At 51.5% G+C, this 114990-nt stretch carries 111 protein-coding genes, 7 tRNA genes and 1 pseudogene (1 of these 119 only partly in view); 62 read left to right on the top strand and 57 right to left on the bottom strand.

All coding sequences use genetic code 11. The features are described 5' to 3' along the window. A protein-coding gene (gene bcp / locus BZG13_RS04605; protein ID WP_046073724.1) for a thioredoxin-dependent thiol peroxidase crosses the window boundary here: on the bottom strand, positions 1-41 show its beginning. It extends 430 nt beyond the left edge of the window; the window shows 41 of its 471 coding nt (coding positions 1-41); it begins with the start codon at positions 39-41; the stop codon falls past the left edge of the window. 267 nt (positions 42-308) lie between these two features. Between bcp and dapA the strand changes: the two genes are divergently transcribed. Genes dapA through purC form a run of 3 tightly spaced genes read left to right on the top strand, consistent with a single transcriptional unit; the run spans position 309 to position 3003 of the window. Next, complete coding sequence (dapA, locus tag BZG13_RS04600) at positions 309-1187, top strand: 4-hydroxy-tetrahydrodipicolinate synthase (protein WP_069361114.1); 879 nt, start codon at positions 309-311, stop codon at positions 1185-1187. Positions 1188-1202: 15 nt separating this feature from the next. Beyond that, entirely contained in the window at positions 1203-2231 is a 1029-nt protein-coding gene (gene bamC / locus BZG13_RS04595) for an outer membrane protein assembly factor BamC (protein ID WP_077485446.1), read from the top strand. Positions 2232-2289: 58 nt separating this feature from the next. Further along, positions 2290-3003 (top strand): phosphoribosylaminoimidazolesuccinocarboxamide synthase, encoded by a 714-nt coding sequence (purC, locus tag BZG13_RS04590; protein WP_077485443.1) that lies wholly within the window; start codon positions 2290-2292, stop codon positions 3001-3003. 69 nt (positions 3004-3072) lie between these two features. On the opposite strand, the gene BZG13_RS04585 is transcribed toward purC, so the two are convergent. The 4 genes from BZG13_RS04585 to BZG13_RS04570 are packed head-to-tail and all read right to left on the bottom strand — an operon-like array spanning position 3073 to position 5466. After that, positions 3073-3267, bottom strand: a complete 195-nt coding sequence (locus BZG13_RS04585) for a DUF2897 family protein (RefSeq protein ID WP_077485440.1) — start codon at positions 3265-3267, stop codon at positions 3073-3075. Continuing rightward, positions 3255-3950: a M15 family metallopeptidase gene (locus tag BZG13_RS04580; protein WP_077485437.1), complete on the bottom strand. Its 696-nt coding sequence runs from the start codon at positions 3948-3950 to the stop codon at positions 3255-3257. Before BZG13_RS04580 ends, BZG13_RS04585 begins: the two co-directional genes overlap by 13 nt. Then, positions 3950-5083 carry a succinyl-diaminopimelate desuccinylase gene (dapE, locus tag BZG13_RS04575; protein WP_069361109.1) on the bottom strand — a complete coding sequence of 378 codons (1134 nt, stop codon included), beginning with the start codon at positions 5081-5083 and terminating at the stop codon, positions 3950-3952. Before dapE ends, BZG13_RS04580 begins: the two co-directional genes overlap by 1 nt. A gap of 38 nt (positions 5084-5121) precedes the next feature. After that, a complete protein-coding gene (locus BZG13_RS04570; protein ID WP_077485435.1) occupies positions 5122-5466 on the bottom strand; it encodes an ArsC family reductase in 345 nt (114 codons plus the stop codon). A 224-nt stretch (positions 5467-5690) separates the two neighbouring features. Between BZG13_RS04570 and BZG13_RS04565 the strand changes: the two genes are divergently transcribed. Next, the gene (locus tag BZG13_RS04565) at positions 5691-5969 is read left to right on the top strand and encodes a winged helix-turn-helix domain-containing protein (protein WP_025740011.1); all 279 of its coding nucleotides are present in this window, start codon (positions 5691-5693) and stop codon (positions 5967-5969) included. Here the strand turns inward: BZG13_RS04565 and BZG13_RS04560 are convergent. After that, complete coding sequence (locus BZG13_RS04560) at positions 5966-6346, bottom strand: DUF1499 domain-containing protein (RefSeq protein ID WP_158011716.1); 381 nt, start codon at positions 6344-6346, stop codon at positions 5966-5968. The genes BZG13_RS04565 and BZG13_RS04560 overlap by 4 nt on opposite strands. Before the next feature lie 65 nt (positions 6347-6411). Further along, a complete protein-coding gene (locus BZG13_RS04555; RefSeq protein WP_077485430.1) occupies positions 6412-6756 on the bottom strand; it encodes a DUF2956 domain-containing protein in 345 nt (114 codons plus the stop codon). Positions 6757-6877: 121 nt separating this feature from the next. Here BZG13_RS04555 and BZG13_RS04550 point away from each other — a divergent pair, with 121 nt between their 5' ends. Continuing rightward, positions 6878-7327 carry a DUF2919 family protein gene (locus BZG13_RS04550; RefSeq protein ID WP_158011715.1) on the top strand — a complete coding sequence of 150 codons (450 nt, stop codon included), beginning with the start codon at positions 6878-6880 and terminating at the stop codon, positions 7325-7327. Between the two features lie 68 nt (positions 7328-7395). Here BZG13_RS04550 and crr read toward each other — a convergent pair whose 3' ends face one another. From crr to cysZ, 5 genes are all read right to left on the bottom strand, one after another. Beyond that, positions 7396-7905, bottom strand: coding sequence for a PTS glucose transporter subunit IIA (gene crr, locus BZG13_RS04545; RefSeq protein ID WP_069361104.1), 510 nt, complete (start codon positions 7903-7905; stop codon positions 7396-7398). Positions 7906-7944: 39 nt separating this feature from the next. Continuing rightward, entirely contained in the window at positions 7945-9672 is a 1728-nt protein-coding gene (gene ptsI, locus BZG13_RS04540; protein WP_077485425.1) for a phosphoenolpyruvate-protein phosphotransferase PtsI, read from the bottom strand. A gap of 50 nt (positions 9673-9722) precedes the next feature. After that, positions 9723-9980, bottom strand: a complete 258-nt coding sequence (gene ptsH / locus BZG13_RS04535; protein WP_069361102.1) for a phosphocarrier protein Hpr — start codon at positions 9978-9980, stop codon at positions 9723-9725. 317 nt (positions 9981-10297) lie between these two features. Further along, a complete protein-coding gene (cysK, locus tag BZG13_RS04530) occupies positions 10298-11266 on the bottom strand; it encodes a cysteine synthase A (protein WP_069361101.1) in 969 nt (322 codons plus the stop codon). A 171-nt stretch (positions 11267-11437) separates the two neighbouring features. Further along, entirely contained in the window at positions 11438-12196 is a 759-nt protein-coding gene (gene cysZ / locus BZG13_RS04525) for a sulfate transporter CysZ (RefSeq protein WP_077485422.1), read from the bottom strand. 307 nt (positions 12197-12503) lie between these two features. On the opposite strand from cysZ, the gene zipA reads away from it, so the two are divergent. From zipA to gltX, 3 genes are all read left to right on the top strand, one after another. Then, on the top strand, positions 12504-13466 hold the full coding sequence (gene zipA, locus BZG13_RS04520) for a cell division protein ZipA (protein ID WP_077485419.1): 963 nt from the start codon (positions 12504-12506) through the stop codon (positions 13464-13466). 111 nt (positions 13467-13577) lie between these two features. Next, a complete protein-coding gene (ligA, locus tag BZG13_RS04515) occupies positions 13578-15587 on the top strand; it encodes an NAD-dependent DNA ligase LigA (protein WP_077485416.1) in 2010 nt (669 codons plus the stop codon). 166 nt (positions 15588-15753) lie between these two features. Continuing rightward, positions 15754-17178 (top strand): glutamate--tRNA ligase, encoded by a 1425-nt coding sequence (gltX, locus tag BZG13_RS04510; RefSeq protein ID WP_077485413.1) that lies wholly within the window; start codon positions 15754-15756, stop codon positions 17176-17178. 72 nt (positions 17179-17250) lie between these two features. Here gltX and BZG13_RS04505 read toward each other — a convergent pair whose 3' ends face one another. Beyond that, positions 17251-18501, bottom strand: a complete 1251-nt coding sequence (locus BZG13_RS04505; protein WP_077485411.1) for a uracil-xanthine permease family protein — start codon at positions 18499-18501, stop codon at positions 17251-17253. A gap of 259 nt (positions 18502-18760) precedes the next feature. Here BZG13_RS04505 and BZG13_RS04500 point away from each other — a divergent pair, with 259 nt between their 5' ends. Then, on the top strand, positions 18761-19930 hold the full coding sequence (locus BZG13_RS04500) for a DUF2066 domain-containing protein (RefSeq protein WP_077485408.1): 1170 nt from the start codon (positions 18761-18763) through the stop codon (positions 19928-19930). Positions 19931-20026: 96 nt separating this feature from the next. Here BZG13_RS04500 and BZG13_RS04495 read toward each other — a convergent pair whose 3' ends face one another. From BZG13_RS04495 to miaB, 6 genes are all read right to left on the bottom strand, one after another. After that, complete coding sequence (locus tag BZG13_RS04495) at positions 20027-20605, bottom strand: YSC84-related protein (protein WP_077485406.1); 579 nt, start codon at positions 20603-20605, stop codon at positions 20027-20029. 73 nt (positions 20606-20678) lie between these two features. Continuing rightward, complete coding sequence (lnt, locus tag BZG13_RS04490) at positions 20679-22244, bottom strand: apolipoprotein N-acyltransferase (protein WP_077485403.1); 1566 nt, start codon at positions 22242-22244, stop codon at positions 20679-20681. Then, positions 22231-23103 carry a CNNM family magnesium/cobalt transport protein CorC gene (gene corC, locus BZG13_RS04485; RefSeq protein ID WP_069361092.1) on the bottom strand — a complete coding sequence of 291 codons (873 nt, stop codon included), beginning with the start codon at positions 23101-23103 and terminating at the stop codon, positions 22231-22233. The genes lnt and corC overlap by 14 nt, the downstream gene beginning before the upstream one ends. A gap of 18 nt (positions 23104-23121) precedes the next feature. Continuing rightward, complete coding sequence (gene ybeY / locus BZG13_RS04480) at positions 23122-23592, bottom strand: rRNA maturation RNase YbeY (protein ID WP_077456919.1); 471 nt, start codon at positions 23590-23592, stop codon at positions 23122-23124. Further along, entirely contained in the window at positions 23589-24674 is a 1086-nt protein-coding gene (locus BZG13_RS04475) for a PhoH family protein (protein WP_077485401.1), read from the bottom strand. The genes ybeY and BZG13_RS04475 overlap by 4 nt, the downstream gene beginning before the upstream one ends. Before the next feature lie 54 nt (positions 24675-24728). Next, on the bottom strand, positions 24729-26153 hold the full coding sequence (gene miaB / locus BZG13_RS04470) for a tRNA (N6-isopentenyl adenosine(37)-C2)-methylthiotransferase MiaB (RefSeq protein WP_046073700.1): 1425 nt from the start codon (positions 26151-26153) through the stop codon (positions 24729-24731). 283 nt (positions 26154-26436) lie between these two features. Between miaB and BZG13_RS04465 the strand changes: the two genes are divergently transcribed. Then, positions 26437-27597, top strand: a complete 1161-nt coding sequence (locus BZG13_RS04465; protein WP_077485398.1) for a 2-octaprenyl-3-methyl-6-methoxy-1,4-benzoquinol hydroxylase — start codon at positions 26437-26439, stop codon at positions 27595-27597. Positions 27598-27618: 21 nt separating this feature from the next. Continuing rightward, complete coding sequence (locus BZG13_RS04460; protein WP_077485396.1) at positions 27619-28230, top strand: HAD family hydrolase; 612 nt, start codon at positions 27619-27621, stop codon at positions 28228-28230. A gap of 61 nt (positions 28231-28291) precedes the next feature. Here the strand turns inward: BZG13_RS04460 and BZG13_RS04455 are convergent. The 8 genes from BZG13_RS04455 to lolB form a co-directional block, all read right to left on the bottom strand. Further along, positions 28292-28366: transfer RNA gene (locus BZG13_RS04455), tRNA-Gln, on the bottom strand. Positions 28367-28383: 17 nt separating this feature from the next. Then, positions 28384-28470, bottom strand: a tRNA-Leu gene (locus tag BZG13_RS04450). Positions 28471-28523: 53 nt separating this feature from the next. Further along, positions 28524-28600: transfer RNA gene (locus BZG13_RS04445), tRNA-Met, on the bottom strand. 270 nt (positions 28601-28870) lie between these two features. Further along, complete coding sequence (ychF, locus tag BZG13_RS04440; protein ID WP_069361086.1) at positions 28871-29962, bottom strand: redox-regulated ATPase YchF; 1092 nt, start codon at positions 29960-29962, stop codon at positions 28871-28873. A gap of 24 nt (positions 29963-29986) precedes the next feature. After that, complete coding sequence (gene pth, locus BZG13_RS04435) at positions 29987-30577, bottom strand: aminoacyl-tRNA hydrolase (protein ID WP_046073696.1); 591 nt, start codon at positions 30575-30577, stop codon at positions 29987-29989. Positions 30578-30751: 174 nt separating this feature from the next. After that, a complete protein-coding gene (locus BZG13_RS04430) occupies positions 30752-31699 on the bottom strand; it encodes a ribose-phosphate pyrophosphokinase (RefSeq protein ID WP_046073862.1) in 948 nt (315 codons plus the stop codon). A 32-nt stretch (positions 31700-31731) separates the two neighbouring features. Then, on the bottom strand, positions 31732-32589 hold the full coding sequence (ispE, locus tag BZG13_RS04425) for a 4-(cytidine 5'-diphospho)-2-C-methyl-D-erythritol kinase (RefSeq protein ID WP_077485393.1): 858 nt from the start codon (positions 32587-32589) through the stop codon (positions 31732-31734). Continuing rightward, positions 32582-33172, bottom strand: coding sequence for a lipoprotein insertase outer membrane protein LolB (lolB, locus tag BZG13_RS04420; RefSeq protein ID WP_077485390.1), 591 nt, complete (start codon positions 33170-33172; stop codon positions 32582-32584). Before lolB ends, ispE begins: the two co-directional genes overlap by 8 nt. 298 nt (positions 33173-33470) lie before the next feature. On the opposite strand from lolB, the gene hemA reads away from it, so the two are divergent. Genes hemA through kdsA form a run of 6 tightly spaced genes read left to right on the top strand, consistent with a single transcriptional unit; the run spans position 33471 to position 38785 of the window. Continuing rightward, on the top strand, positions 33471-34730 hold the full coding sequence (hemA, locus tag BZG13_RS04415; RefSeq protein WP_077485387.1) for a glutamyl-tRNA reductase: 1260 nt from the start codon (positions 33471-33473) through the stop codon (positions 34728-34730). An 11-nt stretch (positions 34731-34741) separates the two neighbouring features. Further along, complete coding sequence (gene prfA, locus BZG13_RS04410) at positions 34742-35830, top strand: peptide chain release factor 1 (protein WP_077485384.1); 1089 nt, start codon at positions 34742-34744, stop codon at positions 35828-35830. Continuing rightward, a complete protein-coding gene (gene prmC, locus BZG13_RS04405) occupies positions 35830-36675 on the top strand; it encodes a peptide chain release factor N(5)-glutamine methyltransferase (protein ID WP_077485382.1) in 846 nt (281 codons plus the stop codon). Before prfA ends, prmC begins: the two co-directional genes overlap by 1 nt. A gap of 31 nt (positions 36676-36706) precedes the next feature. Continuing rightward, a complete protein-coding gene (locus tag BZG13_RS04400) occupies positions 36707-37090 on the top strand; it encodes a SirB2 family protein (RefSeq protein ID WP_069361178.1) in 384 nt (127 codons plus the stop codon). A 2-nt stretch (positions 37091-37092) separates the two neighbouring features. Further along, a complete protein-coding gene (locus BZG13_RS04395; protein WP_077456901.1) occupies positions 37093-37902 on the top strand; it encodes a SirB1 family protein in 810 nt (269 codons plus the stop codon). 31 nt (positions 37903-37933) lie between these two features. After that, a complete protein-coding gene (gene kdsA / locus BZG13_RS04390) occupies positions 37934-38785 on the top strand; it encodes a 3-deoxy-8-phosphooctulonate synthase (RefSeq protein ID WP_069361079.1) in 852 nt (283 codons plus the stop codon). A gap of 108 nt (positions 38786-38893) precedes the next feature. Here kdsA and BZG13_RS04385 read toward each other — a convergent pair whose 3' ends face one another. Next, on the bottom strand, positions 38894-39334 hold the full coding sequence (locus tag BZG13_RS04385; RefSeq protein WP_077485380.1) for a TM2 domain-containing protein: 441 nt from the start codon (positions 39332-39334) through the stop codon (positions 38894-38896). A gap of 567 nt (positions 39335-39901) precedes the next feature. On the opposite strand from BZG13_RS04385, the gene BZG13_RS04380 reads away from it, so the two are divergent. The 4 genes from BZG13_RS04380 to BZG13_RS04365 all read left to right on the top strand — a co-directional run bounded on the left by BZG13_RS04380 (position 39902) and on the right by BZG13_RS04365 (position 44416). Next, positions 39902-41263 carry a Na+/H+ antiporter NhaC family protein gene (locus BZG13_RS04380; RefSeq protein ID WP_077485378.1) on the top strand — a complete coding sequence of 454 codons (1362 nt, stop codon included), beginning with the start codon at positions 39902-39904 and terminating at the stop codon, positions 41261-41263. A gap of 272 nt (positions 41264-41535) precedes the next feature. Then, positions 41536-43209 (top strand): bifunctional UDP-sugar hydrolase/5'-nucleotidase UshA, encoded by a 1674-nt coding sequence (gene ushA / locus BZG13_RS04375; protein ID WP_077485533.1) that lies wholly within the window; start codon positions 41536-41538, stop codon positions 43207-43209. A gap of 98 nt (positions 43210-43307) precedes the next feature. Then, on the top strand, positions 43308-43781 hold the full coding sequence (ybaK, locus tag BZG13_RS04370) for a Cys-tRNA(Pro) deacylase (protein ID WP_077485376.1): 474 nt from the start codon (positions 43308-43310) through the stop codon (positions 43779-43781). Between the two features lie 17 nt (positions 43782-43798). Continuing rightward, a complete protein-coding gene (locus BZG13_RS04365) occupies positions 43799-44416 on the top strand; it encodes a LysE family translocator (RefSeq protein WP_046073686.1) in 618 nt (205 codons plus the stop codon). Between the two features lie 70 nt (positions 44417-44486). On the opposite strand, the gene smrA is transcribed toward BZG13_RS04365, so the two are convergent. After that, a complete protein-coding gene (gene smrA / locus BZG13_RS04360) occupies positions 44487-45071 on the bottom strand; it encodes a DNA endonuclease SmrA (RefSeq protein ID WP_077456897.1) in 585 nt (194 codons plus the stop codon). A gap of 145 nt (positions 45072-45216) precedes the next feature. After that, positions 45217-45354: a DUF3149 domain-containing protein gene (locus BZG13_RS04355; RefSeq protein WP_046073685.1), complete on the bottom strand. Its 138-nt coding sequence runs from the start codon at positions 45352-45354 to the stop codon at positions 45217-45219. A 308-nt stretch (positions 45355-45662) separates the two neighbouring features. Here BZG13_RS04355 and BZG13_RS04350 point away from each other — a divergent pair. From BZG13_RS04350 to BZG13_RS04340, 3 genes are all read left to right on the top strand, one after another. Then, positions 45663-45754, top strand: a tRNA-Pro gene (locus tag BZG13_RS04350). A gap of 53 nt (positions 45755-45807) precedes the next feature. After that, a tRNA-Pro gene (locus BZG13_RS04345) sits at positions 45808-45884 on the top strand. 54 nt (positions 45885-45938) lie between these two features. Next, positions 45939-46015 (top strand) — tRNA-Pro (locus BZG13_RS04340). 243 nt (positions 46016-46258) lie between these two features. Here the strand turns inward: BZG13_RS04340 and BZG13_RS15570 are convergent. After that, entirely contained in the window at positions 46259-46384 is a 126-nt protein-coding gene (locus BZG13_RS15570) for a hypothetical protein (protein WP_274533807.1), read from the bottom strand. Positions 46385-46396: 12 nt separating this feature from the next. Continuing rightward, positions 46397-49339: a cation transporter gene (locus tag BZG13_RS04335; RefSeq protein WP_077485374.1), complete on the bottom strand. Its 2943-nt coding sequence runs from the start codon at positions 49337-49339 to the stop codon at positions 46397-46399. A gap of 103 nt (positions 49340-49442) precedes the next feature. Between BZG13_RS04335 and cueR the strand changes: the two genes are divergently transcribed. Then, on the top strand, positions 49443-49904 hold the full coding sequence (cueR, locus tag BZG13_RS04330; protein ID WP_069361075.1) for a Cu(I)-responsive transcriptional regulator: 462 nt from the start codon (positions 49443-49445) through the stop codon (positions 49902-49904). A 3-nt stretch (positions 49905-49907) separates the two neighbouring features. Here cueR and BZG13_RS04325 read toward each other — a convergent pair whose 3' ends face one another. The 3 genes from BZG13_RS04325 to tesA form a co-directional block, all read right to left on the bottom strand. Continuing rightward, complete coding sequence (locus tag BZG13_RS04325; RefSeq protein WP_077485372.1) at positions 49908-50762, bottom strand: thioredoxin family protein; 855 nt, start codon at positions 50760-50762, stop codon at positions 49908-49910. 432 nt (positions 50763-51194) lie between these two features. Beyond that, positions 51195-52040 carry an SDR family oxidoreductase gene (locus BZG13_RS04320; RefSeq protein ID WP_077485370.1) on the bottom strand — a complete coding sequence of 282 codons (846 nt, stop codon included), beginning with the start codon at positions 52038-52040 and terminating at the stop codon, positions 51195-51197. Positions 52041-52051: 11 nt separating this feature from the next. Beyond that, entirely contained in the window at positions 52052-52666 is a 615-nt protein-coding gene (gene tesA, locus BZG13_RS04315; protein ID WP_077485368.1) for a multifunctional acyl-CoA thioesterase I/protease I/lysophospholipase L1, read from the bottom strand. Between tesA and BZG13_RS04310 the strand changes: the two genes are divergently transcribed. Further along, the gene (locus BZG13_RS04310; protein WP_077485365.1) at positions 52665-53351 is read left to right on the top strand and encodes an ABC transporter ATP-binding protein; all 687 of its coding nucleotides are present in this window, start codon (positions 52665-52667) and stop codon (positions 53349-53351) included. The two genes, tesA and BZG13_RS04310, sit on opposite strands and share 2 nt — an antisense overlap. Next, positions 53341-55782 carry an ABC transporter permease gene (locus BZG13_RS04305; RefSeq protein WP_077485363.1) on the top strand — a complete coding sequence of 814 codons (2442 nt, stop codon included), beginning with the start codon at positions 53341-53343 and terminating at the stop codon, positions 55780-55782. Before BZG13_RS04310 ends, BZG13_RS04305 begins: the two co-directional genes overlap by 11 nt. 128 nt (positions 55783-55910) lie before the next feature. On the opposite strand, the gene BZG13_RS04300 is transcribed toward BZG13_RS04305, so the two are convergent. Next, entirely contained in the window at positions 55911-56807 is an 897-nt protein-coding gene (locus tag BZG13_RS04300) for a TIGR01777 family oxidoreductase (protein WP_069361070.1), read from the bottom strand. Positions 56808-57033: 226 nt separating this feature from the next. On the opposite strand from BZG13_RS04300, the gene BZG13_RS04295 reads away from it, so the two are divergent. The 6 genes from BZG13_RS04295 to BZG13_RS04270 all read left to right on the top strand — a co-directional run bounded on the left by BZG13_RS04295 (position 57034) and on the right by BZG13_RS04270 (position 61373). Beyond that, entirely contained in the window at positions 57034-57759 is a 726-nt protein-coding gene (locus BZG13_RS04295) for a DUF1538 domain-containing protein (protein WP_069361069.1), read from the top strand. Then, positions 57756-58538 (top strand): DUF1538 domain-containing protein, encoded by a 783-nt coding sequence (locus BZG13_RS04290; protein ID WP_069361068.1) that lies wholly within the window; start codon positions 57756-57758, stop codon positions 58536-58538. The genes BZG13_RS04295 and BZG13_RS04290 overlap by 4 nt, the downstream gene beginning before the upstream one ends. Before the next feature lie 9 nt (positions 58539-58547). Then, on the top strand, positions 58548-58898 hold the full coding sequence (locus BZG13_RS04285; protein WP_077485360.1) for a P-II family nitrogen regulator: 351 nt from the start codon (positions 58548-58550) through the stop codon (positions 58896-58898). Continuing rightward, positions 58895-59317 carry a CBS domain-containing protein gene (locus BZG13_RS04280; protein WP_077485358.1) on the top strand — a complete coding sequence of 141 codons (423 nt, stop codon included), beginning with the start codon at positions 58895-58897 and terminating at the stop codon, positions 59315-59317. Before BZG13_RS04285 ends, BZG13_RS04280 begins: the two co-directional genes overlap by 4 nt. Before the next feature lie 307 nt (positions 59318-59624). Next, positions 59625-59882, top strand: a complete 258-nt coding sequence (locus tag BZG13_RS04275; RefSeq protein ID WP_077485355.1) for a hypothetical protein — start codon at positions 59625-59627, stop codon at positions 59880-59882. A 234-nt stretch (positions 59883-60116) separates the two neighbouring features. Then, complete coding sequence (locus tag BZG13_RS04270) at positions 60117-61373, top strand: HEPN domain-containing protein (RefSeq protein WP_077485352.1); 1257 nt, start codon at positions 60117-60119, stop codon at positions 61371-61373. Between the two features lie 283 nt (positions 61374-61656). Here the strand turns inward: BZG13_RS04270 and BZG13_RS04265 are convergent, their stop codons facing one another. After that, positions 61657-61896, bottom strand: a complete 240-nt coding sequence (locus BZG13_RS04265; protein WP_241824776.1) for an addiction module antidote protein — start codon at positions 61894-61896, stop codon at positions 61657-61659. A 173-nt stretch (positions 61897-62069) separates the two neighbouring features. Here BZG13_RS04265 and BZG13_RS04260 point away from each other — a divergent pair, with 173 nt between their 5' ends. The 4 genes from BZG13_RS04260 to BZG13_RS04245 are packed head-to-tail and all read left to right on the top strand — an operon-like array spanning position 62070 to position 66179. Next, on the top strand, positions 62070-62981 hold the full coding sequence (locus tag BZG13_RS04260) for a 3-keto-5-aminohexanoate cleavage protein (protein WP_074213135.1): 912 nt from the start codon (positions 62070-62072) through the stop codon (positions 62979-62981). Beyond that, the gene (locus BZG13_RS04255) at positions 62978-63934 is read left to right on the top strand and encodes an L-carnitine dehydrogenase (protein WP_077485349.1); all 957 of its coding nucleotides are present in this window, start codon (positions 62978-62980) and stop codon (positions 63932-63934) included. Before BZG13_RS04260 ends, BZG13_RS04255 begins: the two co-directional genes overlap by 4 nt. Continuing rightward, the gene (locus tag BZG13_RS04250) at positions 63934-64395 is read left to right on the top strand and encodes a thioesterase family protein (RefSeq protein ID WP_077485346.1); all 462 of its coding nucleotides are present in this window, start codon (positions 63934-63936) and stop codon (positions 64393-64395) included. The genes BZG13_RS04255 and BZG13_RS04250 overlap by 1 nt, the downstream gene beginning before the upstream one ends. 29 nt (positions 64396-64424) lie before the next feature. Next, positions 64425-66179: a BCCT family transporter gene (locus tag BZG13_RS04245; protein ID WP_241824775.1), complete on the top strand. Its 1755-nt coding sequence runs from the start codon at positions 64425-64427 to the stop codon at positions 66177-66179. A gap of 142 nt (positions 66180-66321) precedes the next feature. On the opposite strand, the gene BZG13_RS04240 is transcribed toward BZG13_RS04245, so the two are convergent. After that, entirely contained in the window at positions 66322-67269 is a 948-nt protein-coding gene (locus BZG13_RS04240) for a GlxA family transcriptional regulator (protein WP_198533010.1), read from the bottom strand. A 295-nt stretch (positions 67270-67564) separates the two neighbouring features. On the opposite strand from BZG13_RS04240, the gene BZG13_RS04235 reads away from it, so the two are divergent. Together BZG13_RS04235 and BZG13_RS04230 are read left to right on the top strand one after the other, a co-directional pair. Further along, positions 67565-68938, top strand: coding sequence for a hemolysin family protein (locus BZG13_RS04235; protein ID WP_077485338.1), 1374 nt, complete (start codon positions 67565-67567; stop codon positions 68936-68938). Next, the gene (locus BZG13_RS04230) at positions 68935-69951 is read left to right on the top strand and encodes a CNNM domain-containing protein (RefSeq protein WP_077485336.1); all 1017 of its coding nucleotides are present in this window, start codon (positions 68935-68937) and stop codon (positions 69949-69951) included. Before BZG13_RS04235 ends, BZG13_RS04230 begins: the two co-directional genes overlap by 4 nt. Positions 69952-70075: 124 nt before the next feature. Here BZG13_RS04230 and metQ read toward each other — a convergent pair whose 3' ends face one another. From metQ to metN, 3 genes are read right to left on the bottom strand one after another with little or no spacing between them, the layout of a single operon-like run. Next, entirely contained in the window at positions 70076-70891 is an 816-nt protein-coding gene (gene metQ, locus BZG13_RS04225; RefSeq protein WP_077485334.1) for a methionine ABC transporter substrate-binding lipoprotein MetQ, read from the bottom strand. A gap of 46 nt (positions 70892-70937) precedes the next feature. Further along, entirely contained in the window at positions 70938-71624 is a 687-nt protein-coding gene (locus BZG13_RS04220; protein WP_069361055.1) for a methionine ABC transporter permease, read from the bottom strand. Then, the gene (gene metN, locus BZG13_RS04215) at positions 71614-72648 is read right to left on the bottom strand and encodes a methionine ABC transporter ATP-binding protein MetN (protein ID WP_077485331.1); all 1035 of its coding nucleotides are present in this window, start codon (positions 72646-72648) and stop codon (positions 71614-71616) included. Before metN ends, BZG13_RS04220 begins: the two co-directional genes overlap by 11 nt. A 247-nt stretch (positions 72649-72895) precedes the next feature. Between metN and BZG13_RS04210 the strand changes: the two genes are divergently transcribed. After that, positions 72896-73534 carry a LysE family translocator gene (locus BZG13_RS04210; protein ID WP_077485328.1) on the top strand — a complete coding sequence of 213 codons (639 nt, stop codon included), beginning with the start codon at positions 72896-72898 and terminating at the stop codon, positions 73532-73534. A gap of 7 nt (positions 73535-73541) precedes the next feature. Here the strand turns inward: BZG13_RS04210 and BZG13_RS04205 are convergent, their stop codons facing one another. The 3 genes from BZG13_RS04205 to BZG13_RS04195 form a co-directional block, all read right to left on the bottom strand. Beyond that, positions 73542-74681: an amidohydrolase gene (locus BZG13_RS04205; protein WP_077485325.1), complete on the bottom strand. Its 1140-nt coding sequence runs from the start codon at positions 74679-74681 to the stop codon at positions 73542-73544. A 129-nt stretch (positions 74682-74810) separates the two neighbouring features. Then, positions 74811-76958 carry a phosphate acetyltransferase gene (pta, locus tag BZG13_RS04200; protein WP_077485322.1) on the bottom strand — a complete coding sequence of 716 codons (2148 nt, stop codon included), beginning with the start codon at positions 76956-76958 and terminating at the stop codon, positions 74811-74813. A gap of 105 nt (positions 76959-77063) precedes the next feature. Continuing rightward, on the bottom strand, positions 77064-78260 hold the full coding sequence (locus tag BZG13_RS04195) for an acetate kinase (RefSeq protein WP_077485320.1): 1197 nt from the start codon (positions 78258-78260) through the stop codon (positions 77064-77066). 355 nt (positions 78261-78615) lie between these two features. On the opposite strand from BZG13_RS04195, the gene yfbV reads away from it, so the two are divergent. After that, positions 78616-79065, top strand: coding sequence for a terminus macrodomain insulation protein YfbV (gene yfbV / locus BZG13_RS04190; RefSeq protein WP_077485317.1), 450 nt, complete (start codon positions 78616-78618; stop codon positions 79063-79065). Positions 79066-79188: 123 nt separating this feature from the next. Here the strand turns inward: yfbV and BZG13_RS04185 are convergent, their stop codons facing one another. From BZG13_RS04185 to BZG13_RS04175, 3 genes are all read right to left on the bottom strand, one after another. Next, positions 79189-80157, bottom strand: coding sequence for a ChaN family lipoprotein (locus BZG13_RS04185; RefSeq protein ID WP_077485314.1), 969 nt, complete (start codon positions 80155-80157; stop codon positions 79189-79191). Positions 80158-80172: 15 nt separating this feature from the next. Continuing rightward, positions 80173-81000 (bottom strand): 23S rRNA (guanine(745)-N(1))-methyltransferase, encoded by an 828-nt coding sequence (gene rlmA, locus BZG13_RS04180; protein WP_077485312.1) that lies wholly within the window; start codon positions 80998-81000, stop codon positions 80173-80175. A gap of 130 nt (positions 81001-81130) precedes the next feature. Next, entirely contained in the window at positions 81131-81631 is a 501-nt protein-coding gene (locus tag BZG13_RS04175) for a YfbU family protein (protein WP_069361047.1), read from the bottom strand. Between the two features lie 200 nt (positions 81632-81831). Between BZG13_RS04175 and BZG13_RS04170 the strand changes: the two genes are divergently transcribed. Beyond that, on the top strand, positions 81832-82479 hold the full coding sequence (locus BZG13_RS04170) for an energy-coupling factor ABC transporter permease (RefSeq protein WP_069361173.1): 648 nt from the start codon (positions 81832-81834) through the stop codon (positions 82477-82479). A 110-nt stretch (positions 82480-82589) separates the two neighbouring features. Here the strand turns inward: BZG13_RS04170 and focA are convergent, their stop codons facing one another. Next, on the bottom strand, positions 82590-84038 hold the full coding sequence (gene focA / locus BZG13_RS04165; RefSeq protein ID WP_077485309.1) for a formate transporter FocA: 1449 nt from the start codon (positions 84036-84038) through the stop codon (positions 82590-82592). Positions 84039-84235: 197 nt separating this feature from the next. Here focA and BZG13_RS04160 point away from each other — a divergent pair, with 197 nt between their 5' ends. Continuing rightward, complete coding sequence (locus BZG13_RS04160) at positions 84236-85141, top strand: LysR substrate-binding domain-containing protein (protein WP_046073653.1); 906 nt, start codon at positions 84236-84238, stop codon at positions 85139-85141. 77 nt (positions 85142-85218) lie between these two features. On the opposite strand, the gene pflA is transcribed toward BZG13_RS04160, so the two are convergent. Further along, complete coding sequence (gene pflA, locus BZG13_RS04155; protein WP_069361043.1) at positions 85219-85959, bottom strand: pyruvate formate lyase 1-activating protein; 741 nt, start codon at positions 85957-85959, stop codon at positions 85219-85221. Positions 85960-86289: 330 nt separating this feature from the next. Between pflA and BZG13_RS04150 the strand changes: the two genes are divergently transcribed. Next, on the top strand, positions 86290-87912 hold the full coding sequence (locus BZG13_RS04150; RefSeq protein ID WP_158074865.1) for a methyl-accepting chemotaxis protein: 1623 nt from the start codon (positions 86290-86292) through the stop codon (positions 87910-87912). Between the two features lie 165 nt (positions 87913-88077). Here BZG13_RS04150 and pflB read toward each other — a convergent pair whose 3' ends face one another. Beyond that, positions 88078-90354 (bottom strand): formate C-acetyltransferase, encoded by a 2277-nt coding sequence (pflB, locus tag BZG13_RS04145; RefSeq protein ID WP_077485303.1) that lies wholly within the window; start codon positions 90352-90354, stop codon positions 88078-88080. A 133-nt stretch (positions 90355-90487) separates the two neighbouring features. After that, complete coding sequence (locus tag BZG13_RS04140) at positions 90488-91999, bottom strand: DUF3360 family protein (RefSeq protein WP_077485300.1); 1512 nt, start codon at positions 91997-91999, stop codon at positions 90488-90490. A 428-nt stretch (positions 92000-92427) separates the two neighbouring features. On the opposite strand from BZG13_RS04140, the gene BZG13_RS04135 reads away from it, so the two are divergent. The 5 genes from BZG13_RS04135 (at position 92428) to BZG13_RS04115 (ending at position 97180) form a co-directional block, all read left to right on the top strand. Then, the gene (locus tag BZG13_RS04135; protein ID WP_077485298.1) at positions 92428-93657 is read left to right on the top strand and encodes a tetratricopeptide repeat protein; all 1230 of its coding nucleotides are present in this window, start codon (positions 92428-92430) and stop codon (positions 93655-93657) included. 428 nt (positions 93658-94085) lie between these two features. Continuing rightward, positions 94086-94856, top strand: coding sequence for an ABC transporter ATP-binding protein (locus tag BZG13_RS04130; protein WP_069361038.1), 771 nt, complete (start codon positions 94086-94088; stop codon positions 94854-94856). 84 nt (positions 94857-94940) lie between these two features. Further along, complete coding sequence (locus BZG13_RS04125) at positions 94941-95717, top strand: ABC transporter substrate-binding protein (protein ID WP_077485296.1); 777 nt, start codon at positions 94941-94943, stop codon at positions 95715-95717. Between the two features lie 38 nt (positions 95718-95755). After that, entirely contained in the window at positions 95756-96496 is a 741-nt protein-coding gene (locus BZG13_RS04120) for an ABC transporter permease (protein ID WP_069361036.1), read from the top strand. Positions 96497-96502: 6 nt separating this feature from the next. Then, positions 96503-97180, top strand: coding sequence for an ABC transporter permease (locus BZG13_RS04115; RefSeq protein WP_069361035.1), 678 nt, complete (start codon positions 96503-96505; stop codon positions 97178-97180). Positions 97181-97264: 84 nt separating this feature from the next. Here the strand turns inward: BZG13_RS04115 and xthA are convergent, their stop codons facing one another. Together xthA and BZG13_RS04105 are read right to left on the bottom strand one after the other, a co-directional pair. After that, entirely contained in the window at positions 97265-98068 is an 804-nt protein-coding gene (xthA, locus tag BZG13_RS04110) for an exodeoxyribonuclease III (protein ID WP_077485294.1), read from the bottom strand. Positions 98069-98186: 118 nt separating this feature from the next. Further along, positions 98187-98387, bottom strand: a complete 201-nt coding sequence (locus BZG13_RS04105; RefSeq protein ID WP_077456687.1) for a hypothetical protein — start codon at positions 98385-98387, stop codon at positions 98187-98189. 569 nt (positions 98388-98956) lie between these two features. Here BZG13_RS04105 and BZG13_RS04100 point away from each other — a divergent pair. The 8 genes from BZG13_RS04100 (at position 98957) to arsJ (ending at position 105168) form a co-directional block, all read left to right on the top strand. Further along, positions 98957-99406, top strand: a complete 450-nt coding sequence (locus tag BZG13_RS04100; RefSeq protein WP_198935503.1) for a helix-turn-helix domain-containing protein — start codon at positions 98957-98959, stop codon at positions 99404-99406. Then, complete coding sequence (locus BZG13_RS04095; protein WP_077485290.1) at positions 99406-99975, top strand: PIN domain-containing protein; 570 nt, start codon at positions 99406-99408, stop codon at positions 99973-99975. The genes BZG13_RS04100 and BZG13_RS04095 overlap by 1 nt, the downstream gene beginning before the upstream one ends. A 293-nt stretch (positions 99976-100268) precedes the next feature. Continuing rightward, positions 100269-100604 (top strand): metalloregulator ArsR/SmtB family transcription factor, encoded by a 336-nt coding sequence (locus tag BZG13_RS04090; protein ID WP_077485288.1) that lies wholly within the window; start codon positions 100269-100271, stop codon positions 100602-100604. A gap of 1 nt (position 100605) precedes the next feature. Next, positions 100606-101319: an arsenical resistance protein ArsH gene (gene arsH / locus BZG13_RS04085; protein ID WP_077485286.1), complete on the top strand. Its 714-nt coding sequence runs from the start codon at positions 100606-100608 to the stop codon at positions 101317-101319. A 15-nt stretch (positions 101320-101334) separates the two neighbouring features. Beyond that, positions 101335-102396, top strand: a complete 1062-nt coding sequence (gene arsB, locus BZG13_RS04080; protein WP_077485283.1) for an ACR3 family arsenite efflux transporter — start codon at positions 101335-101337, stop codon at positions 102394-102396. A 106-nt stretch (positions 102397-102502) separates the two neighbouring features. Then, a complete protein-coding gene (locus tag BZG13_RS04075) occupies positions 102503-102844 on the top strand; it encodes a metalloregulator ArsR/SmtB family transcription factor (protein WP_021024015.1) in 342 nt (113 codons plus the stop codon). A gap of 11 nt (positions 102845-102855) precedes the next feature. Beyond that, complete coding sequence (locus BZG13_RS04070) at positions 102856-103863, top strand: ArsJ-associated glyceraldehyde-3-phosphate dehydrogenase (RefSeq protein WP_077485280.1); 1008 nt, start codon at positions 102856-102858, stop codon at positions 103861-103863. Between the two features lie 81 nt (positions 103864-103944). After that, on the top strand, positions 103945-105168 hold the full coding sequence (gene arsJ / locus BZG13_RS04065; protein ID WP_077485278.1) for an organoarsenical effux MFS transporter ArsJ: 1224 nt from the start codon (positions 103945-103947) through the stop codon (positions 105166-105168). A 48-nt stretch (positions 105169-105216) separates the two neighbouring features. Here the strand turns inward: arsJ and BZG13_RS04060 are convergent, their stop codons facing one another. After that, positions 105217-105570, bottom strand: coding sequence for a DUF4168 domain-containing protein (locus tag BZG13_RS04060; RefSeq protein WP_069361029.1), 354 nt, complete (start codon positions 105568-105570; stop codon positions 105217-105219). Between the two features lie 211 nt (positions 105571-105781). On the opposite strand from BZG13_RS04060, the gene BZG13_RS04055 reads away from it, so the two are divergent. Continuing rightward, positions 105782-106759, top strand: a complete 978-nt coding sequence (locus BZG13_RS04055) for a glutathione S-transferase family protein (protein ID WP_077485275.1) — start codon at positions 105782-105784, stop codon at positions 106757-106759. Between the two features lie 56 nt (positions 106760-106815). Here BZG13_RS04055 and BZG13_RS04050 read toward each other — a convergent pair. Further along, positions 106816-106900 (bottom strand) — tRNA-Tyr (locus BZG13_RS04050). Between the two features lie 285 nt (positions 106901-107185). On the opposite strand from BZG13_RS04050, the gene BZG13_RS04045 reads away from it, so the two are divergent. Both BZG13_RS04045 and BZG13_RS04040 read left to right on the top strand, forming a co-directional pair. Then, positions 107186-108307 (top strand): efflux RND transporter periplasmic adaptor subunit, encoded by a 1122-nt coding sequence (locus BZG13_RS04045; protein ID WP_077485272.1) that lies wholly within the window; start codon positions 107186-107188, stop codon positions 108305-108307. Beyond that, positions 108307-111456 carry a multidrug efflux RND transporter permease subunit gene (locus BZG13_RS04040; protein WP_077485269.1) on the top strand — a complete coding sequence of 1050 codons (3150 nt, stop codon included), beginning with the start codon at positions 108307-108309 and terminating at the stop codon, positions 111454-111456. Before BZG13_RS04045 ends, BZG13_RS04040 begins: the two co-directional genes overlap by 1 nt. Positions 111457-111538: 82 nt before the next feature. Here BZG13_RS04040 and queC read toward each other — a convergent pair whose 3' ends face one another. Beyond that, positions 111539-112234 (bottom strand): 7-cyano-7-deazaguanine synthase QueC, encoded by a 696-nt coding sequence (gene queC, locus BZG13_RS04035; protein ID WP_077485265.1) that lies wholly within the window; start codon positions 112232-112234, stop codon positions 111539-111541. Between the two features lie 211 nt (positions 112235-112445). Here queC and BZG13_RS15280 point away from each other — a divergent pair. Continuing rightward, a pseudogene (locus tag BZG13_RS15280) lies at positions 112446-112589 on the top strand (type II toxin-antitoxin system Phd/YefM family antitoxin); the annotation flags it as partial. Between the two features lie 40 nt (positions 112590-112629). Here the strand turns inward: BZG13_RS15280 and BZG13_RS04030 are convergent. Then, positions 112630-113061: an acyl-CoA thioesterase gene (locus BZG13_RS04030; protein ID WP_241824773.1), complete on the bottom strand. Its 432-nt coding sequence runs from the start codon at positions 113059-113061 to the stop codon at positions 112630-112632. A 243-nt stretch (positions 113062-113304) separates the two neighbouring features. Here BZG13_RS04030 and dbpA point away from each other — a divergent pair, with 243 nt between their 5' ends. Continuing rightward, complete coding sequence (dbpA, locus tag BZG13_RS04025) at positions 113305-114687, top strand: ATP-dependent RNA helicase DbpA (RefSeq protein ID WP_077485527.1); 1383 nt, start codon at positions 113305-113307, stop codon at positions 114685-114687. Positions 114688-114990: the final 303 nt, after the last annotated feature.

Here is a 114990-nt window from a genome sequence, read left to right as displayed (position 1 = left end):
GAAAAATCGGGCGCTTGGGCGCCTTCGGTGATTGTTTGCATGCGCTGCGTTTCCTTTTTGTCGGTCAACCGAATCCACGATGATAGAGGGTGCTCGAGATTACGCAAGTTTTTGATAATAGGATCACTGACTTGACAGGATTTGACTGCCCATTGACGCAGGCTCCCTCCTTCTTCGATTATAACGTTAAGACACATTGTCTATCGATGAAAAAATGTCGATTAAGACATGCCTAGACGCAGGGTTATTCTTGTGTTTGCCCAGCGCCAAAAGTAACATTGCAAGCATCACTAATAAGGGAGACGAACATGGTTTCTGGAAGCATTGTGGCGCTCGTCACACCAATGGATGCACACGGCGAAGTTGATTACGTTAGCCTGGAAAAACTGGTCGAGTTTCATATCCAATCGGGCACTGATGCGATTGTCGCAGTGGGCACGACGGGTGAGTCGTCGACAGTAACCGTGGATGAGCACATTAAAATTGTGCTAAAAACCTTGGAATTTGCTAATGGACGTATTCCGGTTATCGCGGGAACCGGTGCTAATGCCACCCACGAAGCCATCACTTTCAGTAAAATGTTTGCTGGCTCGGGCGTGGCGGCCTGTCTAAGCGTGACCCCTTATTACAACAAACCGACTCAGGAAGGCTTGTTCCAGCATTACAAAGCCATTGCTGAAGCCACTGACCTGCCGCAAATTTTATATAATGTCCCCGGGCGTACGGCGGTCGATATTCAACCGGAGACAGTGGCGCGATTGGCTGAGTTTGACAATATTATTGGTCTTAAAGATGCCACGGCTGATGTAAGCCGAGTCGCGATCCATCGGGAACTTTGTGGCGATGATTTCCTCTTATTCAGTGGCGATGATTTAACGGGCCTAGATTTTGTCTTGGCTGGGGGGCATGGCGTTATCTCTGTGACCAATAATGTGGCAGCGGCGCAAATGGCGAAAATGATCAAACTGGCGCGCGCGGGTGACGCAGAGCAAGCACATGCCATCAACGAAACCTTGATCCCCCTACATCGCCACCTGTTTGACGAAGCCAATCCGATCCCAGTGAAGTGGGCAGTCCGCGAAATGGGCTTGATTGCGGATGGACACCTTCGTCTGCCATTAACTGAATTAAGCGAGCACTTGCGTCCAGATGTGCGAGAAGCACTGCGTGTAGCAGGTGCGGTGTAAGCCGTTGGAGTGTCAATGAAACCAGTATTTAAGCTCGGCCTTTGTGCCATCATGGCCACCAGTGTGGTGGCCTGCAGTGGTGGCGTCGAGCAGCGTCGTCAAGCCAAAGATGACTTTGGCTACTTGCAAACAACCCCGTTGTCGCCATGGCAAACCTTGCCGGATCAAGCGCCGTATTTTTCCACCAATTATCAGATCCCGACACAAGACTTTAATGGTGAAGTGGGTCAGAACGTTGATATTCGTCCGCCGCGCCAAGTGCTGGACTTAATCCCGGGCGCACGGATACAACGTGATAGCCGCGGTGTCACCCTTGCGGTTGCCAATGAAAAGCAACTCGATAAAGTGTGGCAAACGGTGGAGCGTTTGGTCAGCGAGCAGACCATTCCAGTGGCCTCACAAACCGCAGACCAAGTAGAAACCGGTTGGATTGCTTGGGAAAAAGAAGACAGCGCCCATCAAGCACGCTTCCGTCTATCGCGTCTTGAGCAAGGTCGCCGTTTTGCGCTAGGGGTGAATATGATTGACTCGCGCGCGAAAGCCAGCGATGAGCCACTCACGCCTGCGTTGCGTGAGCGCTACAACACCTTGATGACCAACCTTATCACGGTCAGTCACGATGCGGCCTTGCGTGCCGAAGCGCGCCGTCTGGCCGAGCAACGTCAAGCAGATATTCCGATTAGCTTTGGTACCGATCGCAGTGGCCTGCCAGTGATTATTGCTCGTGCGCCCTATGATGTAGTGTGGGAAAAGCTGCCAGCCATCATTAAGCCTTTAGGGTTCACGGTAGAAGGTCGTAACCAGTCGCAGGGCACGGTAAAAACCCGYCACGTTGCGCCAAGTGATGAGCGTTGGCAATCTCTTGGCGTTGATCCGATTTCGTTCCCAGACAACAGCTATACCTTGTTGCTAGGCGATCTCGGCAACCGCACATCACTTAACGTCACCAACAGCGATGGCAAACCCGTTGATGAGGCGACGTTAGAAGCGCTGAGTCCAGCGCTAAAAGCGGTCATTGCCCAAGTGAGTCAAGTATCAGAGTAATTTTATAGGGACGCGGTGAGCGTCCCTTACTTTTAGCGCCTAATGGAGAGTATAGGTAATGGAAAAACGTGCTGAGTTGTATCGCGGTAAGGCAAAATCTGTCTATGCCACAGAGGATGAGCACCGCTTTGTTCTGCACTTTCGCAATGACACGTCTGCGTTTGATGGCGAACATGTCGAGCAGCTTGAGCGAAAAGGTGAAGTGAATAACAAATTTAATCACTTCATCATGCAAAAGCTTGAGCAGGCGGGCATCCCCACCCAAATGGACCAATTATTGTCCGATACCGAGTGCGTGGTGAAAAAGCTAGATATGATCCCAGTAGAGTGTGTGGTGCGCAACATCGCGGCCGGATCGCTTTGCCGTCGCCTCGGCGTCGAAGAAGGTACGGCATTGACGCCACCGACCTTTGAACTGTTTTTAAAAAACGACGCACTGCACGATCCTATGGTCAATGAATCCCTGTGTGAGTCTTTGGGCTACGCGACACAAGCACAGCTGGCGACGATGAAATCACTGACCTATAAGGTGAATGATGTTCTCAAAGCCTTGTTTGCCGACGGTGACTTATTGCTGGTCGATTACAAACTTGAGTTTGGTGTTGATCATCAAGGCAATATTGTTCTGGGTGACGAGTTTAGCCCCGACGGTTGTCGATTGTGGGATGCCAATACCCGAGAAAAACTGGATAAAGACCGCTTCCGCCAAGGCCTAGGTGGTGTTGTGGATGCTTACATCGAGGTGGCAAAGCGTATCGGCCTTACCCTGTAATTTTTGGACTCAAAAAGCAAACGTTTGCTTTTTGAGTGAGAAAAATAGCGCCATTAACGTGGCGCTATTTTAGTCTTTGTGTTCATCAGACAGCGATGGCTTGCTATCCGCATCGTGTTCCTTGGATGAYGCGGTTTTGTCTGGCTTGTCTTTATACTTAAGGCCAAATTTTGCGTTGGCGGTATATTTGAGCGCCATGATATTGCTGACCACCACGGCAACCACGATGGCAATAATGACATAAGGGTTGGTTAGCCATTCCATTGTTCCACCTCGCACAAGTTAGTGACGTAGGTTGAATATATCCAATCCAACTGCTCAAGAATAGTCTCTTTACCACAAATAGGCGCATTGCTGATCGCGCTGGCAAGCATGTCTTGGCTCAATGCTGACAAGAGGGCGGCGCTGGTGGCGATATGGCTGATATGCCAAGGCTCTCTCGCAACCCCACCTTTATCTTCGGCATAAGGCAGGAAGAACCCCCAATTGGGGGCATGCACTTTGAGCCATTGTGAGAAGGCCGCTTGAGGGCCATCATCATATTCTGGTGGAGTTAGCGCCAACCTTTGATCCGGCCCCAGTGCGCGCTTGTCATACACGTCTATGTCTGTGCCCCAATGGTGGCGGCTTGCCCCTGGCAAGGCTGACCAGCGCAGTATCGCTTTGACCCGCGCTGCCTCTGACAATGTTGACACATCTAACGGTCGACTCTCAGTATCTAACACTGGCTTTTCGCCATTAAATTTACCGTTCCAAATGGCTAACTGGTGCGCAAACGAGCGATAGCCGCTGGCAATCATGAGCGCGAACCCCGCTTGCGATGCCGCCTGTTGTAAGGCGGCAAAGTCGGCGAGTACCGCTTGGTGCAAGCAGGGCGCATTAGGTCGGCTGTTAATCGGTGTTAGCGCGGAGGCGTCTTGCCCTGTGAGCTGTGCGGGTGTCGGCATCAAGGGAGTGCTTTCTCCAAGACCTTTTGATACATGTCAGTCAGCTTTTCTAAATCTGGGATGCTCACACACTCATTGACCTTGTGGATAGTGGCATTCACCGGACCCAGCTCAATCACTTGCGCCCCCATTTGCGCAATAAAACGTCCGTCGGAGGTGCCGCCAGTGGTCAGCAATTCTGGTGTTTGATGGTTCACCTCTTCCACCGCAGCCACCACTGCATCCAGTAACGTGCCTTTATCGGTTAGGAAAGGGTCACCACTGTGCGTCCACTCAAGGGTATAGTCGAGCCCATGGGCGTCTAAAATCGAGTAAACCCGCTTTTTGATGGTTTCACTGTCCAACTCTGTACTAAAGCGGAAGTTAAACTGTGCATGGCACTCCCCCGGAATGACATTGGCCGCGCCCGTGCCGGCCTTGATGTTGGGGATTTGAAAGCTTGTGGGCGGGAAAAACGCATTGCCTTTATCCCACAGTGTTTGCGCAAGCTCGGTGAGTGCTGGCATCGCCTGATGCACCGGGTTAGTCGCAAGGTGAGGGTAGGCAACATGCCCTTGTGTGCCTTTGACGTAGAGATCCCCTGTGATGGATCCGCGACGGCCGTTTTTCACTACATCACCGACATGGTGGGTGCTGGACGGCTCACCGACAATACACATGTCAATCTTTTCGCCGCGCGCCATTAGAGTATCGACCACACGGGTAGTGCCATTGATAAACGGGCCTTCTTCATCAGAGGTGATTAAAAACGCCAGTGAGCCAGAGTGGTCTGGGTGCTCGGCAATAAAACGTTCAACGGCCACAACCATGGCGGCCAGTGAGCCTTTCATGTCGGCGGCGCCACGTCCGTGGAGATGATCATCAATCACCGTCGCTTCAAACGGCGGTGTGTGCCATTGTTCGTGCGGCCCTGAGGGAACCACATCGGTGTGGCCGGCAAAAGCAAAAAGAGGGCCTTCCGTTCCCCGTCTGGCCCACAGATTAGTGGTATCTTCAAACACCATGGTCTCAATGGTGAAGCCCAAGGCTTCTAATCGCGCAATCATTTGATCTTGGCAGCCGGCATCTTCCGGCGTGACCGATTCTCGGTTTATCAGATCTTTCGCTAAAGCCAGCGTGGCAGAGTCAGTCATCAGGGTTTCCTTACAACAAAAATGAATCGGCTATCACATTACGCGAAAATATCAGCGTATTGATTCTCTTTGAAGCCGAGATAATAGCTACCGTTGTGTACGAGCAATGGGCGCTTAATGATCGCTGGATTATCAAGCATGATCGCGATTGCGCGGGTTTGATCTAAATTGGCTTTTTGCTCATCACTCAATTGGCGGTAGGTGGTGCCACGTTTGTTGACTAGCGCTTCCCAGCCGAGTGCTGAGACAAACGTCTGCAGCATTTGTGCGTCTAGGCCATCTTTTCGATAGTCGTGATATTGATAGTCGATACCTTGGTTATCCAACCACTTTAGGGCTTTTTTTAGGGTGTCGCAGTTTTTGATCCCAAATACAGTTGTCATGGTCTTATCGTGCTTGTTGGCAAAGGTTTAAGAGTGACACTGCTGGTTAATGAACGCAACACCTAGCGCGGCAGGCATGTGCGTCATTTGATGGCCCAAGAATATGTGAAATGCGTAGGTAAATGCGCCTGCAGCACGTCGATTTGATGGCGTTTTGATCAAACGCAAAGCCTCTTAGTAGGCACCATGAATAATGGGATCATTCGTAATTGTTGGAGGTTCATATGGAACTCAACCCGGTATTTGCTCGGCGCTTGTATCTCGCCGCACTGGTAGAAGAGATGGAGCGCCCAAACGTGCCGCGTTTGATTGAGGCAACAGGCTGGCCACGCCGCACGATCCAGGATGTGCTCAAATCGTTGTCAGGGCTAGGCATTGATATGACATTTATCCAAGATGGCAAGCGCCATAACGATGGTTATTACCAGCTAAAAGACTGGGGCCCGTTTCGTCGCGATTGGGTCGAGGATAAAAAGCGAGATATTCGCTCTTATATCAACTAATACGTACCAGAGGGTGTGACTAATTTCGCCTCAATGAGTGTACGGCGAATAGCATCTGCACGCCGACGGTTTGCGCCAAAGTCGTAATAGCCGACACGAGAGGCAGAGCGAAGCGCAATCTGGTCTCCGTTGAGTGAGACTTCAACATCATCGACAAAGCGCAGCACCCGGGTGGTGAAGCGTAAGTGTGCGTAGTTGTCTTGGGCTGAAACGAGTTCTGCATGGGGCATTGAGGCAATTTTCTCGACAATGTTAGCCAAGGCAACGTCGGTGTTAGCCAGCCGCAAAGGCGCTAACTGAAACGTCGCGCGCGTGTCTTCTGTTGAAACACAATTAGGGCTGTCACCACAGGCAGTGACAGGCGGTTGTTTTGCCATGGGGCCTCCTTTTGAGCAGCCGAACAGCGTAAAAACGACAATGAGGCCGAGCAGATTTTTTCCCATTATGCCCCCACGAGTGCGTAACCAATAAATCCTATCCAGCTTACGACGAGTAAAAGCCAAGGTAAATGGCGGTAGCCTTTATCCTGTGCGGGTGGCTGAGAGGAAGGCGCAGGCTCGCGAGGTTGCTCGACCGCCGGTGTCGCCTTTTGCTGTTTCTTTCGTGCTTTATCCTGTGCTCGCGCCTTTACCTTTTGTTCTTTTTTGTACTGCGCAATCCCTTTCTCAATCCCCTGAGCGATCAGTTTTGTCTGAGCCTTGGTTTGTCCGGGCTTTTGCGTGGCTTTGGCAACGCGCATGGCGTCTTGTTGCGTCTCGGGCGAAATCGTTGCTTTTGCTTTGGCCATGAAGGCTCCATATAACGCTAAATAAATGGCTCGCCCCTAGGATAACAAATTTTGCTTTTGCGCTTGCAGTTTTTATCGCATGTCGCCATGGTAAATGCGTGACTTCTCAATCAAAAATCTTATGGACACGTTTGATCATTTCGACGACAAAGGGTACATCAAAGCGCCCCAGATCGCCGTGTTGTGCCTACTACTGTTAAGTCGCGCATGGTGGCTACTGGCGATGGCTGGAGTGAGCCGAGAGCAGGGCAGCGAGCTGCTCGCGCTGGTTTATCCTGACACGTCTGCGTTTTATCTCAGCTTAGTGATTGGTTTAGTGTCGCTTGCGCTATTACTGTTGGTGGGAAACTGCGACAAGGCGCCTGAATGGTTAACACAGCATTGGCACTTGGGTTATTGGTGGGTATGGCTGTTGTGGACGTGGGAAGCCTATCAAGTGGCGCATACGCTCACGATGACGGGGGGACGGTTTGATTGGTTGCTTGCCTTGCATGGGCTTTGGTTAGTGTGGGCGAGTCTTTATTGGCTGAGAAGCCGGCGGGTGAAGCGCTTTTTTTACCAGTTCACATAAACAGGACAAGCATCGGGCATAAAAAAACGCAGCACGAGGCTGCGTTTTTCTTCACTAAGAAATCTGAATTACTTAGTGACGCGCAATACAGAGGTTTCGCCCACAGTGACGGCACCAGAGAGCTTAGTTAGCTCTTTGATTTCGTCCATGTTAGAGATAACCACTGGTGTCAGTGTTGATTTGGCTTTCTCTTCGAGCATGCCTAAATCAAATTCGATCACGGTATCACCGGCTTTCACCGTTTGACCTTCTTCCGCAATGCGTTTGAAACCTTCGCCTTTTAGCTCGACGGTGTCGATACCAAAGTGTACGAACAGCTCAACGCCGTCATCTGACTCAATTGAAAAAGCGTGGTTGGTTTCGAAAATCTTACCGATAGTGCCGTTAACTGGCGCAACCATCTTGTCGCCTGATGGTTTAATCGCAACACCATCACCGACGATTTTCTCAGCAAACACAACGTCAGGTACGTCTTCGATGTTGACGATCTCACCCGACAATGGGGCGATAATTTCAATGGCACTTGCGTCGTTGCCGTCTTCAGACACCAACTTCTTCAGTTTGTCGAACAGACCCATAGTGTTGCTCCTAAGCAGTGATTCTTTGCTGATTGTATATTAGCAAGCGGTTTTTTCCGCAATAAATTTTTCGACATAGGCCTCGATTTCTGCCGCAGTTGGCAAAGTGAGTGCTTTGTCGGCCATCGCTTTCACATCAGCAAAGTTGGCATTACGGATAATCTTCTTGATGCGAGGGATAGAGATGGCACTCATACTAAACTCATCCAAACCCATTCCCATCAATAGTAACGTTGCTTTCTCGTCACCTGCAAGCTCTCCGCACATCCCGGTCCATTTACCTTCCGCATGTGAGGCATCAATCACTTGCTTGATAACCGTCAATACAGCAGGAGACAGAGGGTTATACAGGTGCGAAATCAGCTCATTACCACGATCGACCGCCAAGGTATACTGAGTCAAATCGTTGGTGCCAATGCTGAAGAATTCCACTTCTTTCGCGAGGTGGTGAGCGATCGCAGCCGCGGCTGGCGTCTCAACCATTACACCGATTTCCAGATCGGCGTCGAAGTCGTGACCTTCTTGGCGCAGTTCTGCTTTGTAGGTCTCGATCGCTTCTTTCAGCTCTCGGATTTCTTCGACAGAAATGATCATCGGGAACATCACACGGATTTTACCGTGCGCCGAAGCACGAAGAATAGCACGAAGCTGATCGCGAAGAATTTCGCGACGATCGAGGCTAATACGAACTGCACGCCAACCCAAGAATGGGTTCATTTCTTCCGGCAAGTTCATATAAGGCAGATCTTTGTCACCGCCGATATCCATGGTGCGGATGATCACAGGATGGCCATCAATCGCTTTCGCTACCGCTTTGTAAGCTTGGTATTGCTCTTCTTCAGTCGGAAGCGCGTCGCGGTCCATAAACAGGAACTCGGTGCGATAAAGCCCCACACCTTCACCGCCGTTACGGTTTACGCCGTCACAGTCTTTGACCGTGCCTACGTTACCGCACACTTCGACTTGGTGACCGTCAAGCGTAATGGCTGGCAGATCTTTAAGCTTCGCCAGTTCCGCTTTCTCGGCGATCTGTTGGTCACGAATCACTTTGAATTTGCTGAGTTCTTCGTCTGAAGGGTTGACAACGATTTGGTTGTTAATCGCATCAAGCACCAGCATGTCGCCATTTTGTATTTTGTTGGTCGCATCATTGGTGCCTACAATCGCTGGCAACTCAAGCGAGCGTGCCATGATTGAGGAGTGTGAAGTGCGACCACCAATGTCGGTGATGAAACCAAGCACATAATTCAGGTCAACCTGTGCTGTTTCTGAAGGCGTCAGGTCGTTTGCAACCAGGATCACTTCTTCGTTGATAGCGCTCAACGACACCATATTGATGCCAAGTGCGTTTTTGACGAAGCGTGAACCGATGTCACGGATATCCGCGGCACGCTCTTTCAGATAATCGTCGTCGAGTGACTCAAGCGTGACCGCTTGTTCTTCGATAACGCTATAGATAGCGTTATCGGCGGTCGCTAGGTTTGACTTGATGAAGCTGACGATCTCTTCTTCGAGTTCTTCATCTTCAAGTAGCATGATATGACCCTCGAAGATAGCTTCTTTCTCTTCGCCGAAGGTCTCCCTTGCTTTGTCCTTGATCGCTTCGAGTTGCGTCTTAGACTGTTCGCGAGCATCCAATACGCGCTGAATTTCTTGATCGATTTGAGACGCAGCAATCTTATCTTTACTGATAACAACGTCTTCTTCTTGCAGCAGCAGTGCTTTACCAAAAGCAATACCAGGTGATGCCAGGATGCCTGAAATCATAGCTTTACCTTACGTTTATCCAACTTAAAACCGATAGAAAAAGAGCCGGATTACTCCAGCTCGTCCATCAGTTTTACTAGGTGATCAACGGCTTGTTGTGCTTGCGCACCTTCAGCAGAAATAGTCACCATAGTGCCTTTGGTCAAGCCAAGGGTTTGAAGTTTAAATAGGCTTTTTGCGCTCGCGCTCTTACCGTTAGATTCAACAGTGATGTCAGCGTCGTAGCTTTTCGCTTCTTTAACGAACTGCGCCGCTGGACGAGTGTGTAGGCCGTTTTCTGCAGTAATCTCAACTTGCTTCTGATACATGATTCACCCCGTTTCTGTATTTTTTTAAATCTATGTATTAAATATAAGGTTAGCTTAACCGCTAACGGGCGACTTCGCTATCCGTTGACGCTAACCTAACCAAGAAATCGACCTGATAGCTTAATCCATGTCAATTTCGTGTCATCTTTTTGCCATTTTTGACCTTCCACTCATTAGGCGCGAGGGCTTTTATTTTGATGCGGAAAATAAAAAGGCAGATGTGTTTTACTAAAGCTTAATATAAAAATCAAACAAAAAAGGCCCAATTTGGGCCTTTGCGAATAGGGGGTTGTAAAGGCTTGTTGGCTAACCTGCTGTTACTGCTCAGTTTCCAGCTCGGTGAACATGCCAGCAAACAGTGGCGAGCTGAGATAACGCTCTGCTGCACTTGGCAAAATTGTGACGATCTTCTTATTTGCAAACTCGGGAAGCTCGGCAATTTTGTTAGCCGCAACCACTGCGGCACCTGAAGAAATCCCGCCCAAGATGCCTTCTTCTTCCATCAGGCGGCGAGCCATGGCAATGGCTTCGTCTGAGCTGACAGACACCACTTGGTCAACAAGCGTGACATCCAAGTTTTTCGGCACAAAGCCCGCGCCAATACCTTGGATTTTGTGAGGGGCAGGTTGCACGTCTTGTCCCGCGATGGTTTGCGCAATCACTGGCGACTCGGCAGGCTCGACGGCGACTGTGGTAATGGCTTTGCCTTGGGTGTTTTTAATGTAGCGGCTGACACCAGTTAGGGTGCCACCAGTGCCAACACCGGATACAAACACATCGATTTCGCCGTCAGTGTCTTCCCAGATTTCAGGCCCAGTGGTCTTTTCATGGATTTCAGGGTTGGCGGGGTTGTCGAACTGTTGCAGCATCAGATATTTACCTGGCTCTGCTGCCATGATTTCTTCCGCTTTGGCAATCGCGCCTTTCATGCCTTTTGGCGCTTCGGTCAGCACCAGCTTCGCGCCCATGGCTTTGAGCAGTTTACGGCGCTCAAGGCTCATTGACTCCGGCATGGTTAGGGTCAGCTTATAACCACGTGCTGCCGCGACATAGGCAAGCGCGATACCCGTGTTACCACTGGTCGGCTCAATCAATTCGATACCGGGTTTGAGGGTGCCTTTTTTCTCTGCATCCCAGATCATATTGGCACCGATACGGCACTTGACGCTAAAGCTTGGGTTGCGTGCTTCAACTTTGGCCAGCACGTTTGGCTTCGCCACGCGGTTTAGGCGAACTAGCGGTGTGTTTCCGATGGTTTGTGTATTGTCTTCGTAAATCTTGCCCATTGTATCGTTCCTTCATGACACCGATTTTAATCACCCTCCAAGCATATCTCTGCTGCTTGGTTTTGAAAGGATCGGTTGGTTATATCTTATTGTGACATTAACCAATAACTGATTGGTTAAACGAAAAAAGCCCACATTGTGGATGTGAGCTTTCGCGTAGACGATCACAGATTAATTGCGCCCCAATGAGGATTTGTGTTTATCCACCCACATAGCGGTTGCGCCGCATACTGCCGCAGGCATCACCAGTAGGTTGAGAAAAGGAGTCATGGTAAACAGCATGACTATTGCGCCAAAGCTAAGCGATGCGCCCCGTTGTTGGTTTAACGTCTGGCGCATGGCGGGAAACGACACCTTGTGATTATCGAACGGATAATCACAGTATTGAATCGCCATCATCCACGCGCTAAACAAAAACCAGATCACTGGCCCCACGGTTTGTCCAACCGCGGGGATCCATAGCAGCAGTAAAAAGCCTAATGCTCTGGGGATGTAGTAGGCGAGTTTTTGCCACTCTCGTTTCATCACCCGCGGGATATCTTTAATGATACCAGCCAAGCCATCATCCGGTGCCCGTGTGCCTGACAGCTTTGCCTCCACATGCTCGGCCAGGAAGCCATTAAAGGGCGCGGCGATCCAGTTTGCCAGTGTGCTGAAAACGTAGGAGAACACGACCAAGATAGCAATCACCACTAAAGGCCAAATCAAAAAAGAGAGCCAGGACAACCACTCAGGTAGACTGGCCATCCAATGGTCGATCCAGTCACCCACCTGCGAAAGCAAATAGATGAACGCGCCGCCCAGCAGCAACACATTGATCAAAATAGGAATGATCACAAACCGGCGTAAGCCGGGTGCCATCATCAGAGAAAAGCCTTGGAACAGATAACCAGCACCACTTTGGGGGCGAGGGCGAGCATAATTCGCCATGATATCTCCTTGAGAACAATGTCGGTCACAACAAGCCGCATATGCGGTCGATACAAAAATAACGGTGTGCGCTATATTACGGGGGGAATCATTGCGATGACAACGACCCAATAATGGGAAAGTTTAACGATTTGTGTGTCTTGATTCGTTRAATTCTCCCCAACTTTTGATACAGTTAACTAAGTTGACCATTAACGCATTGCGTCAGCCAACAGGCCCCGCTTATGATCGCACTAACCTTTGCAACCTGGTTGGCGTTGTGACATAAGCGAATCAAAACGCTGAACATAGATAGATTTGAGAATCGATGATGCAGGAATTGCGCCTTGTACTGATTGTGTTGGGGGCACTAGCAATCGCAGCTTTGCTTTTGCATGGCCTCTGGACAAACAAGAAAGAAAAGACGACCAAGTTTGGTGAAAAGCCGTTGGGAAAGCTGGATGACGACAGTGACGATCAAAAGTTTGACCAAGATGGTATTGGCGCCGTCAGAGTCGTCAGTCGCGCTAAAAGCGAAAGCGACAAACCTGTGCGCCAAGAGCCAGCGATGAACTTTGGGGAGAAACCTGACGTCGACCCCTTGTTCGCTGGGCAACCTGGCCCCCAGTCTGAACCTGAACAACCCCTGTATCCTTCAATGTCCGCCACTGACGATGAGCCTTCGTTTTCAGCCGCCACCCCGCAAGCGGCAAATCACGATAATGAAGAACCAGAGATGCCGCAGGCACACGCGACCATGTCTGATGATGAGCCATTAGCGCCAGCGCAAAGCGCGCGTCAAGGTGATACAGAGACGGTTGAGCAGGGCGAGTCGCAACACAGTGATGAATCGCCACAGGCGGATGAAGCCGCGGATGAGACAGAAGTGCTGGTTTTGCATGTGCACGCGAACAATAGTGACGTATTCACTGGCCTTGAACTGATCCCGATCCTTGAGCAATACGGCCTCCGTTTTGGTGATATGGGTATTTATCATCGCCACTCTGATCTATCGGGGAGTGGAAAAGTCTTATTCAGTGTGGCCAATATGGTCAAACCCGGTACCTTCGATGTAAGCCATAGCGAAAGCTTTGAAACGCCGGGTATTAGCTTTTTCATGACCCTGCCGTGTTACGGTGAGCCAGAGCAAAACTTTAAGCTTATGCTGCAAACGGCCCAGCAAATTGCGGACGAGCTGGGCGGATTAGTGCTGGATGATTCACGCACCATGATGACCCCGTCACGATTGGATGAATATCGCGAGCGCGTCAAAGCCTTTATGGCCAAATAGCCTGCGCTAACGCGACCACGGTTTAAGCATACAGCGGGACATGGCTCCCGCTGTCTGTGATTTATCGATATACTTGCCCGCAACCGACTCCGCTCAGACGACGAATCAAACATGGCTTACAGCAAACAACAACTCGATGATTTAAAGCACCAGCTTAACTATCACGCCTACCGGTACTACGTCGAAGACAGCCCAGAGCTGCCCGATGCCGAGTACGACCGCCTGATGCAAGACTTATTGGCCATTGAGGCGGCACACCCTGAATGGGTAACCAGCGACTCACCGAGTCAGCGAGTCGGTGGCGCACCGCTTAGCGCGTTTGAAACGGTCACCCACGAGTTGGCGATGTTATCTTTGGGGAATGCCTTCAGTGATGACGATCTGGCTGACTTTGAACGCCGTGTTAAAGATAGACTTGGTGATGGCGAGCCGGTCACCTACACCTGTGAGCCCAAGCTCGATGGCTTAGCGGTGAGCCTGATTTACGAAAATGGTGAGCTGGTTCAAGCTGCGACGCGGGGAGATGGCACCACCGGCGAGAACATCACCCACAACGTCAAAACCATTCGCAACGTCCCCCTTACCTTACAGAAAGGGGATTGGCCAACGCGGCTCGAAGTGCGTGGTGAGGTCTTCATGCCGAAAGCGGGCTTCGAGGCACTTAACGAGGCCGCGCTTAAAAAAGGCGATAAAACCTTTGCCAACCCGCGCAATGCGGCGGCAGGCAGCCTGCGTCAACTTGACCCCAAAATCGCCGCTAACCGACCATTGAGTTTCTATGCCTATGCGGTGGGCGTGATGTCGACCCCCTTCGGCCAAGGGCAAAGTGAGCGCTTACAGAAGCTCAAGCAGTGGGGCCTAGCGCTCAGCCCAGAAGTGAAACGGGTGGAAGGGCTAGACGGCGTGAAAGCCTACTACCAAGACATTATGGCGCGCCGTGATGCACTGCCCTACGAAATAGACGGTGTCGTCATCAAAGTTGACAGCATTGCCAGCCAAGAACGGTTAGGGTTTGTCGCGCGCGCGCCGCGTTGGGCGATAGCTTACAAATTCCCGGCGCAAGAAGAAATCACCACTGTCAACGATGTGGAGTTCCAAGTGGGCCGCACTGGGGCCATTACGCCAGTTGCCAAGCTTGAGCCTGTGTTCGTGGGCGGCGTCACGGTCAGTAATGCCACCTTGCACAACGGTGATGAAATCGAACGGTTAGGCGTTCATATTGGTGACACCGTGGTGATCCGCCGTGCCGGTGACGTCATCCCTCAGGTTGTTGGCGTGGTGGAAAGTCGGCGTCCTGAGCAGGCACAACCAATAGTGTTTCCCGATGCGTGTCCGGTCTGTGACTCAGCGGTGACCCGTATCGATGGGGAAGCGGTCGCACGCTGCACCGGCGGATTAATTTGTCTGGCACAGCGCAAAGAAGCGATTAAACACTTTGCGTCTCGTAAAGCCATGGATATTGATGGCTTGGGCGATAAAATCGTCGAGCAGTTAATCGAAAAAGAACTGATTGAGACGCCAGCCGATCTCTTTACCTTGACGCCCGGTCGGGTGACGAAGCTCGACAGAATGGGGCCAAAATCAGCGCAAAACTTGGTTGATGCACTGGAAAAAGCCAAAGCCACCACCTTGCCACGCTTTATTTATTCGTTGGGCATTCGTGAAGTGGGCGAGGCGACCGCGCAAAATCTCGCTTTGCACTTTCATACCCTCGACGCGTTGCGCGCGGCCGATGAAGAGGCTCTCATTAACGTGCCGGACGTGGGGGCGATTGTCGCAGGCCACATCGTTCGCTTCTTTGCCGAGCCGCACAACCAGAATGTGCTAGAAGCCCTACTGGCAACTGGGATCCACTGGCCCGAAATCAGCGCGCCGTCAGAGCCAGATGCGCAACCGTTGGCGGGTAAAACCATTGTCCTGACGGGCACCTTATCGCAAATGTCTCGCAGTGATGCCAAAGCGGCGTTACAGGCGTTGGGCGCGAAAGTGACGGGCAGTGTCTCGGCAAAAACCGACATGTTAGTGGCGGGGGAGGCCGCAGGCTCCAAACTCACCAAAGCGCAAGATCTGGGCGTCACTGTACTCGATGAAGATCAAATGATTGCCATGCTTAATCAGTAACTTTATCCATCACGCTGTGTGCGAGCGACTCGAGCGAATCATCGCGCACAGGTGCAATAGTTTACATGGCCATGTTCCGTGTCTGAGCATGGCCGGATTGTGGAATTTACCTGTACTGGTAAACTAACCGTTACATATTATTCTCAGCACTGGGATAGGGATCCTAATGACGATTAAAACCCGCTTTGCCCCCAGCCCAACCGGCTTTTTGCATGTTGGTGGCGCGCGTACCGCACTTTACTCTTGGCTGGCAGCACGCAGCCAAGGTGGTCAATTTGTGTTGCGTATTGAAGATACAGATATCGAACGTTCAACCCAAGAAGCCATTGATGCCATTCTAGAAGGCATGAAGTGGCTGGGCCTTGATTGGGATGAAGGGCCGTACTACCAAACGAAACGCTTTGATCGCTATAACGAGCTTGTTGATCAGCTGTTGGCAGAAGACAAAGCCTACAAGTGTTATGCCCCCAAAGAGCTGCTAGAAGAAATTCGTGAAGAGCAAAAAGCGAATGGCTTGAAAGCACGCTACGATGCCAATCATCCTAAAGTGATGGCGGCCAACAGCCAAGCCAACGCTGACGACCCACACGTGATCCGCTTCCGCAACCCCAAAGAGGGCAAGGTGGTGTTTGACGATAAGATCCGCGGTCGGATTGAAATTGCGAACAGCGAGCTTGATGACTTGATCATCCGCCGTACCGACGGCAGCCCAACCTACAACTTCTGTGTGGTGGTTGATGATTGGGATATGGGGATCACCCAAGTGGTGCGTGGCGAAGACCACATTAACAACACCCCGCGTCAGATTAATATTTATGAAGCGCTGGGCGCGCCTGTCCCTGAGTTTGCCCATTGCTCGATGATCCTCGGCGATGATGGTGCCAAGCTGTCTAAACGTCATGGTGCAGTGAGCGTCATGCAATACCGCGATCAAGGTTTCTTGCCACAAGCACTGCGTAATTATTTAGTGCGTCTGGGCTGGTCTCACGGCGACCAAGAAATCTTCTCGATGGAGGAGATGATTGATTTCTTCTCCCTAGAAGCGATCAGTAAGTCAGCCTCTGCCTTTAATACGGAAAAATTGCGTTGGCTGAACAACCATTACATCAAAAATGGTGATCCGGCTGAGGTCGCGTCACACTTGCAGTGGCACCTGGATCAACAGGGTATTGATGCGTCCACAGGACCGGCTCTGACTGACGTGATCCAGCTGGTGGGTGAGCGTTGTGACACCTTGGTGGAACTGGCCGAGCAAAGCCGTTACTTCTATCAAGACTTTGATGAGATTGAGGCAACCGCCGCCAAGAAGCACCTGCGTCCAGTCGCGCTTGAGCCATTGCAAGTAGCCAAAGGCAAGATTGAAGCATTGGATGAGTGGACAGTAGATGCCCTAAAAGCTGTGATCGCGGATACCTGTGCCGATCTCGATGTTGGTATGGGTAAAGTCGGTATGCCATTGCGTGTTGCAGTCACTGGCGGTGGTCAATCACCCTCAGTGGATGCGGTGATGCACCTGATTGGTAAAGACCGCGTATTGGCGCGTATCGAACAAGCCATCAAAGTGGTTGAAGCTCGAGCCGCACAAAGTTAAAAAAGTCGCCAAACCGCGGCACAATCAAAAAAGGGCGCTGCGGCGCCCTTTTTAAGTGTGTCATCGCCTGTCTTAATGCGACTCTTCTTCCATCTGCGCGCTATCAACGATGTGGTTCTCGCCCATTTGACGAGGCAGCACCCAGTTAAGCACGATGGCGACCAAGCCACACAAGCTGATGCCTTGTAAGCTGAAATCGCCAATGCCAAAGGCCATCCCGCCAATCCCAAAGACCAAGGTGACCCCGACAATCGCGAGGTTGCGCGAGTCGTGAAGGTCAACTTGATTGCGAATCAAAGTATTCAGACCCACGGTAGCGATAGAGCCAAACAGTAGGATCATAATGCCGCCCATCACCGGCAAAGGAATGGTCAGTAGTAGGGCTCCCAGTTTACCCACGAACGCCAGCACAATGGCGGTGATCGCCGCGTAGGTCATTATTTTAGGATTAAATGCTTTGGTGAGCATCACCGCGCCGGTGACTTCACTGTAGGTGGTATTGGGCGGAGCACCAAACATGGAGGCGGCGATCGTCGCCGCGCCGTCACCTGCCATGGTGCGGTGCAAACCGGGCTTTTTCAGGTAGTCTTTACGGGTGACATTGGAAATTGCCAGCATATCGCCCACATGCTCCACCGCGGGGGCGATGGCTACGGGAATCATAAATAAAATGGCGTTGATGTTAAATTCTGGCAAGGTAAAGGCAGGCATCATCAACCAGCTGGCATTGGCTACTTGGGTAAAGTCGACAATGCCCATCACTAGGCTGGCCACATAGCCAACCGCAATACCGGCCATAATGGGGACCAATTTGAAAAAGCCCTTGGCAAAGACACTGACCGCAATGGTGGTGAGTAATGAAAGCAGGGAAATCCAGATAGCGATATCACCGGCGATGAGTTGCTCACTGCCGTCGCCACTTTTACCCAGCGCCATATTGACGGCGGTAGGGGCCAAACCAAGCCCAATCACCATAATCACAGGGCCTACCACCACGGGAGGAAGCAATTTGTGAATAATGTCTACGCCTTTGAGGCGAATAATTCCCCCCATGATGAGGTAGATAACCCCGGCGGCCATTAGTCCACCCATGGTGGCGGGAATACCGAAATTGTTAACGCCGTACAGAATGGGAGCAATAAAGGCAAAAGAAGAGGCGAGAAAAATAGGAACAGAGCGGCGGGTAATAACTTGAAAGATTAGGGTACCGATTCCGGCACCAAAAAGTGCGACGTTTGGGTCAAGCCCGGTTAAAAGCGGGACTAACACCAAGGCTCCAAATGCGACGAACAGCATTTGTGCCCCTTGTAAAACTTGCATCATGATCTCACCTCCAAAAAAATCGCGCAATGTTAGCACAAAGCGTTTCTGTGATTCCTGTCATGTTTTTAAATGTGAGACCGATAGCAAATAAATGATGTAACGGATTTCATTGATCGAACGGAATCGTGAAATAGACCGTTTTACAGTGGCACCTATCACTATATCGCGTTTGCTCTATCTTTTTTACAAATGAGGATTGCTGAACCTAGAGCTGTCAGCTTATGATCGCTGGACTCCCATTTATCCATGTGGAAAGACTATGAATCGATTTGTGTTGGCCTTCATTGCCTGTTTATGGTTGCCTAGCGCGCTGGCAAACGACCTTTATCACGCCAGCATTCCGCTTGATAATGGCGCGCAAACCTCCCAACAAGCGGCAAAAAAACAAGGGTTAAGTGCCGTTCTGACTAAGGTGTCCGGTCAGCGGAACTTGTCTGACAACCCAGCGGTTAAACAAGCGCTGCAAGAGGTAGATAGCCTAATCACCCAGCTTGGTTATGGTGAACATGAGCAAGGGGCGGATGGCGCGACGCAGCGCACGTTAGAAGTTGGGTTTGATAGCCAGCAGGTGCGCGAAATATTGCGTCAAGCGGGGCTCCCTTTGTGGGGAAGTCCGCGCCCGTCGGTGCTGGTGTGGCTGGTGGATGATCGCGGCCTTGAACGGCAAATTATTTGGGAGCCAAGTGAGCGACCAGTGATAGATGAGCTACGCCAAGCGGCGGCATTACGTGGGTTGCCTGTACTTATTCCTGTGGGCGATTTTGATGACCTGATGGCGATTTCGAGCAGTGATTTGTGGGGCGGGTTTATTCAGCCCGTTGAACAGGCCAGTGAGCGTTACCAACCAGACGGTATCGTTATTGCCAAACTGACCGACCAGGGGGTTCGCTGGCAGCTTTTTCCTGAAGCAAACCAAATGCAAACCAATCAAACGCGCGGCCAGGCAAGCGATGCCAGCGCAATGATTCATTCATTGGCCGACTATTACGCGCAGCAAACCGGCGTCATCCTGGATCAAGACGAAGACAGTGCGTCTGTGGTTATTGCGATTGGCGGCATTGAGAGCGGAGATGATTACGTCGCACTCGAGAAAACACTGGTAAACTTGAATGCGGTACAAGGTGTACATTTACGCAAGCTTAATGATGACACCCTAGTATTCGATGCGCAGTTGGCCGCGTCACAGCAAGCTCTGATTAAAGAGCTAACCGCCAACCGAGAAGTGCGGTTAATGACTATGCAGGAGCAAGAGGCTTATACGGCAAGCACATCGCCAACCGCCAGCGAGGCGGCAAATACCGAGCCGGCTGTTGAGCTGGAACAAGGTGATCAGGCGCTCGAACAGGGGGAGAGCGATAGCACACAAACGCTTGCTCCCGAGCCACAACCGTCGGCGGAAAAGCGTCTGTGGTTTGTTTGGCAGCCGTAACGATGTACTGGCAACGCCAAGCTAAAAAGGCTAGCCAACACGGCTAGCCTTTTTGATGCGCAGATAAGGCGTTTTACGCTCTGTACGCGTCAGTGACTACCAGTTGGTAGGAGTAAATTGTTGACCGGCGAGGGCGGCTTCTACCATCAGTCCTCCCTTTGCATGGGTAAAGACAGTCAGGCCATTGACGTAATAGGCTTTCGACTGACGGTTACTGGTGGAGGCTGAGGTGCCAGAGGTACCGGTTTGCGCCGATGCCCCCTCGGTCAATGCGGTGGCAGACGCTTGCGCGCCGAGTTCCACTTGCCCTTGCATAAAGCGGTCATACGCTGGTTTGTCTTTAAAGAAAACAATTTCACTGAATGCTTGGCCACCAAAGGTCAGCCCGACCGATACCTGTTTGAGCGCCGCGGCACTGACCGGCGCATCTTGACGATAAACGACGCCCTTACCATAGGCACCACCTACCCAAAAACCCCCTTTGCCGACAGAAGGAAAGACGGCATAGCCGTAGGCGTTATCAAAAAAAGGTTGGGTTTGTGGGTACTGCTTAAATTGTTCGCGTGCGAGGTTGGCTTGACGCACCTGGTCTTGCTGCGAGCTGGTCGCGCAACCGGTCAATGCCGTCAGTGCGACAATGACCAATGCAAACCAGCGATGAGAACGACGTAACATGGTTATCTCCTTATGGCGTTAATCTAAATGACCAAAAGCACAATCAGGTTACGTCAGTCTCTTGCTGCCAATGTCAGAGGTTTGTTGAGATTTTACTTGGTTTACGGGTATCGCGACGCCAAACCATTACGCCCAAACAGCCACTGATCATGACCCAAAGCCACAGCGGCGTATTGCCCCATTGGCGGTAAGGCGTGATGCCTTCCGTCCCGGTTATCTGCGTGGTCAGCACCTGGGTTTCAAACTGAGGCAGCGTCGCTTCAAGCTTGCCGTGCTCATCCACCAAGGCCGTGACACCGTTGTTGGTGGCCCGTATCACTGGTAGGCCAAATTCAAGTGCGCGCATTCGAGCAATTTCAAGGTGTTGCCAAGGGCCAATTGAGCGACCAAACCACGCATCATTCGATAGCGTAATAATTGCGTCGCTGTCCGTGTTCAAGTTGTCGCGGATTTGCGCGGGAAAGGCTATTTCATAGCAAAGCGCGGTAATGTAGTCCCAGCCGTTGGCGGGCAGGGCGGGCTGAACCGGCTCACCTGGTGAAAATGATGACATTGGCAGGTTAAACAGCGGCGCGAGCGGGCGTAATAGCCCCTCAAAGGGCACAAACTCGCCAAACGGTAGCAAGTGATGCTTGCTGTATTGGGTGGGGGCCGGGTAGCGATACGCTGGCGTCCCTGCGCCCAGAGCCAGTACATTGTTAAAGTACGCGCCCTGCTCATTTTGGTCGAGCGCGCCAGTGATCACCGTGGTTTGATTATGCTTGGCGGCTTGATCAAGCTGGGAGAAAAAACGGSGCAGTTCGCGCTCTAGAGCGGGAACGGCGGCCTCTGGCCAAATAATGACATCACTGTCCCAATGCTGGCGGGTTAAATCCAAGTACTTCATCAACGTTGGCCAGCGCTGATCGGGGCGCCATTTCAGCGCTTGCGGCACATTGCCTTGAATTAACGAAATTTGCTGTTGTTGGTCGGTTTTTGTGACCCAGTTAATGCTGCCGAGGCCATAGCTGACCGCGACCAGCCCTAACCCCGCGGCGACGGCACCATAACGTGCTTGTCCTTGCCAGTGACCCCAGCGAGGCGTGATGAGTGCGAGCAGGCCAGCCAGTACGACCAAGACGAGTGTGATCCCCTGTACCCCGAGCACAGGAGCAATGCCAGCCAGTGGGCTGTCGATTTGGCTGTAGCCAGGCCATAACCAAGGAAAGCCGGTAAACACCCAGCCTCGAAGCCAATCAATCACCAGCCATAAGGCGGGGGCGAGGATTAACCACTTGATACCGGGCTGACGAATGGGCAGTTTGTTGACCAATGCCCCGAATAATGCTGGGTAGAGGGATAGATAAGCAATCAGCAGTGCCATCAACGACAAGCCGGCGATGGCAGGCATGCCACCAAAATGATCGATGCTGACGTAAACCCAGCTAACGCCGGTGGTAAATTGGCCCAGTCCCCAGCAAAATCCCAACCACGCACTGCGCTTAGGCGAGGCGTTTTGTAGCAGGGTGAATAAGCCCCACAAAGCAACCAGCATCAATGGCCAGTACGAGAAGGGAGAAAAAGCGAGGGTGGCGGAGGCACCAAAAGCGGCAGCCAGTAATGACTGCCCGCTTTGGTATAAACGGTTAGGCGTTTTCACTGTTAACTTCGCTACTGTCTGGGATAGTGACTTGTAGCTGAATGATACGACGACTATCGGCGGCCGTCACTTTAAAGTGATAATCACCAATGTCGACTTCTTCACCGCGATCAGGGAGATGACCAAAGCTGGTCATCACCAGACCACCGATGGTGTCTACCACATCGTCTTGGAATTGAGCACCGAAATGCTCATTAAAGTCTTCCAGGGTCGTCAGGGCTTTGACCGAGAATGTATGACGGCTGAGCTGGCGAATTTCCTGCTCGTCTTCGTCGTCGTACTCGTCTTCGATCTCACCGACGATCTCTTCGAGAATGTCTTCAATGGTTACGACCCCTGACACGCCCCCAAACTCGTCAATGACAATCGCCATGTGATAGCGCTCTTCTTGGAACTCTTTGAGCAAACGATCCACGCGTTTACTCTCAGGTACCACCACCACGGGGCGTAACACTTTTTCGATGTCAAAGTCTTCGGCATCTGGGCGCAGGTAGCGCAACAAATCTTTCGCAAGCAAAATGCCTTCAACATGATCTTTGTCATCACTGATCACAGGATAACGAGAGTGTTGGGCATCAATAATAATATTAATGATCGCTTCCAATGACTGCGATCGTTCAACGATTACCATCTGCGAACGGGGTATCATGATATCTCTCACACGCATGTCAGAGATTTGCATTACACCTTCCAGCATGTCCCGAGTGTCATGATCGATCAGGGCGTTTTGCTCTGAGTCTCGAAACAAGTCCACCAGTTCTTGTCTGTCTTTTGGGTCAGCTTGGAAAAACTGACCCAGCCGCTCGAAGAAGGTCTTCCTACTCGGACCGTCTGAGTTTTGCGAATTATCGTCGTTCATTCAATTTCATTCAGTTGGTTAACGCTCGATGAAGTCGTTAGCATAAGGGTCACTGACCCCCATAGCGGCGAGAAGCTCTCGCTCCAGCGCCTCCATTTGCTCGGCTTCATCATCCTCAATATGGTCGTAACCCAGTAAGTGTAAGCTACCATGGACAACCATATGTGCCCAATGATCCATTAGTGCTTTGCCTTGTTGTTGTGCTTCTTGTTCAACAACTTGGCGACACACGACCAAATCACCGAGTAAATCAATCTCCACCCCAGGAGGGGCATCAAACGGAAAAGATAACACATTTGTGGGTTTATCTTTGCCGCGATAATCGCGATTAAGGCTTTGGCTCTCGCCCTCATCGACGATGCGTATCGTCACTTCTGCTTGGGGCCGAGCGGTGCGCACCGCCTGCTCAAACCAAGCTTGGAGCTGATCGTCACTGGGCAAGCCTTGTTCGCTTTCACAGGCAATTTGCACATCGACATAGTAGCTCATGACGGATCCTGTGAGTCAGTGGTGGCAGGCTGCGCAGCCACTTGCTGGGCTTCACGCGCTTCTCGACGACGTGCCTCGGCTTCTTTTCGCGCTTTGGCGTCTTCCGCTTCCCACTTATCGTAGGCTTGAACAATGCGGGTGACCACATGGTGGCGGACGACATCATCGGCTTGGAAAAAGTGGAAGCTAATTTCGTTCACGTCCGCGAGTACCTCAATCGCATGGCGCAGGCCTGAGCGCGCATTGCGCGGTAAGTCGACCTGAGTCACGTCACCGGTGATCACTGCCCGTGAATTAAAGCCAATCCGCGTCAAGAACATTTTCATCTGCTCGACTGTGGTGTTCTGGCTCTCATCCAAGATAATAAAGGCATCGTTCAAGGTTCGGCCACGCATATAAGCAAGAGGTGCCACCTCGATCACGTTACGATCGATCAATTTCTCGACCCGTTCAAAGCCGAGCATTTCAAATAGCGCATCGTAAAGCGGACGCAAGTAAGGGTCGACCTTTTGGCTCAAGTCACCAGGCAAAAAGCCTAGCTTCTCACCAGCTTCAACCGCAGGACGGGTCAGGAGGATACGACGGATCTCTTGACGCTCAAGCGCATCCACCGCCGCCGCGACAGCAAGGTAGGTTTTCCCCGTCCCCGCAGGGCCGATACCAAAGGTGATGTCATGGTTGACCATGTTGGCGATGTACTGCGCTTGGTTGGGCGTACGCGGTTTAATCACCCCTTTTTTGGTCTTGATGTTGATTTCTTTACCGTAAGGAATGCTCGACTCGGTGTTTTGCTCCAACACGCCCGACTCTTTGATCGCCAAATGAATCGCTTCTGGCTCAATGTCTGGAGAGCTGCCTCGCACCGGGGCGGTGTCAACGTATAAGCGTTTTAAAATATCAACCGCGGCATTGGCTGTATGGGGCTTACCCATCACAGTAAATGCATTATGGCGGTGGCTAATTTCCACCCCCAAGCGGCGCTCAAGCTGTTTGATATTATCGTCAAACGGGCCACATAAGTTGGCAAGACGGGTGTTGTCGGCAGGTTCTAGGTTCAGGTCAAGAGAGATGATTTTAGACAAGATTATCCTCGCTTTCGGCGCCAGTTACCCGGCGCCGTTGAATTGATGAACGCGTTATGGCGTGAAAACACCAACACCAAGCTCGTTTTCATTGCGCGTCTTCGCCATGATTTCGGTTGGCGAGACGGCGACACGCAAGTCCATATCTTTTTCGGTACGAACCAGCTCGCCGCGCAGCGAGTTTGGCATCACTTCAGTTATTTTGACGTCAACAAATTGGCCAATCAAATCGACAGAGCCTTCAAAGTTGACCACTCGGTTGTTCTCGGTACGACCACGCAACTCCATCAGGTTTTTGCGTGATGGGCCTTCAACCAAGATACGTTGTTCGGTATCTAGCATCATGCGCGAGTAGCGCATGGCTTGGCTATTCACTTGTTGTTGCAAGCGGTACAAGCGCTCTTTTTTCACTTGCTCTGGCGTATCGTCAGGCATATCGGCAGCCGGTGTGCCTGGACGAGATGAGTAAACAAAGCTAAAGCTCATATCGAAATCGACATCTTTAATCAATTTCATGGTCGCTTCAAAATCTTGCTCGGTTTCGCCAGGAAAGCCGACGATAAAGTCAGAACTGATAGTGATATCAGGACGCGCCTGACGCAACTTACGGATTTTTGATTTGTACTCAATCGCCGTGTGCGGGCGTTTCATCATGGTCAAAATCCGGTCTGAGCCGCTTTGTACCGGCAGGTGCAAGAAGCTTGCAACCTCAGGGGTATCACGATACACCTCAATAATATCATCGGTAAATTCCACCGGATGGCTGGTGGTGTAACGGATACGGTCAATACCGTCAATGGCCGCGACATAACGCAGCAACTCTGCAAACGTGCACACATCACCGTCGTGAGTGTCGCCGCGGTAGGCGTTTACGTTTTGTCCCAACAAGTTAACTTCACGCACACCTTGTTCAGCCAGCTGTGCAATTTCGAACAATACGTCATCCAGCGGGCGGCTGACTTCTTCGCCACGGGTGTAAGGCACCACGCAGAACGTACAGTATTTGGAGCAGCCTTCCATGATCGAGACGAAGGCGGTCGGCCCTTCTGCACGAGGCTCAGGCAGACGATCGAATTTTTCGATCTCTGGGAAGGTAATGTCCATCACTGGCGCATGATCCGAGCGTGACTGCTTGATCATCTCCGGTAGGCGGTGCAAGGTCTGCGGGCCAAAAATTACATCCACATAAGGCGCACGCTCACGAATATGGTCGCCTTCTTGAGTTGCCACACAGCCACCGACACCGATCACCAGCTCTGGGTTTTTGTCTTTGAGGGTTTTCCAACGCCCGAGTTGATGGAATACCTTTTCTTGTGCCTTTTCTCGAATCGAGCAAGTATTGAGAAGGAGAACGTCTGCGTCTTCTGGTTGTTCGGTCAGCTCATAGCCACCGGCAGAATTGAGCAGATCTGCCATTTTGGATGAGTCATACTCATTCATTTGGCAACCCCAGGTTTTGATCAGCAGTTTCTTAGCCATGTAACTTCACGCTCATTGTTAATCTTATGGACGACATTACCCTTTCAAGCTGTATGGTTTTTAATCAGTCAATCAGCTTGGCAAGCCGCGTATTGTACTGCTTTCCAATATCGCTGACCAGATCACAGGTTCGGAGAAATCACGTCGATCCGGCTAAACGTTTGAGCGGACGCGACAAAGGCCCGCTCGGAAAAGCGAATTTGCCCTCACTTTGATCGGATTGATATCGAATTCTCGTTTACCTTCAGTAGAATGCTTGCATCAACGGCACAAAGAGACGGTCATGAATCAATTTGAAGTTATTATAGTCGGCGGTGGCATGGTTGGCGCTGCGGCGGCACTTGGGCTTGCTCGCCAAGGCCGCCAGGTGGCGTTAATTGAGCGCCAGCCGCCAGAGCCTTTTGAACCTTCACAACCGATGGATTTGCGCGTTTCGGCGATTTCTCAGGCATCGGTGAGCTTGCTCAAGGATCTCGGTGCGTGGGCCAGTGTTGAAGCCATGCGTGTTTGCCCGTACCGCCGCCTAGAAACTTGGGAAGCGGAAGACAGCCGTGTGTGTTTCAGTGCTGACCAACTCGACTTGCCACAATTAGGATATATGGTCGAGAACCGCTTGATTCAACTTGGTCTGTGGCAACAGTTTGCTCGTTTTGACAATTTGCACCTCGTCTCACCGGCCTCGATCACGGGTATGACGCAGGCGGGCGAGCTGCATCAAGTCCAATTAGACAGTGGTGATACTCTGAGTGCTCCTTGGCTTATCGGCGCAGACGGTGCCCACTCCAAAGTGAGAGATTACGCGCAAATCGGCCTTACCAGCTGGGATTATCGCCAGCACTGCATGCTCATCCATGTTGAAACGGCCGCCCCCCAACAAGACATTACCTGGCAGCAGTTTTTCCACACTGGGCCACGCTCGCTGTTGCCGCTTTGTGGCCACAACGCCTCGCTAGTGTGGTACGACAGCCCAGCGCGAGTTAAACAGTTGTGCCAGCTCAATGCCGAACAGCTCAAAGCCGAGATAGTGAGCCATTTCCCACCACAAGTGGGCGACGTCACTCCCATCAATTGGGGCGCGTTTCCACTAACACGCCGTCATGCTCAGCAGTACCATCGTAATGGGGTCGTGGTGATTGGTGATGCCGCCCACACCATCAACCCGCTGGCAGGGCAAGGGGTGAACTTAGGCTTTAAAGATGTCGCCGCATTGCTGGATGCCTGTGCCGATGCGGGCGCAGAATGGCAAGCGGAGTCAACGTTAGCGGCATACGAAAAAGCACGCCGCACCGATAACATGATGATGCAAACGGGTATGGATGTGTTTTATACCGCGTTCAGTAACCAAGTGACGCCTTTAAAACTGGCACGTAATGCGGTGTTTAAACTGGCTGAACACAGTGGTCCGGTGAAAAAGCAGGTGTTGAAGTATGCACTAGGGCTTTAGTCTTGGTGACAAGGAGTTGACATGACGGGCTACCAGAACATTATTTTTGATATTGGCAATGTGATCGTGCGTTGGTCACCAGAAGAAATTATCCGCTTAACCTTAGGGGACGCGGCGGATGCCCACGCGCATGCCAATCAAATCTTCCAGAGCGATACCTGGCAAGCGCTGAATCGTGGCACGCTCACCGAGGCGCAAGCCAAGCAGCGTTTTGCCGATGACACGGCGCTAAGCCTCGCGCAGCTTGAAGTGCTGTTTTATTACATCAAACAGACTCAAATTTGTCTTTACGGCAGTGTGGATTTGCTTCGATCGGCCAAAGAGGCCGGATACGGGGTTTATGCGTTAACCGATAATGTGCGCGAAATCGTGGCGTTCTTAAAACAGCGCTACGCGTTTTGGTCGCTGTTTGATGGTGCGATTGTGTCAGCGGAAGTGGGCTGTTTGAAACCCGAACCTGCTATTTATCAACGCTTGTTGGATGATTATCACCTTGACCCAGTTTCATGTGTGTTTTTGGATGACAGGACGGCGAACGTCGAGGGCGCGAAAGCACTCGGCATGGCGGGCATCCCCTTTACCGATGCACAGCAAGGTCGCGCAGAACTGGCCAAGATGGGGGTCGTGGTGTAGTGGATGCGGTAAACATGAACGCTAAACGCAAAAAAGCCCACATGATGTGGGCTTTTTAATATGGCTGGGGTACCAGGATTCGAACCTGGGAATGACGAGATCAAAACCCGTTGCCTTACCGCTTGGCGATACCCCAGTAGGCGTTGCCTAACTTGGTGCGGAGAGAGGGACTTGAACCCTCACGTCCTTTCGGACACTAGCACCTGAAGCTAGCGCGTCTACCAATTCCGCCACCTCCGCAAAAGGTGGGTAACTCGGCAATAAAAAAACGCTGCCAAATTACAAAAAATAAATGGTGGCTACGACGGGATTCGAACCTGTGACCCCATCATTATGAGTGATGTGCTCTAACCAACTGAGCTACGTAGCCACGCTGTAAGGCGAAAGCCTTAAGACGGAACGAATTATGCGGATAGAGAGCTAGAGCGTCAAGTATGGCTGGCCATTTTTTTATTATTTTCATCTCGTTGGCTGCATTATTCACCAGTTTGTGCTGGTTTTGCCAACAATATGCGCCCAAGACTGACGCTTAGCCTGTGGTTAGCGCGATTCAAATAAAAAAAAGCCAGCCCGCAGGCTGGCTCAAAATCAATAGGGTGGGGTCTCGACAACACACCCAGAGGGGCTTAACGCTTGCGCGTTAAACGTTGAAACGGAAGTGAATGACATCGCCGTCTTTAACAATGTACTCTTTGCCTTCCAGACGCCACTTACCGGCATCTTTGGCACCGCTTTCGCCATTGTTAGCAATGTAATCATCATAGCCAACCACTTCGGCGCGGATAAAGCCTTTTTCAAAGTCGGTGTGGATTTTACCTGCCGCCTGTGGCGCGGTAGAGCCGATCGGCACCGTCCAAGCACGCACTTCTTTCACCCCTGCGGTGAAATAGGTATGCAAGGTTAGCAGCTCGTAACCGGCGCGAATGACGCGGTTTAGGCCCGGCTCTTCTAGACCCATTTCATCTAAGAACGCGGCCGCTTCTTCGGCGTCCAGCTCGGCAATTTCGCCTTCAATTTCCGCACACACAGCCACCACGGTCGCGCCTTCTTTAGCGGCGATGTCGCGCACTTGATCCAAGTACGGGTTGTTTTCAAAGCCATCGTCGTTAACGTTGGCAATGTACATGGTAGGCTTGAGCGTCAAGAAGTTAAGATATTGCACCGCCGCTTCTTCTTCTTTGCTCAGCTCGACCGAGCGCAACATGTTGCCTTCTTCTAGTACAGGCAGTAGTTTTTCCAATACCGTCAGCTCAAACTTAGCGTCTTTGTCGCCGCCTTTGGCTTTTTTAGCGTTGCGCTGCATCGCGCGCTCACAGCTTTCCAAATCGGCGAGCGCCAGTTCGGTGTTAATCACGGCAATGTCATCAGCAGGATCGACTTTGCCCGACACATGGACAATATTGTCATTTTCAAAACAGCGCACCACATGGCCAATGGCATCGGTTTCACGGATGTTAGCCAGGAATTTGTTACCCAGGCCTTCACCGCGTGATGCACCCGCGACCAAACCGGCGATATCGACAAACTCCATGGTGGTCGGTAGCACTTTTTGTGGGTTCACAATCTTGGCTAACGCATCCAAGCGTAAGTCAGGCACAGGCACCACGCCCGTGTTTGGCTCGATGGTACAAAATGGAAAGTTAGCGGCGTCAATGCCCGCTTTGGTCAGTGCGTTAAATAGTGTGGATTTACCTACGTTTGGTAGGCCCACGATGCCACATTTAAAACCCATGAGATGGTAACCCTTTAATCAAAATTACTGTGCTTTGAAGGTATGTAAACGATTTTGCGCTTTAGCAAGATCGTCTTTGAGCAGTATTTCAAGGCTGCGAACCGCCTCATCAGTGGCCTGTTCTAACAGACTCTGCTCATTGGCGGGGGCTTTGGTAAGCACATATCCCGCCACCTTATCCTTGTGACCCGGATGGCCAACACCAATCCGGAGTCGATAAAATGATTTATCATTTGCCAGTTTGCTGATGATGTCACGTAGCCCATTATGGCCACCGTGCCCACCACCTTGTTTAAACTTGGCCACACCGGGTGGTAAGTCTAGTTCGTCATGCGCCACCATGATGGCGTCGACGGGAATATTGTAAAAGTTCGCCAGTGCTTGCACGGCCTTCCCGGACAAATTCATGTACGTGGTTGGGATCAACAAACGCAGATCTTGCCCGTGGACATTGATACGGCCCGTCAAACCAAAGAATTTTTTTTCTTCTTTTAACGGTGCATTGTGGATCCGCGCAAGCTCTTGCACGACCCAAGCGCCCGCGTTGTGGCGTGTTTGGGCATATTCTGGCCCTGGATTGGCCAATCCAACTAGTAAGCGGATCTGATTACTCACGACGTTTCTCGCTATCTGTCTACTCATCGTAGCCGGTGAGCATCGCGCCCACGCAAAAAGGCGACATATCCTACCATTGTTGTGACTAAAGGGTCGAGCCAGCACCGGTAAATGGCCGATAAAAAAACACCCTGCACAAAGGCAGGGCGCTTAGGCGCGGTTGCTGTGGCTAACTTACGAGTTAAACATCGCAGAGATAGACTCTTCGTTGCTGATGCGGCGAATCGCTTCGGCCAGCATGCCAGAGAGCGTTAATTGCGATACGCGGCCAGTGGCCTGGATCTCGGCGCTCAGTGGGGTAGAGTCAGTCACCACGATTTCATCAATCACAGACTCAGCGATATTCTTCGGTGCATCGCCAGAGAAAACGGGGTGAGTCGCATAAGCGAAGACGCGCTTAGCGCCGCGGTTTTTCAACGCTTCGGCGGCTTTACACAGGGTGCCACCGGTATCAATCATGTCATCAACGATGATGCAGTCACGCCCTTCAACATCGCCAATCAAGTGCATAACCTGTGAGACGTTGGCACGTGGACGGCGCTTGTCGATAATCGCGATGTCAGTGTCATCCAGCAGCTTCGCAGTGGCACGCGCGCGGACCACGCCGCCAATGTCAGGAGACACAACCACAGGGTCTTCCAGGTTCTTCGCCAGCATGTCTTCAAGCAGAACAGGGGTACCAAAGATGTTATCGACCGGCACGTCGAAGAAGCCTTGGATTTGTTCAGCGTGGAGATCAACGGTCAGGACGCGGTCAACACCCACGTTAGAAAGGAAATCTGCAATGACTTTTGCGGTGATAGGAACACGAGAGGAGCGGACGCGGCGATCTTGACGAGCATAACCAAAGTAAGGGATAACAGCGGTTATGCGGCCAGCCGATGCACGTCGAAACGCGTCTATCATAACGACCAGTTCCATTAAGTTGTCATTGGTCGGGGCGCAGGTGGACTGGAGGACGAACACGTCACTACCGCGCACATTCTCGTTAATCTGAACGCACACTTCACCGTCAGAAAAACGGCCTACAGTGGCGTCACCCAGTGACATGTAAAGACGGTTTGCGATACGTTGGGCGAGAACGGGTGTCGCGTTACCAGCGAACAGCTTCATATCAGGCACGGTGGAAACCTCGGGTTGCATCCATTTAGWAGTCACTGACCGACGGTTTGTTGCTGCAGCGCATCAAGTAGGGGTGAACGATTCAACCCACGTGCAACAAACCCTGTCAGCCAGTTAGGCATAGTGTCGAGTGTGGCCTGGGCATCTTGTGCAGTGTCAAACTCGGCAAACACGCACGCGCCTGTCCCAGTCATCCTAGACGGCGCGTATTCTAGCAGCCACGAAACAGCCTTATCAACCTCGGGGAATTGTTTACGGGCTATCTTTTCGCAATCGTTTTCGTATTTTTGTGCCATAAGCGCAGAAACTGTGCGCTTTGGCGTGTTTCGTTGCAACTGAGGGTGAGTGAAAATGGCTGCGGTGGAAATAGACACGTCAGGCTTCACCACCAAGTAGTATTTCTCGCGTGGCGCAACGGGCGTAAAGACTTCTCCAATGCCTTCTGCGACTGCCGCCTGCCCATAAATGAAAATCGGCACATCGGCACCTAGCGTCAGGCCGAGTTGCGCCAGCGTTTGTTGGCTTACTTGGGTTTGCCACAGATGATTGAGTGCGACCAGCGTGGTGGCCGCATCGGATGACCCACCGCCCAGACCGCCGCCCATAGGAAGGCGCTTTTCCACATCGATGTGCGCGCCTTGTTGGCATCMTGTATGCTGCTGCAACGCTTTCGCGGCTTTGACAATCAAGTTGTCATTTTCACTCACCCCCTCTATCACGGGGCTGAGGCTGATCTTACCACTCGCGTTCGGCGTAATAGCCAATGTGTCGCCATGGTCGAGAAACTGAAACAGGGTTTGCAGCTCATGATAGCCATTGTCGCGACGTCCGGTGATGTAGAGAAATAAGTTTAGTTTGGCAGGCGCGGGCCAAAAGGTGGGTTCAGTCATTATCGAGCGTCCAATCAGAAATCAACAATTTAACGGTTTGCTGGTCTCGGGTCAGGGTAATACGTGTGGGGAGCGCAGGCTGCGTGTCAGCGCTGTAGTCTTGATAGTCAATGTCCCAGCCTTGCGCCCCGTTGAGGGTCGCAACACGGTTATCTGGCCCCAGCGAAAAGCTATCTTGTGCGCGTGGTAGTCCAATGAGCCAAGGGGCAAGCGCGTCGATAGGCAAGTGTGCACCAGTCAAATAGGCGACCAAACGGGCCGGGTCGGTATCTTGATAACGCTCACCTTGGTCATCAATTAAGACCGCACCTTGTTCATTCATGGTTAACGACAGCAAGGTGGTGCCGAGAAAGTTGGTGAGCCGCAGTTGAGATTGGGCGGGCGAATACCGCCAGTACAAATTGGCAGAAAAACGCGTGCTCGGGGCAATAAACGCGACTTTACCCCGTGCGGTGTAGCTATCCACCGATACCAAGGCGTCGCGATGACTCTGCCACTCAGTCGTTGGGGCTGGGGCAGTGGCACACCCCGCAAGTAGCGTTAAAAACAGTGCCAAGACGCTCACGCGTATAGAGGAGAACATTAAACCGAGTATCCTTTTTGTTTTCGTCAACCGACCGCTTGTTGTCGTTCGCCGACTCCAATCGCTGTGTAACGCTACTTTGCCACAAGCGCCGGACGGAGAGAAGCCAGTCAAGCGCTTGGTTGTGTGGAGGAAATAAAGGCATGTTAGCTGTTGTATACCTTTACATCGATTTCGCGAGGCTTCACATTTCCGTGCCACGAAAATGCTGCGATACAATGTTCGCTTTAATTCGCGGGGGGCATCAAGTAAAATCCTCCGCTCCAATCCTTACTGGTGCTGTCGGTAACAACGCTTCATGAGCCTGTTAGTTCTCGGAATTAATCACAAAACGGCCCCCGTCGAGCTGCGGGAAAAGGTCGCCTTTTCGCCGCAACAACTTGAGCAGGCGTTAGGGCAGCTTTCCGAGCATCCACAGGTGCGCAGTTGCGTGATCGTTTCAACCTGCAACCGCACTGAGATTTATGCGGAGCTAAATCAGCCGGGTGTTGGGGTATTGGTGGAATGGCTAACGCGCTTTCATCAGCTCAGTAGCGATAGCCTGATGGCCAGCATTTATTACCATGAAGAGCAATCTGCGGTGAAGCACCTGATGCGGGTCGCGTGCGGGTTAGACTCCTTGGTGTTAGGCGAGCCGCAAATATTGGGGCAGGTCAAGCAAGCGTACGCCAGTGCCGGGAAAGCGGGAATGATTTCTGGCTCATTGGAGAAATTGTTTCATAAAACCTTTGCGGTGGCGAAGCGGATCCGCACCGAGACCGAGATTGGCGGCAATGCGGTATCAGTGGCTTTTGCCGCTTGCACATTGGCGCGCCAAATTTTTGAGTCGTTATCGGACGTGACAACTTTGCTAGTGGGCGCCGGCGAGACCATTGAGCTGGTGGCCAGGCATTTAAAAGAGCATCAATGCAGTCAAATTATATTTGCTAACCGCACACAATCACGCGCGCAGGCACTTGCCGAACAATTTGACGCCAAGGTGTCGGGGCTTGAGGCGCTTCCAGAGCAACTCTGCCAGGCCGACATCGTGATTAGCTCGACGGCCGCGCCCATGCCATTGATTGAAAAGGCGATGGTCGAAAAAGCCTTGAAAAAGCGGCGGCACCAACCCATGTTGCTGATTGATATTGCTGTCCCGCGTGACATTGATGAAAACGTGGGCAGTCTCGCGGATGCGTACCTATACAGCGTGGATGACTTACAGTCGATTGTGGAGCACAACCGCGAGCAGCGAAAGTTAGCGGCGATTCAAGCCGAAGCGATTGTGACCGAAGAAAGTGCTGATTTTATGCGCTGGTTGCGCTCACGCGAAGCGGTAGACAGTATCAAACAGTACCGCACACAGTCTGAACACATTAAACAGGCGGAATTGGAGCAAAGCATTCAGGCTCTAGCCAATGGCGCTGACGCAGAAAGCGTATTACGCCAGCTGAGTAACCGTCTGACCAATAAACTGATCCACCCCCCCACGCAGGCGATGCAGCAAGCTGCACAAAATGGTGAGCCRGATAAACTGGCGGTGATGCGTGTTTGTCTGGGGCTGGACAGTGACAACTAACGAAGAGATATATGAAAGCATCAATATTAGCCAAGCTAGAGTCGCTATCTGAGCGCTACGAAGAAGTTCAGCACCTGCTCGGCACCCCAGATATCATTAATGATCAGAACAAATTCCGCGCGTTGTCGAAAGAGTATTCGCAGCTGGAAGAGGTGATCAAGTGCTTTACTGAGTTCAAGCAAGCGCAAGAAGACTTGGCGGCTGCCCAAGAGATGGCCAACGAAGATGACGCAGAGATGCGTGAAATGGCGCAAGAGGAAGTCGCGCAGGCTGAACAAACCATTGAATCACTGACCGATCAGCTCCAGATTTTGCTATTGCCGAAAGATCCGAACGATGACCGCAATTGCTTCCTGGAAATTCGCGCCGGTGCCGGTGGGGATGAAGCCGGGATTTTTGCCGGGGATTTATTCCGCATGTATAGCCGTTATGCTGAGCAGCGCGGCTGGAAGTTAGAAATTATTAGTGCCAGTGAAGGGGAGCACGGCGGCTTTAAAGAAGTGATTGCCCGTGTTGCCGGAGAAGGTGCGTATGGTGTGCTCAAGTTTGAATCTGGCGGCCATCGCGTGCAGCGCGTGCCCGCAATAGAATCACAAGGGCGCGTGCATACCTCGGCCTGTACTGTGGCGATCTTGCCAGAAATCCCAGAAGCGGAAGCGCCAGAGATTAACCCAGCCGATCTGAAAGTTGATACCTTCCGTGCATCCGGTGCCGGTGGTCAGCACGTCAACACCACAGATTCTGCCATTCGTATTACTCACTTGCCGACTGGCACTGTGGTGGAATGTCAGGATGAGCGCTCACAACACAAAAACCGCGCCAAAGCGATGTCGGTACTGGCAGCACGCTTGATTAAAGCGGAAGAAGAAAAGCGCGCCGCAGAAGAAGCGTCAACGCGCCGTAACCTGTTAGGCTCGGGTGATCGCTCAGACCGTATTCGCACCTACAATTATCCGCAAGGGCGGGTATCGGATCACCGCATCAACCTGACCTTGTATCGTCTCGACGATGTCATGCAAGGTGATCTGGATAGCTTGGTGGATCCTGTGATTCAAGAGCACCAAGCCGACCAACTTGCCGCCTTGTCTGAGCAGCAATAATGACAGCGACGATCAGCGCATTACTGGCCGATAGCACCACAGAGCTGACCGCTTTATCGGGCGGCGCTGCAGGCGTCGACGTTAGGGCGTTGCTCTGCCATGTGTTAGGACAACCAAGCAGTTATCTTTACACTTGGCCAGAGCGCAAACTCACCGCCGCACAATTGGCACAATTTCGTCAGTTGTTTGCTCGTCGTCTACAAGGCGAGCCCGTGGCGTATATTTTGGGTTACCGCGATTTTTGGACGCTACGACTCAATGTGTCACCGACCACTTTAATCCCGCGCCCTGAAACCGAGCTGCTGGTGGAACAAGCGCTGGCCGTGTTGCCTGCCACGCCTTGCCGTGTGCTGGATTTAGGCACCGGAACGGGGGCTGTGGCTTTAGCCATTGCCAGCGAGCGGCCTGATGTCACCGTTGTGGGCGTTGATCTGATGCCTGAAGCGGTTGCCTTGGCAAGCCGAAATGCGCACGACAACCACCTCTCAAACGCCCACTTTATTCAAAGCGACTGGTTCAGCGCACTCAGTGATATGAATCGGTTTGAGGTGATTGTGAGTAACCCACCGTATATTGACGGCGATGATCCACACCTTCAGCAAGGCGATGTCCGCTTTGAACCCGCCAGTGCTTTGGTCGCTGAAGAAAGTGGCTTAGCCGCGATTCGTCACATCGGCCAAACCGCGGCCAAGTATCTGGTCGACGGGGGCTGGTTGATGGTCGAGCATGGTTATAACCAAGGCGAAGCGGTCCGGGCGGCATGGAAAGACGCCGGCTGGCCCGATGCCAAAACCCAACAAGATTACGCTGGGCTCGATAGAATCACCTTGGCACAGCGACTTTAACTGACACTGATAGGAAGCAGGAATCGTTATGATCTACATGGCCCTTAAGCACACCCACTTACTTACCGTGGTGTTAAGCCTTTCGTTATTCGTTATTCGATTTGTCTGGGTGATGCGTGGCAGTGAGATGATGAATAAAAAATGGGTCAAGGTCACCCCGCATGTGGTCGATACCCTATTACTAAGCACCGGTGTGGCGCTGATTTTTGTGACCGGGTTTATTCCCTTCACCGAATCCGGCGCGTGGCTGACAGAAAAGCTGACCTGTGTCTTAGCTTACATTGCCTTGGGCTTTGTCGCCTTGCACTACAGCCGAGGCAAACTGTTCCGCACTGTGGCCTTTCTAGGCGCATTGGGGTGGGCCTATGCCGCGGCGAACCTTGCACTACTCAAAGTTCCTCACGTAATGGGATAAACATGATGCCATTAACCGATCAACAATTAGACACGCTCACACTGGCAGAAGGGGCGGCGACTCTGAACCATGCCATCGACTCGTCAGTCGATGTGCATCAGATTAAAGCGTCGCTGGATCGCCTTGCCGACGAAGCCGAGCACCAGCTTGGTGCCGAGCCCGATATGGCATTACGACTGGATGGCCTGTGTCGTCTTTTTTATCACCAGTGGCAATTTAAAGGCGACATCGAGCAGTACTTTTCATCGGATAATGTCTTTATTAATAAGGTGTTAGAGCGTAAAACTGGGATCCCAGCTTCATTGGGCGCTGTCTTCTTATACCTGTGCGAGCGCTTGTCGCTGCCGGTTAAGCCAATGGCGTTCCCCAGCCAGCTGGTGCTGCGTATTGATGAGTTAGAGGACGCCCCCGTTTTCATCAACCCGTTTAACGGCGAACGGGTTAACGAGCGCATTTTGCGTGGCTGGCTCAAAGGAAGCCAAGGCCCACTTGCCGAGCTTGAAGCGTCGCACTTGCAGCCAAGTGACAACCCCACCATTATCGGTCGTTGGCTTACTGTGGCGAAAAGTGCGCTATTACGGGAAGAAAAATACGCCATGGCGCTGCGTTGTAGTGAACTGGCGCTAACCTTTAGCCCTGATGATCCTTACGAGATTCGCGACCGCGGCTATATTTTCCAACAACTGGATTGCGATCGTGTGGCGGCGACTGATTACGAGTATTTTATTGAGCAATGCCCGGATGACCCGGCAGCAGAGCTGCTAAAAATGCAAGTAAAAGCGCTTAACGAAGAGCAACCGACGTTACATTGATGCGTGATCACGCATGACTAAGGATACCTGTATGACGCAAAAAACCGTCCACATTGGTGACACTCCTGTTGCCAACGATCGCCCGTTTACCTTGTTTGCTGGCATGAACGTGCTGGAATCACGCGATTTGGCCATGCAAATTTGTGAGCATTACGTCAAGGTGACCGACAAGCTTGGCATTCCCTATGTTTTCAAAGCTTCATTCGACAAAGCGAACCGCTCATCAGTGCATTCTTACCGTGGCCCGGGCATGGAAGAGGGGCTCAAAATCTTTGAAGAGCTAAAAAGCACCTTCGGCGTCAAAGTGATTACTGACATCCACGAGCAATATCAAGCGGCACCGGTGGCGGAAGTGGCGGATGTGATTCAATTGCCTGCCTTCTTAGCGCGCCAAACCGATTTGGTTGAAGCCATGGCAAAAACCGATGCGGTTATTAACGTTAAAAAACCTCAGTTTATGAGCCCTGGACAAGTGGGTAACATCGTCGACAAATTTGCCGAGTGTGGCAACGAGAAAGTGATCTTGTGTGAACGTGGTAGCTGCCATGGCTATGATAACTTGGTGGTGGATATGCTCGGCTTTGATGTGATGAAAAAGGCCTCAAACGGCAGCCCGATTATTTTTGATGTCACCCACGCGTTGCAATGCCGTGATCCACAAGGTGCCGCCTCTGGTGGACGTCGTCAGCAAACGGTTGATTTGGCCCGTGCAGGTTTAGGCACCAAAATTGCCGGTTTGTTTATCGAAGCGCACCCAGACCCAGACAATGCCCGTTGTGACGGGCCGTCAGCGCTACCACTGGACAAGCTTGAGCCTTTCCTGGCACAAATGAAAGCGCTGGATGATGTGATTAAAAACTTTGAAGAGATTGATATCCGCTAATTAGCGGTCGATCGATACCGATAAGAAAGCTGCCGAAATGGCAGCTTTTTTTGATCATTAGTAAACATGGTTTTGCAAAAGTAGGTAACGCTTAGTCAGAGAGTACTGTTAAAACCAGCCTTTGTGGGCATTTACATAGGTCGCTTCAAACTCTTTATCTGTTTTGATCAGGTAAATGATGAATTCAACAAAAGCAATAATCCCGATAATTATGCTAGGGATACCCAGCAAGATAAAACCAAACAGGAAGGCTAACAACATGATTARGCCTTCTTTGGTATAGCCAAGATAGAATTTATGTACGCCAAATGCCCCAAAGAAGAAAGCCAACAAGGCTGCTGGTATTTTCTTTGAGCTGGTCGAGGATACTGCTTCACCGAATACAGCGGTAGCCTTTCCATTGGATAGTGCAAAATCTACATTCATACCAGTCTCTGGTAGCGTGCCAGATTTCCACTCGTCCATTGTTAGATTATATTCAACTCCGTCTTCACCGGTGATGAGACCTTCGCGCTTTGTGTTGTCAAAGCTCTTTATTACCCCTTTCATTTTAACTCCTGTGACGTGGAAAAATAGATAAAGCTTTTAGCACACTTTGACTTATTGTCCAGTAATTTGCTTTTTATGTTGAATGGGTTAGACATTTTTAGAGTTCACACCTTGTTTCGTGTCTTCGTTTGGGCATGCCCCCAGATAGACAAACGACGCGTCCACACTCATCAATGTGAAGCGTTATTTGGGAGGGGTTTAGCATTGCCCATGATCGCCGAACCGGTCGATAACCAGACGTGCATGAGTCTTACGAACATTAAAATCACTTTATCAACGGTAAATTACCGTCTCCCTATCAACGGTAAATTACCGTCTCCCTGGTTATCCTTTCCTGATGGGGGGCTTTTTATCTATAAACGACGTCGTCCCGGTCTCATTTCTACCTTCAATTTTCTCGCGCTATCATTTCGTTTTTATACCGTATCGTTTGCCTAAAATACCTTTTTGATGCGAGGCGTTGTCTAGCATCGAGTACGAGCAATCAAGATATTTAGATGTTTAGACGTCCATTTGTTGACTGGACGGCTAGAGGTCTGTAATCTTGATCACAGTTTTAAAAGAGGTATGACAAAAACTGCCATGACAACATCAGCAAACACCGCACCGCGGCCCTCGGCGCTCGCACTCCTCCCGCTACTTTTATTTTTAACCCTTTTTATCGGAGCGGGGGTGTATTTTACTCTAGAAGGTGCGGACTACGCGTTTTATCAGCTTCCTGCGCACGTCGCTATTCTGCCTGCAGTGATCCTGGCCATTGGCTTGAGCCGTGAGCGCCTGAACACCGCTATTGAACAATTTATTCGTGGTATGGGACACGGCGACATTATTGCGATGTGCTTGATTTATTTGCTCGCCGGAGCTTTTTCCGCGGTCGCCGATGCCACGGGTGGGGTAGAGGCCACGGTCAATCTGGGACTGACCCTGATCCCAGAAAGCTTGATCTTACCCGGACTATTTGTGATTGCGGCGTTTATCTCAACGGCAATGGGCACCTCAATGGGCACTATCGCCGCATTAGCGCCTTTTGCATTGAATATGGCGACAGCCACGGGTCAGGCATCGGCGGTGATGGCCGGTGTGCTGCTAAGCGGGGCGATGTTTGGTGATAACCTTTCTTTTATCTCTGACACCACCATCGCTGCGACGCGCTCACAAGGCTGTAGCATGCGTGACAAGTTCAAAGAGAACGTGGGGATAGCCATTCCCGCCGCAATCGCCGCGATTATTCTGTTTGTATTTAACAACCAAAGCGCACCCGTCGACGCACCAGAGAGCATTAACTATCTGGCGGTCTTACCCTATTTGTCGATCATTGTATTGGCGCTGGCGGGATTAAACGTGTTTGTGGTGCTCACCGCTGGGATTGCCTTGGCGCTGTGTGTGGGGTTAATGAGCACCCCTGACTTCACGTTGCTGACCTTCAGCCAAGAGGTCAAAGCAGGTTTTGCCAGCATGCAAGAAATCTTTGTCTTGTCGCTGATGATTGGCGGGATCGCCGAGCTGATGCGTTGCCAAGGTGGGCTGAGCTTTTTGACCCAGGCGGTGAATCGGGTGATCGCTCGGTTTGAAAAAAACCGTGGCTCGCATCACTCCCGCGCGAGTGAATTTGGTATCGCCTTGTTAGTGTCTTTTTCTAACTTGTGTACCGCCAATAACACGGTCGCGATTGTGGTCTCTGGGCAAGTGGCGAAAAACATTGCCAGTGAGCACGCGGTGCCGGCCAAACGCAGTGCCAGCTTGTTGGATATCTTTTCCTGTGTGGTACAAGGCCTGATCCCTTATGGCGCACAAATCCTGCTCCTCGGTGCCAGCTTTGGCTTGTCGCCGTTGGTGATTGTTAGCCACTCTTACTATTGTTTCTTCCTCGCCGCGTCGGCATTGATTGCGGTGATTAGCCGCCGATGGTGGCAAGCGCGTCGCGCTTAATCGTCATGGTTGACACATCACGGCGCTGTCTTTTCTTGTCTAGATAGGTAAGCAAAGGCTGCGCCGTTTTTGATCTGTCTAGAGTTCAGACTCTATAAATTTTGTCTCGATCACCAAAGTCGCCTTGCCTAAGCGTTGTAAGGTGATCGCAGCAACAAAAATATGAAATCACTCAGCACCATAGCATCAATTCTTTTAGACTAGATAGCGTTTTATAACCACCGACAATGATGTCGATGGTGGTTTATCCATCGCTAAAAAGGTCTATGATCATGAAGGAACGTCTTTGTTTGAAGGCAGCGGTCAGCGCTGCATTAATTGCCTCATTGGCAGGCTGTGCCAACTCTGGTTCAGAGACACAAGAGCAAGGTTGGGCGCCAGATACTACTTATAAACTCACCATTCTTCATACCAACGATCACCACGGTCGTTTCTGGCACAACCGCTATGGCGAATACGGCATGGCAGCACGTAAAACCTTGATTGATGATCTGCGCGCAGAAGCCAAAGCGGAAGGCAGCGAAGTACTGCTCCTGTCGGGCGGCGACATCAACACGGGCGTACCAGAGTCAGATTTGCTGCAAGCCGAGCCTGATTTTAAAGGGATGACTCAAATTGGTTACGATGCAATGGCCATTGGTAACCATGAGTTCGATAACCCGCTCAGCGTGCTTGAGCAGCAAATGCAGTGGGCTGACTTCCCGATGCTTTCTGCCAACATTTACGACAAAGAAACCGGTGAGCGTAAGTATCAGGCTTACGAGATGTTTGAGCGCAATGGGTTGAAAATTGCGGTTGTGGGTCTGACCACCGAAGACACGGCCAAAATCGGTAACCCAGAATACATTGGATCGCTCGACTTCCGCGACCCGAAAGCCGAAGCGAAAAAAGTGATCGCCAAGCTGAAAGAAACCGAGAAGCCTGACATCATTATCGCCGCGACCCATATGGGTCACTACGCCGACGGTAAGAGCGGCGTGAATGCCCCAGGCGATGTGGCGCTAGCACGTTACATGGATGACGGTGACCTCGACCTTATCATCGGCGGCCACTCACAAGAGCCTGTGTGTATGGAAGGCCCGAACATGTATAACAAGAGCTTCGAGCCTGGGGATGCATGTACGCCAGACCAACAAAATGGCGCGTGGATTATGCAAGCTCACGAATGGGGTAAGTATGTCGGTAAAGCGGAATTTGAATTCCAAAACGGCGACCTGAGCCTGGTTAGCTATGACCTGATCCCGGTGAACCTGAAGAAGAAAATTAAGGTTGATGGTGAGAAAAAACGCGTCTTTATTCAAGATGAAATTGAAAAAGACCAAGCGCTGTATGACTTCTTGARGCCTTACCAAGACAAAGGGCAAGAAAAGCTGAGCGTGAAAATTGCCGAGAGCAACGGCAAGTTAGTGGGCGATCGCAACATTGTGCGCTTCCAGCAGACTAACCTAGGTCGTCTGATTGCCACCGCTCATATGGAACGCGCCAAAGCAGACTTTGCGGTCATGAACTCAGGCGGTGTGCGTGACTCTATCATTGCCGGTGACATCACCTATAAAGACGTGCTCAAAGTGCAGCCATTTGGCAATATGGTCACCTATACCGACATGAGCGGTAAAGAAGTGATGGATTACCTCAATGTGGTGGGAACCAAGCCAGTTGATTCGGGTGCTTACGCGCAATTTGCGGGTCTGTCGATGGTCGTTGAAGACGGTAAAGTCCATGACGTGAAGATTGGCGGTGAGCCCATTGATATGGATAAAACCTATCGCTTCACCGTGCCAAGCTTTAACGCTGCAGGCGGCGACGGCTATCCAAAACTGACTAATCACCCTGGTAACGTCAACACAGGTTTTGTTGATGCAGAAGTATTGAAAGACTATCTGGAAGCCAACAGCCCAATCGATGTTAATGACTATGCGCCACAAGGCGAGATCGTTTACAAATAAATGGCTGTAAGATTGTCAGAACAAAAAGCGGTACCGATGCGGTGCCGCTTTTTTTATGTAATCATTAGTTACCGGTTTACAAACAAGTGGCAAAAACGATGACGCCTGCAATCAAATTAGCAGAAAAACAAAGCATTGCGTTTGAGGTTCACCAGTATCAGCACGATCCGAATAACCTTAATTTTGGTGAAGAAGCTGTCCAAGCGTTAGGGCAAGACCCGGCTAGGGTATTCAAAACACTATTGTTTTGTATTAATGGTGACAGCAAGCAGCTAGCGGTGGCGGTTGTCCCCGTCAAAGGCAGCCTCAACCTAAAAGCCGCTGCCAAAGCCGCGGGTGGCAAGAAAGCAACCATGGCCGATCCGCAAGTGGCCCAGCGCACAACAGGCTACCTGGTCGGAGGGATCAGCCCGCTTGGTCAGAAAAAGCGGCTACCGACGTTTGTCGACAGCTCCGCGCAGCAGTTTGAGACCATTTGTGTCAGTGCCGGGCGGCGTGGACTGGAAATCGAACTCTCACCGGACGATTTGCTGTCTTTGACTGCGGGGCACTATGCCGCGATTGGCGAATAAATAAGAAGGATACACAGATGACTCTTACCATTTGGGCGTCGCTCGCCTTGGTTTGCATGCTTGGGGCGATGTCGCCCGGGCCGAGCTTGGTGGTAATGGCAAAGCATAGCCTTGCCAATAGTCGCTTACATGGCATTGTCGCTTCATGGGCGCATGCATTGGGGGTAGGCCTCTACGCGCTCATTACCATGTTAGGGTTGGCGGTTATCTTTAAACAATCCCCGTTGCTTTTTACCGTCATTGCCTATGCCGGCGCTGGCTACCTCGCTTGGCTAGGGGTGAAATCATTGCTGAGTAAGGGTGGGGTTGCAGCCAAACTAGAAGCGGGACAACCCGCCAGTTTAGGCGAGGCGGCACGCGATGGGGCGATGATCTCGATGCTCAACCCAAAGCTGGCACTATTTTTTATTGCCTTGTTTAGTCAGTTTGTTGCAGTGGGCACGGATTTATTTAGCCGCAGTGTGATTGTGTTGACACCATTATTGATTGATGGGCTTTGGTACACCTTGATCGCCTTTTTGTTATCCAGCCCTGCCATTGTCGACAAGCTACGTCACCACGGCGCGTGGGTGGATAAGCTTTCAGGCGTGGTATTGATTGCGCTGGCGGTACGTGTGGTGGTGACGCTGCAATAGTGAGGCGCAGCTAGAGGCAACAAACAGACGCGTTAATAAAAAGACTGGCAGCCCGCCAGTCTTTTTGCATTTAGGGGCGGTGACTTAAGTGGCGCTCGCGGGTTTCTAGTTTTTTCTCTTGGCTTTTTTTGATCATCACGTATAACGCGCCGGTACCGCCTTGATGACGCAGTGCCGAGTGGTAGCAGAGCACATCTGAAATTTGTTGTAGCCACTGACAGACATAGCTTTTCATCATTGCCTGTGGGTTACTACGCTCGCCTTTTCCATGCACAATGATCACGGTGCGCACATCCATACGCTGGCATTGTTTTAAAAAACGTAAAATTTCATCTCGGGCTTTTTCCAATGACATCTTATGCAGGTCGAGCCTGGCGTTGACGTCATATTTGCCTAGTCGTAGTTTACGAAACACGCCATCCTGTACGCCATCGCGCTTGTAGGCCATCACCTCGTCGGGCTTGACCATCTGGGCGTACTCGAGTGACAGGTATTCAGGATCGCTGTTTGCCAGCTTCTGCGCCGCTTGTTGGCGTGCAAGCTGGGCCTCAGTGGGCTGATGCGATCCTGTTTGATCCTCAACCGTGTCCTGCTTGATGGGTGCCACGTCTGACATCATTTCTCGAAACAGCTCAAATTCATTTTTATCACTCATCACTACAGTGCCATGTGCGTCGTGGAGTCATTTAGGGACAGTATAAACGAAAATAAAAAAAGAAACCTAGAGCCACACTCTGTGACCAACCATGCAACTCCAGGTTAAGCAAGTTTGCTTAAAGATAGGTAGGCAATAAAACAGGTTATTGAGGTTTGGAAGTCATCACTTTGTAGACAAAATAGCCGCCGAAAAAGCTGATCAGGCCAAATGTACAGATGATGACAATCATGGATGACAAGCCCACGGCGTTGCCGAAAAGTAGATCAAGCCAAAAGTCCATAGTCTGTACCCTCGCGTCCGTTAATGTAGGGTCAGGATGCCAATAGGAAGCGGGTTGAATACTGATCAGGAGCAAGAGAAACGGCGAACAAATTATCAACATTTGTTAACAACGATCCGATCACAAACTGCGCGCAACTGATGCGAGTTTCACCGTTTAATGCGTTTAAGTGAAAAAATACACGGCGAGGGCTTGAGGTTTCGCTGTGCTTGAGTATGATAGGCGACCTCAGCAGCGAGGATGCACTTAAGCGCATACTAAGCTGCTTGACAAGTTTGATGCCTATTCGTAAAACTTGTCAGAGATGTCGGTGAATAGCGCAGTTTGGTAGCGCATCTGGTTTGGGACCAGAGGGTCGGAGGCCGGAAGCCGGTCCAATCGAATCCTTCTTCACCGACCACTATTTTTAAGCTCGGTAATCTAGGATTACTTGGCTGATGTAAAGAACATTGTCGGTGAATAGCGCAGTTTGGTAGCGCATCTGGTTTGGGACCAGAGGGTCGGGGGTTCGAATCCCTCTTCACCGACCATTATTTTAAAACTGAGTGATCGAAGGTTACTTGGTTGACGATAAAAAGCATTATCGGTGAATAGCGCAGTTTGGTAGCGCATCTGGTTTGGGACCAGAGGGTCGGGGGTTCGAATCCCTCTTCACCGACCAAAACAAAACCCCAGCCTTTTGGCTGGGGTTTTTTCATTTCAAAATGGAGCATCGGAGTTATGCTTGCAGAGGGTCGGGGTCCGGAAGCCCGGTCGCATCAAATCCCTCTTCACCGACCATTATCCAGGTAGTGGAGAGCGTATTTGGTCGGGGGCCGGGAGCCGGTCCCGCGGAAGGCCGCCCCATCAAATCCCTCTTCACCGACCAACGTAAAACCCCAGCCTTTTGGCTGGGGTTTTTTCGTTATATATGCTCAACCCAATCGTCGCAACAGCCACAGCTGGGCGATTTATACACTACACCGCTCGCGGCCATCGCGGAGGCACTCATCAGGCCTACGGTTGCTACCAGTAGTTGCAAACGCTTCATTCTCGCTCCTTGTTACTTATTGTTTGATTTTATTTTGAAAAAACGTAGTCGATTGGCGTTGGTGACAACCGTAATCGAAGATAGCGCCATCGCGCCCCCTGCGATTACTGGGCTGAGCAACATGCCAGTGAATGGATAAAGGATGCCGGCCGCGACTGGGATCCCTAAGGTGTTATAAATAAAGGCACCAAAGAGGTTCTGCTTCATATTGCGCACGGCGGCTTGAGACAAAGCAATCGCGTTAGCCAATGCCCCCAGGTGCTGGTGCATTAGAGTGATTTGCGCACTTTCTATGGCAATGTCACTACCACTGCCCATAGCGACACCCACATCGGCTTGTGCGAGTGCCGGGGCGTCATTAATGCCGTCACCGACCATCGCCACACGCTTGCCTTGCTGTTGCAGCTGTTGAATTTGTTCCGATTTACCATCGGGTAGCACCCCAGCAATCACATGATCAATCCCTAGCTGACGACCAATGGCATTAGCCGTATCAGGATGGTCACCAGAGAGCATGATCACTTCGAGCCCTTGCGATTGCAGGTTGGCAACAGCGTCAATGGCATCGTCACGAATAGGATCACTAACGCCAATCAGCGCTTGCACACTGTCTGCATTGGCAAGATAGATGGCAGTCTCGCCACGCTGAGTCATGGCATCGATGTCACTTTGATAGGAGGCAGTCTCGATCCCTTGTGCGTCCATCCAGGCTTGGTTGCCAATGAAGTAACGCGTACCATCAATTTGCGCCTGGATCCCTTTGCCAGACTCGCTGTTAAAGTCGTTTGACGTTGGCAGTGAGAGATCCTGTGCCTTGGCATAATTAACAATGGCCTGCGCCAGCGGATGCTCGGAGTGTTGCTCCAGCGAGGCGGCGATCGCCATCAAACGCGCTTGGTCGCCGTTAATCGCTTTTACATGGGTCACTTCCGGCTGGCCGCGTGTCAATGTCCCGGTTTTATCAAACACTAGGGTATGGAGCTTGGCCGCGGTTTGTAGCGCATCCGCATCACGAATTAATACCCCGACTTCGGCAGCGCGACCGACCGCCGCGGTGACCGATAAAGGCGTGGCGAGGCCAAGCGCACATGGACACGCGATGATTAGCACCGTGGTGGCGGTGACTAGCATGTAGCTGACCGACGGCTCGGGGCCGACAACATACCAGATAGCCGCTGTAACCAATGCAATAGCGACCACGATGGGTACAAACACCGCGGAAATGCGATCGGCAAGCTTGGCCAGCTCGGGCTTACTGCTCTGTGCCTCGCGCACCAAATCGATAATACGCGCCAGCATGGTATCGCTGCCCACACCAGTGGCTTTAAACGTCAGGCTCCCTTTTTGGTTGACTGTCCCCGCGTGCAGCGTGTCTCCCTGTTGTTTGCTGACCGGCACGGGTTCACCTGTGAGCATCGACTCATCAATATAGCTGCTACCATCAACCACTTCACCATCTACCGGCACTTTCGCCCCCGGTTTTACCCTAAGCATCATCCCTTGTTTGACTTCATCAAGCGGACGCTCAGTCTCCTGGCCGTTCTCGATAACTAGCGCCGTGGGCGGCTGCAAATCAAGTAGCTGGTCTAGCGCTTTGGAGGTATTGGCACGCGCACGCGCCTCAATCGCGTGGCCTAAGCTGATTAAACCAATGATCATCGCTGAGGCTTCAAAGTACACATGACGCGCCTGCTCGGGGAACAAGGCAGGTGCGAGCACCACCGCGGTAGAATACAGCCATGCTGCGCCTGTCCCGAGCGCCACTAAAGAATCCATGGTGGCACGTTTGTGCTTCAGCGCTTGCCAGGCATTGGCGAAGAAATGACGCCCCCCGGTGGCGAGCAGCAAGAGGGTAAGGATGGCCACCGAGCCCCACGCCCACTGATCTTGGCTGGATTGAATGGTCATACTGCCACCCAATATTCCCCAAGCCATAATCGGGCCACCCAGGCCCAAGCCAGCGATCGTGCTGCGTTTAAATTTTTTCAATTCCGCGGCTTGTTGGTGCTGCTGGCGCTCGCGACGATCATTGTCATCCTCGACTTTTTCAGCGCCATAGCCGGCGTTTTCCACGGCCTCAACGATGGCGTCAGGTGCGGCATCACCTTTTACAATCGCACTGCGCTCGGCCAGATTCACACTTACATTGGCCACGCCATCCACACTGCTGATGGCAGTTTCAACACTTTTGACACAGCTTGCGCATGTCATGCCAGATAACACAAACTGCATACGTGAATGGCTGGATGAGGTTTCAGTGCGTGGCGGCCTTTCGGCCTGTTGGTCAACCTCAGTGGTCTCGGTTTGCGGTTGATGCGGCTCGGTTGATGAGGGCGTTTCTTGGCTGGGGTCGATGAGTGTGGCCTCAAAGCCTAAAGATGTGATCGCTTCAATCAGCGTCTCGGCGCTAAGTGTCGTGCGTACGGTCGCCGCGTCTTTGCTGACTTGGTAGTCAAAAACCGCATCGTTTTCATCGAGCGCACGCTCTACTTTCGCCACGCAGTGCCCGCAGCTTAACCCCGATAATGCCAATTGATGCTGATAACCGACTTGATAGCCAAGGTTCTCAATGGTTTGGATGATGGACGCCAAGCTCAAGCTGGTGTGAATATCTGCATGAGTTTTACTGACCGAATGAGAAAACACCGTGGGCTGCTCGTTCAGCGCTGCTTCGACTTTGGCCACACAGCGGCCGCAGTTTAGCCCGCTTAAGACCAAGTGATAATGCTCACCGACCTGATAGCCGAGCGCTTCAATCGCGTTAACTGCTTGGCGTAGTGGGTACTCAGTGCTCTCACCCAGGGCTTCTAACGACACTGACTGGGTATCAATGTTCTCAATGCGAATCCCGTCGATACCCTCAAGCGCTTTTGTCGCTTTTTTCACACAGCCTTGGCAGCTTAAGCCGCTCAGCGGCAGTGTGTAATCGGTGATGTGAGTGTCGGTGGTGGTCATTGCCTCTCCTTATCGCCTGACATGATTCGATGTTGGCGTTTGTCGCAACGTCAGTTAGGCTAAACTGTAAACCTTATAGCTACTGGAAGGTCAAGCGAGAAAAATGAAGATTCAGCAAGTGGCAGAGAAAACTGGCCTCACCAGCAAAACCATTCGCTTTTACGAGCAGAAAGGGCTGATCACGCCGCCGCATCGAGCGGAAAACGGCTATCGCGATTATCGCGAGCAGCATATCAATGAGCTGCAAATGATCCGCCGTGCGCGATTAGTGGGGTTTACCTTGGAAGAAAGTGCGGATTTGTTAGCGTTATCGCGCGATCCGTCGTTGCGCAGTGCCGATGTCAAAGCGCGCGCCGAGACAAAATTGGTAGAGATTGATGAGAAAATGGCAGAACTGGCGGCAATGAAAACCACACTGCACGCTCTAACGCAGGCCTGTCCGGGAGATGGTGACGCGCAGTGCCCGATTATCGAAGCACTGCGCGGTGACAGTGAGCTAGGCGAGTTGGACACCAGCTCCTCAAGTTGTTGCGCGTCAGGGGCTGAACCACCCGCGACAAACTAACCTTTAGTAAAGCAGCGAATAGAGCTGACGACGATAACGCGACGCGACTTCATTGCCTTGGCCGAGTGCGGTAAGAATATCCATCAGGGTTTTCTTGGCTTCACCCTCGCCATGATTCATGTCGCGGCGAAGAATGTTCATCAGTAACTCCAGCGCCTCTTCACTGCGATTAATTTGATTATATTGCACCGCCAACTCATAGGCGACGTTGGCGTCGTCTGGGCTTTCTTCGAGTTGGGCCTGCAGACGGCGGATTTCAGGGGCATCAATCGCTTGGTTATGCAGCTCAATTTTTGCCACCAAGCTTTTGTAGGTGGCATCTTGATCTTGCATCAGCACGGTGTCGAGCAGCGCTTGCGCCGCATCAAACTGATGGGTCTCGACCAAGCATTCCGCCATCGCCAGTTTATACTCGCCTTTATCGCCGTGACTGGTTTCCAGTGGCTTTAAAATGACCAAGGCATCGGTATAGTTGCCTTCTGCCATGAGCTGACGCGCTTGCTCGAACGCTTGATCTTCTTGACTAGGAAGGTGCTTATCAAGCATTTCGCGCACTGTGTCGTAGTTTTGTGGGCCAGCTAAACCGTCTACCGGCTGACCGTCTTTAAACAGCGCCAGAGTTGGCAGCGCACGGACGCCAAATTGCGCGGCAATCATTTGTTGCGCTTCGCAATCGATGGTTGCAAGGGTAAAGGTGCCATGACTGTCGTGAGCAAGTTGTTCGACGGTGGGTTTTAGCTCCACGCTTTCGGGCATCATGTTCGCCCAAAAGTACACCAATACGGGCGTGCGAGACGATGACTCGAGAATTTGCTGAAAATTATGCTCGGTTAATTCGACAATATAGTTTGCGTTCATCATGGATCCTGACCAAGTGGATTTTCCTTAAGGGTGGGGGCAAACGTGCAGAAATTCAAGCAACTGGGCCTGTATTTGGGCGTGTGATGGCGGATCGAACCGAAAGGTGAAAAGGGGCGAGACGTAACAGCTACGAAAAAGCCACCCGAAGGTGGCCTATTTCGTCGGTCTGCAAGCGAAGTCATTACAAAGCAAGTGCGAGTTACAACACGAGCACCACGCACAAAGCGACGCTCAAGCAGAGCCAGTTCAATTGATGCAAGGTCATCAGCCGGCTCCTTTATGATTGTTATCGAGGATGTTGCGTTGTCGATGGACAGTGTCCTAACGGACGTTGTCCACCAGTGACTACCAGATTAGCGCTCGTCTATGACAAAAGTATGACAAATGCGACAGCAGCCACGCTTTTGTGGTGGTTTTTTCGCTGTTGCATCAACCGCCTTTGAGCAATACCCGATCGAGCCAACGACTGGGAAGGAGCCGTTTGAGGATTGCCATCCAAACCGTCGGTTGGGTCACGCGATAACGCACTTTGGGGCGAGGCGAGAACAAGGCATGTGTCAGCGGCGCGACAAGCGCGTCGGCAGGCAGGGTATATTTGTTGCCGCCTTCGTCCGCCGCGAGGCGGTCAAGTTGGGCTTGGTAGGCCTGCTGATGACGGCTTTTATTGGGGTCGACCCAGTGTTTAAAGGCGCTGAGCGCATTGGCACGAAATGCCGTTTCAATTGGGCCAGGCTCAATCAAGCTCACCTTAATCGGTGTGTCGCTCAGCTCTAAACGCAAAGTATCGGTCCAGCCTTCGAGGGCAAACTTGCTGGCGTTATAGGCGCCGCGATATTTCAATGCCACGATACCCAGCACCGAGCTGTTTTGCACAATGCGTCCTTCGCCGTAATTAAGCAGCATCGGCAATAAGGCTTGGGTTAAATGGTGCCAGCCAAACACGTTGGTCTCAAACTGAGCGCGTAAGGCATCGGTGGGCAAATCTTCCAGCGCGCCGGGTTGGCCATAAGCACCGTTATTAAACAGCGCAAAAAGCTTGCCACCCGTCATTTGCTCAACCGCCTCGACTGCTTGGTTGATGCTGGCCGTGTCTGACACATCCAATTGAATACAGGTTAAGCCTTCTCGCTGTAACCGGCTGACATCGTCTGGCTTTCGGCAACTGGCTATCACCGTGTGCCCTTGCTCATGCAAGGCTTTGGCGCAGGCATAGCCGATGCCGGTGGAGCAGCCAGTGATTAAAATGGCGTTATTAAGCGTTGAGGCAGTGTCCATAAGATCCCCGTTCATGATTGAGTTGCGTCAGACAAGTAAGGCGCGAGTTTTTCTGCCATAAAATCGGCAATCCAAGCTTGTGCGGCGGGCATCGGGTGAATGCCATCATCACGCATCCATTCAGGCTTTTGGATCACAGTCTCCATAAAAAAGGGCAGTAATGGGGTTTGTGTTTGCGCTGCCAGTGTAGGATAAATATCAGCAAACCCTTGTGCATAGCGCTGACCGTAATTAGGCGGGATTTGAATTTGCACCAACAAAGGCGTGGCATCGGCCGCGCGAGTTTGGGTGATCAATTGCTTAAGGTTGTCTCGTATACGATTAAATGGCCAACCGCGTAGGCCATCGTTGCCGCCGAGTTCAATCAGCACCCATTCGGGTTGGTGGCGTTCTAATAATTGCGGCAGACGCTGCAGGCCATTGGCGGTGGTGTCGCCAGAAATACTGGCGTTAATCACCTCAACCTCGACATTATGTTCTTCGAGCGCGCGCGGTAGCTTAGCAGGCCAGGCTTGTTCAGCCGCCATTTGGTAGCCAGCGCTTAAGCTGTCACCAAGGACAAGGAGCGTTTGTGCACTGGCACTGCTCACCCACAAAAAACACAACAAAGTAAGGATGCGTAACATGGCCTCTCCTGTTATTCGAGCCGAAAAAATTGCAAAACATGTCGTGACACGCGAACAGCCGCTTACCATTCTGCAGGATGTCTCGCTACAAATCGAGGCAGGCGAGTCGATTGCATTAATGGGCGTGTCCGGCGCAGGAAAATCCACCTTGATGACCTTGCTTGCCGGATTAGATACGCCCAGTGAAGGCGAGGTCGATCTGCTTGGCCACAAGCTTTCCACCTTGGATGAAGATGCGCGCGCGGCGCTGCGGGCCGAATCAGTGGGGTTTGTGTTCCAAAGTTTTTTACTGGTGCCCTCACTGAACGCGCTTGAGAACGTGATGCTGCCGCTAACCATTCGCGGTGAGGAAGAAGGTGAAACCCGCGCCAAGCAACTGCTGGCCTCGGTAGGGTTACAAGGACGGGAAACACACTTACCTTCACAGCTCTCTGGCGGGGAGCAGCAACGGGTGGCTCTGGCGCGCGCCTTTATTATCCGCCCGCACGTGTTATTTGCCGATGAGCCGACCGGCAACCTCGACCAAAAAACCGCGGCGACCATTATCGATTTATTGTTTGAGTTGAACGAAAAGCATGGCACCACCTTGGTGTTGGTCACCCACGATCCGGCGCTAGCTAAGCGTTGTCAGCGTACCTTGATGATGGACAGCGGCAAACTACAGGAGCGAGTGAATGGCGAGTAAAAACGGACTACTCAATCGCTGGGCGTGGCGCGAACTGTTGCACGGGCAAATTTGGCCAGTGGCGGTGGCGCTGGCACTGATCATCACCTGTGTGTTTGCGCTGTCGGCATTGGCCGATCGCATCGAAAACGTGCTCACCCAGCAAGGGCGCAACCTGATTGCCGCCGATACCGTGCTGCGTACTCGTCAGGCGCTTAACACCGAACAAATTGAGGCGTTTAAACAAGCCGGTGCCACGGTATCTGCACAAACCCGCTTTGGCACTATGGCGTTCAGCGAGCAAAAGATGCAGCTGGTGAGCGTGAAAGCGGTGGATAGCCTGTATCCGTTGCGTGGCGACTTGGTGCTGGAGCAAAACGGCCAAGCGATTGGCGGTGACCGACGTATTCAACCCGGTGAGCTATGGCTGTCTGAGCGGGTGTTCAGTTTGCTGAGCGTGAAACCCGGCGACAGCGTTTCGATTGGTAACCTTGATCTCAACGTCAGCGGCACCTTGGCCGCCGAGCCGGAGCTGTCGTTTAATCCCTTTAGCCAAATGCCCGCGGTGATGATGCATCGCGATGATGTGCCTGCCGCCGGCGTGGTACGTGAAGGCAGTCGCGTGCGTTATCGCTACTTTTTAACCGGTGACGATCCCAGCCTAAGCGCGGCTAAAGCCAGTTATACACTGCAAGATGGCGAGCGCTGGGTGGATGAAAACACCTCTGATCGCACTGGCGATATGCTGGATCGCAGCCGTCAGTACCTATCATTAACCGTGGTGCTGGTGATTGTGATGGCCGCGGCGACTTTAACCTTAACTTGTCAGCACTATGCTAGAAGCCGCGCCGATTTGGTGGCGATGCTAAAAAGCCTCGGCGCCAGCCAACAATGGGTGCGACGCTGGCTGGCACGGCAGTTAACCTTATTGTTCGTTCTTGCCACCGCCGTGGGGTTAGCGGCGGGTTACACGCTTGAAGTGCTATTGCGCTTGCCGCTGACCGATGTGCTGCCCTCCCCATTACCCAGTTATGGCTGGGTGCCTTGGGTGCTTGCGCCCGGCGTCGCGCTGTTGGTGGCGCTGCCTGCCTTGGGCGTGCCGCTGCTTAAATTGCTGGATGCACCCGCGTTGGCCGCCGTGCAATCGCAGGCGGCTCGTGGGCGTCAACGTCGCGGCACTGCGGCCATCTTAATCGCGGTGCCAGTGGGGGCGCTTGCGCTGTGGGCGTTCGACAACACCTTGCTATGGACAGTGCTGGGGGCGATGGCGGTAATGATCGTCTTGCTGGCGCTGGCAGGGTTAGGGCTGCTTAGGTTGGTGAAATCACGGGTGCGCGCGCCGTCGGTCAAGCTCGCTTTAAGCCGAATTACCCGCAACAAACTGGCTAGCAGCGTGCAGTTAGGGGCGCTCGCGATCTCCTTTATGCTCTTGGCGATTATCTGGCTACTGCGCACTGACTTGCTCGCCGATTGGGGACGGATGCTGCCACCCGATGCGCCGAATGTGTTYGCGGTGAATATCGCCCCCAGTGAGCAGAAAGACTATGTAGGTGAACTAGATGACGCCAGCCTGATGCGCTCCGATGCCTACCCCATAGTGCGTGGCCGGCTGGTGGGCAAAAACGGTGAGCGCTACCAGATCCCCACCGATGAAGCCGAGCGTGATGAAGCGGACGAGGCCTTGCGCCGCGAGCTTAACTTCACCTGGCGCGAAACCTTGCCATCACACAATGAGGTGATTGCCGGAGACTGGCCAACCGAGAATGGTGTATCAGTGGAGGCCGACATTGCCGAGCGCTTGGAGATTGAGATTGGCGACAGCCTGACCTTTAGCGTGACCGGCCAAGACTTTACCGCCACAGTGAACTCGATTCGTGAAGTAGAGTGGCGCAATATGCGGCCTAACTTCTATTTTATTTTCGACCGCGAGACGCTCGCCGACAAACCGGCTAACTGGCTGGTGAGCTTCAGGCTCGATGAATCACAAACGCCTTTGCTCAATCGGTTAGCGCGGGATTATCCGACCGTCACGCTGCTTGATTTGCGCACCATGAGCAGCCGCATTCAATCGATTTTGCGTCAAATTGGCTTGTCGCTTTCGGTGTTGGCGGGGCTGGCGGTGATCAGCGGCCTGTTACTGCTGCTCACCTTGCTGCGTATCAGCCTGAGCGAGCGTCAGCAGGAGATAAACCTCTATCGCACCTTGGGCGCGAGCCGCACCCGTATTCAGCGCACCTTATGGAGCGAGTACGGCGTAATGGCCTTTGTGTCTGGCCTGATGGCGGTGCTGGGCGCAGAAGCGGCGATGGTTGGCTTGCTTAAGTGGGGCTTTGAAATGGAGGTACGCCTGCACCCAGAGCTTTGGGCGGTGTTGCCGGTGTTGGCGGTGGCGCTGGTGTTTGTCACGGTCGCTTCGATGCTGCGTAAACTGATTGACCCGCAACGGCGTTAACAGGGGCGATAAGCATCCTCGTTTCACACATAACAAAGCGGGTATCAAGAAAGTTGATACCCGCTTTTGTGTGTACAACGTCTAGCAAAATCTGGCGAGTAACATCGCTTGTGCGAAAAATAAAGCCGCTACTTAAACAAAGACTGCATCGCTTCTTCCACCTTGGGGTGCTGGAAATTAAAGCCCGCGTCCTCCAACGCATGGGGCAGGGCGCGCTGGCTATCGAGTAGCAAGTGCGAGGCTTCCCCCATCATGGTTTTAATCGCCAGCGTAGGGACAAAGAACACGTGTGGGCGTTTTAAAGCACGGGCAAGCGCCTGACTAAAACGTTTATTGGTGACCGGCTCTGGCGCTGTGCAGTTAAACGGCCCTTTAAGCTCAGGAGTGTTGAGCAGGTGGATAATCGCGCCGACCATATCATCAATATGAATCCACGGCATGTATTGCTGGCCTTTACCAATGGGGCCGCCCAGCCCGAGTTTATACGGCAGCATCATCCGTTTGAGCGCGCCACCCTCAGCGCTTAACACCACGCCGGTGCGCAGCAAGCACACCCGTGTGTGTTGCGAGGCGCCTTTCAAGGCAATTTTTTCCCATTGATGACACACATGCTGGGCAAAATCATCGGCATGAACCACCAAGGTTTCGTCAAAGCTGCGATCTTGCTGATCGCCGTAATATCCTACTGCCGAGCCGCTAATAAAGGTGTGAGGTGGCGTGCTGCTGGCATGGATTTTCTCGACCAGCTTTTCCGTTAATCCCCAGCGACTGGTGCAGATGATGCCTTTTTGCTGCTCACTCCAGCGTTTATCGGCAATCGGCTCGCCCGCCAGATTGATAACCGCATCAATATCATTCAGGTGGGGGAGATCATCAAGGCGCTCTAACGGCGTGACTTTATCGCCAAAGCACTGGGTGACCTTTTGCTTGGAGCGCGATAACACAGTGACCTGATGCTCGGTCAGCAAGCGAGGAATTAACGCCTGACCAATCAGGCCAGTGCCGCCAGTGATTAACAGTTTCATGCCTGATGTCCTAACGTCGAGTAATGGGTGATATAGATAACGCTAAGAGGGTTTTAGACTTAGCGCAAGTGATTGCTTTGTATCCTGTTACGTACCGCAACCAAAATCGGTTTGATCGCGCAGTTTTCTCTTCTGCCCCTCGCACGCCAAATTGGGAGTGCTAACATAAATAGGCACATAAAAGGTGTGTTTTTCATTTTACTACGCAGGGAGTCATGTCGCCTACATGCAAGCGTTATTCAAATCATTGCTAGGAAGCTTTCGCGATCTCTTACCCATCATCCTAGTGATCGGCTTTTTTCAAGTGATTGTCCTGCAACAACCGCTACCCAACTGGATTTCGATTACCTTTGGCTTGGTGCTGGTGGTGGTGGGGCTAACTCTATTTGTATACGGCTTAGACATGGGATTATTTCCGATTGGCGAATCCATGGCACATTCGCTGGCCCATAAAGGCAGTTTAGGCTGGTTGATTGCGTTCGCGTTTTTGCTCGGCTTTGGCACCACCATTGCCGAACCCGCACTCACCGCGGTGGCGGCAGAGGCGGCAGATGTGGCGGCCAATGGCGGGATGATAAACACCACAGAGGCGGCCAAAGATAGCTATGCCAACGGCCTGCGACTAACTGTGGCGCTTTCGGTTGGTTTTGCGATTGTGCTGGGGGTGGTGCGGATCATGAAAGGCTGGCCGATCCACCGTTTAATCATTGGCGGCTATTTGTTGGTGGTGGCAATGACCATGGTGGCACCGCCCAGCATTATCGGCATTGCCTATGACTCGGGTGGGGTGACCACCTCGACCATCACGGTGCCGCTAGTCACCGCGCTCGGCGTAGGGCTGGCGACCGTGATTAAAGGGCGTAACCCCATGGTGGATGGCTTTGGCTTGATTGCCTTTGCCTCGCTATCGCCGATGATCTTCGTGATGGCCTACGGCATGGTGGTGGCATGAACAATCCACTCACTTTGTTTCTCGACACCTTTTTCTCCACCGTGCGCGATGTGATCCCGATTATCGCGATCATCTTTGGCTTTCAGCTGTTTGTATTGCGCAAAGCGCTCAACAACCCCAAACGGATCTTTCTCGGTTTTTTCTATGTGATCTTGGGCTTAAGCCTGTTTTTAATGGGGCTGGAGCTGGCGCTATTCCCACTCGGTTCGTCGATGGCTGAGCAGCTGACCGCTCCCGATTTTGTTGGCGCAGCGCTCAAAGCCGGCGGTGAGATTAACTGGCAAGCCTACTATTGGGTGTACCTGTTTGCCGCGGCGATTGGCTTTAGCACCACAGTGGCTGAGCCCTCGTTAATCGCGGTGGCAATCAAAGCCGCTAAGGTTTCGGGCGGAGCGATTCGAGTGAACGGCTTGAGGGCCTCGGTGGCGCTTGGCGTGGCAATGGGAATTGCCTTGGGATGCTATCGCATTGTGGTGGGCGATCCGCTCCATTACTACATCATCACCGGCTATGTGGTGGTGGTGATCCAAACCTATTTTGCCCCGCCGTTTATCGTGCCTTTGGCCTATGATTCTGGCGGGGTGACCACCTCAACCGTCACCGTGCCTTTGGTGACAGCGCTGGGGTTGGGGCTAGCCTCTACCGTACCGGGAAGAAACCCGATGCTCGATGGGTTTGGCTTAATTGCGTTTGCCAGTTTGTTTCCGATGATCACCGTGATGGGCTATGCCCAAATCACAGCCTATTTACAGAAAAAGCACGCACAGCGTTCATCGTAAGGAGAGCCTATGCGGTTCAAATTAATCATGGCGTTTATTGAAGATGCCAAAACCGATGCGGTGCTCGATGCCGCCAGACAAGCCGGCGCTACCGGCGCCACCATCATTAACAACGCGCGTGGCGAAGGTTTGGTGAAAAAGAAAACCTTTTTAGGGCTGACGCTGGATGTGCAGCGGGACGTGGCCATCTTCCTGGTGGAAGAGCACCTTGCGCGCGCCATACTCGAAACCATTAATGACGTGGGCGAGTTCGATGCTACCTCCGGCAGTGGCATCGCGGTGCAAATAGATGTGGAAGATGCCGTGGGCGTAGCCCACCAAATGCGAGAATTAACTGAAGTGGTGAAGGACGAGTTATGAAACAACATAAAACGGTAAGAGATGTGATGCATGCCCATGCCGTGTGTATTGATGGGCTCACCACGGTCGAAGAAGCGATCCGCATTGCACGCGAACAAGAAGTGAAAGCGATTATCGTCAATAAACGCGATGAGCATGACGAATTCGGCATTGTGTTAATGAACGACATTGCCRAAAAAGTGCTCGCCAAAAACCGCGCGCCATCACGGGTCAACGTTTATGAAATTATGACCAAACCCGCGCTTAGCGTCTCTCCCAATATGAATGTGAAATACTGCGCCCGTTTATTCGAACGCTTCGGCATCAGCCGCGCCCCCGTGATCGAAAACGGCCAAGTCCTCGGTATGGTCAGTTATAACCTAATCGTCATCTACGGCATGCTTGCCGAAGAAGTCGAGAGCCAGCATAGGAAGGATTAGGGTAGGTCCCACTGTGATTTTTAAGGGAGTTGGGGCTAGCTCATTTGTGCCCCAAAATCATTCAGACCTGACAGTGTGACAAGCTTCTTTTGGCAGTTATTGACCTACTTTTACTAATGGTTGATTATGTACCTAGTTTGATATTTGATTTTAGATAGACACGGTCTGCAATTGTTGCGTTGGTTATACTGTTTTGCGAGAAAAAACTCGATGCTAAAAGCAACTCTGCATTTTATGCCGAAGTTATACAGACGGAATCTAGTTAAAAACCACTGTTAGTTTTATCTCACAGTAAAAGGGAAATAATATGATTAGTTACAATGAAGAAACTGTATTTAAGATTACTTTTGAAGCTAATAGAGCCGGAGTTTGGGCAGATATCTTTGAAACTGAAATGAACTTCAATTACCTTCCTCGTGTAGGTGATATTGTCAATATCGACTCTTGCTATATGAAAGTGTTAGTTGTCGAGTACGATTATAAGTTTCAGTTTAATCCTACTTTACGGGTAGAAGAGCTTGGACACTTTGAAGAATATTATCAAAACTTCCTCTCAAATTTATAATAAGACTGCTTAAGAGGGATTCGCAACGCGTGGCATTTTGTCATGCGTTAATTTTAGTGAGTAAGGTGGCATGCAGCGGCATCGGTATTACGTTGCTCACCCACCCCTAGCAGGACGTTATATTTCAAGAGGAGTAAATCAGATGGAAGTTACGCTCCTTCCTTTTTTGGATATGGATTTCAAGTTTGAGCTTTGTGAATATCAGCTAGCTCCTTTGAAGCTATTAAAGGCAGTTTGAAAGATTCTACCTTTAAAGAGTTGTGCGAGTTACAAAAAAAGAATAATTTGCTATTAAAAGAACTTCATGGCGTCGAAAAAGGAAACCTTGTTGTTCTAATTGCTCCCTCTGGAAACTCAAAGCTGTTTATTGATAGCCTTTTTTTTCATATGCATAAAGGGGGGCATGAAAAATTATTATGCTCTCCAAATCGCTTTTCTATCGAAGATTTTAAGTATGTAACATATGGAGTCCCTGAGTATAATCCGGGTCAATTGATAGAGAGACAAAAGTTTAAATTTAATATCCACAATAAAATCAGTGATAAGTTATTTATACCTTCAGGTTATGAAAATGTAACTTTGGGGATGACTGAATATGGTTATACTTTTAGGCTTCAAACAGAACATTTTTCTGCTTTCGACATGTTCTTTAAAGCTTGTAAAGACGATTTGAAACTACAGAGAAGTGTTCATTTTTATAATAAGTCAATTGACAACTCTTTAAACGATGATGAGAGGATATTATTTTCTTGTTGTGCAATCGAAGTGATTTTGGATGTCGCTGAAGAAAAGCAAAAAAGGGAAACAATCAAAATACGGCTTGAAAAAATAATTGGTGAAATATCATTTAAGTTTCTAGAAAGTAGCGAAGTATCTAAACGCCTAAAAAACGTTATTGACGTAGTATATGACTTTAGGTCTGGGTATGTTCATAGTGGTAATGCGGTAACGCGAAAGGCAATATCAGAATGGGATTTTATAGAAGAAAGCCAGCTAGCAATGTTTTCTCTTTCTTTGACATCATTCTTAATATCTAAGGACTTTATAAGAAAAGAAAAATTCGAAGGTTTACTTTGTAGTTACTTTTTTAGTAAGGATCTGCTAAATGAAACGATCGATTACTTTCGAGTCTCAGTAGATGATATATCCCAGAAAGCACAACGTAATTGCTTCGATTGTAATATCCTCGAAGTTAACTTAAGATTCTTACATTTATGTGACTTACAGACTTTAATATGGGATGAAAATTTAGAATCTAAGTGGTTAAGGTCTATGGACTATATAATCGGGTGGCTTTATCCAACACTCAAACCTTTAGTTGAAAGTATAGATAAAAAATCGCCCGTAAGGCATGACAAAATTTCGGATCTCCATGCCGATATAGAAGGGATATTGAGAAAAACATGCCAACCAAATGATGAGGCTCTGTTAGTCTATTCGATCTATAGGAAGTTATATCAATACAATCAACGCAAATGGGCGCTTTATTGAAATATAATTAACGAATATTGTTTTAAGATACTTTTTCTAACCCGAAGCAAGTGTGTTAGTGTTATGACCCTAACGCACTTTTGTCCATTTCCAAGTTAGAACGACATCCGACTTATCCTTCTCGCATTACTCCACCCAAAACCCGCTCAGTTCAGTGCAGAGCTTTCTCATTTCACAGCATATCTAGGCTTAGTGACATTCCGCATTTGATAGCGGCACCGCTATCGCCGCTATGACTTCACTGACTTCGAGCCACCAAGCCTCAATTCCACCCCTAACGCATTCACAATCGCAATCGGTGTCTTGAGGGATTGCCTTTTTGGCTGAGTGTGCGGTAGAGCGTTTCTCGTGAAAGACCGGTTTGCTTGGCGATATCTGTAATTCCCTTAGCACGAGCAACCACACCCAGAGCATCGGCGATAAATGCGGGATCGCCCGTTTGCACCGCTTCGTCTAAGTAAGCTTGAAGTGCTTCTTGGTTGTCCAAGAACGCTGCTGGGTCAAACGGGGATGTCGTTATCATCGGTAACTGCTATCACGTTTAGCGCTTTACTGTGATTTGTTTGCGCCATTCCGTCAGCCTGCCAATAACTCATAATGTCTCTTTATGTGTCTTTTATGTCGCTTAGTGTCAAGTCATGACGTGTTATTCCGGACACACTGTGGCCAGTTTAATCAAGCGACAAGAGGCCGAACATGAATCGCAGCGTCATTCTTACCTGCGCCGTCACTGGTGCGGGCGATACCACGGGCAAAAACCCCAATGTGCCAATCACGCCAAAACAGATTGCCGACAACTGTATTGAGGCGGCGCGTGCTGGTGCCAGTGTCGCTCATATTCACGTGCGTGATCCCGAAACAGGCGGCATTAGCCACAACATTGATCACTTCCGTGAGGTGATGGAGCGCGTTCGCGAATCAGACGTCGATATTGTCATGAACATCACCGGCGGTGGCGGCGGTGATTGGGTGCCGGATGCCCAAGACCCAAGCCGTGGTGGCCCGGGCACCGATATGCAAACCCCAGCCGAGCGTCATGCGCCAGTGGGCGAGCTATTGCCTGAGCTGTGTACCTTAGATTGTGGCAGCCTGAATTTTGGCGACATGGTGTACATCAACACCGCTGACTGGCTACGTGAGCAAGCGCGTATGGTGCAGGCTGCGGGCGTGAAAGCCGAGCTGGAGTGCTTTGACTTAGGCCACGTTTGGTTTGCGCGTCAGCTGCAAAAAGAAGGTTTGCTCGAGGGCGATCCGTTGTTTCAGCTGTGTTTAGGTATTCCATGGGGCGCGGAAGCGGACACTGAAACCATGTTGGCAATGCGCAATAAGCTGCCTGAAAACGCCAACTGGGCGGCGTTTGGAATTGGTCGCCATCAGATGCCGATGGTGGCGCAAGCCATGCTGCTGGGTGGCCATGCGCGCGTGGGCTTGGAAGATAACCTCTATTTAGAAAAAGGGGTAATGGCGACCAACGGCGGCTTGGTAGAAAAAGCGAGCACCATTATTGAAAACCTTGGTGGTCGCATTATGACACCCGCACAAACGCGCGCCGCGCTGAAACTGGTTGACCCTAAGACGGGCAAGCCGGTTGAAGGAGGTGACCAATGAGCAAGCAGTTAGCGGTCATCGGCACCGGTGTGATTGGTAATGGCTGGATTGCGCGTGCCTTGGCGCAAGGCTGGGACGTGGTTGCCTATGACCCTGACCCACAAGCGCCCACTCGCACCCGTGCCTTTGTGGCCAATGCCTGGCCATCGTTAGAAAAGCTGGGCCTTGCCGAAGGTGCAGATCCTGCTCGGTTAACCTTTGTTGATAGCCTTGAGCAGGCGGTGAAAGAGGCCGATCTGATCCAAGAGAATGTGCCGGAGCGCATCGATATTAAGCGCGAGACCTTGGCGGCAATTGATGCTGCCGCGGCGCCAAGCGCGATTATTGGCTCATCGACCTCTGGCTTTAAACCCACTGAGCTGCAGACGGATTGTCAAAAGCATCCAGGGCGGGTGATGGTGGCGCATCCATTCAATCCGGTGTATTTGTTGCCGCTGGTTGAATTAGTGGGCGGCGAGGCCACCCAACCGGAGCATATTGACTGCGCCCATGCACTTTACCAAGCGCTGGCAATGCGTCCCTTGGTGGTTAAGCGCGAAATCGAGGGGCATATTGCTGACCGCTTGATGGAAGCGCTATGGCGTGAAGCCTTGCACCTGGTTAACGACGGGGTGGCTACTACTGAAGAGATTGATGCGGCAGTGGTTTACGGCTGTGGCTTGCGCTGGTCACTGATGGGCACCTTCTTAACCTTCCACTTGGCCGGTGGCGAGCAGGGCATGCGCCATATGCTAGAGCAATTCGGCCCAGCGTTAAAACTGCCGTGGACCAAGCTGGAAGCGCCTGAGCTGACCGATGAGCTGATTGATAAAGTGGTCGAAGGCTGTGAACACCAAGCCGCGGGTCGTCCTGTTTCTGAGCTAGACCGTCGCCGTGATGCGTTTTTGGTCGAGCTTTTAGACTTGGCGCAGAAGTACTGGCCAGAGGCTGAAGGTTTGGAAGGGCGCATCTAATGGCACTGTTAACGATAGACGTCGCCCCCGAATGGGTCGATTATAACGGGCACATGAACGATGCCGAGTACGCGCGCGTGTTCTCGCTGGGTGTCGATGCGTTAATGGCCACCATTGGTTTAGATGACGCAGGCCGCACCCAGCATCGCTATACCATTTATACCCTAGAAACCCATTTGTGTTATCGACGTGAGGCGCATCAAGGGCAGACCTTGGTGGTCGACGTGACTGTGTTAGCGCGTGATCAAAAGCGTCTGCACGTGTTCATGCAAATGTGTGATAGCCAAGGTGAGGTGCTGGCCACCAGCGAGCAGATGCTGATGGGCATCGATACGCAAACCGGTCGCCCCGCGCCGTTTCCGGATGCTGTCGCCAGCTTGATTGAGCGGCTGCCTGCCGCATCCGACAATGAGTGGCCCCAGCTTGCTGGGCGTCGCATCGGCCTACCCAGTAGGCAGTGAGCGCGTCGTCACCAAGATGGTGAGCCATCATGAGGTCCCGCCCAGCAGAGCCTGGGCGGGTTACGGGATCGCCGGCCCGACTTCCGGCTCAAGGAGGAATCATTATCGCTACTTCAACACCCCCAAACTCACCCCAACGTGGTGACAGCCAGCAGGCTGCTACCTCGACCGATTATATGGTCACCGAGCTTGCGCAAGGTGGCTTCTTCCAAGGCATGCACCGCGGCATGACCATTTGTTCAGCCGTATTGGTACTGGCGTTTGTGCTGTTCACCGGCTTTCAATCCGAGACGGCCAGTGTCTTGTTCGGTGCCACGCGCACCTGGATTGAAAGTACCTTTAGTGGCTACTACCTGGTCACCGTGATGCTGTTATTGACCGTGTGCGGGTTTATCGTTTTCAGCAAGTACGGCAACGTGCGGCTCGGCCCTGACGACAGTCGTCCAGAGTTTAGTAACTTCTCTTGGTTCTCGATGTTGTTTTCTGCCGGCATTGGTATCGGCATCCTGTTTTTTGGGGTGGCCGAACCCATCTTTTATCTCGATAACACCGGTGGATTTGGTTATCCCAACAATCCCCACGCCGACATGGCGGGCGCGGCGGCCATTGGCTATGAGCGCGCCATCGATGCGCTGCGGGTCACCGTGTTCCACTGGGGGCTGCATGGCTGGGCCATCTATGTGATTGTCGGTATGTCGCTGGCGTATTTTGCCTACCGTAAGCAACTCCCTTTGGCCCTGCGCTCGGCGCTTTATCCTTTTATCGGCGATCGTATTTTCGGCGCCTGGGGCCATCTGTTTGACATCCTTGGGGTGCTAGGTTGCGTATTTGGTGTGGCGACGTCGCTCGGGCTTGGTGTGAGTCAAATGGCCGTGGGGCTGGAGCGCTTGATGGGAATCGCCTCTGGCTTATCGACCCAACTGGTGTTGATTGCGGTGATTTCGTTTATCTCGATTGTGTCGGCGGTCTCTGGTGTGCGCCGCGGGATCCGTATCATTTCGCAGATGAATATTTGGGTGTCGGTGTTTGTGGTTGGCGTCTTTTTAATTGGCGGCCCCACACTGTGGTTGTTGGGCGCGTTTGGTGAAACCTTACTCGACTATGCGATTAACTTTATCCCGATGGGGCTGTGGTTTGCTGATGAGCCGGGTACGGTAGATTGGCAGCAGGCTTGGACTATTTTCTATTGGGGCTGGTGGCTTGCCTGGGCGCCGTTTGTAGGGTTGTTTATTGCGCGTATTTCCAAAGGGCGCACCCTGCGTGAGTTCGTGTTGGGCGTGTTATTTGTGCCCACCTTGCTGATCTTTGTCTGGTTGGTGATTTTTGGCGGCAATGCTATCTATCAAGAGCTGTATGCCAGTGGTGGCGTGGGCAGTGCCGGCATTATCGACTTAGTTAATGCCTGGGAGCTGCCAGCGGCTTTATTTGCGGCAGCTGATGGCATTGTTGGCACTGGCACGTTCGGCTGGATACTCTCGGCTCTGATGGTGTTCTTGCTGATGAGCTGGTTTGTGACCTCGTCGGACTCGGGCACCTTGGTGCTGACGACAATCTTATCTCTGGGTGACGAGGAGCCGCCGCGGCGTTTCCGTGTTATTTGGGGCGTAGTGATTGGCTTGGTGGCAGCAACGCTGCTAATGGCCGGCGGCCTTAAAGCGCTACAGACGGCATTGATCGCCGCCGCCTTGCCACTGAGCGTGGTGATTCTGGTGATGACCGCCGGGGTGTTGATCTCACTGTTTGGTGAATCGCGCCGCTCGCTAGTCGCGCTTAAAAAAAGCTAGCCGCCAAAAATAGGCGGCCGCGAAAAAATAGCGGTTTAAGGCGTCGCACCAAGACGCGCTAAACGCGAGACAAGCTGCTCATTCCGTTGCCGATTAAGGTGGCGGGGTGAGCGGCTTTTTTATCTATCTTGCCTTTCTTCTTTTACTGGCTTTGGGCTTTGCGCATCTGGCGCGGTGACACACCGTAATGGCTGCGAAACGCGCGGGAAAAACTCGAGCTTGAGCTAAAGCCACACGCCAACCCCACGGACAACACATCGAGATCGGTTTCTTTTAGCAAGTAATGGGCACGCTCTAGCCGCAATCCCAAATACCAGCTTCGTGGTGACTGGTTCAGCTCGCTGTCAAAAAGCCGTTGCAGATGGCGAAGTGAGATACCACTGCGCTGAGCCACCTCCGATAAAGGCAGGGGGGATTCTATATGGCGTTCCATCACATCCACCGCGTCGACCAGGCGCCGACGATGGGTGCCTAAACGGCGGGCGAGTGTCATTCGCTGTTGATCGCGTCGGGTACGAATGCGCTCGTGCACTAGCTGTTCAGAGACGTCGATCGCTAACTGGGTGCCGTGGCGACGCGCAATCACATCCAGCGCCATGTCCATCGCCGCTGCGCCCCCTGCGCATGAAAAACGCCGCCGTCCCAGTTCAAACAGCTCATCTGAGGTGCTTACCTCCGGAAAGCGCTCTTGAAACGAGGGCAGGCTTTCCCAATGTAAGGTGACCCGCTCACCCTTGAGCAAGTCGGCAGCGGCCAGCAAAAAGCAGCCGGTATCGAGCCCGCCGAGCGCGCACCCCGCCGCATCAAGGCGGTGCAGCCAGCGCATTAAGGGGCGACTTAAATAGGCTTCAGGATCAAAACCGCTACACACGGCCAGCGAGGGCAGGTCATGCACGGCATCAATCGCTTTGTCGGCCAGCAATGACATACCGTTAGACGCCTTCACTGGTTTGCCATCTTCACTGATCATTTGCCAATCAAATAGCTGCTTGCCACTGATCTGGTTGGCAATACGCAGTGGCTCGACGGCAGAGAAAAAGGCCATCATCGAGAAGCGGGGCAGTAAAAGAAAGCCGATGCATTCTGGCATCGGGCCTGTGTATTCAAGACGCATGACCGCAAACGAACAAAGAATGGTAGAAATAATGATGAGGGGCAGCCACTAGCCGGGTCAAGATAAGGTGAGCATTTTATTGATAAAAGTACCAACTCGTTTGGCTGCCAAACGCGTGACGGAGAGGTGTGCAAAAATTAACTAGACTGTATCGATATCACCAGAATATACTCCGATTCCTCTTTCTACATAAGGCATATTTTGTGGATCCAACACGCGTCGATTGTCACTCCCCTTCACTGGTACGTTGTCACCAACAAAGGATGCAGTCATGATTGAACCTATGATTACCCTCCTGCTCGGTCTTTTCTTTATCTTGTTAATTATTGCCGCCAATGGCTACTTTGTGGCGCAAGAGTTTGCCTATATGGCGGTCGATCGCGCAAAGCTTGCGACCTTAGCCGCGACGGGCGATGCGTCGGCAAAACGGGCGCTGGCGGTGACAAAACGGACGAGCTTTATGCTGTCTGGCGCGCAGCTTGGTATCACGGTCACCGGCTTGGTGTTGGGCTTTGTTGCCGAGCCGTTGGTCGGCGAGTCGATGGGCGTTTTATTGCAACAACTAGGCTTGTCGCTGGAAGCGGGGATCGCGATTGGCACCATGGCGACGCTTGCGGTGGCGATGATTGTGCAAATGATTTTGGGTGAGCTTTACCCGAAAAACTTAGCCATTGCCAATGCTGAACCCATGGCGCGTATGATGTCGCGTTCGACACTGATTTATATGTCGGTGTTTGGTTGGATCATCAGTTTCTTTGATAAATCCGCCAACCTGGTGCTGCGGGTGGTGGGGATTCAACCGGTGCATGATCTTGATATGAGTGCCTCAGAAGACGACTTACACCATATTATTGCCGACTCGCGAGAGAGCGGGGATTTGCCGGTGGAGTTGTCACTGATGATGGACAGGATCCTGGATTTTCCTGCGCGCGATGTTGAGCATGCGATGGTGCCGCGTTCGCAAGTTGATTGGGTGTCGCCAGAAACCAAGCTGTCCGAATTGTTGGCGCTGATGGCGCAAGCCCACACTCGTTATCCTGTGCTTGATGATAATGATGCGCCTGTGGGCGTGGTTCACCTGTCAGATGTCCTCGCGAAAACAGAGGCGGATTCAAATGATACCGTGGCGTCAGTGATGCGTCCTGCCAGTGTTCTCCCCACATTAATGCCGTTGCCAAATGCGCTAGATCAGTTGGTGCGCACGACCAATCAACTGGCGTGTGTGATTGATGAATATGGCGGCTTTGCTGGCGTGTTAACGATTGAAGATTTGGCCATGGAGATCGTAGGGGAAATTACCGACGAGCATGATAGTGATCATGCCGAGGCGGTTGTCCCTGAAAGCGACAATGTCTGGTTGATGGACGGTGATGTGCACATCGACGAAGTGGAGCGTGCGATTGGCTATGATCTGCCGCGAGGTGATGTCGAAACCATTGCTGGCGTGTTGATTTCGGCGTGTGGCGCATTGCCAGCCGTAGGGGATACGGTGACCATTGCGCTGCCGATAGACCCATCCGAACTGGCGGAGAGTCAACCAATTATGCGCCATCTTGAAGTGGATGTATTAAGCATTGAACGGCACATTCCCACGTCGGTGCGGGTCACGCTTATTGAGCAGCCCATTGTGGAGGATAATCAATGACCGATCCTTTAGTGGTCAGTGTGGTCACGCTGGCTTTGATTGTGTTGAGTGGCTTTTTTGTCATTATCGAGTTTGCCTTGATGGGCGCGCGTCGACATCGTCTGGAAGAAATGGCGGTAGAGAGTGGGTCGGCGCGGGCAGCGCTGCGTGGCATGAATGATTTGACCTTGATGCTGGCAGGGGCGCAATTAGGGATCACCTTTTGTACCTTTGCGCTCGGGGCGGTCACCAAGCCAGCGGTGGATGTCTGGGTAGGGCCCGTCTTTCTCGCGGTTGGCTTACCCGCTTGGGCGGCTGATGCGGCGGCCTTCGGATTTGCGCTGTTTGTGGTGACATTTTTGCACCTCGTCGTGGGTGAGATGGCACCGAAGTCTTGGTCGATTGCTCATCCAGAAAAGTCAGCCTTGGCAATCGGTGTTGTCTCGCGCGCTTATGTGTGGCCGTTACGTCCGTTACTTCGCTGGATCAATCGTATTGCTAATCGCTTGGTGAAAGCCTCAGGGGTTGAGCCTGTAGAAAGCGCCGCGGTCGGGGGACAAGATATTCAGACTATTCGTCAATTGGTTGAGCATTCTGGGCAAGTGGGAACCTTGCAACCAGCGATTCAACGGCAATTGTCGGGGTTGATCGATCTGAGTTCGATTGCAATCGAAACCTTGGTCACCCAGGGGCAGGTGATGGCACATGTTGATAAACATGCAACGGTGGCAGAGGTGCGTGCTGTCGCCATGGCGTCAGGGCATCTGCGTATTTTAATGACTGGCAACGAGGGGCTTAAGCCGTTGGTGGTGCACGTGCGGGATACGCTACTTGAACCGGCAGACCGACTCGCACGCGATGTCGCTCGCAATGCCTATGTGTTAGATGCCAACACGCCCATCTACGAAGCGCTAGCGCGCATGCGTGAGGCCAGCGTTCAGCTTGCGGTGGTCAGTAAAGAGGGGGAAATGATTGGCGTGGTGACGCTGGCGGATATTTTAAAACGCGTGCTTCCGGTCACGGCAGCAAGTTAACCCGCTATTGGCCAAGGTTAAAAAACGCCACAGTCACTTCACCAGTCACTGTGGCATTTTGTTTAGCTATCGATACTCGTTAGCGTCGCTGCGTTCGTCTGAGCGAACATATTGTGACGCTAGCTTACCAGCCTTTTACCACTGCGCCGTCAAAGATTTCCATCGCGGCGTTATAAACCGCGTCAGTTTGGTAAGCTTTAACAAAGGTTTTCACGTTTTCTGCGTCGACGTTTTCTTTGCGCGCCACAATCAGATTCACGTACGGTGAGTCCTTACCTTCAACAAACAGTCCGTCTTTGTTTGGCGTTAGGCCGATGCCCGCAGCAAAGGTATTATTAATGATAGCAATGTCCACATCTTCCAGTGAGCGAGGCAGTTGTGGGCCTTCCAGTTCGATAATTTCAATGTTTTTCGGGTTTTCAACGATATCGAGCTTGGTGGCGTTGATGCCTGCGCCTTCTTTAAGCTCTAGGATGCCCTGTTGCTCAAGCAGTAGTAATGAGCGGCCGAGGCTAGCAGGGTTATTAGGCACGGCAATTTGTCCGTCTTCTGGCAGATCAGCGACGCTATCTAGCTTGTAAGAGTAGGCCGCAATTGGATACACAAAGGTGTTGCCAGCAATCGCGAACTCATAGCCACGGTCTTTGATTTGTGCGTCCAAATAAGGTTTGTGTTGGAAAGCATTCACGTCGACTGAACCATCGTCCAGTGCCGCGTTTGGTGAGACGTAATCGGTAAAGGTGATTAGCTCTACATCCAGGCCGAGCTTTTTCGCTTCTTTCACCGCGTGTTCAGCCACTTGTGCTTCTTCGCCGGCCATCACGCCCACGGTGATGCTGTTGGTATCGGTCGCGGCTTGTTCTTTCTCGCCGCAGCCAGTCAGCACCAAGGTAGAGGCAAGGCCAAGGGTGGCGAGTAGCGTTTTAATGGTGGTTTTCATTGTCTGTCTCCCTGTTTGCAACATATTCGTCATTATTGTGTTTGATTTAGCGGTGATCGGCGCGTCGCACCAAGTAATCACCAAAAGATTGAATCGCTTGTACTAAGACCACCAGCATCACAACGGTAATCAGCATGACGGTGGTATCAAAGCGTTGATAGCCGTAGCGGATGCCCACATCCCCGAGGCCGCCGCCACCGACGGCACCGGCCATGGCTGAGTAGCTCACTAAGGTGACCAAGGTAATGGTGGCGCCATTGATGATGCCGGGTAACGCTTCCGGTATCAGCACTTTATAAATGATCTGGAATGGGTTCGCGCCCATCGCTTTGGCCGCTTCTTCTAGCCCTGCCGGTAGTTCCAGTAACGCCCCCTCAACCAAGCGGGCAATAAATGGAATCGCGCCGACGGTCAGTGGCACAATCGCCGCCGCTGTACCGATCGAGGTGCCAACCACCATGCGGGTAAACGGAATAATCGCCACCAGCAAGATAATAAAGGGGATGGAGCGGCCAATGTTCACGACTGCGCCAAGCACCTGGTTAACTTGTGGTTGACCCAGCAAACCACCGGGTTTGGTCACATGCAGTAACACGCCTAGTGGGATGCCAATCACAAAGCCCATGATGCCGGAGGCAAACACCATATACAGGGTTTGGCCGGTAGCCTCGAGGAGCAAGTTGATAAGGGCGCTGTTTTCATTAACCCATTGGGTGAGTTGATCAATCAACATAGCCAAGTACCTCCGTGTTGACGTGATGCTTGTTGAGGTAAGTAATGGCGTTTTCAACCGCCTCTTTGGGGCCCATGATCTCCGCGAGGAGTAGGCCGAATTTCACGCCACCGGCATAGTCGATATCTGAGCTTAAAATGCTGATGTCGATATCAAATAGGCGCGAGATCTGGCTGATTAATGGGTCATCGACCGTCGCACCGGTAAACTCGAGGCGCACTAACGGGTAGCTGCCTTCAAAGTATTCTTGTTGTAAGCGCTGGGCGAAATCATGCGGCACTGACAAGTCGAGGGTTGAGCGAATAAATTGTTTCGCCAAGTCGGATTTGGGGTGCGCGAAAATCTCGCCTACCGGGCCGGATTCAACCAGCTCACCGTCGCCAATGATGGCGACGTCGTCACAGATACGTTTGACCACGTCCATTTCGTGGGTGATCAGCAAAATGGTGAGGTTGAGCTTTTGGTTGATGGTTTGCAGCAGTGACAAAATCGATTGGGTGGTGGCCGGATCCAGTGCGCTGGTGGCTTCATCACAAAGCAAGACATTAGGGCTTGGCGCCAGTGCGCGGGCAATGGCGACACGCTGTTTTTGTCCGCCACTGAGGCTGGCAGGATACACATCACGCTTATCGGTCAAGCCGACCAAATCGAGCAGTTCGCTTACGCGGGTTTCGATCTCATCGCGGCTCGAGCCACTTAGCTCAAGCGGTAGGGCGATATTGTCGAAAACGGTGCGTGACGAAAGCAGATTAAAGTGTTGGAAAATCATCCCGATTTTACGGCGCGCTTGGGTCAACTGGCGGCTGGGTAGCGCGGTGAGGTTTGTCCCACCCACTTTGACTGAGCCGCTGGTTGGGCGCTCGAGCAGGTTAACCATCCGGATCAGGGTACTTTTCCCTGCGCCGGAGGCACCGATCACACCAAATACTTTCCCCTTGGGAATAAATAAGTTGATGTCATTAAGGGCATGAATTCGGCGCTCCCCGAGTTCGAATACCTTGTTGAGGTTGGTTATCTCAATCATCACATGTCCTTGGCGAATAATTTGATCACAGCAGACTCACTCAGCGGCTTGTGCCACATTCTTGCTGTCGCTCTGGTTATTGATGCTATGAGTTAGTCAAAATTAAGTCAATGGATATTTTTACTTCTGGACGTCTAAATGGCAATAAGTCCAATCGCTTGGTTATAAACTCAACAGTCAGCTTGATCTCAAACGATAAAGGGCGTTTACTAGAGGCCCCTGTAGTGCTTTGTTCTGATTACGCTTTATGCCAACTGCTTTGATTGATACCACCATGCTTTCCTTGTTTATCCCGACCTTTTTCCTCGTCTCTGTGACGCCTGGGATGTGTATGACCCTCTCGATGACGCTGGGAATGACCATCGGGGTTAAGCGTAGCCTGCATATGATGTGGGGCGAGTTAATTGGCGTGGGGCTGGTGGCGATTGCCTCGGTGATTGGAGTGGCGGCGATGATGCTTAATTATCCGTCTATCTTTCAGGTGTTCAAATACGTCGGTGGTGCCTATCTGGCGTTTATCGGGGTGCAAATGTGGCGATCTCGCGGGAAAATGGCCATTCCTGAGGATGATGACGCTAGCCCCAGTGAAGCGTCTGCGTGGTCCTTGGCGGCCCAAGGATTTGTCACCGCGATTGCTAACCCGAAAGGCTGGGCGTTTATGATCTCACTGTTGCCGCCGTTTATTAATCCTAAATTAGCGCTGCCTAGCCAGTTAAGTGTGCTGGTGTTGATTATTCTGCTGACCGAGTTTAGCTGTTTGATGCTGTATGCCAGTGGCGGTCGCACGTTGCGTCAATTTTTGCAGCAAAGAGGCAACGTGCAATTACTCAACCGTGTCGCCGGCACCTTGATGGTGGGTGTTGGCGTTTGGCTGGCGCTGGGGTAGGGCGTGATTAGCCTGTGATGCAGCCGTGATGCTCAGCGACCAACGCGGTGAAGAGCGCTTTGGCGGTGGGGAGAATCGCATCTGGGAAATCATAATCAGGGTTATGCAGCTGTGGATGATGCTCACCACTGCCAATGCCAAATAACGCCCCTGGCCAACGAGCAAGAAATTCGGCCACATCCTCCGACCAACGCATGGGCTCGGTGAGCCTGTGAACGGCTAACCCTAACGACTGCGCGGCATTGACCACATGCTGCGTATGGTGCGTGCTGTTCTCGGCCGCGATAAAGGGCTCATGCCAGCTAACACTGACCGTTAATCCTGCCCGAGCCGCCAGCGTGTTCACTTTGTCGATTAAGTCGGCCTTCATGGCGTGAAAGCAGGCGTTGTCATCACTGCGCAACGTGGCCATCACGGTCGCCTGGCCGGGGGCGACGCCGTAGGCAGGCTCTCCTAACTGGGCGTGAACCAAGGTGACGAGGCTGTTGGCGTCAGGGTAGACGTCGGGCAGTTGTGTCAGGGTATGCATCACGCCTGTCATCGCACTGGCAGGGCTGATCCCACGCTCTGGGTAGGCGGCATGAGAAGTTTTTCCGTACAACTCAATAGCGACCCCGGTCGAGGCACAGGCAAAGGTGCCGGGGCGCACCACGATTTGATGCTGATTAAAGCCGGGGAGATTGTGAAAGGCGTAGACGTTATCAATCTGCGCGTTGGTAAGTGCGGGGGACTCGCACATACGCGCTGCGCCTTCGCCGGTTTCTTCGGCAGGCTGAAAGGCGAGCAGCACAGTGCCACGAGCGGGTGGCGTGTGGCTAAGCTCGGCGGCGACGGCCAGCAACGCCGCGGTATGACCATCGTGGCCACAGGCATGCATCACGCCTGAGTGCTGGGAGCAATAAGCCAGTGATCCACGCTCTTCAATCGACAGCGCATCGAAATCGGCACGTAGCAAGGTGGTGGGCCCTGGTGCCGCGCCTTGAATGGTGACCAGGATCCCGTGACCACCGATATCAGTGGTAGGGTGAAAGCCAAATTGCCGCAATTGGGCAGCGATGGTGCGGGCGGTGAGGGCTTCGTGGTTAGACAGCTCAGGGGTTTGGTGCAGGGTATGCCGTAGTGTGACGGGATCGAATTCGTTAGCCATCTTCGACTCCAAAACCAGAATGGATACGCCATGCTAGATCGCGTTGGCATGTCACGTTGTGAACGCAAACGCAAAAAAGCCAGCAACGGGTGCTGGCTTTTGTTTTATCTCGACAGGGCGTTGTGCAAATTACACTTGGCCGTTGTCTTCCGCTTGTTTCGCTTGGATAGCGGTCAGTGCCACTGTGTATACAATGTCGTCTACCAGTGCGCCACGAGACAGGTCGTTCACCGGCTTGCGCATGCCTTGCAGCATTGGACCGATAGACACCAGCTCCGCAGAACGTTGTACCGCTTTGTAGGTGGTGTTACCTGTGTTCAAGTCTGGGAAGACGAACACGGTCGCTTTACCGGCAACCGGTGAATCCGGTGCTTTCGACTTAGCCACATTTTCCATGATGGCCGCGTCGTACTGCAGTGGGCCATCAATCACTAGATCAGGACGCTTCTCTTTGGCAAGACGGGTCGCTTCGCGAACTTTATCCACGTCAGCCCCTTTGCCTGAGCTACCGGTCGAGTAAGAGATCATTGCCACGCGCGGCTCAATACCGAATGCGGTGGCAGAATCGGCCGATTGAATTGCGATTTCAGCCAGTTGTTCTGCGTTTGGATCCGGGTTGATTGCACAGTCACCGTAAACCAACACTTGCTCAGGCAGCAGCATGAAGAAGACCGACGACACCAAAGAGGCGTTCGGCGCTGTCTTGATGATCTGCAGCGGTGGGCGAATGGTGTTAGCGGTAGTGTGCACGGCACCGGAAACCAGACCGTCCACTTCGTTGGCTTCTAGCATCATGGTACCCAGTACGACTGTGTCTTCCAGATGCTCTTGCGCAATCACTTCGGTGATGCCTTTGCTCTTACGCAGCTCAACCAAGCGGGCCACATATTTGTCACGCGCTTTTACTGGGTCAATGATTTCAACGCCTGCGCCCAGGGTGACGCCTTGCTGATCGGCAACACGTTTAATTTCTTCTGGGTTACCTAAAAGCACACACTCAGCAATTTTACGCTCGGCACAGATAGCGGCGGCCTTGATGGTGCGTGGCTCGTCACCTTCTGGCAGCACAATGCGCTTGGCGGCTTTACGCGCAAACTCGGTGAGCTGATAACGGAAGGCCGGTGGGCTGAGGCGACGCTCGCGGTTAGAACCAGAGCTGAGTGACTCAATCCAGTTGCCATCAATGTGGCTGGCTACGTGGTCGTTCACAAACTCAACACGCTCTTTGTCGTCAGCCGGGACTTCGAGGCTGAAGCTTTGCAGGTTGAGCGAGGTTTGCCAGGTGTTCCCTGCAGTGGTGAACACCGGTAGGCCCGTTTCAAAGGCACGATCACACAGTGCTTTGAGCTGGTCAGGGATGGCATAACCACCTGTCAGCAACAAGGCACCGATTTCTACGCCGTTCATCGCAGCTAGACACGCGGCGACGATCACGTCAGGGCGGTCAGCCGAAGTCACGAGCAAGGAGCCTGGGCGGAAGTGTTCAACCATATTAGGGATTGAACGCGCACAGAAGGTAATGCTCTTGATGCGACGTGRGTGAATTTCGCCTTCGTTGATAATGGTGGCGTTCAAGTGCTTRGCCATATCGCTAGCACGAGTGGCGATCAGGTCGATTTTCCATGGCACACAACCCAGTACACGGATTGGGCTGGAGTTGAAAATCTGCATCACTTCAACGTTGGTTGGACGTGCGCCGTCCGCTTCGTCAAAGATTTCTGACAGATCAGGGCGGGTGCGGCCAGCATCATCCACAGGCGCATTGAGCTTGTTGATGATCACGCCAGAGATATTGCCGTTTTTGCTGCCACCAAAGTTGGTGCACGCAAACTCGATACGCTCTTTTAGCTGGGCTGGGTTGTCGGTACCTGGTGTGGTGACAAAGACAATCTCTGCATCCAGCGTCTTGGCAATCTCGTAATTGATTTGGTTGGCAAACGGGTGGTTACGCGTGGTGACCAAGCCTTCAACCAGCGCCACTTCGGTGTTTTGGGTGGCGCGTGTGAAGCGTGCAAGCACTTCTTCAAGCAGCACGTCTTCTTGATCGGAGCGCAGCAGATTTTCGGCCTGGTTCATCGACATTGACTCGGCGACTTTCATATCACTGTTGGCGTGAATGATTTCCGTCGTCAGGTCTGTCACATCGGTGTCGTTACCGTGATGTGGCTGGGCAATGGGTTTAAAAAATGAGACGCGAACGCCTTTACGCTCCATCGCTCGCATGACGCCGAGGCTGACACTGGTCAGGCCGACGCCGGAGCCGATTGGGATTAGCATAATAGTACGGGACACGTTGACTTCCTCTTACTATCTGATTGGCGTGCCGGACAGGCCGGCACAAATATAAAAACGGCTGAGTGGAATCAGCCGTTGGGAATGGTCTTACAGGCCAGTTAGGCGCGCAGTGTCTTGCGCAATGACCAACTCTTCGTTGGTTGAAATCACCATCGCAGGTACACGGCTTTCGTCTGTGGTGATCACGCCTTCGCCACCAAAGCGGGCTTTCAGGTTACGCGCTTTGTCGACATCAACACCCAGTAGCGACAAGCGCTCAAGTACTAGTTCGCGGATTGGACCTGAGTTCTCACCGATACCGCCGGTAAAGACAATCGCATCAAGACGGCCGTCTAGGGTCGCGGTGTAGCTGGCTACGTATTTGGCAAGACGGTGACAGAACACATTCATTGCGCGAGTGGCTTCTTCTTTCTCGCCGTAGTTGTCTTCGACAAAGCGGCAGTCAGAGGTCACTTCAGTCAAGCCTTGCAGGCCAGACTCTTTGGTCAGCATGGTGTTGATTTGCTCAACGCTATAGCCCAGTGCATCGTGCAGATGGAAGATAATTGCAGGATCTAAATCACCAGAGCGGGTACCCATGACCAGACCTTCCAATGGGGTCATGCCCATTGAGGTGTCGACGGATTGGCCATTTTTAATCGCACAAACTGACGCGCCGTTACCCAGGTGGCAGTTAATGATGTTCACTTCATCAACAGGCTTGCCAAGCTGCTCAGCGGCGGCGTTAGCGATAAAGTAGTGCGAGGTACCATGCATGCCATAGCGACGGATGCCGTGCTCTTTATAAAGGTTATAAGGCAGCGCATACAAGTAGGCTTCTTCTGGCATGGTTTGATGGTATGCCGTATCGAATACCGCCACGTTTTTCAGCGCTGGGAAGGCTTTTTTCGCCGCTTCGATACCTACGATATGGGCTGGGTTGTGCAGCGGTGCAAAGCTGGCTGCATCGTGGATCCCTTTCAGTACATCGTCCGTAATTAATGCTGACTGAGTAAAGTGCTCTCCACCGTGAACAACGCGGTGGCCGATGGCACCTAGGTTCTCGGCAAGCTCAGGCTTAGAGGCAAGAATGGTATCAACAATGAAGTTCAGTGCTTCATTGTGTGCGGCACCTTCGCCGAGTTGGGCTTCATGCTTACCGTCCATTTTCCACTTAATGCGGGCTTCTGGGAGGTGAAGGCATTCGGCTAGACCGGTAAGATGCTCATCGCCTGATTGAGCGTCGACAATGGCGAACTTCAAAGAGGAGCTTCCGCAATTGAGTACGAGAACCAGCTTGGACATGTATGACTACCTATGTTTCGTAAGACAGAGTGTATTGAACAAAAAGGATAGTGGACAAACAGAGACACTACCTTTTTAAAAAAAGAATTATCTCATGCGTTGTCGCGGGGAAGAACCATCTTTATCCGTCCTGGATAAATGAACGCTCCGTCGAATACAACCAGATTAGGTTGCGAGACAATCGAATCCGAGCAACAATGATAAAGTGCGCTAAGGATAGCGGGACTTGATACAGATAACAAAAATTTTTTGAGCAATACTGGTTAATTTTGAAAGTTTTTAAACAGTTTGTTTAATTTTTATTGTAAAAGTTGAGTGACAGCGAGTCGAGTCACACTGAGTAAGTGAGGTAGGTATGGCAACGAATAAGTCAATCTGGCGCTGCCTGCAAGACGGTCAGAAGTACATGCAGGAATGGCCAATGAGAAAGGAGTTGGCACCGGTTTTTCCCGAAAATCGAGTGATCACCATGACTCGTTTCGCGATTAAAGTCATGCCTGCCGTGGCGGCAATCAGTGTATTGCTGCAGATGTCGGCCAATAATGTGCAAGGGCTACCGCAAGCGGTGATTGTGGCCTTATTCGCGTTAAGCCTGCCGGTGCAAGGTTTGTGGTGGTTGGGTAAGCGTCGTGATACGCCTCTGCCGCCGGCGCTTGCGGGTTGGTATCGCGAGCTGCATCAAAAGATCACCAGCGAAGGCCATGCGATGCAGCCGATTAAAAGCCAACCTAAGTACAAAGAGCTTGCACATGCGTTAAGCCGCGCGTTTAAAGTGGATCGCGCCGCGTTGGAGCGCTGGTTCTAACAGACACGCGGCGTCGCCGCTATCGAATAGCTATCGGCTATCGAATAGGTATAAAGAAGAAAAGATAAAAAACGCCGACCAGCTGGTCGGCGTTTTTGTCTGTGGGAAAGCGTGAGCGCTGAGCTATTTGGTTGCGCGCTTGCACTGGGCGTCACCTTGCCCCTGCATTTGGCTCACCGCTTGACGCATTTCATCCATCGACAGCCAACGCTGTGGCATGGGCAGTACGTGCAAGCGCAAGTCGGGCGCGTCGTCGCTCAGCATGGCTTGATCGCTCACCGCGGTGATCAGTGCAATGCGCAGTTCAGGGTTGCGGGCGTGAATTTGTGCGGCGGTTCCCAACCCCTCAGCCACGTGAAAACGCCCGGCGACATGCACAATTTGGCTGTTGGGGTGAGAGTCATGATACGCGACGATGCTTTCGGCCATGGTGGCATCCCAGGCAAGCTGAGCGGCATATTGCGCGTCTGTTTGGCTGGCGCTGCCATGGTGCATATTGGCCTTAAACTTGCGCTTATAGGCAGAATCTTGGGTATCTACGGTGTCAGCAAACCAGCTACGCTGTTGCTCGGACAGACTATCCAGGTAGGACAAACCTTGTTGACCAATACAGCGCACCAGTCGCTTGGGGGCGTTGGCAGCAATCACCTCGATTTGACGTTGCTTGGCCAGCTCAATCAAGGGGCGGTAGCTGCCGTCATAGTTATCCCAGGCATTGGCCTGTCGTTTTAACGTGTCTTCGCCTATCTCGCCAGCAAGATATTGGTTAAGGACTGGCTGTGCATCGCGACTGAACTGCTCCATCGACAGGGCCACCGAATGCTCTGAGGCGAGCTGACTGAGTAGTTCAGTTTGAAAGCGGTGTACACCAGGATGGCCGTGCCACTCGCCAATAAGCACCACATCGGCATCCGCGACTTGAGCGGTCACTTGGGTCAGGCGCAATGGCTCGCCGTTTGCGCGGGTGACTTGGTAGTCAAATAAGGTGGCAAGCGCATCGGTTTTCGCATGGAGCGCTGAGCTAGTGAATGCGATGCAGGCTGCGGCGAGCAAGGTATTGATGAGACGAACCGATACACGACCTTGTTTCATGGCTTTTCTCCTTGGCTATGATTGCTCTGCGGCGTGATGACGATATACGCGCAGGGTGAAGTCGGCGTCGCACTCAAAGGCCTCGCTGTTGGCTAAGGTGTCACGCCACTCATCTGATGCGCGCCAAGCAAAGGGCGTCATCTGCAGTAGCGTGAGGGCCTGCTCGCCGGCTAATGTCATCGGGTAATGTAGTGAGTGCTCACTTTCCAGCTGGAAGCCTGGTAATGACTCCGGTGGCGTTTCGTGTAAGCGCACTTCTTGATAGATACCGGCTTTTAGCTGAAATAGATGACGTGGACCTGGCGTGACCGTCACTACCACGCCGCCAGGCTTAATCACGCGATCTAACTCTTCACCGTTACAGGGCGCATAAATGCGTACCACACCATCAAGACTGTTGTCGGCAAACGGCAAGCGCTGGGAAGAGGCGACCGAGAACTGACACTGTGGATACCATTTGGCCGCATAACGTACCGCCACTTTGGCAATATCTAATCCGTGTACCGACCATTGTTGCGCTGCGGTTTGATCGGCAATTGCGTGGGTGTAATAACCTTCGCCACAGCCAACATCCAAAATGGTTTGGTGCTCGCCATCGAGCGCTTGGGTGAGGGCGTCAATCATCGCTTGGCGCATGGGGGCATAATGACCGGCATTTAAAAACGCCCGACGGGCTTGGGTCATGGCTTTATTATCGCCCGGATCTTTAGAGCGCTTAAATTGTACCGGAAGCAGATTGAGGTAGCCCTCTTTGGCGCGGTCAAATTGGTGATTGTTAGCGCAACAAGCGCCACGTGACCTAGCTTGCAGGGGCTGTTGGCACAGCGGGCATCGATAAATCATGGTTGTTCGGTGTGTTAGCGTGAATGGACGTAAGGGTACGGGCTTGCGAGGCATTCGACAAGCGCGGCGCGAGCAAATTAAACAGCCGCCTGGTGGGCGGCTGGCAATAAAGAGGGTTGCTTGCTCTGGTTTAGGCGGCGAGGATCTGCTCAATCTCGGTTAAGCTTAAGTGGAATTGGCGCGGGCACTCACGCCATAAAGCCAGCATGCGACGGTACTTTTCCAGCATGGGCATTTGGCTGTTAAAGCGGTGCTCGCCTTGATCAAATTGCGGATAGAGCCCCTCTGTATCGACAAGAAAGCGAACATAATGCACTAAAGCACCTTCAGTGGCGGCGTCAAAGCCCCAGAACTGCACGCGACGTGGTGATAAGGCGGCTTGGTTGGCGTCGTCTAGAAGGTTGTAAGAGGCCTGTATCGCATGGTGCATTTCCATGATATCGATGATCTCACGGCATTGGGTTTCACATAACGCCTCGAACTGGCTGATCACTTCCGCCATTTGCAAGCCGTAACCGCGCTCAATAATGGTTTGTAAGCGGCGATACTTTTCGCTATTAGAGGGATCGAGGTGGCACATTAATTGGTATTGATTAGATAAAATCAGACGTTGTGCAGGGGTCATATCCATCGCGGTTGGCCTCTTAACTTTCAAAGGTACAATAGTCGTTCATCAATTGATGAGGGAATAAATAAAGACTACCACCTCTATGAGGGGTAAATCTTGATCTGAGCTATGTCCGTAGCACGTTTATCACCCGCTAGTGGTTGTGTCAGTCAAAGGTATAAAAGGTCAGTGACTAGGGATTGAATATGTTTGAGTTCGCCGAAATGAGCGGTTGGCAATGGGGCGGCTGGTTATTGTGGGCAGCGGTGTTGTATCGGACCTACCCACCAGAGTTTTTCGCTAAGCTGCGCCAGGAAACCGGGTATCAGCATTTGGCGTTTTCCTCCGCGGTGGTGTTGTTTGCGCTGTGGGCGCTCCAAGCGGGGATCAAAGAAGGGCTGGATATCCACTTTTTAGGCGTGACCACCTTAGCCTTGTGTCACGGCTGGCGCATTGCCATTTGGATTGCCACTGTGCCATTGGCGTTGATGGCGGTGTTTGGTTTTGTTCCCGTTGCTGATGTGGGCATGACCGCATTGACCACGGCCGTGCTACCTATCACCTTTAGTTATGGCATTTTCGCGCTCAGTTACCACTATTTAACCCGGCATTTGTTTATTTACATCTTTATCGCTGCATTCATCGGCGCGGCGCTCACGATAGTGTTCCAGCTGTCAGTGACCTCGTTGTGGTATTGGTTAGCCGATAGGCACAGCTGGCAAGACATTGTGCATAACTACCTGCAAATTGCGCTACTGATGTGGTTCCCTGAGGCGCTATTAAACGGTATGGCAGTGACGGTGATGGCGGTGTACCGCCCGCATTGGTTGCGCACCTTTTATGACCGTGAGTATTTATCGCCAGAGCGTTAGGCCGTGTGTCAATGCGGCGATGACGGCAACATCTCGATGAAAAATGCCGCCAGTATTGCCCGGCGGCGTGCTCGATAATGGCCATCCCTGTGTTAGGTGGTGACTAAGTGTTAGGCAGTGACTAAGCCTTCTTTCGCATCGGCAGGGAGAATATCCATGGCGTTGCCGTATAACGGTGCCAAAGCCCGAACCACATCTGAGCGACTTATCACCCCTACCAAGCGCTCATCTCTCATCACCGGATAAATATAAGGGCGTGATAAGGTTTGCGTTTTAGCGCGTTCTAATGCCGACTGGGTAGTAAAGCGCGTAGCAATGCCCGCATCACTGACAGGGTACAGTACTTGGTTGTCAATGCTCATATACTGCGCCAGTTCAATCACCGATTGGTCTGCCTCAACGGTTTGTACCTCAGTGCGCATTAAGTCTTCGACTTTGGTGTCCATATCGGGTTGGTAATCATTCCACCATAAATCGACGAATACATCTTGCACCGAGAAAAAGCCGACTAATTCATTTTGCTTGTCGACCACCGGTGCGCCTTGTAACTGATAGCGGTTGAGTTGCTCTAATGCATCGGCCACAAACTGGTGGCTTTGCAAGGCGCAGTGAACAGGCTTCATGTTTTTTTCAATGGTTAAGGTTTCTTGGGTCATAGTAGGTCTCTCAGAATAATTTGCAGACGGGAGCGTCAATGCAGAAATGTGTGCGGTTTTGTGTTCTCTTTCTGGATTAATAATGAGCCAGTACCCCATGCCGACAAGGCCTGCGCCGCCGACAATATTGCCGAGGGTGACAGGGATTAAATTGGCACTGATAAACTGGATCAGGTTTACGTCACTAAAGGCTGCGGGGGAGCTGCCCACCGCTTGCCAAAAGCTGTCTGGTGCGAAGGTGGCGATGCTCATGCCCAATGGCACCATGAACATATTGGCCACACTGTGTTCAAAACCGGTGCTGACAAACATGGCGACAGGCAAAATCACCATCACGGCTTTGGTCAGAGGATTTTGCGAGGTGAATGTCATCCAAATCGCCAAACAAACCAACAAGTTACAAAGCACACCAAGAGAGAATGCTTGCAGCCAGCTGTGATGCAGTTTGTGCTGAGCCACATGAAGAGCGTTCAGCCCCCACTGCCCATCATCGAGCTGGTATAAGCCCGCCGCCATCACGATCAGCACCAACAAGAGCGCGCCACATAAGTTGCCGATATACACCCTTGCCCAGGTATAAAGCAGGTTGCGTGTACTGATTTTGCCGTTGGCGCGCGCGAGCATGGAGAGCACGGTACTGGTAAACAATTCCGCGCCGCCCAGTACCACAAGAATTAATCCCATGCTAAAGGCCAGCCCACCCATCAAGCGGGTGAGTCCCCAACCGGCTGTGCTCCCCGTGGTCACCGTGAGGTAAAACACGAACGCCAACCCGATAAATAGACCAGCCATCATCGCCAACCCGACGGCCATACGAGTCGACTTGCGCGGTTTACTCTCAGCGTATTGCTCGGCTTGCACCAGCAGTGCAGCGGGGCCGTCAGTGTGGATAGGGGTTACCATCGGCTGCCTCCTCTTTTGGCAATGCGTGCCCGACCTTGAAGACAAAAAAACATACTGGTTGTACTCCTTTTTAGACTGAATGTGAATAAATCCAGCCTATTCGCTTGGTTATCAGGAGTAAAATTGATATTGCTTAGGGTAATAATCACAAAAATTGATAGTCTGATGTCATCAAAGTCAGACAGTAAGGATCCTAGATGCGCTACTCACTCAAGCAGCTCGCTGTGTTTGAGGCGATTGCCGCGATGGGCAGTGTGAGCCGTGCTGCCGACCATTTAGCGTTAACGCAGTCGGCGACCAGCATGGCGCTTTCACAGCTCGAAAAGCTACTTGGTAGGCCGCTCTTTGAGCGCCAAGGCAAGCAAATGCAGCTCACCTATTGGGGAGCATGGTTGCGACCCAAAGCACGACAACTGCTGTTTGATGCGCAACAAATTGAAGCAGGATTTGATGGACAGCACATTATTAGTGGTGATATTGCCTTAATTGCCAGTCAGACCGCCGCAGAGCACCTGATCCCAGACCTTATCAGTATTATTGATAGTGATTTTCCCGAGTTGAGAATCGACTTTACGGTGAAAAATACGCAAAAGGTGATTGATAGTGTGCGCCGCTATCAACACGATTTAGGGATAATTGAAGGCCGTTGTGATGACAGCCGGTTGAAACAACAGGTGTGGTGCCATGATCATTTGGTGGTGGTGGCGGCCAAGCATCACCCTTACGCGCAGCGCGATCAAGTAAGTTTGGCGCAACTTGAGCAAGCGCAGTGGGTATTGCGAGAGCCGGGGGCCGGGACACGGCATAGTTTTGATAGTGCCATTCATGGCGTTATCGAAGATCTTGATGTGCGGCGAGAATATGAGCAGGTGCCGGTATTACGTACCTTGGTGGCCAATTCCAACTACCTCAGCTGCTTACCCTATCTTGATGTCGAGAAGTGGATAGAGCGCGAAGAGCTGGTGGCGCTGAATGTGCCTGAGCTAAATATGCGCCGGACACTGTCGTTTATCTGGCGAGCAGACGCGGCGGATAACCCGTTGCGTGACTGTATTATCCGTGAAGCCATTCGGATGACCAAAGCCCGCCGTCGAGAGATGTAAGTATCAAGGCGCGAAAAATAAGGATAAAAAAAGCCGGCCACGAGGTGACCGGCTGATGGGTACTGAGGGGCGTCAGGTTAATACATGACGTTATGACCATAACTGGCAATAATCGCTTTGACGTTATCCATCACTTCTTTTGATGGGGGCGAGACGTCTTGCAGTTCGTAATCATGGCCCAGTGCTTCCCATTTGTGTGCACCGAGCTGGTGGTAGGGAAGTAACTCGACTTTTTCGATGTTATCCATGTCTTGAATAAATTGGCCGAGACGATGGGCAGAGTCATCATCATCGGTATAACCAGGGACAACCACGTAACGAATCCAGGTTTTTTGCCCAATTTTGTGCAGATATTTGGCAAAGTCGAGCGTTCGTCGGTTTGATACACCGACTAAATCTTCATGAACCTCATCATTGAGCTGTTTGAGATCCAGCATCACCAAGTCGGTCGCATCAAGGACTTCATCAATCACCGGGGTGTGTTTGCGAATATAGCCGTTGGTATCTAAACAGGTGTGGATCCCTTCCGCGTTAGCGGCTTGGAAAAAATCACGCACAAACTCAGGTTGCAACATGGCCTCACCGCCAGATGCGGTCACCCCGCCACCCGAGGCGGTAATAAAATGGCGATAGGCACGCACATCTTTCATTATTTCATCCACGGTGACTTCTTTGCCGCCATGCGTGTCCCATGTATCACGGTTATGACAGTATTTGCACCGCATCAAGCAGCCTTGCATAAAGACAATAAAGCGGATGCCAGGGCCATCTACGGTGCCACAGGACTCAAATGAATGGATGCGACCAATTGTCGACATAGCTGTCTCCAGACTGCGAATGGCTATGCCGTCATTTTATTACAAACCCAGTGTGAAGATAAGGGAATTCCCGGCTTTTTCGCACTTCTCGCCTTGTATTACCCCCTCATTACACGCTTGACTCAAGCTTGATCACAGTTCCAATTTTTTATTGCCCAATGAGTGAGACGTTAACCAGATAAATTCCATACAGATTTTGTGACTCTTCCCTTTTTTGTCCAAACTGACGTGCGACACGTCGCCAAAGCGATACATGCTTATGCCAGGTTGCATGCAAGCAGGGATATGCTTGGTGTCAGGCTAGGATCAAAGCAAATGCTAGGACTTATAATGAAAAGAATCAGTGATCTGAGAGTGAAAAATAAGCTTGTTGCACTAATGCTGGTTGCCGTTGTGTTGCTGGCAGGGATCAGCGCGTACACCATCAACAAAGAGCGGGAGCAATCCTATGCTGAGCGGACGGCCTCGTTGCGCGCCAATATTGAGGTGGCGCAAAGTGTGGTGGCCTATTACCGACAGCAGGCACCACAAATTGGCGAACAAGAAGCCAAAGCACAAGCGATCGCGCAGCTTAATAAACTGCGTTACGACAGTAATAACTACTTTTGGGTGCTTAAACCTGACCTTACCATTGTGAACCACCCGCTAAAGCCTAAGCTAAACGGCACCAGTGCGGATGGGCTGACCGATGGTGAAGGGAAGCATCACTGGCGTGAGATGGTGGAAGTCAGTCAAGGTGCACAGGGTGGTGTGCTTGATTATACCTGGCGCTCACCTGAGGGCGAGATGAAGCCGAAAATCTCCTACGTTAAAAGGGTTGATGGCTGGGATTGGATTATTGGCTCAGGCGTGCATGTCAGTGATATTGAAGCACGGGTGATACAATCTGCGTGGCAAATCGGTGGTTTAACCCTGTTATCTGGCGCTATCTTGCTGGTAGCCGGTGGGTTTGTCAGCCGCGATATTGTGATGCCATTGGATGAGCTGGTAGAAAAATTCGATCGCATTGCGGGTGGCGATCTTCGGGTAGAGTGTGGTTATACCCGCCACGACGAAATAGGCAAGCTTGCTCGACGGATGGATACCGCGATGAGCAGTGTACGAGAGGCGCTGCGTGTTGCGCATGACGAAGCAAAACAATCGTCGACCATGGCGTCTTCAATAGCGTCGGCCAGTGAGGAAAGTGCACAAAGTATTCAATCTCAACGTGCGCAACTTGAGCAGTTGGCCACGGCGATGAACGAAATGACGGCCACCGTGGCCGATGTTGCCGATCACGCCGAGCAAACCGCGCAAGCCACCAATGACATTTCCTCAATGGCGGACGATGGCAACCATAAGCTAGACAGCACGGTGGCCAGTATTCGTGAGGTGGCTGAGCGTATTGCCGCGGCGGATAAACTGGTGAATCAAGTGAAACAAGGCGTGATGGAGATCAGTGATGTGGCGACGGTGATCCAGGGCATCTCTGAACAAACCAATCTCTTGGCGCTTAACGCCGCCATTGAAGCGGCCCGTGCCGGTGAGCAAGGCCGAGGCTTCGCGGTGGTCGCTGACGAAGTGCGCTCGCTTGCACAAGGCACGCAAAAATCGACCACCCAAATTCAAGGCACCATAGAATCACTGACCAACAACGCGATTGAAGCGGCAGAGGCGATGACATCAAGCCATCAATCCAGTGAAGACAGTGTCAATACGGCGCTAGAAACCCAAGAGCAATTGAAAGCCATGGTGAGTGCCTTGCATGGCTCGAATGACCGCGTGGTACAAATTGCCGCCGCGGCAGAAGAGCAGGGGACGGTGTCAGAAGAAATGAACCAAAACGTGAGCAACATTCACAACTCAGCCAACGAGATTAGCGGTGCCGCCTCGCACCTTGCTGAGCAAAGCCAACTGCTTGCTGATTCAGCCCGTGAGTTGGACAGTAAGTTGGATCGCTTTGAAGTGGTGTAATCGCTGATTATCCCTGGCGGGTGTGTTGACTCGCCGTTAGCCAAGGCCGACGTGCTGGCGGCAAGTCTGGATAAATCGGGAAACAGAGCGATAAATAGGCCGATAAACAAAAACCGCCAGCATTGCCGGCGGTTTTTTCTTTGRGCGTTAACCCTKCTTTATCGCTTACAGTGAAGAGGTAAAGGTACGGGTAATCACGTCTTGTTGCTGCTCTTTGGTCAGCGAGTTAAAACGTACCGCATAACCTGATACGCGGATGGTCAGTTGAGGATAGTTCTCAGGGTGCTCCATCGCGTCCAGCAACATTTCACGGTTCATCACGTTAACGTTCAAGTGCTGGCCACCTTCTTGGCCGCTTTCGTGGTGGAAGTAACCATCCATCAAGCCTGCCAAGTTAGCGCGTTGTGCGTTTTCGTCTTTACCCAGTGCATTTGGCACGATAGAGAAGGTATAAGAAATACCGTCTTTGGCGTGGGCAAATGGCAGTTTACCAACAGATGTCAGTGACGCGACGGCGCCTTTTTCATCACGGCCGTGCATGGGGTTAGCACCTGGGCCAAACGGCATACCGGCTTGACGACCGTCAGGAGTGTTACCCGTTTTCTTACCGTAAACCACGTTTGAGGTGATTGTCAGGATAGACTGAGTTGGAACCGCATCACGATACGTTCTCAGTGAACGGATCTTGTTCATGAAGCGCTCGACCAAGTCACAGGCAATCGCATCAACGCGCTCGTCGTTGTTACCAAATGCTGGATATTCGCCTTCGATATCAAAGTCGATAGCAATACCGTCTTCGTCACGAACTGGCTTCACTTTGGCGTATTTAATCGCGGCTAGTGAGTCAGCCGCCACCGAGAGACCGGCGATACCGCATGCCATGGTGCGATGTACATCACGGTCGTGGAAGGCCATCAGCGCCGCTTCATAGCTGTATTTGTCGTGCATGAAGTGGATGCTGTTCAACGCAGTTACGTATTGTTTTGCTAACCAATCCATCAGGTGATCCATGCGGTCCATGACTTTGTCATAGTCCAACACTTCATCGGTCATCGGCGCGTGCTCAGGGGCAACTTGGATTTTCAGCTTCTCGTCAATACCACCGTTGATGGTATAAAGCAGCGTTTTCGCCAAGTTGGCACGGGCACCGAAGAATTGCATCTGCTTACCAACAATCATTGGCGAGACGCAACATGCAATCGCATAGTCGTCATTATCAAAGTCAGTGCGCATCAGATCGTCGTTCTCGTACTGGATAGACGAGGTGTCGATCGAGACTTTGGCACAGAACTTTTTGAAGCCTTCCGGCAACTGCTCAGACCAAAGCACGGTGATGTTTGGCTCTGGGCTTGGTCCCATGGTGTATAGGCTGTTTAGGAAACGGAAGCTGGTACGTGAAACCAGTGGACGCCCGTCAACACCCATACCGGCAACAGATTCCGTTGCCCAAATTGGGTCGCCAGAGAAGAGGTCATCATACTCAGGCGTACGCAGGAAGCGCACCATACGCAGCTTCATCACGAAGTGATCGATCAGCTCTTGCGCTTGCTCTTCAGTCAGTTTGCCCGCCGCGATATCGCGCTCTAGATAGATATCGAGGAAGGTAGAGGTACGGCCCAGTGACATGGCAGCACCGTTTTGGGTTTTCACTGCACCCAAATAACCGAAGTATGTCCACTGAATGGCTTCTTGCGCGGTTTCGGCAGGGCGAGAAATGTCACAGCCGTATTTTGCGGCCATTTCTTTCAATTGACCCAGTGCGCGATGCTGCTCTGCAATTTCTTCACGCAGCTGCATGGTCATTTGCAGATCTTCGCCGTTTTCGAATTTCTCTTGCAACGAATCGAATTGGGCTTTCTTGTCTTTCATCAAGAAGTCAATACCGTACAGCGCAACGCGACGGTAGTCACCGATGATACGGCCACGGCCATACGCATCAGGCAAACCGGTCAACACGCCAGATTTACGGCACTTCAGGATTTCTGGGGTATAAATATCGAAAACACCTTGGTTATGGGTTTTACGATATTCCGTGAAGGTTTTCTTCACTTGTGGATCGAGTTCGCGGCCGTAGGCGTCGCATGAGCCTTGAACCATACGGATACCACCATTAGGTAGCATGCCGCGTTTCAGTGGCGCGTCAGTCTGCAGACCAACAATCTGTTCCAGATCTTTCTCGATGTAGCCGGCGTCGTGAGACGTCAGGGTAGAAACCACAGACGTATCAAAATCAACCGGTGCATGCGTCGCGTTCTCTTGCTTGATGCCTTCCATCACGCGCGCCCACAGTTTGCGAGTGGCGTCAGTTGGCTCAGAAACTAGGAATGATTCGTCGCCCTCGTAAGGGGTATAGTTTTTCTGGATGAAGTCGCGAACATCAACTTCTTTGCTCCAGTTACCTTCAACAAATCCTTCCCATGCATTGGAAACGTGCTCAGACATGTTGCACCTACCTGTACTCTTTTCAAAAAGATATGTATTGGGACCAGGTTCAGTCATCGTATTTGTCAGTATGGCTGACGCCTGCGACCCATCGATTTATCCGGATACCCCGCCCGAAAGCGGGGCAATGTTATTACAACAAAGATGGAATGCCGGGAATCATTCCGACTGCCAACATGGCAGCAATACAAATGATCACTGTGGCGGTTGGAATCACCAGACGGTCAACGGTAGAGAGCGTTGTCGGGCGCTCTTTATCACCGATAAGACCGTTGTTGTCCAAGAGCATAGTGACTGCCCAACCAAAGACTGGGTTAACAGCCATGGAGGCGAAAATACAAATACCCGCTGCTTGGCTCGACTTGGCGTCTTTCACCATCTGCATGCCTGCTTCAAGCAAGGGCAGGAACACACCCGATAGCAGCGCGATAGTCATCACGGGTGGCCAAGTGGCGACATCCATAGGGTAGCCAATCAAGGCAACGGCAATACATAACAGACCCAGTACAATGGCACCGCCAGGAATAGGTCGACGCGCAATCGCCGCCGGAATCATGTAGGTTCCCCACGATGAGGTGATGTTACCGCCACCCACAGAGGCCCCGACCATTTGACGAATAGAACAACCTGTCATGGTGTCATCCACGTCCATCAATACTTTTTCGGCTTTCTTAGGATAATTTAGTTCCTGGAAGATACGGTGACCAAGAAAGTCCGGTGACCACATCGCTACGGCCAGCAGTGCAAACGGCAAAGAAGCAAGAAAGTGCGACAGGTTTGGAAGACCGAGTTGCCAGCCTTGCTCGGTTGAGCCCCACCAGTAAACCGGATTCAGGTTAGGTACACCCGGTTGAGTAACAAATTCTAGTGACGAGCCTGCACCCAGGGCGGTAGCAATTAATCCACCGGTGACCGCACAGACGGGAATCGCGAGCCAGCGTTTACCGATGCGCGCCAAGAAGGCATAGATCACAATCGACACGGCGAGAATCAAAATGGAGATATAGCCCATATCAATGGCCGCACCCCAGGCGAGCAGGCTCTCAATTTGGCCTTTGGCACCCCCAAAGCCCAAGAATATCAGCAAACCACCAGCCACCCCCTGGCTCGTTAAGTTCACTAATTTAGAGCCGCCTTTGAGATAACTGAGTATCAGGCCAAAGGCACCGATTAGGATCCCTAAGGCGAGAGGATGTGCGCCGGCGAGCGCGATGGTCCCGACAAGCGGGATCATTGGCCCATGGTTACCGGCCAGGTTAGCGCGTGGATTGATAAATCCGCATAAAAGGACACAAAAAAGGAGTGCGGGGATAAGCATTTCAACCCGCGCGACCTCAACAGCAAACGCTTTACCTAAAGTCACATGATCCCACGCGGCGGTTAGCCCCTCAGCCCATGACATCATCACTGCAGAATACATAGCGATAATGCCGATGGTACCGGCCAGCGCGGGAACAAGATCCTCAATTTCAAAACGGAAGTCACGGCCAGGCAGGTTCAAGCCCCAACGGCGCGGACGCATAATTTGTAATTCGTGATTCAGGTAGTCAGCGCGGGAGGCAAATGAAGAAGCCGGCTTGTGCTTCTTTTGATATTCGCTCTTTTCTTCGTGACTCACACTGCGGTCTTGAGCATGTGTTGCCATAATTTCCTCGTCGTACAGAAAGCAAACGCTTTCGAAACAGTGGCTTAGCCAGTCTTTATGTGTTTTTAACGCTGGCCTTATGGCCGTGTTCTGTTTCGTTATCAGCATGCTAACAACAGGGTGAGCGTAGAATGTTGACTTAGATCATTACCGTGTAATTTTTTTACGTGCTACGCCCACTTGAGCCGCGGGTTTTGCCCCTGAATTGCCCCTCTCATCGCCGATAAATCCGTATTCGTGTAATTTAATTACTATTTAAGGCGATGAATATGTGCTACAAAACAGCAAGATAAACGCGCCCGATGTAAAGCGGGCGTGGTGGCATCTTGAATCTGGGTCAATAAATAAAGATAGTCCCTGCGTGCTCGCTGTAGTGATTAAAAAAGATAGGTTATAGTCGCTATATTGTCCTCTAAAAATGGATCCTTATGGTGCGCCGATTGTTCCGCCTTGTTGTTTGTCCTCGCATGCTGATGCCAACGTGGCGTCGTTTGAGTTTGGGCGCGTTATTGCTTTGCCCTGTCATGGTCGTGCAGGCGGCGGGGGTAGACACGGTGAGCGCTGCGATTCAAAACGGCGATTATCAAGATGCGCTTACCCAGGCGGACACCTTGCTGACCCCATCGGAGCAGCAGGCGTTAGTCCCCTCTGAGCGTGCAGAGTTACAACGTTTGCAAGCCATCGCCCACCTTTACCTTGATCAGCGTGCGGAAGCGTATCGCGCTTATCGTCAGGCGTTGACACTGAACGGACTGAGTAAAGCGAGTGAAGCGGATGCGTTGACGGCGGTGATTAGCTTGGCGTTTCGGGTTGAGCAATATGAAGAAGTATTGAACTATGCTCGCCAACTTCGTGATAAGCATACACTGCAGCCAACCTCTGCCCGTTTCGCGATGCAGGCTGCTTATGCGCTATCGCGTTTCGATGTGGCGATTGAATATGCGCGCCAGCTGCAAAAGCTCGGTGCGGAGGATGCCTTTATTCTGCAAACCAAAGGGCTTAGCGAGATGGCGCTATCACGCTTTAAGGCGGCAGCAGCGACATTCGATAAGTTGGTCAATCAACCCGATGTGGCCCCTCGTTGGTTAGAGCAGGCCGCACGCGCCCACGCCAAAGCGGGCTCGCACCAAACGGCACGTCAGTACTTAGCGCGCGCCCATGCCGATATTTCCCTTTATCGTACGCTAGCGGCCTCGTTGTTAGAGCAAGATGCATCACAGCAGGCGTTGCGGTATTGGCAACAGGGATTACAGCAATTGACCCGGCTGCCCACGCGTGATGAGCAGTTATTTCTGGTGCAGTGTTTGATTAAAACAGGCCAGCGCGTGGTAGCGCTAAACTGGATCAGTGAAGTAAATTTGAGCGAGCCAGATAAGCAAACGCTCAAACTACAGGTGATGCTTGCGTATCAACTTAATCATTGGCAGGAAGTGATTGATACCGCGCAAGTGGCGCTCTCTTATGGTCTAAAAGATGATCGTATGCTGTGGCAGTGGTTATCCATCAGTGCGATTAAAGCCGGGGACTATGCGCTGGCAGACTATGCGTTAGAACAGTGGGAGGCGCGTGATCCCACCGGCCTTGCCGAGCGCTGGCGTGACACCCTAGAGCTGCTTAAAGCGAAGCGAGCGAAACGTCGCGACGCGCGGCTGTCATAAGGAGGTTGCCTACGTTAAAGGCAGTACTGTCTTTTTTAGTAGACGTTTAACTATGGTGTTCACAGTTTTGTTACGCACCGTGGATCGTATTGAAATGAAATAAATTGCACGTCTCTCCCCTCTAATGCCAATTTTTATCAGCTTTCTCGATAAAAAGAACCCGCTTTCTTCAAGTTAACTTCTATACTTACCTCGGTTAAAGCCGCTTTATCGAGGTTAATGGCTGACACAGCAATTGTTGGTTTTTTCAGCAGTAAATTTTACAATTGACTTTTTATGCAGTAATAGTGACTATAATGAATGCGCTTTAAAGGTTAACAAAATGTTGCTCATTGGATTGAGGGGTGATATTTTCGATCCATACTCAGTGCATTTGGTGCGCTTTAACCACAAATACAATAGATTTCACGGATGACAGGAGTTAGCGCATGACGGATGCTGTGGCGCTACAGGTAAAATCACTTAAAAAAAGCTTTGGGCAGCATCAAGTGCTCAAAGGTATTTCCCTCGACGCCCACCGCGGCGACGTGATTTCCATTATCGGCTCTTCCGGCTCTGGCAAGAGCACCTTTCTTCGCTGTATCAATTTGCTGGAAACCCCCACGGGCGGTGAAATTTGGGTCAATGGTGAGTTGATCAAAATGAAAAACAACCGTGCCGGTGAACCCGTTCCCGTCAGTGACAAGCAAGTGCAACGCATTCGTTCGCGTCTGGCGATGGTGTTTCAAGGGTTCAATCTTTGGTCGCATATGACGGTGCTGCAAAATGTTATCGAAGCACCCGTGCATGTGCTAGGCGTGCCCAAGGCACAAGCGATTGAAGAAGCAGAAGCGTTATTACACCGCGTTGGGCTTTATGAGCGCCGCGACTACTACCCAGGCCATTTATCCGGTGGCCAGCAACAACGTGCAGCGATTGCGCGCGCACTCGCCGTCGAGCCAGAAGTCTTGCTGTTTGATGAGCCAACCTCCGCGCTGGATCCTGAATTAGTAGGAGAAGTGCTGGGGGTGATGCGTTCGCTGGCTGAGGAAGGGCGCACCATGCTGGTGGTGACCCATGAAATGAGCTTTGCGCGCGATGTTTCTAACCATGTGATGTTCTTGCACCAAGGATTAGTGGAAGAGCAAGGCAACCCCAAAGAGTTGTTTGATTCGCCAGAATCAGAGCGTTTGCAGCAGTTTATCTCATCGATTTATTAATCTATTTAGTAAAAATATCAATAGCATAACCATGCAATAGGGCAATGCCCTGACAACATCGTAAAAACGACAGGAGACAGGAAGATGAAAAAATGGCTAGTTGCCGCCGCTGTAATGGCCGCGGTTGGGTCAACCTCCGTAGCAGCCAAGGATTGGAAGGTCGTACGTTTTGGTATCGAAGGCGCGTACCCTCCATTTAGTTGGACCACTAACGAAGGCGAGCTGAAAGGCTTTGATGTCGATATGGCCAATGCACTCTGCGAAGAGATGCAGGCAAAGTGTAAGATTGTGGCGCAGGATTGGGATGGTATTATTCCATCGCTGCTGGCACGTAAATACGATGCCATTATCGCCGCGATGTCTATTACCGAAGAGCGTAAGCGAAAAGTTGACTTCACCAACAAATACGCGCTGATCCCTAATAAATTTGTGGCCGAAAAAGGCACTGATCTGACTTTTTCCAAAGAGGGCTTAGAGGGCGTTAAAATTGGTGTACAACGTGCGACGACCCACGATAAATACCTGACTGATAACTATGGTGACTCGGTCGATATCGTTCGTTACGGCACCTTTGACGAAGCCTACCTGGACCTAAAAGCAGGCCGTATTGAGTCAATCCTTGGCGATGCGTCGGCACTCCAACAAGGGCTGCTCGACAAAGAGGGGGGTGACGAGTTTGCATTCATTGGCCCGTCACTCACTGACCCTGAGTGGTTTGGTGAAGGCTTTGGTATTGCGACACGTAAGCAAGACAAAGAACTGACCAAGAAGCTCAACCAAGCGATCGATTCGTTGCGTGAAAAAGGCGTGTATGACGAGATTGCTGCCAAGTACTTTGACTACGACGTTTATGGCGAGTAATAGGCAGGCGGGCAGCATGAAAGTGCTGCCCGATTCATATGATTGATTTGAAAGGTTACGAGTGGTCCCTGCTCGAAGGCGCATGGGTGACCCTTCAGGTTGCGCTGCTCTCGTTAGGTCTTGCCATGCTACTGGGTATGCTGGGCGCACTGGCGAAACTCTCCAAATTTGGCTGGCTGCGTGGGATAGCGACCGTCTATACCACAGTGATACGCGGGATCCCTGATCTGGTGCTGATGATGCTGATTTTTTACGGCGGGCAAATGCTGCTAAATAACAGTTTGTATGGCATCAATGAGTGGCTTAACGAATACATGGCCGGTCAAGATCCCAATCACGACTGGACATCTTATTTACCCGATTACATCGATGTGAGCCCATTTATTGCCGGGATCCTAACCATCGGGTTTATCTTTGGTGCTTACATGGCGGAAACCTTCCGTGGCGCGATTATGGCGGTGGATTCAGGAGAGATGGAAGCCGCACGTGCCTATGGCATGAGCAGCAGTTTGGCATTCCGCCGTATTCTGCTGCCGCAGATGATCCGACATGCGCTGCCAGGCTTTGGTAACAATTGGTTGGTGCTGCTCAAAACCACCGCGCTGGTATCAATCATTGGCCTTGATGACATGGTGCGAAAAGGGGCGCTGGCGGCCGGCTCAACCCAGATGCCCTTTACGTTTTACTTTACCGTTGCCCTGATTTTCTTGCTCTTTACCAGCATCTCGACCACGGGACTGCGCTGGATGGAGCGCCGTTTTAGCATTCACACGCGGTAGGTGACCATGGATTTTTCTCTTGTACTCGAAACCTGGCCGATATACTTAGACGGCCTTTGGACCACCGTGTGGTTGGTGGCTTCTGCGTTGGTGATTGGCTTAGTGGTGGCGGTGCCGGTGGCGGTGGCGCGTAATGCGCAATTTCCTTTATGGCGCTATCCCGCATGGGCGTTTATTTACTTTTTCCGTGGCACGCCGCTGTTGATTCAACTGTATTTGATTTACTACGGCTTAAGTCAGGTAGTGAATGTTGAAGATACCTTGTGGCAACATGCTTGGTTCTGCGCCTTGGTAGCCTTTGTGCTCAACACAGCCGCTTATACCGCTGAAATCATCCGTGGCGCCATCAATGGCCTTCCTAAAGGGGAAGTCGAGGCGGCGATTGCTTATGGCATGAGCCCCTACAAAGCTTTTTCGCGCATTGTGTTGCCGAGCGCGATGCGACGTGCGTTGCCCGCGTACAGTAACGAAGTGGTGTTTATGCTCCACGGCTCAGCGGTGGCAGGGATTATCACCATTGTCGATTTAACCGGTGCGGCTCGGATTGTGAACTCGCGCTATTATGCGCCGTTCGAGTCGTTTTTGACTGCGGGTGTGTTCTATATGGCGCTGACATTTAGCATCCTTTGGATGTTCCGCTTAGCGGAGCGCCGTTTCCTACGCCATTTAAAGCCGCTTAGCTAATTGGCTTAATCTCAAATAATAAACGCCGCAGTGATCCCCTGATCATCTGCGGCGTTTTTTTATCCAAAGTGCGTGCCTTGGGGCTTACTTAAAGGTCGCCCAAATCGGTGCGTGATCTGATGGCTTTTCAATCCCACGCAGTTCGTAGTCAATCCCCGCTTCAATACAGCGGCTGGCCAGAACTTGGGTGGCTAACACCACATCAATACGCAGGCCGCGGTTATCGTCAAAGCCGCGAGAGCGGTAGTCGAACCACGAAAACTGATCGTTCACGCTAGGATGTAGGGCACGGAAGGTGTCAACAAACCCCCAATCCATCAGGGTGCCCAGCCACTCACGCTCTTCGGGCAAGAATGAGCACTTGCCAGTGCGTAGCCAGCGTTTGGCGTTTTGCTCGCCAATACCGATGTCATCGTCTTTCGGGCTGATATTGATATCGCCCATCACCACCAGCTGTTCACTCGGGTCACGGCCGGCTAAATAGGTCATCAGGTCTTGATAAAACTTCCGCTTGGCGGGGAATTTGGTTTCGTGGCTGCGGTTTTCCCCTTGTGGGAAGTAACCATTGAGCACAGTGATCGGCTTGCCGTGTTCGTCTTCAAAGGTCGCCATGATCATCCGGCGTTGAGCCTCCTCGTCATCAGTGGGAAAGCCTTTTTGTACGCTGATAGGGGACTTCTTACACAGCATTGCCACGCCATAATGGGCTTTTTGGCCATGAAAGTGCACTTCATAACCCATGGCTTCGACGTCAGCAAGGGGGAAGGCGTCGTCATGAACTTTGGTTTCTTGTAACCCGATCACGTCAGGTTGATGCTTTTCAATCAAGGCTTGCAATTGATGCAAACGAGCACGAATACCATTGATATTGAATGAAATGATTTTCACGTGTGAGGCTGCCTTTGTTGTCTTATTAATAGCAAGACACTTTACCAGCTTCGTTCAATGAACGGAAAGGCGGCCTCTATTTTTACCGGTTATGGAAACGCGCGATATGGTCTAAGCGTTAGTGCGCGAGAGCAAACTCACCCAAGCATTCGCCTTGGCTAAAAATAGTGCCAAGCTCGGTGCTGGGATCAAACTGTAGCGTCGGTTGGGATAATGTTGGTAGGCGATGTAGCAAGTGCTTGAGGATAATATCCCCATTAAATTGATGGATCGCGACCTGCCAATTGGCAAGGTTAGGGAGTGAAAAGTTAACTATCAATGGCGTTCCTTACTGTTTTGTTTGCGTTGTTAGCGGTTTTCGTTTGTGTTTGCGTACGGCGTAAATGATACCAGTGACGCAGTCTGCCGTTAGTCGCGGCCATATTTTATCTCCATGAGTTAAATGATTATTGCTCTGCCCCCTCAGTGGTTATCCATCATGAGCCGCGCAAATGCGCCGGTCCCTTTGGAATGAGCGATCACCATCAATACAGTGATACCCACTAATGAGTGATAGCAAAAGGGTTGTTAACGGGTTATCAATCTAGGAAAAAAGCGAAAGTGGATTACTGCAGAGAGTCTATGCGGGAAATAGCGTGGTCTGTCTCGACTTTGACTTGATGTCTTTTGATGCTCCGTATCTAGAGCTTTAGCTACACTACAGCATTTTATGCGGATGTAAAGGGCTTTTTAGAAACCCGGTGCCTTTATGTTTCGTGTTCGACTCTATCGGCAATGAGCGTTTGGATGGCTTTCGAAAATTTCGAATGTTGACAGATTTTCGAATATTTCAGATACTAAGCAGTACATAGGCTTATACCGCCTGAAATCAAAGCCGAGAAAAATACGATGAATATGACAACACTGCCAAGTGCCGAAGAAATCACACTGGCTAAGCTTAGTAGCCAAGCGTTATCAGCCGTTATAGAAACCAATGGTGAAGCGCAAAAAATTCATGTCGTCGATAAGTCTGGTCAGAGTCATGAAGTCACTATTCCATCAAGTGCACTAAACATGATGATTGAGGTGCTGACGCAATTAGGCCATGGTAACTCAGTGAGTATTACCCCTATTCATGCCGAGCTGACCACGCAAGAAGGGGCTGACATGCTCAATATGTCTCGTCCGACATTTATCAAGCTGCTTGATGCTAATGAGATCCCATATAGTCGTACAGGTAACCGCAGGAAGGTGGCCTATGCCGATTTGATGGCGTATAAGAATCGCTTAGAAGAGAAACGGCTAGCAGCACTTGCTGAACTATCAGCGTTAGATCAAGAAATGGGTATGGGGTATTGATGACATCCTATWCGGTAATTTTAGACGCATGTGTTATGTACCCCGCGCCACTTCGCAGCTATCTCATGTATTTGTCCAACACGGGGTTATTTAGAGCACGATGGACAGAACAAATACATGATGAATGGATCAGAAATCTCCGCAGAAACAATCCAGATGTCGACCCAGAACGATTAGAGAGAACCAAGCAGCTGATGAATGCGCATGTTCCTGATTGCTTGATTGAAGGATATGAGCCATTGGTAGACGGTTTAACCTTACCAGATGTAGATGATAGACATGTTGTTGCCGCTGCCATTAAAGGGCAAGCAGAGTCTATCATCACCTTCAATTTAAAAGACTTCCCTTCAGAGGCACTTGATCCACTTGGTTTATCTGCCATACATACAGACGAATTCCTATGCGACATGTTTGAACTAGATAGCAGCGCTTGCGTTAAGGCTGCTCAACAACAAAGGCGTGGCCTGAAGAACCTTCCCATGACTTCAGATGACTTTTTAGCCTGTTTGCAACGGCAAAAACTGCCTAGCTTTGTCTCAAAACTAAGAAGCTTTAGCTGTATGCTTTAGTCGACTTCGTACATCGATATTAAGCGTTAGTGCTTGCCTAGCGTTATACCTATCACGCAACGCTCAGCGAAGGTTGTTTGGTAAAGCCGAGTTGTCTTTAAAAAGTTATGCCAGGCTGCAGACGAGGGTGTTGTACTTCGCGGTCGAATTCGCGTTCACTTTTTCATGAGCAAATAATCAAAAATTTGACGAAGCTATTATGTTCATATGGTTATCATGGCTCAGTATTTTAATTGACATATGATTTTTCACATATATGATTTATCGTATGTGTTGGTAAAGAGAAAATGCAGATGTGTCACACACTCACTTTTTACAAAGCTTTATCCGAGCCCACTCGGCTCACCTCTCTATTGCTACTCTCACAGCATGGTGAGTTATGCGTATGCGATTTGATGGAGGCGTTAGCCCTGAGTCAACCCAAGATTTCTCGACATTTGGCGGAGCTACGTAAACATGATTTTGTGATAGGAGAGCGTCGCGGTAAGTGGGTCTATTACCGGTTGCATCCAGCTTTACCGGAGTGGATGCGCGGTATTTTACTGACCACGGTAAAACACAATCCTGCCATGTTGCCACCTGTTGAACCAACGGCCTTAAACCAGACTTGTTGTGAGGTAAAACAATAATATGAATGATAACGAACTCCCAAATATCACGGCCGATGCGTTTGATATTCCGTCGGCTGATAAGTTTGCGGTGCAGTCATCGAGCCACCGCCCTCGTATCTTGTTGCTATATGGTTCCTTGCGGGCGCGTTCATACAGTCGACTGGTGGTTGAGGAAGCGGCGCGCCTACTGACGGCGATGGGGGCCGAGGCGCGGATTTATGATCCTAGTGGCTTACCCGCGCCCGATAGTGTTGATCCTTCACATGAGAAAGTAGCGGAATTGCGCGAGTTGATGATGTGGTCTGAAGGGCAGGTTTGGTGTTCGCCTGAACGCCACGGTTCGATGACCAGTATCATGAAAAGCCAAATCGATTGGGTGCCTTTAAGTCTTGGGGCCGTGAGGCCAACCCAAGGCAAAGTGCTCGCAGTGATGCAAGTATGTGGGGGCTCTCAATCATTCAATACGGTTAATCAGCTCCGTGTTCTCGGCCGCTGGATGCGTATGTTTACCATTCCGAACCAATCATCGGTGCCCAAAGCCTATTTAGAGTTTGATGAACAAGGCCGGATGCTGCCATCGCCTTTTTATCAACGCATTGTTGATGTGGTGGAAGAGCTTATGAAATTCACGCTCTTACTTCGTGACAACAAAGACTATCTCGTTGATCGCTACTCTGAGCGCGTTGAGAGTGCCGATGAACTATCAGCACGTGTCAATCAACGTCAGATATAAAAAGGAAATATCGCGATGACTCAATCTGAAACCTGTGCGCCGTCGGCCGCCCAAAAAATGGGATGGCTCGATCGGTATTTAACCGTGTGGATTTTCCTCGCCATGGCCATTGGGGTGAGTGTGGGGTGGCTTTTTCCCGACGTTGCGACCATCAGTGAACGCTTATCGGTCGGGAGCACCAATGTGCCGCTGGCGATTGGCTTGATCTTAATGATGTATCCGCCACTGGCAAAAGTGAATTATCGTTTATTGGGTTCGGTCACGCGCGACAAAAAAGCCATCACGCTGTCGCTGATCATGAACTGGGTCGTGGGTCCCATTCTTATGTTCGCGCTGGCGGTGCTGTTTTTACGTGATGAGCCAGGCTACATGGCAGGAGTGATACTAATTGGCTTAGCACGCTGTATTGCCATGGTCTTGGTGTGGAACGACATCAGTGGTGGCAATAAAGAGTATGGCGCAGCCCTAGTGGCACTGAATAGCTTATTTCAGATCCTGACCTACAGTGTGATGGCATGGCTATTTATCACCGTTTTACCTCCTATGCTGGGGTTACAAAGCTATGTGGTGGATGTCACCATGGGGGACATCGCGCAAAGTGTGCTGATCTATCTGGGCATCCCTTTTTTGGCGGGCTATCTATCACGTACCGTGCTGGTCGCTAAAAAAGGTGAACAATGGTACGAAGACGTCTTTTTGCCACGTATTTCCCCGATAACGTTAATCGCTTTGTTGGCGACCATTGTGTTGATGTTTAGCCTAAAAGGGGAGGCGATTATTGCCTTACCGCTCGATGTGTTACGCATTGCCGTGCCGCTAGTAAGCTACTTTGTGTTGATGTTCTTTATTAGCTTCTTTGTGGGCAAAAAACTGGGGATCCCGTATGACCGAAACGCGTCAATTGCGTTTACCTCATCCGGTAATAACTTTGAATTGGCGATTGCGGTGGCAATAGCGGTGTTTGGCATTCACTCTGATCAAGCCTTTGCAGGAGTGATTGGGCCGCTGGTGGAAGTGCCTGTGTTAATTGCCTTGGTGAATGTCGCGCTAAGTATGAAGCGGCGTTATACGATTTAATATGAAGCTTTTATGAATTCCGGCCTGTCCCGGTTGCATGCATGCTTGGGTTTATTAATATTCGCATATCCATATATGCATTTAGTGAAGTGTAGTGAGAGAGCCTATGTTGCCTCATCAGTTTTTCAAATTATTGGCCGATGAAACGCGCGTGCGATGTTTACTGCTTATTGCCCGTGAAGGGCAGTTATGTGTGTGCGAGCTCACCGAAGCGCTGGACACCTCGCAGCCGAAGATCTCACGTCATTTGGCGCAACTGCGGGCCAGTGGGGTGTTGGTTGATACGCGCCAAGGGCAATGGGTGTTTTATCGCTTAGCCGCTGATTTACCGGGCTGGATGCGCAAACAAATTCAGGGGTTAGTTGATTCCAACTGCCTAAAAGACACTTATCAAGAAGATATCACGCGGCTTGCCAAGATGGCGTCACGCCCCACCTGCTGCGTGTAAAGGAGAGAGTAATGACAATTAAAGTCGGGATCAATGGGTTTGGCCGTATCGGTCGCTTAGCACTGCGGGCAGCATTTGATTGGCCAGAGCTCGAGTTTGTGCATATTAACGATGTGGCGGGAGATACTGAAACGCTGGCGCATTTGCTGGAGTTTGATTCGGTACAAGGGCGTTGGCATCACGCGGTGAGTGCAGAAGGCAACCGCGTGCAGATTAACGGCAAGACACTGACGACAAGCCAAGAAAAAGCGATTGATGCAGTCGACTGGTCAGGCTGCGATGTGGTGATTGAAGCAACGGGAAAACACCGTGACGCGGATTTGCTGCAACAGTACTTGGACCAAGGCGTGAAGCGCGTAGTGGTCTCTGCACCGGTCAAAGATGAGCGTGTGGCGAATATCGTAGTGGGCGTCAATGACGCGATTTTTGATCCGAGCAAACATCGAATTGTTACTGCGGCGTCGTGTACCACGAACTGCCTGGCACCGATTGTGAAAGTGATCCATGAAAAACTGGGAATTGCGCAGTCAACCTTCACCACCATTCATGATTTAACCAATACCCAAACGATTTTAGACGCGCCGCATAAAGACTTACGTCGCGCCCGTGCGTGCGGCATGAGCTTGATCCCGACCACCACAGGATCAGCAACGGCCATTGTGGAAATTTTCCCGGATCTAAAAGGCAAGATTAATGGCCATGCAGTGCGTGTCCCGCTCGCCAATGCGTCACTGACGGATGTGATTTTTGATGTGGAAACCGATACCACCGCCGACGAGGTGAATGCACTGTTGCAAGAGGCCGCGGACGGCGAGCTTAAAGGCATTCTTGGCTTTGAGGCGCGTCCTTTAGTCTCGATTGATTACCGTGGCGATCAGCGCTCTACTATTGTCGATGGTTTATCCACCATGGTAGTGGGCAAGCGTATGGTCAAAATCTATGCGTGGTATGACAACGAAATGGGTTATGCCACGCGTACCGCTGAGTTGGTGCGCAACGTCGGTCTTGTCGATCAGTAAGTGATACTTTGTAACGCTGGCGGTGCATGCAGTGCATCGCCTTTATTTACCGCTTTTATCAAACCTAAATAGACGGCCACTATGTTTGCTCAATTAAGCCAATCTGTGCGCCAGTACATGCTGGTTACCTTTAACTATTGGAACTTCACTATCACCGACGGTGCCCTGCGGATGTTGGTGGTGCTGTACTTTTATGACTTAGGCTACGGCACCTTAGAAATTGCCTCGTTATTTTTGTTTTACGAATTCTTTGGGGTAGTGACCAACCTTGTCGGCGGCTGGTTAGGGGCTCGATTAGGGCTTAACCGCACCATGAATATTGGCCTAGGCATGCAAATTGTGGCGCTTACTATGCTGGCGGTACCCGCGGCGTGGCTCACCATCCCCTGGGTGATGGCGGCACAAGCGCTATCTGGGATTGCGAAAGATCTCAATAAAATGAGTGCGAAAAGTGCGATCAAAACCCTGGTGCCCGATAATGCACAGGGTGCGCTGTTTAAGTGGATTGCGATCCTCACCGGCTCTAAGAACGCGCTCAAAGGGGCAGGCTTTTTTGTCGGTGGCGCACTGCTGTCTCTCATTGGCTTTCAATACGCGGTGGCAGCCATGGCCGGTGTGCTGACTGTGGTCTTTATTGGCAGTGTGGTGTCACTAAAAGCGGATTTAGGTAAAGCTAAAAGTAAGCCTGAGTTTTCAGAAATATTTTCCAAGTCGCGCAGCGTCAATATCCTCTCAGCGGCACGCATGTTTCTCTTTGGTGCGCGAGACGTGTGGTTTGTCGTCGCCTTACCGATTTATTTAGGCAACACATTCGGCTGGAGCCATAGTATGGTCGGTGGCTTTCTTGCGCTATGGGTGATTGCTTACGGCGTGGTGCAAGGGATTGCCCCGAAAATGACTGGGCGCCAAGCTGGCCATTCGCCGGGTGGTAAAGCGGCATTAGGTTGGGCAGGTTTATTGGCCGTGGTGACCGGCATCATTGCTTATGCAATTGGCGAACAGTGGTATCCGCAAGGGGTGATTATCGTTGGACTCATGGTGTTTGGGGCGATATTTGCGATTAACTCTTCACTGCATTCCTACCTGATCGTCAGCTACGCCAAAGGTGACGGTGTGTCACTGGATGTGGGGTTCTATTATATGGCGAACGCCATGGGACGCTTAATTGGCACCGTGTTATCCGGTTGGATTTTCCAAGTGTGGGGGCTAGCAGCCTGTTTGTGGGTCTCGTTCGCCTTCTTGTTCATCACGACGGTGATTTCGCTGTGGTTACCCAAAACGCCGGCCGTGATAGCCCACACTTAAACCAATAGGGGCAAGCATGCATATGCTTACCCCTGTTTCAAACTACGGCTACTCATTAAGCATGTTGCTAATTTTCTTCTGCAGCTCTTTATCTTCACGTGCTTGACGAAAAACAGCGTTATATTCTTCTATCGTCAGGCCCGTTGCTTCAATCGCTTGCGCCATTTCTTTCTGCGTCTGTGCCATTAGCGCTTTCGCTTTTTCTTCACTACGAATGCTCTCGAGCTTACTTTGATAGTCTTTAGACATTGAAACCACTTGTTCAGCGGCCTCTGCATAGCTGCTTATCACTTGGTCGGTCAGCTGATCCGCTGACAGTTCGTTTGTTTCGTTGGCAGCAAAACTTGGCAGACTGGCTGCAACAACAAACGCAAAAGATAGGGTCGCTAATAAACGTTTCATTAATACTCTCCTTTTATTCATCACGGTCACCCTAAAAGAGATGGAGAGTGACGGTCAAACGCGAATAAGCAATCAGACAAATTCTCACAAGATCATGACATTGTTGATGCTGTAAGGATTGCTCAGTYTTTTCGAATAACTCCAACAAGTTGCTCTGCCGACTTTCCCTCGCGCACTCCTTATACTGTATAGCGTAGAGAGAGGAGGACGTATGGGAAAACTGATAGACGGTATTTGGCATGATGTGTGGTATGACACCAAGTCTTCGGGAGGGCGATTTGTCCGTGAAGACGCGGGTTTTCGTCATTGGGTGACCGCCGATGGCCAAGCTGGACCCAGTGGCGATGCGGGCTTTAACGCTGAATCAGGCCGCTATCATCTGTATGTGTCTCTTGCTTGTCCGTGGGCGCATCGGACTCTGATTATGCGTCATTTAAAAGGGCTTGAGCCTCATATTGATGTCACCGTGGTGGCACCTGAAATGTTAGAGCATGGCTGGACATTCTCAGAGCCAGAGCCCTTATATGGCTTTGACTACGCGCACCAGTTGTACACCAAAGCCAAGCCTGACTACACGGGTCGGGTCACTGTGCCGATTTTATGGGATAAGCAAACCCAGACCATTGTCAGTAATGAATCAGCCGATATCATTCGGATGTTTAATTCGGCGTTTAATGATATTACGGGTAATCATGACGATTATTACCCAGAAAACCTGCGTGCAGCGGTTGATCAGTGGAATGAATTTGTTTACCCCAACGTGAACAACGGCGTGTATAAATGTGGCTTTGCCACCGAACAAGCGGCTTATGAAGACGCCTTTGATCAGCTATTCAGTGCATTGACGGTATTGGACGACCATCTGAGTCGCAACCGCTATCTGGCCGGCAATCAGATCACAGAAGCAGACTGGCGGCTGTTCACAACGTTAATTCGCTTTGATCCTGTGTACGTGGGTCACTTTAAATGTAACAAACAACGTATTGTCGATTACTGCAACTTGTTCTGTTATATGAAAGAGTTGTTTCAGGTGCCAGGCGTGGCCGAGACGGTCGATATGCATCATATCAAAACCCATTACTATTACAGTCACGGCAACATTAATCCGACACGCATTGTGCCTAAAGGGCCAGAGCAAGATTTGTGGTCGCCGCATGGGCGTGCATCAGTCAGCTCTCGTGGCAAGTGATTGAGCCGTTGACAAAAAACAACGAAAAAGGGCCAGCAGATGCTGGCCCTTAAAGWTGGTGGTGGAGGAAGGATTCGAACCTTCGAAGGCTGAGCCGTCAGATTTACAGTCTGATCCCTTTGACCGCTCGGGAACTCCACCACGCGATTGGGGCGAATCTTACCAAACCGATTGGAGCTGTAAAGGGTTTTCTCAATCTCAGAATGCGGTTGGTGTTTTTTTCAACGTCTTGCGTCCAAAATCAGCGATAAGCGTTGTTTTTATCGCTTTTTGAAACCTGCCTTCATTTACATAGTCTGAGTGCTATGTGGCAAAATCTCGAATTTGGATGTAATACCGAGCAAAAACAACGTCTTTACAATTCTTTAAGGACAAAAAAAAGTAGATCAGTACACTGGTGCTATTCAAATAATAAGGTGTGATGCAATGAAAAAAGGAATGCTACTGGGCGCCGTGATGTTGGCCGGCGTTGCGTTCTGGCAGTGGGAAGGTATACAGCCCTCGAACGAGGAAGCCTCTGCGCCACCATCGGGTGCGCGATCTGTGGATGTGATGACTGCACAAGTGGAGACCAAATCGATTGCGCCGTCGCTGTCGTTGGTGGGTAACGTTAAAGCCCACCAACAGATTAATATCGAATCGGAAGTGTCGGCGCGCATTGAAACGGTGCACGTAAAGCCGGGAGAAACGGTTGAAAAAGGGGCGCCTTTGGTGACATTTAATCGTGCCAAAGCCCAAGCAGCGGTACTGGAAGCGTCAGCTTATCTCAATGATGAGCAGCGCAAGCTAAAAGAGTACACCAAGCTGGCGCAGCGTGGTGCCTTAACGCAAACCGAGTTGGAAGCACAACAAGCCAGCGTCAACATTGCCAAAGCCCGTCTGCAGTCGGCGCAATCTGATTTAGATGATCATCGCCTAACCGCGCCCTTTTCGGGTCGCATTGGTTTGTTTGATTTAAGTGTCGGTCAGCGCGTGGATGTGGGTGAAACCCTCTTTAGCCTCGATAATCTGTCGCGAATGAATTTGGATATTCAAGTCCCAGAGCAGTATTTTAGCCGCTTATATCCTGAAATGCCGGTGGCAGTGACCTCACAAGCTTGGCCGGACAAAACGTTCAATGGTGAGATTCAGGTCGTGGACTCGCGCATCAACCAAGACGCGTTATCTGTTGGTGTCCGGGTCGCGTTGGATAACCCTGAAAGCCAGCTGCAACCTGGTATGCTGATGGAAGCAAAATTGGCCTTACCACAACAGCAAGCGGTGATTGTCCCGGTGCAAGCGCTGCAGTATTCCGGCACCCGTCGCTATGTATTTCGCGTTGATGATGAAGGTATTGCCCATCGTACCGAAATTACCCTCGGTGCACGCATTGATAACCAAGTGGTGGTGAGTAAAGGACTTGAACCAGGCCAAAACATCGTTGTACAAGGCCTGGTGAATATGCGCGATGGTGCACAAGTATCAGTGTTAAATGCAGAAGCGCCTAAACATCAAGCTGATGATCAAAGCCGTGTCGATGAGACCGCATCTGAGACGGAGGCAAGCTAATGTGGTTGTCTGATGTGTCGGTAAAACGGCCGGTGATGGCGGTTGTCTTGAGTTTGCTGTTATGTGWGTTTGGAGCTGTGTCTTTTTCGACGCTCTCTGTGCGTGAGATGCCGGATATTGATAGCCCTGTGGTGAGTATTTCCACGCGCTACTCAGGCGCGTCGGCGAGTATTATGGAAAGCCAGGTTACACAGTTGATTGAAGATGAGCTGTCCGGGATAAGCGGCATTGATGAAATTACGTCAGTCAGTCGCAACGGCTCATCACGGATCACGGTAGAATTTAACCTCGATCATCCGCTGACCGAAGGCGTGAGTGACGTGCGCGATGCCGTGGCGCGCGCACAAGGCGGACTGCCTGATGATGCCAATGATCCGATTGTGTACAAAGACAACGGTACTGGTGAAGCGGCGGTGTATATCAACTTGGCCTCGTCAGAAATGGATCGCAATCAGCTCACTGAATACGCCCAGCGCACCCTGGAAGACAGATTCAGTTTGATCTCTGGGGTGAGCTCAGTCGATTTATACGGTGCGCTGTATAAAGTGATGTATGTGAAACTGGATCCCACCCAAATGGCGGGACACGGTGTCACTACCCAAGATATTCTCGATGCATTGCGTAGCGAGAATCTAGAGAGTCCCGGTGGACAGATTCGTAACGACGTGATGACCATGCCGGTGCGTAGCGACCGGTTATATCATGATGCAGAAGACTTTAAACAACTGGTGGTGCGCACCACGGCTGATGGTACGGCGATTTATTTGTCGGATGTGGCGGAGGTGGCAATTGGCTCTCGCAATGAAGATGCGACCTATAAAAACAATGGTATCAACAACCTGAGTTTGGCCTTGATCCCACAATCCGATGCTAATCCGCTCGATATTTCTGATCGCGCTCACAAGCTTGTCGATGAAATGCAAGCCTTCCTGCCCGAAGGCACGCGTCTGTGGGTCGATTACGATACCACGGTGTTCATTGATCGCTCGATTGAAGAGGTATATAGCACCCTCTTTATCACAGGGGCGTTGGTGGTGCTGGTATTATATATCTTTATCGGCCAAGCGCGTGCGACACTGATTCCCGCGGTGACCGTGCCTGTGTCATTGATTTCGGCGTTTATTGTGGCCTCTGCTCTTGGGTTCTCCATCAATCTGCTCACCTTAATGGCGCTGATCTTAGCGATTGGCTTAGTGGTGGATGATGCCATTGTGGTGGTCGAAAACATTTTCCACCACTTACAGCAAGGCGATAAACCCTTGGTGGCCGCTTACCGTGGCGCACGAGAGGTGGGCTTTGCGGTGATCGCGACCACCGCGGTGTTGGTGATGGTGTTCCTTCCCATTACCTACATAGATGGCATGATTGGTAAGTTGTTCACCGAATTTGCGGTGATGCTCGCCGTCACCGTGCTCTGTTCGTCCTTAATAGCGTTGACCCTCACGCCGGTGCTCGGCAGTAAATTGCTGCGCTTAAATGTAACATCCAGTCCTGTGAACCGTGCTATCACTCGTGGGTTTGATGTGCTCGAAGGCTACTATCGCCGGGCGTTGGAGCATGTACTGCGCTGGCGTTGGTTGGCACCTGTAGTGATCTTGCTCTGTATTGGCGGCAGTGGCGTGTTGATGCAGCACTTACCATCGCAATTAGTGCCACAAGAAGATCGTGGGGTGTTGCTGGCGTTTGTCCGTGGTGCGGAAGGCACCGCCTATAACCGCATGGTGGGCAACATTGAGCAAATTGAGCAGCGCTTGATGCCCTTAGTTGAAGCGGGCACTTTGAGTTCGGTGAGCTTGCAGACACCAGCGTTTGGTGGTCGTGCTGGCGATCAAACCGGCTTTGTGATCATGCTATTGCCGGATTGGGATGAGCGCGACCGTTCAGCGCAAGCCATTCTCGGGGAAGTGCGTCAGGTACTGAATGGCGTGCCAGATGTACAAGTGTTCCCGTTTGCCCCTGGCTTTGGCGGTCGAAGCTCTGAACCGGTGCAATTTGTACTCAGCGGCCCAGACTATCCTGAGTTGCATCGCTGGGCGGAAAAACTGGGCGAAATGAGTCGTGAAGCGGGCATGATTGATAGCCCGGACTATGACTACAGCCAAAATACGCCTGAGCTAGTCATCAAAGTAGACCGCCGTCGTGCGTCTGAACTTGGCATTTCGGTACGGGACGTCTCCGACACCTTGGAAGTCATGTTAGGTGGTCGCGCGCAGACCAGCTACGTGGATCGCGGTGAAGAATACGATGTTTATGTGCGCGGCGATGAAAATGCGTTTAGCAGTAAAAGCGATCTCAGCCGTATCTATATGCGCAGCCGCAGCGGCAAGTTGGTCTCGCTGGATGCGGTAACCACGGTGGAAGAAACCGCCTCTGCGCAGCGTCTAAGCCATACCAACAAGCAAAAATCGATCACCTTATCGGCGCACTTAGGTGAGGATGTGACGCTCGGCCAAGCACTCGATTATCTCGACTCCGCGGCGGCCGAGACATTACCTGCCGATATCTCGGTGGGCTACTCGGGCGAGTCGAAAGATTTTCGTGATAACCAAACCAGTGTGCTGGTGGTGTTTGGTTTAGCCCTCTTGGTATCGTACTTGGTGTTAGCGGCGCAATTTGAAAGCTTTATCAACCCCTTGGTAGTGATGTTGACGGTGCCCATGGGGATGCTAGGTGGCTTTTTAGGTTTGTGGCTGACCAACCAAGGGATCAATATCTATAGCCAAATTGGTTTGATTATGCTGATTGGTATGGTGACGAAAAACGGTATCTTAATCGTGGAGTTTGCCAACCAACTGCGTGACCGTGGCATTGCATTTGAAAAAGCGATTATCGATGCGTCAGTCCGTCGCTTGCGACCGATTTTGATGACGGCGTTTACCACTTTGGCAGGGATGATCCCGCTGATCTTGTCAACCGGTGCGGGGGCGGAAAGTCGTATCGCGGTTGGGACGGTGATCTTCACCGGTATGGCGTTTGCGACCTTTGTTACCTTGCTGGTGATCCCGGCGATGTATCGTCTGCTCTCCATTCATACTCACTCGCCTGAGTATGTGGCGCAACAGTTGGATAAAGCGCTCGCGGTAGAAACCGTGCATCGGACCAGTCATGGTGAGTTTGATACCCATCCGCATGATGAGCCGCACAAATAACGATGTGTTGACTCTCGACACAAAAACCGCCTCATTGCGAGGCGGTTTTTTATTGCTTGTCGCTGCCAGTGGATGCGCGCTGTTACGCGTTTTCGGCTTGTTTGCGTTGCAGTGCGGCTTGTACGTCTGCTTGGTTGGCCAGATAGTCATCTAAGCCACGCTGACGCAAGTGACAGGCTGGACACTCGCCACAGCCAGTGCCTTTAATCCCGTTATAACAGGTTAGGGTGTGGTCGCGCACAAAATCGAGAGCGTGATACTGGTCTGCCAGTGCCCACGTTTCAGCTTTATTCAGCCACATCAATGGTGTGACTAAGGCGAGTTGTCTGTCCATGCCGCGCTCAAGGGCTTGCTGCATTGATTGAATAAAATCGTTACGACAATCTGGGTAGCCAGAAAAGTCAGTTTCGCAGACACCGGTGATCACCGCCTCAGCGCCAATTTGATAGGCGTAGATACCCGCTAAAGTCAAAAACAAGATATTACGTCCCGGCACAAAGGAATTGGGCAGGCCGTTTTCGTTCAGTGCATTGGAAACAGGAATGTTGTCGCGTGTGAGCGAGCTAATCGCCAATTCATTGAGTAAGCCAACATCCAATACCTTATGCGCACTCACTTTGCGGTTTGCAGCAATCTCACGAGCAACATCAATTTCTTGCTTGTGGCGCTGGTTATAGTCGAAAGTGAGGCAATGCACTTCGTCGTATTCTGCTTGCGCTTGAATCAAACAGGTGGTTGAATCCTGTCCTCCGCTAAATACCACAACGGCTTTTTTCATCGGTTTGTCCTTTGGCGGTGCTACTCACCCAGTGTTACACAGAGCACGGATGGTACCCCTGTGTGTTATCGACAGCAAGCCAGATGCGATGATCTGAGTGTTGCGTTATCACAAACAAAACCCCTGCTCCTGTGAGCATCAAGTGCTACAGTAACGGTATTTAGATGTCACGATTGATCGAGCGATGAAAGTAGAACGAGTAACTACCTCATTAAATGTGGATGATTATGAGTTAACGCAGAGCCGTCTTGCTATCTTAGAAGGGATCGCGCGTGGCGAGCGCGCAATTACCGAAGAGAAGCTCTTGAGTCACCATGATGCCAAAGAACAAATGTCCAAATGGCTCAGCGGCTGACTGCGCGTCAGGCAACGCGCAGTGCTCGTCTCTATGCTTACTATTTCACCACAAAGGCTTTTAACCCTTCGAGCGTTTCAGCTGGGATAGAGCAGCTTTTACCGGTTTTAAAATCGCAATAGACAATCAAGGCCTCGCCCTCGGCCACACAGCGCTCTTGATTGTGACTGTAGATTTCATACTTCATCGCATAGCGCTTTTCTTGAATATCCTCGACCCAAGCGACGGTGGTGATGGTATCTGGATACACCAAAGGAGCGCGATAATCGCAGCGGGTTGAGGCGACCACGGGACCAACATGCAGCCGTTTGGCTAGCTCGAACACTTCCAGTTTTTCAAGCATCACCACGCGTACATCTTCAAAATAGCGAAAGTACACGGTGTTATTGATGTGTTGCATGGCATCCATGTCGTTCCAGACAATCGCCTGCGTATGAGAGAGCGGGTAGTTTTTTACTGGGATATTAGCCACAAGACAATCCTCCTTAATTGTGTGCCTTGATTGCACACCAAGCCCAATGACAAGACAAGCCGCGCAGGTATAAATACGGAGCTTTGTCTAACAATGACGTAACAAAATACATAAGTCGACAAAGTGGTTATCAGGGTGTGTGGCGCTAATCGATTAATGTGGCAGCAATCAGACTCTGGTATGATACGCCCCCTTTGGCCGTGCTTGGGCGCGGCATGATTTACTTTTGTTGTGGATACGACTTTGACTGATACCGCTTTTTCCTCGCTTGCGTTACCCGCTGATTTACTCGATAACTTAGCAACCTTGGGTTATACGCACATGACGCCCATTCAGGCGCAGAGCTTACCGTCTGTGCTCAATGGCAAAGATATTATTGCCCAAGCAAAAACCGGCTCGGGGAAAACGGCGGCGTTTAGTCTGGGCGTGTTAGCCAAACTGAACGTAAAACGCTTTCGCGTGCAATCTTTGGTGCTGTGTCCAACCCGTGAGCTGGCCGAGCAAGTGGCGGTTGAGATGCGTAAGTTGGCGCGTGGTCGCCATAATGTCAAAGTACTGACACTGTGTGGCGGGGTATCGATTGGCCCGCAAATTGGCTCACTGGAGCATGGTGCACACATTATTGTCGGCACTCCGGGGCGTGTGGATGACCATTTACGCAAGGGTACATTGCGCCTCGATGATGTTGAAACCTTGGTGTTGGATGAAGCCGATCAGATGCTGGATATGGGCTTCCAAGATACCTTGGATGCTATCATTGCGCGTGTTCCCGCTCATCGCCAAACCTTATTATTCAGCGCCACCTTCCCGCGCTCGATCAATGCTATTGCGCAGCGAGTGCTGAGCCACCCTGTCTCCGTTAAAGTGGATGAGGTGCAAACGCAAAGTACAATCTCGCAACACGTCTATAAAGTTGATGACAACAGGCAGCGTTACCAGGCGTTAAAGTTACTTTTATTGCACTTTCAGCCGCAAAGCTGCGTGGTGTTCTGTACGACCAAAGCTCAAACCCAACAAGTTTGCGATAACCTAGAAGATGACGGTTTTAGCGCCGTTGCCTTGCATGGCGATATTGAACAGCGTGGCCGTGAGCGCACCTTGGTAAAATTTGCCAACAAAAGTGCGTCCGTGCTGGTGGCCACTGATGTGGCAGCGCGAGGCTTAGACATTGATGACATGGATATGGTGATCAACTATCAACTCGCCCACGATCCGCAAACTCACGTGCACCGCGTTGGACGTACCGGTCGCGCTGGCAAAAAAGGGGTGGCGTGTTCGCTATATAACGATGCCGAGCACTATAAGCTGGCGATGATTGGCGATCAGTATGGCCGCGATTTTCTCCCCGAAGCCCTGCCGCCGCAGCACTTGCTTGACACTGCGCCTTACCAGCCTGAGATGGCAACCTTGATGATTGACTCAGGTAAAAAACAAAAAGTACGCGCGGGTGATATTTTGGGCGCGCTGACCGGTCAAGCGGGCATTGACGGTAAGCAGGTGGGCAAAATCAATGTGCTAGATAATGTGGCGTTTATTGCAGTGTCGCAATCCTGCGTTAAAGCCGCGTTGCGTAAGCTGAATGATGGAAAAGTGAAAGGCCGCACCATTCGCGCCCGCCGGGTTTGATCTTTACCGTAAGCTATAGAGTAGCTTGCTAAGCTGCTAAATTAACTGCAATGGTGCCATTGGCGTAGGTGACACAAGCCCCAGCACGATGATGGGTATGTGCACATTGTCAACGGGCGCCAGTTGCACTGCGCCTGTTACGATTGGCGCCAATTTTGACCCCCGATGTCGGATGGCACGCGGCCCATATCGTGATAATGATTGGCATTGTGCTGGCGCTTATGCCGACCTACGCCTGGTTTATATATGCCGACCTACGCCTGGTTTATATATCGGTGGTGCCATCGGCGACGATTGCTCGTT

This window comes from Salinivibrio sp. ML323, from assembly GCF_001995745.1.
Classification (GTDB): Bacteria; Pseudomonadota; Gammaproteobacteria; order Enterobacterales; family Vibrionaceae; genus Salinivibrio; species Salinivibrio kushneri.
This window is presented reverse-complemented; position numbering and strand designations above follow the sequence as displayed.

Bases quoted from the DNA above. Each gene is read 5' to 3' on its own strand.
- BZG13_RS04555 (WP_077485430.1), bottom strand. From the start codon at position 6,756: ATGGCCAAAGCAAAAGCAACGATTTCGCCCGAGACGCAACAAGACGCC.
- BZG13_RS04285 (WP_077485360.1), top strand. From the start codon at position 58,548: ATGCGGTTCAAATTAATCATGGCGTTTATTGAAGATGCCAAAACCGAT.
- BZG13_RS04060 (WP_069361029.1), bottom strand. From the start codon at position 105,570: ATGAAACGTTTATTAGCGACCCTATCTTTTGCGTTTGTTGTTGCAGCC.
- arsJ (WP_077485278.1), top strand. From the start codon at position 103,945: ATGTTTGCTCAATTAAGCCAATCTGTGCGCCAGTACATGCTGGTTACC.
- BZG13_RS04140 (WP_077485300.1), bottom strand. From the start codon at position 91,999: ATGGCAACACATGCTCAAGACCGCAGTGTGAGTCACGAAGAAAAGAGC.
- BZG13_RS04075 (WP_021024015.1), top strand. From the start codon at position 102,503: ATGTTGCCTCATCAGTTTTTCAAATTATTGGCCGATGAAACGCGCGTG.
- kdsA (WP_069361079.1), top strand. From the start codon at position 37,934: ATGACGCAAAAAACCGTCCACATTGGTGACACTCCTGTTGCCAACGAT.
- BZG13_RS04335 (WP_077485374.1), bottom strand. From the start codon at position 49,339: ATGACCACCACCGACACTCACATCACCGATTACACACTGCCGCTGAGC.
- metQ (WP_077485334.1), bottom strand. From the start codon at position 70,891: ATGAAAACCACCATTAAAACGCTACTCGCCACCCTTGGCCTTGCCTCT.
- rlmA (WP_077485312.1), bottom strand. From the start codon at position 81,000: ATGATTTATCGATGCCCGCTGTGCCAACAGCCCCTGCAAGCTAGGTCA.
- BZG13_RS04195 (WP_077485320.1), bottom strand. From the start codon at position 78,260: ATGTCCAAGCTGGTTCTCGTACTCAATTGCGGAAGCTCCTCTTTGAAG.
- corC (WP_069361092.1), bottom strand. From the start codon at position 23,103: ATGAACGACGATAATTCGCAAAACTCAGACGGTCCGAGTAGGAAGACC.
- BZG13_RS04275 (WP_077485355.1), top strand. From the start codon at position 59,625: ATGATTAGTTACAATGAAGAAACTGTATTTAAGATTACTTTTGAAGCT.
- BZG13_RS04160 (WP_046073653.1), top strand. From the start codon at position 84,236: ATGCGCTACTCACTCAAGCAGCTCGCTGTGTTTGAGGCGATTGCCGCG.
- BZG13_RS04130 (WP_069361038.1), top strand. From the start codon at position 94,086: ATGACGGATGCTGTGGCGCTACAGGTAAAATCACTTAAAAAAAGCTTT.
- ligA (WP_077485416.1), top strand. From the start codon at position 13,578: ATGGCTTACAGCAAACAACAACTCGATGATTTAAAGCACCAGCTTAAC.
- BZG13_RS04560 (WP_158011716.1), bottom strand. From the start codon at position 6,346: ATGGCAAAACAACCGCCTGTCACTGCCTGTGGTGACAGCCCTAATTGT.
- BZG13_RS04125 (WP_077485296.1), top strand. From the start codon at position 94,941: ATGAAAAAATGGCTAGTTGCCGCCGCTGTAATGGCCGCGGTTGGGTCA.
- BZG13_RS04055 (WP_077485275.1), top strand. From the start codon at position 105,782: ATGGGAAAACTGATAGACGGTATTTGGCATGATGTGTGGTATGACACC.
- BZG13_RS04355 (WP_046073685.1), bottom strand. From the start codon at position 45,354: ATGGACTTTTGGCTTGATCTACTTTTCGGCAACGCCGTGGGCTTGTCA.
- BZG13_RS04045 (WP_077485272.1), top strand. From the start codon at position 107,186: ATGAAAAAAGGAATGCTACTGGGCGCCGTGATGTTGGCCGGCGTTGCG.
- BZG13_RS04070 (WP_077485280.1), top strand. From the start codon at position 102,856: ATGACAATTAAAGTCGGGATCAATGGGTTTGGCCGTATCGGTCGCTTA.
- BZG13_RS04120 (WP_069361036.1), top strand. From the start codon at position 95,756: ATGATTGATTTGAAAGGTTACGAGTGGTCCCTGCTCGAAGGCGCATGG.
- cysK (WP_069361101.1), bottom strand. From the start codon at position 11,266: ATGGGCAAGATTTACGAAGACAATACACAAACCATCGGAAACACACCG.
- BZG13_RS04465 (WP_077485398.1), top strand. From the start codon at position 26,437: ATGAATCAATTTGAAGTTATTATAGTCGGCGGTGGCATGGTTGGCGCT.
- BZG13_RS04100 (WP_198935503.1), top strand. From the start codon at position 98,957: ATGAATATGACAACACTGCCAAGTGCCGAAGAAATCACACTGGCTAAG.
- yfbV (WP_077485317.1), top strand. From the start codon at position 78,616: ATGGCAACGAATAAGTCAATCTGGCGCTGCCTGCAAGACGGTCAGAAG.
- miaB (WP_046073700.1), bottom strand. From the start codon at position 26,153: ATGGCTAAGAAACTGCTGATCAAAACCTGGGGTTGCCAAATGAATGAG.
- BZG13_RS04395 (WP_077456901.1), top strand. From the start codon at position 37,093: ATGATGCCATTAACCGATCAACAATTAGACACGCTCACACTGGCAGAA.
- metN (WP_077485331.1), bottom strand. From the start codon at position 72,648: ATGATTGAGATAACCAACCTCAACAAGGTATTCGAACTCGGGGAGCGC.
- BZG13_RS04150 (WP_158074865.1), top strand. From the start codon at position 86,290: ATGAAAAGAATCAGTGATCTGAGAGTGAAAAATAAGCTTGTTGCACTA.
- dapE (WP_069361109.1), bottom strand. From the start codon at position 5,083: ATGACTGACTCTGCCACGCTGGCTTTAGCGAAAGATCTGATAAACCGA.
- BZG13_RS04495 (WP_077485406.1), bottom strand. From the start codon at position 20,605: ATGTTACGTCGTTCTCATCGCTGGTTTGCATTGGTCATTGTCGCACTG.
- BZG13_RS04265 (WP_241824776.1), bottom strand. From the start codon at position 61,896: ATGATAACGACATCCCCGTTTGACCCAGCAGCGTTCTTGGACAACCAA.
- cysZ (WP_077485422.1), bottom strand. From the start codon at position 12,196: ATGGCGAATTATGCTCGCCCTCGCCCCCAAAGTGGTGCTGGTTATCTG.
- BZG13_RS04255 (WP_077485349.1), top strand. From the start codon at position 62,978: ATGAGCAAGCAGTTAGCGGTCATCGGCACCGGTGTGATTGGTAATGGC.
- BZG13_RS04300 (WP_069361070.1), bottom strand. From the start codon at position 56,807: ATGAAACTGTTAATCACTGGCGGCACTGGCCTGATTGGTCAGGCGTTA.
- ychF (WP_069361086.1), bottom strand. From the start codon at position 29,962: ATGGGTTTTAAATGTGGCATCGTGGGCCTACCAAACGTAGGTAAATCC.
- cueR (WP_069361075.1), top strand. From the start codon at position 49,443: ATGAAGATTCAGCAAGTGGCAGAGAAAACTGGCCTCACCAGCAAAACC.
- BZG13_RS04365 (WP_046073686.1), top strand. From the start codon at position 43,799: ATGACTCTTACCATTTGGGCGTCGCTCGCCTTGGTTTGCATGCTTGGG.
- arsH (WP_077485286.1), top strand. From the start codon at position 100,606: ATGAATGATAACGAACTCCCAAATATCACGGCCGATGCGTTTGATATT.
- BZG13_RS04310 (WP_077485365.1), top strand. From the start codon at position 52,665: ATGGCCTCTCCTGTTATTCGAGCCGAAAAAATTGCAAAACATGTCGTG.
- dapA (WP_069361114.1), top strand. From the start codon at position 309: ATGGTTTCTGGAAGCATTGTGGCGCTCGTCACACCAATGGATGCACAC.
- focA (WP_077485309.1), bottom strand. From the start codon at position 84,038: ATGGTAACCCCTATCCACACTGACGGCCCCGCTGCACTGCTGGTGCAA.
- ybaK (WP_077485376.1), top strand. From the start codon at position 43,308: ATGACGCCTGCAATCAAATTAGCAGAAAAACAAAGCATTGCGTTTGAG.
- BZG13_RS04500 (WP_077485408.1), top strand. From the start codon at position 18,761: ATGAATCGATTTGTGTTGGCCTTCATTGCCTGTTTATGGTTGCCTAGC.
- BZG13_RS04250 (WP_077485346.1), top strand. From the start codon at position 63,934: ATGGCACTGTTAACGATAGACGTCGCCCCCGAATGGGTCGATTATAAC.
- BZG13_RS04090 (WP_077485288.1), top strand. From the start codon at position 100,269: ATGTGTCACACACTCACTTTTTACAAAGCTTTATCCGAGCCCACTCGG.
- BZG13_RS04570 (WP_077485435.1), bottom strand. From the start codon at position 5,466: ATGACAACTGTATTTGGGATCAAAAACTGCGACACCCTAAAAAAAGCC.
- purC (WP_077485443.1), top strand. From the start codon at position 2,290: ATGGAAAAACGTGCTGAGTTGTATCGCGGTAAGGCAAAATCTGTCTAT.
- BZG13_RS04240 (WP_198533010.1), bottom strand. From the start codon at position 67,269: ATGCCAGAATGCATCGGCTTTCTTTTACTGCCCCGCTTCTCGATGATG.
- BZG13_RS04565 (WP_025740011.1), top strand. From the start codon at position 5,691: ATGGAACTCAACCCGGTATTTGCTCGGCGCTTGTATCTCGCCGCACTG.
- BZG13_RS04205 (WP_077485325.1), bottom strand. From the start codon at position 74,681: ATGGCTAACGAATTCGATCCCGTCACACTACGGCATACCCTGCACCAA.
- pflA (WP_069361043.1), bottom strand. From the start codon at position 85,959: ATGTCGACAATTGGTCGCATCCATTCATTTGAGTCCTGTGGCACCGTA.
- BZG13_RS04235 (WP_077485338.1), top strand. From the start codon at position 67,565: ATGATTGAACCTATGATTACCCTCCTGCTCGGTCTTTTCTTTATCTTG.
- ptsI (WP_077485425.1), bottom strand. From the start codon at position 9,672: ATGATTTCAGGCATCCTGGCATCACCTGGTATTGCTTTTGGTAAAGCA.
- BZG13_RS04550 (WP_158011715.1), top strand. From the start codon at position 6,878: ATGGACACGTTTGATCATTTCGACGACAAAGGGTACATCAAAGCGCCC.
- BZG13_RS15570 (WP_274533807.1), bottom strand. From the start codon at position 46,384: ATGAAGCGTTTGCAACTACTGGTAGCAACCGTAGGCCTGATGAGTGCC.
- BZG13_RS04325 (WP_077485372.1), bottom strand. From the start codon at position 50,762: ATGAACGCAAACTATATTGTCGAATTAACCGAGCATAATTTTCAGCAA.
- BZG13_RS04380 (WP_077485378.1), top strand. From the start codon at position 39,902: ATGACAAAAACTGCCATGACAACATCAGCAAACACCGCACCGCGGCCC.
- BZG13_RS04135 (WP_077485298.1), top strand. From the start codon at position 92,428: ATGGTGCGCCGATTGTTCCGCCTTGTTGTTTGTCCTCGCATGCTGATG.
- BZG13_RS04210 (WP_077485328.1), top strand. From the start codon at position 72,896: ATGCCAACTGCTTTGATTGATACCACCATGCTTTCCTTGTTTATCCCG.
- gltX (WP_077485413.1), top strand. From the start codon at position 15,754: ATGACGATTAAAACCCGCTTTGCCCCCAGCCCAACCGGCTTTTTGCAT.
- BZG13_RS04185 (WP_077485314.1), bottom strand. From the start codon at position 80,157: ATGAAACAAGGTCGTGTATCGGTTCGTCTCATCAATACCTTGCTCGCC.
- BZG13_RS04115 (WP_069361035.1), top strand. From the start codon at position 96,503: ATGGATTTTTCTCTTGTACTCGAAACCTGGCCGATATACTTAGACGGC.
- BZG13_RS04320 (WP_077485370.1), bottom strand. From the start codon at position 52,040: ATGGACACTGCCTCAACGCTTAATAACGCCATTTTAATCACTGGCTGC.
- BZG13_RS04460 (WP_077485396.1), top strand. From the start codon at position 27,619: ATGACGGGCTACCAGAACATTATTTTTGATATTGGCAATGTGATCGTG.
- BZG13_RS04230 (WP_077485336.1), top strand. From the start codon at position 68,935: ATGACCGATCCTTTAGTGGTCAGTGTGGTCACGCTGGCTTTGATTGTG.
- lolB (WP_077485390.1), bottom strand. From the start codon at position 33,172: ATGTTCTCCTCTATACGCGTGAGCGTCTTGGCACTGTTTTTAACGCTA.
- queC (WP_077485265.1), bottom strand. From the start codon at position 112,234: ATGAAAAAAGCCGTTGTGGTATTTAGCGGAGGACAGGATTCAACCACC.
- pflB (WP_077485303.1), bottom strand. From the start codon at position 90,354: ATGTCTGAGCACGTTTCCAATGCATGGGAAGGATTTGTTGAAGGTAAC.
- BZG13_RS04175 (WP_069361047.1), bottom strand. From the start codon at position 81,631: ATGGATATGACCCCTGCACAACGTCTGATTTTATCTAATCAATACCAA.
- BZG13_RS04580 (WP_077485437.1), bottom strand. From the start codon at position 3,950: ATGCCGACACCCGCACAGCTCACAGGGCAAGACGCCTCCGCGCTAACA.
- BZG13_RS04220 (WP_069361055.1), bottom strand. From the start codon at position 71,624: ATGTTGATTGATCAACTCACCCAATGGGTTAATGAAAACAGCGCCCTT.
- smrA (WP_077456897.1), bottom strand. From the start codon at position 45,071: ATGAGTGATAAAAATGAATTTGAGCTGTTTCGAGAAATGATGTCAGAC.
- tesA (WP_077485368.1), bottom strand. From the start codon at position 52,666: ATGTTACGCATCCTTACTTTGTTGTGTTTTTTGTGGGTGAGCAGTGCC.
- crr (WP_069361104.1), bottom strand. From the start codon at position 7,905: ATGGGTCTGTTCGACAAACTGAAGAAGTTGGTGTCTGAAGACGGCAAC.
- BZG13_RS04245 (WP_241824775.1), top strand. From the start codon at position 64,425: ATGAGGTCCCGCCCAGCAGAGCCTGGGCGGGTTACGGGATCGCCGGCC.
- BZG13_RS04290 (WP_069361068.1), top strand. From the start codon at position 57,756: ATGAACAATCCACTCACTTTGTTTCTCGACACCTTTTTCTCCACCGTG.
- BZG13_RS04295 (WP_069361069.1), top strand. From the start codon at position 57,034: ATGCAAGCGTTATTCAAATCATTGCTAGGAAGCTTTCGCGATCTCTTA.
- BZG13_RS04170 (WP_069361173.1), top strand. From the start codon at position 81,832: ATGAGCGGTTGGCAATGGGGCGGCTGGTTATTGTGGGCAGCGGTGTTG.
- prfA (WP_077485384.1), top strand. From the start codon at position 34,742: ATGAAAGCATCAATATTAGCCAAGCTAGAGTCGCTATCTGAGCGCTAC.
- arsB (WP_077485283.1), top strand. From the start codon at position 101,335: ATGACTCAATCTGAAACCTGTGCGCCGTCGGCCGCCCAAAAAATGGGA.
- ybeY (WP_077456919.1), bottom strand. From the start codon at position 23,592: ATGAGCTACTATGTCGATGTGCAAATTGCCTGTGAAAGCGAACAAGGC.
- zipA (WP_077485419.1), top strand. From the start codon at position 12,504: ATGATGCAGGAATTGCGCCTTGTACTGATTGTGTTGGGGGCACTAGCA.
- ptsH (WP_069361102.1), bottom strand. From the start codon at position 9,980: ATGTATCAGAAGCAAGTTGAGATTACTGCAGAAAACGGCCTACACACT.
- prmC (WP_077485382.1), top strand. From the start codon at position 35,830: ATGACAGCGACGATCAGCGCATTACTGGCCGATAGCACCACAGAGCTG.
- BZG13_RS04260 (WP_074213135.1), top strand. From the start codon at position 62,070: ATGAATCGCAGCGTCATTCTTACCTGCGCCGTCACTGGTGCGGGCGAT.
- BZG13_RS04505 (WP_077485411.1), bottom strand. From the start codon at position 18,501: ATGATGCAAGTTTTACAAGGGGCACAAATGCTGTTCGTCGCATTTGGA.